General features: G+C 65.1%; 102 protein-coding genes, 1 tRNA gene and 3 pseudogenes (2 of these 106 cut by a window edge). 43 read left to right on the forward strand and 63 right to left on the reverse strand.

What is annotated here, in order from left to right:
* The 4 genes from HYN69_RS15165 to HYN69_RS15180 all read left to right on the forward strand — a co-directional run.
* Positions 1–1,853: the final stretch of a FlgK family flagellar hook-associated protein gene (locus HYN69_RS15165; RefSeq protein ID WP_108436477.1), read on the forward strand. 2,218 nt of this gene lie to the left of the window's left edge; the window shows 1,853 of its 4,071 coding nt (coding positions 2,219–4,071); the start codon falls outside the window, past its left edge; its stop codon occupies positions 1,851–1,853.
* A 17-nt stretch (positions 1,854–1,870) separates the two neighbouring features.
* On the forward strand, positions 1,871–3,139 hold the full coding sequence (locus HYN69_RS15170) for a flagellin N-terminal helical domain-containing protein (protein ID WP_108436478.1): 1,269 nt from the start codon (positions 1,871–1,873) through the stop codon (positions 3,137–3,139).
* 30 nt (positions 3,140–3,169) lie between these two features.
* Positions 3,170–3,988: a transglycosylase SLT domain-containing protein gene (locus tag HYN69_RS15175; RefSeq protein WP_108436479.1), complete on the forward strand. Its 819-nt coding sequence runs from the start codon at positions 3,170–3,172 to the stop codon at positions 3,986–3,988.
* A 146-nt stretch (positions 3,989–4,134) separates the two neighbouring features.
* Positions 4,135–5,235, forward strand: coding sequence for a sigma-54 interaction domain-containing protein (locus HYN69_RS15180; RefSeq protein ID WP_108436480.1), 1,101 nt, complete (start codon positions 4,135–4,137; stop codon positions 5,233–5,235).
* 3 nt (positions 5,236–5,238) lie between these two features.
* Here the strand turns inward: HYN69_RS15180 and fliD are convergent, their stop codons facing one another.
* Positions 5,239–6,879, reverse strand: a complete 1,641-nt coding sequence (gene fliD / locus HYN69_RS15185; RefSeq protein ID WP_108436481.1) for a flagellar filament capping protein FliD — start codon at positions 6,877–6,879, stop codon at positions 5,239–5,241.
* Between the two features lie 328 nt (positions 6,880–7,207).
* Between fliD and HYN69_RS15190 the strand changes: the two genes are divergently transcribed.
* Complete coding sequence (locus HYN69_RS15190; RefSeq protein ID WP_108436482.1) at positions 7,208–8,662, forward strand: flagellin N-terminal helical domain-containing protein; 1,455 nt, start codon at positions 7,208–7,210, stop codon at positions 8,660–8,662.
* 183 nt (positions 8,663–8,845) lie between these two features.
* Positions 8,846–10,183, forward strand: a complete 1,338-nt coding sequence (rpoN, locus tag HYN69_RS15195; RefSeq protein ID WP_108436483.1) for an RNA polymerase factor sigma-54 — start codon at positions 8,846–8,848, stop codon at positions 10,181–10,183.
* A gap of 84 nt (positions 10,184–10,267) precedes the next feature.
* On the opposite strand, the gene HYN69_RS15200 is transcribed toward rpoN, so the two are convergent.
* The 19 genes and pseudogenes from HYN69_RS15200 to HYN69_RS15285 all read right to left on the reverse strand — a co-directional run bounded on the left by HYN69_RS15200 (position 10,268) and on the right by HYN69_RS15285 (position 25,395).
* A complete protein-coding gene (locus HYN69_RS15200; RefSeq protein ID WP_159082495.1) occupies positions 10,268–10,957 on the reverse strand; it encodes a PDZ domain-containing protein in 690 nt (229 codons plus the stop codon).
* Between the two features lie 4 nt (positions 10,958–10,961).
* A complete protein-coding gene (locus HYN69_RS15205; RefSeq protein WP_108436485.1) occupies positions 10,962–11,675 on the reverse strand; it encodes a hypothetical protein in 714 nt (237 codons plus the stop codon).
* 54 nt (positions 11,676–11,729) lie between these two features.
* Positions 11,730–11,924: a hypothetical protein gene (locus HYN69_RS15210; protein ID WP_108436486.1), complete on the reverse strand. Its 195-nt coding sequence runs from the start codon at positions 11,922–11,924 to the stop codon at positions 11,730–11,732.
* Entirely contained in the window at positions 11,921–13,072 is a 1,152-nt protein-coding gene (locus tag HYN69_RS15215; RefSeq protein WP_108436487.1) for an EscU/YscU/HrcU family type III secretion system export apparatus switch protein, read from the reverse strand. The genes HYN69_RS15210 and HYN69_RS15215 overlap by 4 nt, the downstream gene beginning before the upstream one ends.
* A complete protein-coding gene (gene fliR / locus HYN69_RS15220; protein ID WP_108436488.1) occupies positions 13,065–13,877 on the reverse strand; it encodes a flagellar biosynthetic protein FliR in 813 nt (270 codons plus the stop codon). The genes HYN69_RS15215 and fliR overlap by 8 nt, the downstream gene beginning before the upstream one ends.
* Positions 13,877–14,143 (reverse strand): flagellar biosynthesis protein FliQ, encoded by a 267-nt coding sequence (gene fliQ / locus HYN69_RS21510; RefSeq protein ID WP_174213663.1) that lies wholly within the window; start codon positions 14,141–14,143, stop codon positions 13,877–13,879. Before fliQ ends, fliR begins: the two co-directional genes overlap by 1 nt.
* An 18-nt stretch (positions 14,144–14,161) precedes the next feature.
* Positions 14,162–14,881: pseudogene (fliP, locus tag HYN69_RS15225) on the reverse strand (flagellar type III secretion system pore protein FliP); the annotation flags it as partial.
* On the reverse strand, positions 14,878–15,147 hold the full coding sequence (locus HYN69_RS15230) for a flagellar assembly protein FliO (protein ID WP_108436490.1): 270 nt from the start codon (positions 15,145–15,147) through the stop codon (positions 14,878–14,880). The gene HYN69_RS15230 and the pseudogene fliP, both read right to left, overlap by 4 nt.
* A gap of 176 nt (positions 15,148–15,323) precedes the next feature.
* Positions 15,324–15,605, reverse strand: a complete 282-nt coding sequence (gene fliN / locus HYN69_RS15235; RefSeq protein ID WP_108436491.1) for a flagellar motor switch protein FliN — start codon at positions 15,603–15,605, stop codon at positions 15,324–15,326.
* Complete coding sequence (gene fliM, locus HYN69_RS15240) at positions 15,602–16,582, reverse strand: flagellar motor switch protein FliM (RefSeq protein WP_108436492.1); 981 nt, start codon at positions 16,580–16,582, stop codon at positions 15,602–15,604. Before fliM ends, fliN begins: the two co-directional genes overlap by 4 nt.
* Before the next feature lie 12 nt (positions 16,583–16,594).
* Entirely contained in the window at positions 16,595–17,170 is a 576-nt protein-coding gene (locus tag HYN69_RS15245; protein ID WP_216824614.1) for a flagellar basal body-associated FliL family protein, read from the reverse strand.
* Positions 17,171–17,184: 14 nt separating this feature from the next.
* Complete coding sequence (locus HYN69_RS15250; RefSeq protein WP_108436493.1) at positions 17,185–18,663, reverse strand: flagellar hook-length control protein FliK; 1,479 nt, start codon at positions 18,661–18,663, stop codon at positions 17,185–17,187.
* Positions 18,664–18,738: 75 nt separating this feature from the next.
* Positions 18,739–19,149, reverse strand: a complete 411-nt coding sequence (locus HYN69_RS15255; RefSeq protein ID WP_159082496.1) for a hypothetical protein — start codon at positions 19,147–19,149, stop codon at positions 18,739–18,741.
* Positions 19,146–20,470: pseudogene (locus HYN69_RS15260) on the reverse strand (FliI/YscN family ATPase). The gene HYN69_RS15255 and the pseudogene HYN69_RS15260 overlap by 4 nt, the downstream one beginning before the upstream one ends.
* Complete coding sequence (locus HYN69_RS15265; RefSeq protein ID WP_159082497.1) at positions 20,467–21,159, reverse strand: FliH/SctL family protein; 693 nt, start codon at positions 21,157–21,159, stop codon at positions 20,467–20,469. The pseudogene HYN69_RS15260 and the gene HYN69_RS15265 overlap by 4 nt, the downstream one beginning before the upstream one ends.
* Before the next feature lie 3 nt (positions 21,160–21,162).
* Entirely contained in the window at positions 21,163–22,212 is a 1,050-nt protein-coding gene (fliG, locus tag HYN69_RS15270; RefSeq protein WP_108436496.1) for a flagellar motor switch protein FliG, read from the reverse strand.
* A 12-nt stretch (positions 22,213–22,224) separates the two neighbouring features.
* On the reverse strand, positions 22,225–23,943 hold the full coding sequence (fliF, locus tag HYN69_RS15275) for a flagellar basal-body MS-ring/collar protein FliF (RefSeq protein ID WP_230426437.1): 1,719 nt from the start codon (positions 23,941–23,943) through the stop codon (positions 22,225–22,227).
* Positions 23,944–23,953: 10 nt separating this feature from the next.
* Positions 23,954–24,250, reverse strand: a complete 297-nt coding sequence (gene fliE, locus HYN69_RS15280; RefSeq protein ID WP_108436498.1) for a flagellar hook-basal body complex protein FliE — start codon at positions 24,248–24,250, stop codon at positions 23,954–23,956.
* Positions 24,251–24,258: 8 nt separating this feature from the next.
* On the reverse strand, positions 24,259–25,395 hold the full coding sequence (locus tag HYN69_RS15285; protein ID WP_108436499.1) for a sigma 54-interacting transcriptional regulator: 1,137 nt from the start codon (positions 25,393–25,395) through the stop codon (positions 24,259–24,261).
* Between the two features lie 397 nt (positions 25,396–25,792).
* On the opposite strand from HYN69_RS15285, the gene HYN69_RS15290 reads away from it, so the two are divergent.
* The 11 genes from HYN69_RS15290 to HYN69_RS15340 all read left to right on the forward strand — a co-directional run bounded on the left by HYN69_RS15290 (position 25,793) and on the right by HYN69_RS15340 (position 37,317).
* Positions 25,793–26,098 carry a hypothetical protein gene (locus HYN69_RS15290; protein WP_108436500.1) on the forward strand — a complete coding sequence of 102 codons (306 nt, stop codon included), beginning with the start codon at positions 25,793–25,795 and terminating at the stop codon, positions 26,096–26,098.
* 150 nt (positions 26,099–26,248) lie between these two features.
* Positions 26,249–27,463 carry a chemotaxis protein CheA gene (locus HYN69_RS15295; protein WP_108436501.1) on the forward strand — a complete coding sequence of 405 codons (1,215 nt, stop codon included), beginning with the start codon at positions 26,249–26,251 and terminating at the stop codon, positions 27,461–27,463.
* On the forward strand, positions 27,460–28,269 hold the full coding sequence (locus HYN69_RS15300) for a CheR family methyltransferase (protein WP_108436502.1): 810 nt from the start codon (positions 27,460–27,462) through the stop codon (positions 28,267–28,269). The genes HYN69_RS15295 and HYN69_RS15300 overlap by 4 nt, the downstream gene beginning before the upstream one ends.
* Complete coding sequence (locus tag HYN69_RS15305; RefSeq protein WP_108436503.1) at positions 28,269–29,357, forward strand: protein-glutamate methylesterase/protein-glutamine glutaminase; 1,089 nt, start codon at positions 28,269–28,271, stop codon at positions 29,355–29,357. Before HYN69_RS15300 ends, HYN69_RS15305 begins: the two co-directional genes overlap by 1 nt.
* 30 nt (positions 29,358–29,387) lie before the next feature.
* The gene (locus HYN69_RS15310; RefSeq protein WP_108436504.1) at positions 29,388–29,894 is read left to right on the forward strand and encodes a chemotaxis protein CheW; all 507 of its coding nucleotides are present in this window, start codon (positions 29,388–29,390) and stop codon (positions 29,892–29,894) included.
* Positions 29,895–29,902: 8 nt separating this feature from the next.
* Positions 29,903–32,128, forward strand: coding sequence for a methyl-accepting chemotaxis protein (locus tag HYN69_RS15315; protein ID WP_108436505.1), 2,226 nt, complete (start codon positions 29,903–29,905; stop codon positions 32,126–32,128).
* 59 nt (positions 32,129–32,187) lie between these two features.
* A complete protein-coding gene (locus tag HYN69_RS15320; RefSeq protein WP_108436506.1) occupies positions 32,188–32,592 on the forward strand; it encodes a response regulator in 405 nt (134 codons plus the stop codon).
* A 44-nt stretch (positions 32,593–32,636) separates the two neighbouring features.
* Positions 32,637–35,846: an Hpt domain-containing protein gene (locus HYN69_RS15325; protein ID WP_108436507.1), complete on the forward strand. Its 3,210-nt coding sequence runs from the start codon at positions 32,637–32,639 to the stop codon at positions 35,844–35,846.
* 164 nt (positions 35,847–36,010) lie between these two features.
* On the forward strand, positions 36,011–36,469 hold the full coding sequence (locus HYN69_RS15330; RefSeq protein ID WP_108436508.1) for a hypothetical protein: 459 nt from the start codon (positions 36,011–36,013) through the stop codon (positions 36,467–36,469).
* A 150-nt stretch (positions 36,470–36,619) separates the two neighbouring features.
* Positions 36,620–37,000: a flagellar export chaperone FliS gene (locus HYN69_RS15335; RefSeq protein ID WP_108436509.1), complete on the forward strand. Its 381-nt coding sequence runs from the start codon at positions 36,620–36,622 to the stop codon at positions 36,998–37,000.
* Positions 37,001–37,011: 11 nt separating this feature from the next.
* Positions 37,012–37,317 carry a hypothetical protein gene (locus HYN69_RS15340; RefSeq protein ID WP_159082498.1) on the forward strand — a complete coding sequence of 102 codons (306 nt, stop codon included), beginning with the start codon at positions 37,012–37,014 and terminating at the stop codon, positions 37,315–37,317.
* Between the two features lie 64 nt (positions 37,318–37,381).
* Here HYN69_RS15340 and HYN69_RS15345 read toward each other — a convergent pair whose 3' ends face one another.
* Together HYN69_RS15345 and HYN69_RS15350 are read right to left on the reverse strand one after the other, a co-directional pair.
* Positions 37,382–37,570: a hypothetical protein gene (locus tag HYN69_RS15345; protein ID WP_108436511.1), complete on the reverse strand. Its 189-nt coding sequence runs from the start codon at positions 37,568–37,570 to the stop codon at positions 37,382–37,384.
* Between the two features lie 47 nt (positions 37,571–37,617).
* Positions 37,618–38,100, reverse strand: a complete 483-nt coding sequence (locus HYN69_RS15350; protein WP_159082499.1) for a hypothetical protein — start codon at positions 38,098–38,100, stop codon at positions 37,618–37,620.
* A gap of 111 nt (positions 38,101–38,211) precedes the next feature.
* On the opposite strand from HYN69_RS15350, the gene HYN69_RS15355 reads away from it, so the two are divergent.
* Both HYN69_RS15355 and HYN69_RS15360 read left to right on the forward strand, forming a co-directional pair.
* Positions 38,212–38,622 (forward strand): hypothetical protein, encoded by a 411-nt coding sequence (locus tag HYN69_RS15355; protein ID WP_230426438.1) that lies wholly within the window; start codon positions 38,212–38,214, stop codon positions 38,620–38,622.
* A complete protein-coding gene (locus HYN69_RS15360) occupies positions 38,619–39,254 on the forward strand; it encodes a tetratricopeptide repeat protein (protein WP_159082500.1) in 636 nt (211 codons plus the stop codon). The genes HYN69_RS15355 and HYN69_RS15360 overlap by 4 nt, the downstream gene beginning before the upstream one ends.
* Positions 39,255–39,256: 2 nt before the next feature.
* Here HYN69_RS15360 and rnr read toward each other — a convergent pair whose 3' ends face one another.
* The 3 genes from rnr to HYN69_RS15375 form a co-directional block, all read right to left on the reverse strand.
* Positions 39,257–41,509, reverse strand: coding sequence for a ribonuclease R (rnr, locus tag HYN69_RS15365; protein ID WP_108436515.1), 2,253 nt, complete (start codon positions 41,507–41,509; stop codon positions 39,257–39,259).
* Positions 41,510–41,624: 115 nt separating this feature from the next.
* Complete coding sequence (locus HYN69_RS15370; protein WP_108436516.1) at positions 41,625–42,629, reverse strand: NAD(P)H-dependent flavin oxidoreductase; 1,005 nt, start codon at positions 42,627–42,629, stop codon at positions 41,625–41,627.
* Between the two features lie 296 nt (positions 42,630–42,925).
* A complete protein-coding gene (locus HYN69_RS15375; RefSeq protein ID WP_159082501.1) occupies positions 42,926–45,439 on the reverse strand; it encodes a Hint domain-containing protein in 2,514 nt (837 codons plus the stop codon).
* A gap of 229 nt (positions 45,440–45,668) precedes the next feature.
* Here HYN69_RS15375 and HYN69_RS15380 point away from each other — a divergent pair, with 229 nt between their 5' ends.
* On the forward strand, positions 45,669–47,648 hold the full coding sequence (locus HYN69_RS15380; protein ID WP_108436518.1) for a hypothetical protein: 1,980 nt from the start codon (positions 45,669–45,671) through the stop codon (positions 47,646–47,648).
* Here HYN69_RS15380 and HYN69_RS15385 read toward each other — a convergent pair.
* Together HYN69_RS15385 and HYN69_RS15390 are read right to left on the reverse strand one after the other, a co-directional pair.
* A complete protein-coding gene (locus HYN69_RS15385) occupies positions 47,645–48,490 on the reverse strand; it encodes an FkbM family methyltransferase (protein WP_108436519.1) in 846 nt (281 codons plus the stop codon). The genes HYN69_RS15380 and HYN69_RS15385 overlap by 4 nt on opposite strands.
* A 104-nt stretch (positions 48,491–48,594) precedes the next feature.
* Positions 48,595–49,836 carry a trans-sulfuration enzyme family protein gene (locus tag HYN69_RS15390; protein ID WP_108436520.1) on the reverse strand — a complete coding sequence of 414 codons (1,242 nt, stop codon included), beginning with the start codon at positions 49,834–49,836 and terminating at the stop codon, positions 48,595–48,597.
* Positions 49,837–49,993: 157 nt separating this feature from the next.
* Between HYN69_RS15390 and HYN69_RS15395 the strand changes: the two genes are divergently transcribed.
* From HYN69_RS15395 to HYN69_RS15420, 6 genes are all read left to right on the forward strand, one after another.
* Positions 49,994–50,458, forward strand: coding sequence for an RrF2 family transcriptional regulator (locus HYN69_RS15395; RefSeq protein ID WP_108436521.1), 465 nt, complete (start codon positions 49,994–49,996; stop codon positions 50,456–50,458).
* A gap of 203 nt (positions 50,459–50,661) precedes the next feature.
* Positions 50,662–51,642, forward strand: coding sequence for a sulfate ABC transporter substrate-binding protein (locus HYN69_RS15400; RefSeq protein ID WP_108437250.1), 981 nt, complete (start codon positions 50,662–50,664; stop codon positions 51,640–51,642).
* Between the two features lies 1 nt (position 51,643).
* Positions 51,644–52,495 carry a sulfate ABC transporter permease subunit CysT gene (gene cysT, locus HYN69_RS15405; protein WP_108436522.1) on the forward strand — a complete coding sequence of 284 codons (852 nt, stop codon included), beginning with the start codon at positions 51,644–51,646 and terminating at the stop codon, positions 52,493–52,495.
* A gap of 11 nt (positions 52,496–52,506) precedes the next feature.
* A complete protein-coding gene (gene cysW, locus HYN69_RS15410) occupies positions 52,507–53,385 on the forward strand; it encodes a sulfate ABC transporter permease subunit CysW (protein ID WP_108437251.1) in 879 nt (292 codons plus the stop codon).
* A gap of 11 nt (positions 53,386–53,396) precedes the next feature.
* A complete protein-coding gene (locus HYN69_RS15415; RefSeq protein WP_174213629.1) occupies positions 53,397–54,116 on the forward strand; it encodes a sulfate/molybdate ABC transporter ATP-binding protein in 720 nt (239 codons plus the stop codon).
* Entirely contained in the window at positions 54,113–54,595 is a 483-nt protein-coding gene (locus tag HYN69_RS15420) for an Lrp/AsnC family transcriptional regulator (protein WP_108436524.1), read from the forward strand. Before HYN69_RS15415 ends, HYN69_RS15420 begins: the two co-directional genes overlap by 4 nt.
* A gap of 417 nt (positions 54,596–55,012) precedes the next feature.
* Here the strand turns inward: HYN69_RS15420 and HYN69_RS15425 are convergent.
* The 3 genes from HYN69_RS15425 to ychF form a co-directional block, all read right to left on the reverse strand.
* A tRNA-Ser gene (locus tag HYN69_RS15425) sits at positions 55,013–55,102 on the reverse strand.
* A 41-nt stretch (positions 55,103–55,143) separates the two neighbouring features.
* Positions 55,144–55,269: a hypothetical protein gene (locus tag HYN69_RS21755; protein ID WP_268902873.1), complete on the reverse strand. Its 126-nt coding sequence runs from the start codon at positions 55,267–55,269 to the stop codon at positions 55,144–55,146.
* A gap of 109 nt (positions 55,270–55,378) precedes the next feature.
* Positions 55,379–56,476: a redox-regulated ATPase YchF gene (gene ychF / locus HYN69_RS15430; RefSeq protein ID WP_108436525.1), complete on the reverse strand. Its 1,098-nt coding sequence runs from the start codon at positions 56,474–56,476 to the stop codon at positions 55,379–55,381.
* A 124-nt stretch (positions 56,477–56,600) separates the two neighbouring features.
* Here ychF and HYN69_RS15435 point away from each other — a divergent pair, with 124 nt between their 5' ends.
* Positions 56,601–57,032, forward strand: a complete 432-nt coding sequence (locus HYN69_RS15435; protein WP_108436526.1) for a VOC family protein — start codon at positions 56,601–56,603, stop codon at positions 57,030–57,032.
* 74 nt (positions 57,033–57,106) lie between these two features.
* The gene (trpA, locus tag HYN69_RS15440; RefSeq protein ID WP_108436527.1) at positions 57,107–57,898 is read left to right on the forward strand and encodes a tryptophan synthase subunit alpha; all 792 of its coding nucleotides are present in this window, start codon (positions 57,107–57,109) and stop codon (positions 57,896–57,898) included.
* A 176-nt stretch (positions 57,899–58,074) separates the two neighbouring features.
* Here trpA and HYN69_RS15445 read toward each other — a convergent pair whose 3' ends face one another.
* The gene (locus HYN69_RS15445; RefSeq protein WP_108436528.1) at positions 58,075–58,518 is read right to left on the reverse strand and encodes a MarR family winged helix-turn-helix transcriptional regulator; all 444 of its coding nucleotides are present in this window, start codon (positions 58,516–58,518) and stop codon (positions 58,075–58,077) included.
* 199 nt (positions 58,519–58,717) lie between these two features.
* On the opposite strand from HYN69_RS15445, the gene HYN69_RS15450 reads away from it, so the two are divergent.
* Entirely contained in the window at positions 58,718–59,881 is a 1,164-nt protein-coding gene (locus HYN69_RS15450; protein ID WP_108436529.1) for an alpha-hydroxy acid oxidase, read from the forward strand.
* Between the two features lie 71 nt (positions 59,882–59,952).
* Here the strand turns inward: HYN69_RS15450 and HYN69_RS15455 are convergent, their stop codons facing one another.
* Positions 59,953–61,104, reverse strand: a complete 1,152-nt coding sequence (locus tag HYN69_RS15455) for an MFS transporter (protein WP_108436530.1) — start codon at positions 61,102–61,104, stop codon at positions 59,953–59,955.
* A gap of 191 nt (positions 61,105–61,295) precedes the next feature.
* On the opposite strand from HYN69_RS15455, the gene HYN69_RS15460 reads away from it, so the two are divergent.
* Complete coding sequence (locus tag HYN69_RS15460; protein ID WP_108436531.1) at positions 61,296–61,889, forward strand: 50S ribosomal protein L25/general stress protein Ctc; 594 nt, start codon at positions 61,296–61,298, stop codon at positions 61,887–61,889.
* A gap of 70 nt (positions 61,890–61,959) precedes the next feature.
* Here the strand turns inward: HYN69_RS15460 and HYN69_RS15465 are convergent, their stop codons facing one another.
* Positions 61,960–62,946 (reverse strand): glycosyltransferase family 2 protein, encoded by a 987-nt coding sequence (locus tag HYN69_RS15465; protein ID WP_108436532.1) that lies wholly within the window; start codon positions 62,944–62,946, stop codon positions 61,960–61,962.
* Positions 62,947–63,061: 115 nt separating this feature from the next.
* Here HYN69_RS15465 and pth point away from each other — a divergent pair, with 115 nt between their 5' ends.
* The gene (gene pth, locus HYN69_RS15470; RefSeq protein WP_108436533.1) at positions 63,062–63,760 is read left to right on the forward strand and encodes an aminoacyl-tRNA hydrolase; all 699 of its coding nucleotides are present in this window, start codon (positions 63,062–63,064) and stop codon (positions 63,758–63,760) included.
* Here the strand turns inward: pth and HYN69_RS15475 are convergent.
* Together HYN69_RS15475 and HYN69_RS15480 are read right to left on the reverse strand one after the other, a co-directional pair.
* Positions 63,757–64,728 carry a YcjF family protein gene (locus HYN69_RS15475; RefSeq protein WP_108436534.1) on the reverse strand — a complete coding sequence of 324 codons (972 nt, stop codon included), beginning with the start codon at positions 64,726–64,728 and terminating at the stop codon, positions 63,757–63,759. The genes pth and HYN69_RS15475 overlap by 4 nt on opposite strands.
* The gene (locus HYN69_RS15480) at positions 64,725–66,134 is read right to left on the reverse strand and encodes a YcjX family GTP-binding protein (RefSeq protein WP_108436535.1); all 1,410 of its coding nucleotides are present in this window, start codon (positions 66,132–66,134) and stop codon (positions 64,725–64,727) included. Before HYN69_RS15480 ends, HYN69_RS15475 begins: the two co-directional genes overlap by 4 nt.
* Before the next feature lie 96 nt (positions 66,135–66,230).
* On the opposite strand from HYN69_RS15480, the gene truA reads away from it, so the two are divergent.
* A complete protein-coding gene (truA, locus tag HYN69_RS15485) occupies positions 66,231–67,001 on the forward strand; it encodes a tRNA pseudouridine(38-40) synthase TruA (RefSeq protein WP_108436536.1) in 771 nt (256 codons plus the stop codon).
* Here truA and HYN69_RS15490 read toward each other — a convergent pair.
* A complete protein-coding gene (locus HYN69_RS15490; protein WP_407925232.1) occupies positions 66,998–68,527 on the reverse strand; it encodes an exonuclease domain-containing protein in 1,530 nt (509 codons plus the stop codon). The genes truA and HYN69_RS15490 overlap by 4 nt on opposite strands.
* Positions 68,528–68,568: 41 nt before the next feature.
* Positions 68,569–69,060 (reverse strand): annotated as a pseudogene (locus HYN69_RS15500) (putative nucleotidyltransferase substrate binding domain-containing protein); the annotation flags it as partial.
* Here HYN69_RS15500 and HYN69_RS21960 point away from each other — a divergent pair.
* Together HYN69_RS21960 and HYN69_RS15505 are read left to right on the forward strand one after the other, a co-directional pair.
* On the forward strand, positions 68,975–69,247 hold the full coding sequence (locus tag HYN69_RS21960; protein ID WP_407925233.1) for a hypothetical protein: 273 nt from the start codon (positions 68,975–68,977) through the stop codon (positions 69,245–69,247). The pseudogene HYN69_RS15500 and the gene HYN69_RS21960 overlap by 86 nt on opposite strands.
* A gap of 21 nt (positions 69,248–69,268) precedes the next feature.
* The gene (locus HYN69_RS15505; protein WP_108436537.1) at positions 69,269–69,550 is read left to right on the forward strand and encodes a hypothetical protein; all 282 of its coding nucleotides are present in this window, start codon (positions 69,269–69,271) and stop codon (positions 69,548–69,550) included.
* A 2-nt stretch (positions 69,551–69,552) separates the two neighbouring features.
* Here HYN69_RS15505 and HYN69_RS15510 read toward each other — a convergent pair whose 3' ends face one another.
* From HYN69_RS15510 to HYN69_RS15530, 5 genes are all read right to left on the reverse strand, one after another.
* Positions 69,553–69,957 (reverse strand): response regulator transcription factor, encoded by a 405-nt coding sequence (locus HYN69_RS15510; protein ID WP_108436538.1) that lies wholly within the window; start codon positions 69,955–69,957, stop codon positions 69,553–69,555.
* Between the two features lie 108 nt (positions 69,958–70,065).
* On the reverse strand, positions 70,066–71,934 hold the full coding sequence (locus tag HYN69_RS15515; protein WP_216824615.1) for an MFS transporter: 1,869 nt from the start codon (positions 71,932–71,934) through the stop codon (positions 70,066–70,068).
* Between the two features lie 145 nt (positions 71,935–72,079).
* Entirely contained in the window at positions 72,080–72,775 is a 696-nt protein-coding gene (locus HYN69_RS15520) for an adenylate kinase (RefSeq protein ID WP_230426439.1), read from the reverse strand.
* Positions 72,772–74,736: an acetate--CoA ligase gene (gene acs / locus HYN69_RS15525; RefSeq protein WP_108436540.1), complete on the reverse strand. Its 1,965-nt coding sequence runs from the start codon at positions 74,734–74,736 to the stop codon at positions 72,772–72,774. The genes HYN69_RS15520 and acs overlap by 4 nt, the downstream gene beginning before the upstream one ends.
* A gap of 341 nt (positions 74,737–75,077) precedes the next feature.
* The gene (locus HYN69_RS15530) at positions 75,078–76,697 is read right to left on the reverse strand and encodes a SulP family inorganic anion transporter (protein ID WP_174213630.1); all 1,620 of its coding nucleotides are present in this window, start codon (positions 76,695–76,697) and stop codon (positions 75,078–75,080) included.
* Positions 76,698–76,910: 213 nt separating this feature from the next.
* Between HYN69_RS15530 and HYN69_RS15535 the strand changes: the two genes are divergently transcribed.
* Positions 76,911–77,384, forward strand: a complete 474-nt coding sequence (locus HYN69_RS15535) for a pyridoxamine 5'-phosphate oxidase family protein (protein ID WP_108436541.1) — start codon at positions 76,911–76,913, stop codon at positions 77,382–77,384.
* A gap of 184 nt (positions 77,385–77,568) precedes the next feature.
* Here the strand turns inward: HYN69_RS15535 and HYN69_RS15540 are convergent, their stop codons facing one another.
* From HYN69_RS15540 to HYN69_RS15550, 3 genes are all read right to left on the reverse strand, one after another.
* Positions 77,569–79,860, reverse strand: a complete 2,292-nt coding sequence (locus HYN69_RS15540; RefSeq protein ID WP_108436542.1) for a glycosyl hydrolase family 28-related protein — start codon at positions 79,858–79,860, stop codon at positions 77,569–77,571.
* A gap of 295 nt (positions 79,861–80,155) precedes the next feature.
* Positions 80,156–80,569 (reverse strand): DUF4864 domain-containing protein, encoded by a 414-nt coding sequence (locus HYN69_RS15545; RefSeq protein ID WP_108436543.1) that lies wholly within the window; start codon positions 80,567–80,569, stop codon positions 80,156–80,158.
* A gap of 86 nt (positions 80,570–80,655) precedes the next feature.
* On the reverse strand, positions 80,656–82,236 hold the full coding sequence (locus tag HYN69_RS15550; protein WP_108437253.1) for a lysine--tRNA ligase: 1,581 nt from the start codon (positions 82,234–82,236) through the stop codon (positions 80,656–80,658).
* Positions 82,237–82,373: 137 nt separating this feature from the next.
* Here HYN69_RS15550 and HYN69_RS15555 point away from each other — a divergent pair, with 137 nt between their 5' ends.
* Positions 82,374–82,775 carry a tellurite resistance TerB family protein gene (locus HYN69_RS15555; RefSeq protein ID WP_174213665.1) on the forward strand — a complete coding sequence of 134 codons (402 nt, stop codon included), beginning with the start codon at positions 82,374–82,376 and terminating at the stop codon, positions 82,773–82,775.
* A 120-nt stretch (positions 82,776–82,895) separates the two neighbouring features.
* Here HYN69_RS15555 and dacB read toward each other — a convergent pair whose 3' ends face one another.
* Both dacB and HYN69_RS15565 read right to left on the reverse strand, forming a co-directional pair.
* Entirely contained in the window at positions 82,896–84,359 is a 1,464-nt protein-coding gene (gene dacB / locus HYN69_RS15560) for a D-alanyl-D-alanine carboxypeptidase/D-alanyl-D-alanine endopeptidase (protein ID WP_108436545.1), read from the reverse strand.
* Between the two features lie 198 nt (positions 84,360–84,557).
* Complete coding sequence (locus HYN69_RS15565; RefSeq protein WP_108436546.1) at positions 84,558–85,154, reverse strand: nicotinate-nucleotide adenylyltransferase; 597 nt, start codon at positions 85,152–85,154, stop codon at positions 84,558–84,560.
* A 108-nt stretch (positions 85,155–85,262) separates the two neighbouring features.
* Here HYN69_RS15565 and ettA point away from each other — a divergent pair, with 108 nt between their 5' ends.
* The 5 genes from ettA to HYN69_RS15590 all read left to right on the forward strand — a co-directional run bounded on the left by ettA (position 85,263) and on the right by HYN69_RS15590 (position 90,242).
* A complete protein-coding gene (ettA, locus tag HYN69_RS15570) occupies positions 85,263–86,918 on the forward strand; it encodes an energy-dependent translational throttle protein EttA (protein WP_108436547.1) in 1,656 nt (551 codons plus the stop codon).
* 120 nt (positions 86,919–87,038) lie between these two features.
* Positions 87,039–87,797 (forward strand): acyltransferase family protein, encoded by a 759-nt coding sequence (locus HYN69_RS15575; protein ID WP_108436548.1) that lies wholly within the window; start codon positions 87,039–87,041, stop codon positions 87,795–87,797.
* A 440-nt stretch (positions 87,798–88,237) separates the two neighbouring features.
* Positions 88,238–88,444, forward strand: a complete 207-nt coding sequence (locus tag HYN69_RS15580) for a cold-shock protein (protein WP_108436549.1) — start codon at positions 88,238–88,240, stop codon at positions 88,442–88,444.
* 119 nt (positions 88,445–88,563) lie between these two features.
* Positions 88,564–89,496, forward strand: a complete 933-nt coding sequence (locus tag HYN69_RS15585; RefSeq protein WP_108436550.1) for an alpha/beta hydrolase — start codon at positions 88,564–88,566, stop codon at positions 89,494–89,496.
* Between the two features lie 44 nt (positions 89,497–89,540).
* A complete protein-coding gene (locus HYN69_RS15590; RefSeq protein WP_230426440.1) occupies positions 89,541–90,242 on the forward strand; it encodes a class II aldolase and adducin N-terminal domain-containing protein in 702 nt (233 codons plus the stop codon).
* Positions 90,243–90,338: 96 nt separating this feature from the next.
* Here HYN69_RS15590 and HYN69_RS15595 read toward each other — a convergent pair whose 3' ends face one another.
* From HYN69_RS15595 to HYN69_RS15620, 6 genes are all read right to left on the reverse strand, one after another.
* Complete coding sequence (locus HYN69_RS15595; RefSeq protein ID WP_108436552.1) at positions 90,339–91,169, reverse strand: alkaline phosphatase family protein; 831 nt, start codon at positions 91,167–91,169, stop codon at positions 90,339–90,341.
* Positions 91,170–91,259: 90 nt separating this feature from the next.
* A complete protein-coding gene (locus HYN69_RS15600; RefSeq protein ID WP_108436553.1) occupies positions 91,260–92,891 on the reverse strand; it encodes an ABC transporter ATP-binding protein in 1,632 nt (543 codons plus the stop codon).
* Positions 92,884–93,702: an ABC transporter permease gene (locus tag HYN69_RS15605; RefSeq protein ID WP_108436554.1), complete on the reverse strand. Its 819-nt coding sequence runs from the start codon at positions 93,700–93,702 to the stop codon at positions 92,884–92,886. The genes HYN69_RS15600 and HYN69_RS15605 overlap by 8 nt, the downstream gene beginning before the upstream one ends.
* Complete coding sequence (locus HYN69_RS15610) at positions 93,699–94,655, reverse strand: ABC transporter permease (protein WP_108436555.1); 957 nt, start codon at positions 94,653–94,655, stop codon at positions 93,699–93,701. The genes HYN69_RS15605 and HYN69_RS15610 overlap by 4 nt, the downstream gene beginning before the upstream one ends.
* Positions 94,656–94,671: 16 nt before the next feature.
* The gene (locus HYN69_RS15615; protein WP_108436556.1) at positions 94,672–96,261 is read right to left on the reverse strand and encodes an ABC transporter substrate-binding protein; all 1,590 of its coding nucleotides are present in this window, start codon (positions 96,259–96,261) and stop codon (positions 94,672–94,674) included.
* 115 nt (positions 96,262–96,376) lie between these two features.
* Positions 96,377–98,371 carry a CocE/NonD family hydrolase gene (locus HYN69_RS15620; protein WP_108436557.1) on the reverse strand — a complete coding sequence of 665 codons (1,995 nt, stop codon included), beginning with the start codon at positions 98,369–98,371 and terminating at the stop codon, positions 96,377–96,379.
* Between the two features lie 236 nt (positions 98,372–98,607).
* On the opposite strand from HYN69_RS15620, the gene betC reads away from it, so the two are divergent.
* Complete coding sequence (betC, locus tag HYN69_RS15625; protein WP_108436558.1) at positions 98,608–100,113, forward strand: choline-sulfatase; 1,506 nt, start codon at positions 98,608–98,610, stop codon at positions 100,111–100,113.
* Positions 100,114–100,297: 184 nt separating this feature from the next.
* Here betC and HYN69_RS15630 read toward each other — a convergent pair whose 3' ends face one another.
* The 8 genes from HYN69_RS15630 to HYN69_RS15665 form a co-directional block, all read right to left on the reverse strand.
* The gene (locus HYN69_RS15630; protein ID WP_108436559.1) at positions 100,298–101,914 is read right to left on the reverse strand and encodes a GMC family oxidoreductase; all 1,617 of its coding nucleotides are present in this window, start codon (positions 101,912–101,914) and stop codon (positions 100,298–100,300) included.
* A gap of 87 nt (positions 101,915–102,001) precedes the next feature.
* Positions 102,002–102,799, reverse strand: a complete 798-nt coding sequence (locus HYN69_RS15635; RefSeq protein ID WP_108436560.1) for a carnitinyl-CoA dehydratase — start codon at positions 102,797–102,799, stop codon at positions 102,002–102,004.
* Complete coding sequence (locus HYN69_RS15640) at positions 102,796–104,784, reverse strand: acetate--CoA ligase family protein (RefSeq protein ID WP_108436561.1); 1,989 nt, start codon at positions 104,782–104,784, stop codon at positions 102,796–102,798. Before HYN69_RS15640 ends, HYN69_RS15635 begins: the two co-directional genes overlap by 4 nt.
* Positions 104,785–105,150: 366 nt before the next feature.
* A complete protein-coding gene (locus HYN69_RS15645) occupies positions 105,151–106,314 on the reverse strand; it encodes an acyl-CoA dehydrogenase family protein (protein ID WP_108436562.1) in 1,164 nt (387 codons plus the stop codon).
* Positions 106,315–106,324: 10 nt separating this feature from the next.
* On the reverse strand, positions 106,325–107,077 hold the full coding sequence (locus tag HYN69_RS15650; RefSeq protein WP_108436563.1) for an SDR family oxidoreductase: 753 nt from the start codon (positions 107,075–107,077) through the stop codon (positions 106,325–106,327).
* Complete coding sequence (locus HYN69_RS15655; RefSeq protein WP_108436564.1) at positions 107,074–108,528, reverse strand: carnitine 3-dehydrogenase; 1,455 nt, start codon at positions 108,526–108,528, stop codon at positions 107,074–107,076. Before HYN69_RS15655 ends, HYN69_RS15650 begins: the two co-directional genes overlap by 4 nt.
* Positions 108,529–108,539: 11 nt before the next feature.
* Positions 108,540–108,968: a hypothetical protein gene (locus HYN69_RS15660; RefSeq protein ID WP_108436565.1), complete on the reverse strand. Its 429-nt coding sequence runs from the start codon at positions 108,966–108,968 to the stop codon at positions 108,540–108,542.
* Positions 108,968–109,882 carry a BKACE family enzyme gene (locus HYN69_RS15665; RefSeq protein WP_108436566.1) on the reverse strand — a complete coding sequence of 305 codons (915 nt, stop codon included), beginning with the start codon at positions 109,880–109,882 and terminating at the stop codon, positions 108,968–108,970. Before HYN69_RS15665 ends, HYN69_RS15660 begins: the two co-directional genes overlap by 1 nt.
* A gap of 73 nt (positions 109,883–109,955) precedes the next feature.
* Here HYN69_RS15665 and HYN69_RS15670 point away from each other — a divergent pair, with 73 nt between their 5' ends.
* Positions 109,956–110,927, forward strand: coding sequence for a GlxA family transcriptional regulator (locus HYN69_RS15670; RefSeq protein WP_108436567.1), 972 nt, complete (start codon positions 109,956–109,958; stop codon positions 110,925–110,927).
* Positions 110,928–111,010: 83 nt separating this feature from the next.
* Here HYN69_RS15670 and HYN69_RS15675 read toward each other — a convergent pair whose 3' ends face one another.
* Both HYN69_RS15675 and HYN69_RS15680 read right to left on the reverse strand, forming a co-directional pair.
* Complete coding sequence (locus tag HYN69_RS15675; protein ID WP_108436568.1) at positions 111,011–113,029, reverse strand: M3 family metallopeptidase; 2,019 nt, start codon at positions 113,027–113,029, stop codon at positions 111,011–111,013.
* A 110-nt stretch (positions 113,030–113,139) separates the two neighbouring features.
* Positions 113,140–113,558: the 3' portion of an amino acid ABC transporter permease gene (locus HYN69_RS15680; protein WP_108436569.1), read on the reverse strand. Its footprint extends 379 nt past the window's final position; the window shows 419 of its 798 coding nt (coding positions 380–798); its start codon lies off the right edge, out of view; it ends in the stop codon at positions 113,140–113,142.

Consider the following 113,558-nt stretch of genomic DNA (forward strand, 5'->3'; position numbering starts at 1 on the left):
CCGATGGCCGCGTCTCGTTCAAATTGGCTGGACAGAACCTGACCCCGCTTGCCGTAAGCGGCGATGTGGCGGGCGGCAGGCTCGACAGCCTCGCCCTCGCCGTGAACGCCCTGACCGGATCGACAGGCATCACAGCACAACTGTCGCCCGATGGCACCCGCCTGATGCTGACCGAGGCGACGGGCGAGAACATCATCCTCACCGGTGTCACCCACAGCACCGGCGGCAGCCTCTCTCTGCACTCGGCCGATGCACAGGGCCAACCTCTCGGTGCGGCCACCACTCTTGGCGCGGGCCGCGAAAACGCCCGCATCACCGGCCAGACCACGCTGACCCGCGACACCGCCTTTGCCGTCACCTCCAGCGGCACGCGCCGCGACAGCGCGGTCGATGCCACCGCAGGCGGGCTGATCGCCCGCTCGACAAGCGCCGCCGGAGCGGTCAGCGCCCTGACCTTCACGCTCGACCCCGCCTTCGACGCCCCCGCCCCCGCCCTAGCCCCCGCCCTAGCCGGACCGACCAGCTTCAACCTGACCCTCGGCGGTCGCAGCGTCACCCTCGCCACCGCCACGGCCACCACCGCAGCCGATGTCGCAGGCGGCCTTGCCGCACTGCTGCGCAAGGATATGCCGCAAGCTGGCCTTGTCGGCGGTCAGGTCGGCACCCTTCCCGCCGAAGGCGCGACCACCCTCGTACAGGTCGACGGGCAGGATTACACGCTTCGCATGACGAACGGCACCGTCACCGTCACCGGACCCGAGGCGACCCGTCTTACGGCTTCGTTCGGCCCCGACAGGCGCCTGAACCTGACCGTGCAAGGCGGCATGACCGATGCCAGCATGATCACCGTGCCTGCAGGCGCGAACGGCGCAGCTTTCGGCCTGTCGCCCGCCCAAGGCCCCTATGGCACGCTGACCGGCCTTGCCGCCACCGGCCCCTTCCCCGCCACCATCGACCTCGACATAGGCGGCACCCGCCACAGCCTGACCGTCACGGCAGGACCGATCGTTTCCCTACCTACAGGTTTCCCCGGTTCGGTAACAACGTCCAACGGCGCGATCACCCTTGCCGTCTTTTCGCGCGAAGGCCCCGTTCGCGTGCTGCCGGGGGCCGAAGCCGCAGGCTTCGCCACGCTCGGCGCCGCCGTAACCGTCTCGGGCGCGACCCTTACCGCCACGGCTTCCGACGGCACGCCGCTTGCGATCGGCACCGCCACCACGGCGCTTGCCGGTCAGCGCGTCAGCCTTGGCAACCTGCCACCCGAAGACCTGATCGTCGTGATGACAGGCACCGGAACCCTTCGCATGGCTGGCAGCCTTACCGCAGGCACCCTGCCTGCCAGCCCTCCGGCGGTCGAGCTGCGCGTGACCGATGCCGCCACCCGCAGGGTCGAATTGTTCGACCTCGCCTCGGGCCATTCCATCGGCACCCGCACGCTGGACGCCAGCGGTGGCGCGGTGATCGGCGGGCTTTCCATCTCGCTCGGCGGCAACCCCGTCACCGGCGACGGCTTCCTCCTTACAGCCAATACCGATGGGCGCAACGATGGCCGCGCGCTCGACGCGATCCTCTCCTTGCGCTTTCCCGATGCGAAATCCGGCAAGGGCGGCTTTGCCCGCATCCTGTCGGACCTGCAATCCGAAGTAGGCACCCGCGCCGCCGCAGCCGACACCAAGCTGAAATCCGACACGGCGATCCACGATACCGTCCGCCGCGCCGATGCCGCCCAGGGCGCGGTCGATCTCGACCGCGAAGCCGCCCGCCTGCTGGAACTGCAACAAGCCTACCAAGCCTCGGCCCAGATCATGACCGTGGCAAAAGACCTGTTCGACACCCTGCTCCGCTCGATCTGACCTGAAAGGCCGCCGCCATGACCGCATCCATCGGAAACGCCCTGTTTGGCCGCATCGCACTGGAAAGCTTCAACCGCCTTTCCGGCGACATCAGCGATCTTCAGGCCCGCATTTCATCTGGCAAGAACGATCCGCGCCCCTCGGTCGATCCGATGCGCGCCGCGAAACTGTCTGCCGTGACCGAACAGCGCGGTGCGATCGACCGCTTCAAGCACAACGCCGAACTTGCCGCCGACCGCCTTAGCCACGCCGACCTCGCCATGACCGAAGTGCAGAAGATCACCACCTCCTACCAGCAGATCGCCCTCCGCGCCGCCTCGGACACCATGACCGAAGAAGGCATCGCGGGCCTTCGGGCCGAAGCCCTGTCGCTGCGGTCGGCCCTCGTTTCGGTCGGCAATACCCGCGATACGATGGGTCTGCCCATATTCGCCGGTTTCGGCAGCGAACAACCCTTCGTCGACGGCCCGAACGGTGTGTCCTACATCGGCGACGGCGGCCGCCCCACGCTGCGGCTGAACGAAACCTCGACCCTCGCCACCGGCCTGAACGGCGCCGAAGTGTTCGGGTCCGTCCGGTCGCAAGGCCAAAGCCGCAACATCTTCGACATGGTCGATGACCTGATCTCGACGCTCTCCCTGCCCCTGCGGCCCAGCCGCCCCTCGCATGTGGTCAAGGACACCGCCCTCTTCACCCCCTCCGCCGGCCGCACCCCCGAAACCTTGTCCTTCACCCTGACCGGCCCCGACGGCAGCGCCAAGGTTTCCGCCGAACTGGTCAAGGGCGCAGCCGGTCCCCTGCTGGACGCGGTCAACGCGCAATCCGTTGCCACCGGCATCACCGCCACCCTCGCCCCCGATGGCGAAAGCCTGATCCTGTCGTCGCGCGCCGACATCCGCATGTCCGACCTTTCCAGCACCCGCCCCGGCCGCACCCCGCTAGGAACGCTCGCCCCGTCCGACGCCAGCGGAGACGTCAAGGGCGGGATGCAAAGCCTGCGCGATACCCGCCTTTCCGCCGACCGCATGGTGGGCGCCTTCAACGATGCCGTCAGCCACATGGCCAGCGAACATGCCGAGGTCGGCTCGCTCGCCGCCCTCGCCGACAGCCACGCCGCCGTGCTTACCGACCGCAGGCTCCGCATCGATCAGGCGGTTGCCGGTCTCGAAGACCTCGACGTGGCCGCAGCCATAACAAAGCTGCAAAGCCTGCTGCTGACCGAACAGGCCGCGCAGCAAAGTTTCGTCAAGATCAGCGGCACCTCGCTTTTCGACTATCTGCGCTAGGGGTTGGCGCGGCGCTTGCAAAGCCGCCCCATGCTGCGCCTTATCGCCATTCTTCTGTGCCTCTTGCTGCCGCGCCTTGCCGTGGCGCAAGACTGCACCGCCCTCGCCGCGCAGGCCGGGGCCGCGGAAGGCCTGCCCGAAGGGCTGCTCCCCGCAATTTCGATGGTCGAATCCGGCCACACCGACAAGGACGGCAACCACGCCCCCTGGCCCTGGACCACGAACGAAGGCGGCAAATCGAACTTTTTCGATTCAAAGGCCGAAGCCCTTGCCTATCTGGAAAACGCCGTCGCAAACGGCGTCACCAACATCGATGTCGGCTGCATGCAGTTGAACTGGAAATGGCACGCCTCGGCCTTCCCCTCGCTCGACGCCATGTTCGATCCTGTCGAAAACACCCGCTACGCCGCGCGCTTCATGCGCGAACTGCACAGCCGCCTCGGCTCATGGGAAGTGGCGACTGCCGCCTACCACTCGACCGACCCCGAACGCGGGCAGGCCTATCTGCAAAAGGTCGTCGCGGCACAGGGCGCTCTGCCGCTTACCGCGCAGGGCGAAACCACGCTCCTCGCCTCGGCCCCGATCCAGCTTGACGGCATCCTGGCCTTTTCCGGCGCTCCTCTGGTCCAGCTTGCCGCAGCATCGGCCGCCGCCGCCTCGGCCGCCTCGGAAGCGCCCCCTTCAAGGCCGGGCACGCCCGCACGGCGCAGCACCCCGCCACCCGTTTTGCCACTGGTCCAAAACGCCACGCACTCGATTCTGGCCACGGCCGACACCCTGCCCCCGCGCCTGCGCCGCAACTGGGACGATATACAGGCGATGCGACTTCTCCTGTCAGAGATACCGTGAACCAGCCCCCCGATACCGCCAAAGGTCTGGGATCTTCCCCGCCCAAAGGTGCGTCGCCCTCCGTTTCGCGAACCACGTCCCTCCCAAGGCCATAAGCTAAATCATGCCGACCTGCTAAAAAGATTTCAGACGAGTGGGAGAGTGTGATGACGAGTGAGTGGATTAACAGACAGGTTGCAGCGCGTGCGCTCCCCGTTTCGGCCGATGCGATCGACCGTATCATCACGGGCGAGTCCGCCCCGATCCGCCAGTTGAAGCGCATGATCGCTGCCGTCGCCGTCAGTGACGCCTCTGTCGTCGTGACCGGCCCAACGGGGTCGGGCAAGGAACTGGTTGCCGAAGCCCTGCACCGCGCCTCGGGCCGTTCGGGCCCGCTGGTTGCGGTGAACTGCGCCGCCATCCCCGCCGAGCTTCTGGAAAGCGAGCTTTTCGGCCACGAGAAGGGCGCTTTCACCGGCGCCGACCGTGCCCGCACCGGCCGCATCGAACAGGCCGCCGGCGGCACGTTGTTCCTCGATGAAATCGGCGACATGCCCTTGGCATTGCAGGCAAAACTTCTGCGCGTCCTCGAAAGCCGCCGTATCCAGCGCCTCGGTTCGAACAGCGATATTCCGGTCAATTTCCGCCTCGTCACCGCAACCCACCGCGATCTGTCGCAGTCGATCGAACAGGGCCAGTTCCGCGCCGACCTGTTCTACCGCATCAACGTCTTCACGCTGACGGTCCCTAGCCTCGCGGAACGCACCTGCGACATCCCGCTCATCCTCGCACGGATGATCTCGGACCAGATGTGCCAGAACCCCGCTGCCGACTCGCCGCACTTCGACGTTTCGGCGATCCGGGCGCTCTGCGCCTATCCCTGGCCCGGCAACGTGCGCGAGCTGAAAAACGTGCTCCACCGCGCCTTCGTCATGCTGCCGGGGCGCATGGTCACCGCCCGCCATGTGCGTGACAACCTTCTGGGCATGGCCATGCCCGACCTGTCGGACCAGGGATGCGACCTGCCCGAACCCGCACCCCTGTCGGGCGACATGCCCGATCCGGCTGGCATACAGACCGCCTTTGGCAAACTCGGCGACATCGATATGCGCGGCTATATCCGCGACATCGAAGTGGCGATGATCGAAGCGGCGCTCGACAAGCGGGTCGGCAACGTGGCGCAAGCCGCCGACATGCTGCGTCTGCGCCGCACCACACTGATCGAGAAGATGAAGAAATATGGCATCCGCCGCGGGCTGGACGCGTAAGCGTCAGCCCGATTTGTTCCACTGCGCGACAAGGTTCGTCAGATAGTTTCCGGTGCTCTTCATGCTGGAAATCGCTGTCTCCATCGCGGTAAAGCGTGACAGGTAGCGCTTTTCCAGCTTGGCCGCGCGAACGTCCAGTTCGGCCAGCTTGGTGTTAGCCTCGGTGATCCGCGCGCCAAGCTGGTCTTCACGCTTGCCCAGACTGCCCCCGTTCAGCGCCGCAGCCATCAGCCCGTCCAGCGCCGACAGGAAACTGCGCCCGAAGGTGATCTTCGCCGCGTCCACACCATCGGGCGCGGTCACGATCAGGCCCGAGAACGGCCCTTCCAGCACGGCGAACTTCTTCATCCCGTCCGCCATCGGAATGCCCAGCGTGCTGTAGCCGTCCAGCGTCGCCCGCCCCGTAGCCGGATCGCGCCGGAACTCGTGCGAACCGGCAGCCGCCTCGGCCCCCACAACGCCACGCACCTCGACCCCTGTGGTATCAGACACCAGACGGTTGGCAAAAACGGCATCGAACCGCTGCGGATCGGCCTTGAACGCGTCTTCGAACGCCAGCGGCCGCAGTTTGAGGTTTCCGTCCCGCTGCGTGACCACACCCAGATCCACCAGATAGACCGGATCCTTGCCAAAGCCGTTGATCGGCGCGGCGATCAGACGCGACAGATCGGCCTTCAACCGCTCGATCACCTGGTCCCCCGCCAAAGCCCCCGGCGGCGTTCCGTTCAGGCCGCGCGCCGAAACTTCGTTCAGCTTCGCCCGGGTCGCGTTCACCTGATCGACCAGATAGCCCAGATTGGCCTTCGCGGTATCCATGTCGCGACTGAAACCGACCGTGGTTTTCGTCCCCGCCGCAGCGGTGATGTCCAGCGTGGCCCCGGGTATCAGATCGTCCACCGTATTCGTGGGCCGGAACACCGCAATCCCGTCAACCTCGACCACCAGATCCTGCGCGGCCTGTATCTGGACCGCCGCATTGGTCGCCGTGGTGTCAAAGGTAGAAAGCCCCGCCACCGTCTGCTGCGCGGTGAACCGCACCGCCGATCCGGCCCCCGCCTCGCTGACCACCCCCAGCGAGAATGTCCCGTTTCCCTTGTCGATCACCCGTGCCGACACGCCATCCAGCGCATCGAGCGTCTCGGCAAGCTGCGTCAGCGTCGCCCCCTCGGGAATGTCGAAACTGCTCACCTTGCTGCCCGGATTGACGGCAAATTGCGCGACACCACCCGCATCGTCGAACCACGCGCCGACCTCCATGGTCAGCTTCCCCGCCCCGATGGGGGTTTCGGCGCTGGCAAATCCCTTGAACTCCAACACCTGCCGCTGCGCGGTCTGCACCACACCGATATTCCGCGTGGTGTTCACGATCTTCGACGGGTCAGTCACCGTCACCTGCACACCGGAACTTCCGCTTGTTGCCTTCAGGATCGGGGTCGAATTCACCGCGGCAAGCGCGGTCTGCAACGACTGGAACTGTGACCGCACCTGCCCCAGCGTCGAGATCGAGGTCGTCGCCTCGTCCACTCTGGCCTTCTGCGCCTTTTGCAGCGGCGTGATCTCGGCGGCCACCAACGATGCCGTCAGGCCAGTCAGGCTTAACCCCGAGCCGTTCTTGTTCAGCGTGGTCAGGATATCGACGGCCATGCGCGCTCCTCGTTCAATTGCCTTTACGGCCCGCAGCCAGCGGCCTTTAGCGCCACGGCGGGAGTCCGGCCCCGTGACTGATGCCCCGTGACTGGCCCACCTTACTGGCAAAACCCGTGCCAGCCCGCCCGCGCGACCCGCGTCCGTACGGGGCTGGCGGCAAATCCGCCCCGTTCCGGACACGGAAAAAGCGCCGCCCAAAGCGGAAAGCACCCCGTAACACGCTGAATTCAGGCGATCTTCATCATTCTGCTAAACATCTTCCAATCGGGTCGTTCTGATTGCCAGGCGCTGACGGCGCGAACGGATCAATCAGGAGGCTGGAACCATGACGACGATCAATACCAACATCGGGGCCATCGCAGCACAAGCGAACATGTCCAAGGTGAACGACGACTTCAACCAGGCCATGACGCGCCTTTCGTCGGGCCTGCGTATCAACGCAGCCAAGGACGATGCCGCCGGTATGGCCATTGCCGAAAAGATGACCGCACAGGTCATGGGCATCAACCAGGCTGTCCGCAACGCGACCGACGGCAAGAACCTGCTCGACACGACGGAAAGCGCGCATGTCGAAGTTTCGAACATGCTGCAGCGCATGCGCGAACTCGCCGTGCAGTCGTCGAACGATACGAACACCGGATCGGACCGCGGCAACATCACCGCTGAATCGCGCCAGCTCGTCGCCGAAATCAACCGCATCGCCGAAAACACCACCTTCAACGGCATGAAGGTCATGGACGGCTCGTTCAACGGCAAGCAGTTCCAGATCGGTGCCGACAACGGCCAGACGCTGAACATCTCGATCGACTCGGCTGCTGCCACCGACATCGGTGCCTTCAAGGTCCAATCGAAGGTCCTCACCAAGGCAACCGCAGGCGAAGACCTCGTGATCTCGGGCCACGCCGGCAACAGCAACATCACCACCACCGCCGGCATGTCGGCCAAGGATCTGGCCGCCAAAGTCAACGCGGCATCCGCCCAGACCGGCGTGCAGGCAACCGCCGTCTCCAAGGCATCGCTCTCGGGCCTGACCGAAAAAGGCAAGGTTTCGTTCGAAATCAACGGCCAGTCGATCGGCACCGTCGCGATCTCGGACAAGACCGACCTGCGCAGCTTGCGCGATGCGATCAATACCAAGACCACCTCGACCGGCGTCACTGCCTCGATGGGTTCGACGAACGGCGAAATCACCCTGACGGACTCGACCGGCAAGAACATCGCCATCACCAACTTCACGTCGACCGACGCGGAAACCGCCGGCGGCGCCGAGCTTGACGTCACCGGCCTCGAAACCGACGGCACCGCTGCCTCGGGCCCGGTCACGCTCGACGGCACCACCTCGGATGCCACCGTGACCGGTCAGGTCACCTTCGCTTCGACCCAGACCTTCTCGGTGAACTCGTCGTCGACCACAGACACGACCGAGGCTTTCTTCTCGGACAAAGCCAACGCGTCGGAACTGAGCCAGGTCGCTGAAATCGACCTGTCGACCGCCGAAGGCGCTGCCGAAGCCATCACCGTGATCGACGTCGCCCTGCAAAAGATCAGTCAGGCACGCGGTAACCTCGGTGCCATGTCGAACCGCCTCGACTCGACGATCTCGAACCTGACCAACATCTCGGTTTCGGTTCAGGCCGCCAAATCGCAGGTCGTCGATGCCGACTTCGCCGCCGAATCGACCCAGCTCGCACGGGGCCAGATTCTGTCGCAGGCAGCCACCGCGATGCTCGCCCAGGCGAACTCCAGCAAGCAGAACGTGATGTCGCTGCTCCGTGGCTGACGGAAACGGGACATACTAAAGATAGCCTCGGCGTACAAACGCCGGGGTTTTCATATTTTTCAATTACTTAGCGACTATCTTTCGCGCGCTACGAGTCAAGTTTGCGCCATTTTAGGGGTGTCAAAGGGTTTTTTTGCATGCGCCGCACCGCCATGGCTAAGACGGTTCCAAGGAGAACCCGCCATGCAACTCTTCAACGCCCAGATCGTCGGACAGCGCCAATCGCTCGTCGTGACTGCCCAGCTTCAGCAGGCCATCCAGCTTTTGCAGATGGGCAATTCCGACCTGCAATCCTTCATCGAAGGGCAGGCCGAAGAGAACCCCTTCCTCGAACTGGGCCTGCCGAAATCAACAGCCCCGCGCGATCTGGCGCTGCCGTCCCAAGCCCGCACCAGCGGCGACGACGACTGGGACCGCATCGGCCAGCTTGCCGCCGATCCCGGCCCCTCGCTCTACGCCCATGCCAGCGCCGAGGTGGCACGCCTCGACCTGACCCCAGCCGACCGGTTGCTCGCCGGGCTGTTTCTCGACGCGCTCGAACCGTCGGGCTGGCTTGGCCAATCCGTCTGCGCCATCGCCGAGCGGGCCGGTGTCGACGAGGAACACGCCCTCCACGTGCTGACCCGTCTGCAACGCATCGAACCCGCCGGCCTCTTTGCCCGCAACCTGTCGGAATGCCTGCGCCTGCAAGCCGCCGATCAGGGCCTTCTCACCCCTGCGTTCGGCAGGCTGCTCGACAACCTGCCGATGCTCGCCGCAGCCGACCTGCGCGGCCTCATGCGGGTCTGCGCCGTGTCGATGGATGACCTCAAGGCCATGCTGCGCCAGATCCGCAGCCTGAACCCCAAACCGGGCGCCACCTTCGATGCCGCGCCCTCGCCGCAGCGTCCGCCAGACCTGATCGTGACCCGTGGCGAAACCGGCTGGCGCGTCGACCTGAACCGCTCGACCTTGCCATCCGTCGTGGTGCGCGACGATGCCGCACGCGACGTGAAGAATCCGCAAGCCAACGCCTATATCGCCGAACGCCTGTCGGTCGCCCGCTGGCTAAGCCGCGCCGTCGAACACCGCAACCAGACCACGCTCAAGGTCGGTGCCGAAGTGGTGCGCCGTCAGGCCGACTTCCTGCAAGGCGGCTTGTCCAGGATGCGCCCGATGATCCTGCGCGAAATCGCCGATGCCATCGGCGTGCACGAAAGCACGGTTTCCCGCGTCTGCGCGGGCATCCTGATCGCGACGCCGCAGGGCACCTTCCCGCTGAAAAGCTTTTTCAGCGCCTCGCTCGGCAGTAGCACCGGCGAAGCCCCCGGTTCGGCATCGGCCGTGCGCCACCGCATCGGCAAACTGATCGCCGCCGAATCCAGCGACGAGCCTCTGTCAGACGACACGATCGCCCGCATCATCAAGGATGAAGACGGCATCCATCTTGCCCGTCGCACGGTGGCGAAATACCGCGACCAGCTCCGTATCGCCTCGTCGGTCGAACGCCGCCGTCGCGCCGCGGTGAATGGCCAGATGTGACCCAAGTCACCTGCACCACGACAGTCCCACGCAGGCCAACGGCCCGCCCACGCACCCTTTCCGGACGCAAAAAGGCGGCAGCCGTCAAGCGTTGACCGCCTCGTGGCGTTTGGCGGCGGGGGCAAAGATGTATTGGTCTTCCGGTTGCAAGGCGCGATATGCGGCATGGGCCTGCGCTTCGGTCCGCACGGCAAGTACCGTCTGGAACGACAACCCACGCGCGCGCCGGTCAAGCCGCAGATACATCGCATGCATGCTTCGCAAATGGACCCCGGCCGCCGCATGGACAACCAGCGCCAGCGCGGGGTGAACGATCATGCCCGCCGTCACCGCGGCGACCAGCATGGCACAGGGCAGCCACAACCGCATCTGCATCAGCCAAAGCTGCGGCAACAGCATCGCCGTCGCAGGCAGGCGATGCGGGAACAGATCGTAACTGCCGTCAACAGCCCGCATCACCTCCCAGTTTCGCAAAAAGGCCGGATCGATCCGCCGCCGCGATGCGTCATCGGCAAGGGCAGGCACCGCCTCCCAACGCCCGAGGTGCAGCGTGTCCGTCAGGACCGTAACCTCGGACCCGCCACGCTGGACCGTCAGCGCCATCTCTCCGCCCGATCCGGACAGGACAGTTTGCAGCGCAGCCAGATCGCCGCGGAATCCGCGGCCGTTTACCGCGACGACCGTATCGCCCGACCGCATCCCAAGCGCACGCCCCGCAAAACCGGCGGGAACATCTTTCAGCTGCAATGTGGCGGGAGAGGTTTCGTCGGTCATGATCTCACGGATATACGAATGGATCGGGTTCGGCAGGCTTGGCCGCCCGCGTCGCAGGTTTCGGCTTCGGCTTCGGCGCGGGTGCTTTTGCAGGTTCGGATGTGGCGGCAGCGGCATTGGTCGCAGGGGCGGCCACAGCTTCCCTGACCATAGCATGCAGCTCTTCCAGCAGCACTTTCATCTCGGGGCTGTCGAGCATCGTTCCGCCCGCAGGTGCCGCCGCGATAGCAGCCAGAACCTCGTCCTTCGCCGCGCCAAGATCTTCCTTCACCCCGTCGCGGATCGCAGTCGCCACCTGTGCATCCATCGGCTTTTGCTCTCGGCCCAGCTTTGCAAGATCATGGCTGACTTTTTCGGTCATCGCCGTCAGCGCGGCCTCGACCACGGCTTCGCGCTCTTCGGCCTTGTCGAGCATCGCATCGAAGCGCGTCACCTGTTCGACCAGCAATTCCGCCGCCGTCGCCTGCACCGTGCCTGCTTCGCGCAAGTCGGCGACAGACCGGAACCAGATCAGCCCGCCAAGGCCAAGCCCCAGCAAAGCGCCCAGCGCCGCCCCTCCCGCCAATGCGGTCGACCGCTTCTGGCTCCGCGCCACCCCTTCGGCAAACGCCCGATGGGCCGCAGAAATGCGGGCGATGTCCTCGGCCGCGAAATTGGCGGCTTCCGCCGCATCGAGGGCGCGTTTTATCGCCTCGGTAATCTGGTCGGGCTCGCTCATGCCGCTCTCCTGATAGCTCGTGCTGTCATGGCAAAATCCGTGCCACCCGCCGGCCTAGCGCCAGCGCCGGACCAAAGCCGCAATCTGGAAGCGAAAGGCGGCAAGCCCTGTGCCGACCCCGCAGATGACCAGCACGACCCGTTCCGCCATGCCCCGCGCCGGATCGGTCGCGGCGAGCAGGAAAAACGCCCCCGCTCCGCCAAAGACCACGCTGGAAATCGTCTCGCCCGCTGACATGCGTTTTTTCATGCCGTTCCCTCCATCCGTCCGAATTCGTTGAAGCGCAGCTCTGCCGGAACCTCGACATCGGGCAGGTTCGATCCCTCGCCCCGCTCCAGCCGATAGACATGCGCCAGCACGGCGGCCACGGCGGTGAACAACTGTTCGTTGATCTCGCCCCCGATATCGCCGGTAAAGTACAAGGCCCGTGCCAAGAGCGGGATCTGCAAGGGTTGCAGCCCGACGGCCTTGCCCCGCGCCATGACCTCCTGCGCCATGGGGCCCTTGCCCATCGCCACGATCACCGGCGCCCGCGTTTCGCCGGGCACATAGCGGATCGCCACTGCGAAATGGGTGGGGTTCGTGATGATCGCGGTCGCGCGCGGCACATCGTCCAACGCCTTGCGCTGGCCTGCGCCCCGCCGGCTCGCCTCCATCTGCAACTGGCGCAAACGGCCCTTAACCTCGGGCGAGCCGTTCTGCTCCTTGCTCTCCTGCTTTACCTCTTCCATCGACATCATCAGCTTCTTTCGCATCGACATGATCTGCCATGCGAGATCAGCCGCCCCGATCGCGGCAAGACCGAGCGTCAGCCCCGATACCAGTTTCAAGACCGCAGAACCCAACACCACCAGCGCGCCGCCCGCCGTCTGTTCGCCCAGCCGCCCGATCAGCGGCAGCATGCCAGACACGATCAGCCATGCGATACCGCACAGCACCGCGACCTTGGCAACCGCCTTGCCCAGTTCGACAAGCGCATTCGCCGAAACCATCCGCGCCAATCCAGCCCCCGGATTGATGCGCGACAGCTGCAACCCCATCGCCTTTGGCGACCAGTGCAGCCCCCCGAGCGCAATCTGCAAACCGACCATCACCGCCAGAAGCGGCAGCGCCACCACGACCGAAATTCCCAGAATGTGCCAGAACGCCGCGCCGATCCGCAGCGTCACCAGATCGTCCAGCGCATCGGCCCGCCCCAGCCGCAGATAATCGGCCCAGACCGGCACCATGCCGGGCAATACGGCGGGGGCCATCGACAAAAGCCCCGTCCCCACCGCGAAACCGGCAAAGACCATCGCCTCTTTCGAGGTCAGGACCTGCCCGTCCTCGCGCGCGTCATCCTTGCGCTTCTGTGTCGGTTCCTGTGACTTTTCGGCGCCGTCATCCTCCTCAGCCATCGCGCCCTCCCAGAACGGCCGCGATCATGTCGACCCCTTCGAATACCACATCCTCGAGCGAGGCAGCCGTGGTCGGCACGGTGATGTACAAAAGCAGCAAGGTCGCAACCATCGTGACCGGAAAGCCAAAGGAAAACAGGTTCAGCGACGGCGCAGAGCGCGTGACGATCCCGACCGCGATGTTCAAAAGCAGCAGGCAGGCCACCACCGGCAGCATCGTGGCCATGCCCAGCGCGAACATCCTGCTTCCTGCTGTCAGCCCCGCTGCGATGATGCGGGCGAAATCGACAGGCGCACCGGGCGGCACCGCCTGATAGCTTTCCAGCACCACGCGGATCGCGGCCAGATGGCCATCACTGCCCAGAAAGACCATCAACATGAAAAGCCCGAAGATCTGCGCCACCACCGGCGTCTGCCCTCCGGCGGCAGGGTCGAACTGCGCGGCAAAGCCAAGCCCCGCCGTCGCTGCGATCCGGTCCCCCGCCAAGGCCGCCGCCCCGAACAGGATCGTCAGCACCAGCCCCGCGACCAGCCCCAGCATCAGCTCGGCAAAGACCAGCCGCAGCGCGGCCAGCCCCGCAAGGGCAGCCGGTTCGGGCAGCACCACGCCGCCCTCGATCCCGCCCGCCACCACCGGCAGCGCCAGAACCGCAATCGCCATCACCCGCACCTGCGCCGGCACGAACCGCCCGCCGAACCCCGGCGAGGCCATGACGAAAGCCCCGATCCGCAGCATGGCGAACAGGTATTGCGTCAGCCACCCCGTCACCGCGCCAAGATCGAGCCCCGGAAGCATCGCCTCCATCAGCGGATCGCCGCGATGGTTTCGAAGACGTAGTGGAAATAATCCGTCATCCGCGTCAGCATGAAGCCCGACGCCAGCGCAAGCACCCCCATGCTGATCGCCAGCTTGGGCACAAAGGACAGCGTCTGCTCGTTGATCGATGTCGCCGCCTGCAACACGCCGATCACCAGACCGACCACCAGCGCCACGCCCAGAACCGGCCCCGCGACGACCAGGATGTTCCAGTAAGCGATCTGCAAATTCTCGATATTGCTGTCGAAATCCATGATCCTATCCCCCAGACCATAGGTCGCCGCCAGCGACCCGACCGTCAAAGCCCAACCATCGACCAGCACGAACAACAGCAGTTTCAGCGGCAGGGACACCAGCATCGGCGACAGCATCATCATGCCAAGCGCCATCAGGATCGACGCGACCACCATGTCGATCACGAGAAACGGCAGATAGATCAGGAACCCGATCTGGAACGCGGTCTTCAACTCCGATGTCATATAGGCGGGCAGCAGCACCGAAAGCGGAACCGAGTCGTTGTCGGTATAGGGCGCATCCCCCGCCAGCCGCTGGAACATCAAAAGGTCGTTCTGGCGCGTGTTCTCGATCAGGAAGCCCTTGATGATATGGCTTGCCGTGTCCATCGCGGGCTGCGCCTCCATCTGCCCGTCGAGATAGGGCGAAAGCGACTGGTCATAGATCGCGGTAAAGGTCGGCTGCATGATGAAAAAGGTCAGGAACAGCGCCAGCGCCACCAGAACCTGGTTGGGCGGGGTTTGCTGCGTGCCCAGCGCCTGCCGCAGGATCGACAGCACGATGATGATCCGCGTGAAAGCCGTCATCCCCAGCAACAGGGACGGAAGGATCGTCAGCGCCGACATCAGCGCCACGATCTGCAACGACAGCGAATAGGTCGTCCCCTCGGGCCCTTGTGTCAGGTTCAGCGCAGGCAGACCCTGGGCATGGGCGGCAAGGGGCAGCAGGATGAACAGCGGAACCAGCAGGCGTTTCATGCCGCCACCTCGCGCTTGGGCAGCGCCTGCATCACCGGAGCAGCCCCCTTGCAGCGGATCAGCAGAAACTCTTGCCCGTCCACGGTCAGGATCATGGCGCGGTCGGTCGGCGACAGCGCCGTCACCTCGGCCAGCCTGATACGCCGCTCTCCGGCAACGCGGCGGGCAAGCCCGCCCTTGTTGATCGTGACCACCAGCCAGCCAAGGCCAAGCACGGCCATGAACAGAAAAAGCGTCACATATTGGTCAGGTCTGATCGCGTCCAAGGCAAAGCACTCCGGCAATTACACCGAATGCGTGCAATCCCCGTGCCGCGTGCCCGATTTCTGACGCAGAAATCGGCACGAAATCTGACACAGATTTCGCGCAAAGACCCGTCCGGTCGCGGGGGCAACGGAATTTGCGTCAAATTCCGCCGCGATTTCTGCGTCAGAAATCGCCCTTAGATCGACTCGGCACGCTTCTCCGGATCGATGATCTGCCCGAAACGGATGCCGAAGCGTTCACCGACCATCACCACCTCGCCCTTGGCGATCAGCGTGCCGTTCACCAGCACGTCCAGCGGATCACCCGCCAGCCGGTCCAGCTCGATCACCGACCCCTCCGACAGCCGCAGCAGATCGCGGATCGTCAACTCGGCGCGCCCCACCTCGACCGTCAGCTTGACGCCCACGTTTTCCAGCAGGCGCAGCCCGTCATGCCCGCCCTTCAATGCCTCGTTCATAGCGCATTTCCCTTCAGCTTCTTGGTGATGCTCAAGGCCGATTTTCCGGCAACATCGCCCGGCACGGCCTCGAAATAGGGCTTCCCGTCGATCAGGACCTGAACGGTTTCAGCCAGTTTCGCGGGGATCACGTCCCCTTCTTTCAGCGCGGTCAACTGCCGCAAGGCAATCTCCGGCTCGCACATGCGCGCCTGCACCTGCAACGGGATGTTCATCACCGCCCGTTCCAGCCGGTCGCGCCACGACTGGTCATCGTCGAGGAAGTCCGACTGCATCCGGCTCCGCAACTGGCTCGCGATGGGTTTAAGCGTCTGGAGCGGATAGAGGATGTCGAAACTCGCAGGCTCGGCATCGGGCAATTGCACCATGAAAGAACAGTTCACCACCATGTCATCGCCATCGACGAAGGCTGCGAACTGCATGTTCTCCTCGCGGCTGGCCACGGTAAATGTCAGCCCCATCAGGTCGCGCCACGCCAGTTGCAGCGCGTTGTTCAGCCGGTCGGTCACGATCTCGATCACGCGCTGCTCGGTCGCGGTAAACTCGTTGCGGTGGCTTTTGACGTAGCGCACCTGTCCGCCATAATAGGCGTCGGTCAGAAGGCTGATGAACGGCGGAGGGATCACGATCAGATGGTTGCCGCGCAGCTCATCGATCTTGGTATTGGTCAGGCTGACGAAATTGTCCTGACTGTTGCGGTAATCGTCGAATGTCCGCGTTTCCGCCGGAAAGGCCGAAATCCGCGGCTGGATCCGCAGCATGGGCAGAAACACCGACCGCGCGATGCGGCAGAAGCGTTCGTTGATCATCCGCAGCGCGTGGTAATCGCCCATCAACGACAGGTCGTTCGACCCGAAGACGTACGGGCGAACTTCGGCACCGCTCAGCGACGTCTCCATGTCGCCGGGCGAGTCCATCAACCCGCCAACAAGGGCTGCAACGTCCCCTGCCGATAGTTTCCGCGGTTTCGCGATCATCTCACGCGCCCCTTACTGCAGCACAAAGGACGGAAAGAACACATCCTCGATCCCGCCAAAGCCCTCGGCCTTTTCCAGCCGCGCGTTGATCGCTTCTTTCACCGCATCGGCCAGATGGGCGCGGCCCTCTGTCCCCTCGATGTCCGTCTCCGAAAAGGTGGAAAGCACCGTCAGCATGTCCGATTGCAAGGCCAGCTTATGCGTCTCGACATTCTTCATGACCGACTCGTCATATTGCGTCGACACACCGATCTGCACCTGAAGGAACCGCTTGCTGTCGCGCAGGTTCGCGGTGATCGGGTCGGGAAAGGTGAAATAGCTGGTCTGGAACTTCTCTTCCTCGGGCACGGGTTTGGGAACCTTGAGCGGCGCCTCGCCCTCGCCTTCGGCGGCGTGTTCCCCGGCGGGCGCGGCCGATTGCGGGTCGATCAGTTGCAGCATGTCCTGCGCGGGCGACAGCGGGTTGGCGAAATAGAACCAGCCGCCGCCGAACCCCGCACCCAGCAGGATCACCGCGAAAAGCAAAGTCTTTATCATCCCCATCAGACCGCCCTTGCGTTTCGGGGCATCGATTGCTTGCATCGTCATCTTCGTTTCCGTCCTCAGGCCATCAGGTTGACAAGACCCGCCGCAGCACGGCGCAAGCCGGGCGCGTCGCCCGCCTCGATCCGGCGCGAATGGGTCAGAAATTCGGTCATGCGGTTGCGCGGGGTGGCGCGGTCATCCGGCTGGCTGCCCTGCCTGCCGCTTTCGGCGCTCTGGCTGCCAAGGTCGATCCCGGCGCGTGACAGCCCTTCGGTCAACCGGTGCTGCGCTTCGGTAAAGACCCGCGCGGCTTCAGGTGTCGCGGTGATGAATTTCACCTGCGCCAGCCCGTCGACCATCTCGAGCTTGATCCGCAACGGCCCCAGCTTTTCGGGGCTGAGCGACAGTTCGATCTCTTGCCCGTCATCCGACAGTTCGGCACTGATGCGTTCCGACAAAACCTGTTCCCAGCCGGGCAGATCGGTCCGCAACGGCTGCGCGACTGTCCGGTCGGCCGCATGTGACACGGGCAGCGGCATTTGCTGCACCACGGGGTTACCCGGATCGGCGAGTTTCGGTTCGGCAAGTACAGGCTTCGGGGCGACAGGGGCTGCGCCGGCTGCCGCCGCGCCAGTCACCGCATCGACCGTCCGCGACACCGCCGGTTCGGCAGCCGTCACGATGGCCAGGGCTTTCGGCTTGGCAGGCTTTGCCTCACCCGACCCGTCGTCTGCTCCGGCCTTGTCTGACGGTATTTCCTTGCCCGTCACCGAACCCGTAACAGGCCCCGTTTCCTGCTCCGCCCCGGTCCGCGCAACGGCGGTCTCGACCGTCACCGACACCGCGACAGGCATCGCATCGACCAAGGCTCGCCTTGCCTGACGCAACGGCTTCGCCGCTGTCGATTCAGCGTCGGACCCAGCGCCCGCAACAGCCTCGGTCACCGTGCTCGCGACAGCCCCCGCTGCCACGGGCCCCGCAACCGGCCCCGCAACCGGCACAGGCACAGGCACGGGCACAGGCGCCGTCACAGACGCCGTCACAGACGCGGCCTCCAACAGCTCATCCGCCTCTGTGTCCGCGGCGGGCGCAACCTTTTCCCCGGCATCTTCGCCGACGGTCTCGGCCCGGTCGGAAACGACCGGCATCCCCGCTGCGACAATCGACACATCGCGCGGCCCAATATCTGCTGCAACAACCCCATCGGCACCAGCCGGCAAGGTAGCGTCGCCACCCGCTTCAGGCGCAACGGCAGACTGGACATCTGCCATGGCCACACCACCCGACAACGCTGCCTGAACCGCCAGAACGTCCGCTACCGGCACCACCTCACCGCCAACGGCAGCATCCGCGACCACGACACCCGCAACGGCAACCTGCGCGTCCACCGGCACCGTTCCCGGTTTCCCCGCCACAGGCGCAGGCGCTTCGCCCATCGCCTTGGCCAGCCTGTCGGCAAAGCCGGCAGCCCCTGCCGCAAGGGCAGGCGCAGCCGATCCGGCCACGGCCAAAGCCTCGGGCGTTGGCAAAATCGCACTGGTCTCGCCGATGTTCATCGGTGTCTCATCCTTTCGGGCAATCCGCCCGCTCGATCCATTGCCGTCCCGTTTGCAAGTTCGGTGCCAAGCGGCCTAACGTTTGCGCGGCGGCATCGCACCATCGCGCAGGGCCTGCTTTGCCTCGGCCTCGCCGCGCCGCGCCTCGCGGGCCTTGTCGGCCAAAAGCTGCAAGCGGTGCTCCTCTCGCGCCAGCTTCGCCTGCGCCTCGGCCACGGCCAGTGCCAGAGCCGACTCACGGTCGCGCTGCTTGTCGATCTCGGCCAATATCTGCCCGACCATGCCGCGCTCGGCCCGCAGGGTCGCCATGCTTTGCACCGCAGGCGCCGCCCCGCGCTTTTCGGCCAGCACCGCCGCCAGCCGTTCGGCCACCGCCCCCGCCTGCGCCTTTTGCATCAGCACTTCACGCAAGCCGCCCAGCGTTTCCGCGACCCGCGCCTTTTCCTTCAGCGCCATCAAAGCCAGCGTCTTGGACCGCTCGGTCACGCCACACCCGCCAGCGCCAGCAACTCGGCCCGACTGTCATCGAAAGCCGAAGCCTCGTGCGCGCCCTGCCGGATGAACGCCTCGATCGCGGGCCAAAGTCGTATCGCCTCGTCGAGGTCTGCATCCTGACCGGGCATATAGCCCCCATCAGCATCAGGTCGCGGTTGTCCATATAAAGCGAGATCATCCGCCGCAGCTTCTGCGCCGCCGCCCGATGCTCCTTGTCCGTGATATCACCCATCACACGGCTGGTGGATTGCGGCAGATCGACCGCCGGATAGATCCCCATCTGCGTCTGCCGCCGCGACAGAACCATATGCCCGTCGAGGATCGCCCGCGCCGTATCGACCACCGGATCGTTCGTCGTGTCGTCCCCGTCCGCAAGCACCGTGTAGATCGCGGTGATCGCTCCCTCGCCGGGCAATCCCGGCCCCGTCCGTTCGATCAGTGTAGGGATCAGCGACACCACGCTTGGCGGATAGCCCTTGGCCGTCGGCTGCTCGCCCAAGGCAAGGCCGATCTCGCGCTGGGCATGGGCCACCCGCGTCAGACTGTCCATGATCAGCAAGACCTGCTTGCCCTCGGCGCGGAAGGCTTCGGCAATCGCCGTCGCCCGCCGCGCCGCCCGCAGGCGCAGCAGAGGCGAACGGTCGGCAGGCACGGCCACCATGCAGATGCGCTTGGCGGCTTCGCCCGTCATCACCGACCGCACGAAAGCGCCGACTTCCCGCGCCCTCTCGCCGATCAGCCCGACCACGATCACATCGGCACTTGTGAACCGCGCCATCATCTCCATGAGCACCGATTTTCCGACGCCCGACCCCGCGATGATCCCGATCCGCTGCCCCTGCCCGATGGTCAGCGCAGCGTTCAAGATCCGCACGCCCACATCCAGCGGTTTGTCGACCGGAGTCCGCGCAAGCGGGTTCATCACCTTGCCCGCAAGCGGCCAGACCTTGTCACACCGCGGCGCGGGCAGCCCGTCGAGCGGATGCCCCTCGGCATCGATCACGCGGCCCAGTAGGGCCTCGCCCACCTCGGCCATCTGCCCGCCGCCGATCACCCGCACCCGCGCTCCCGCGATGACAGCAGCGCCGGGCTGGTTCAGAAAGAGCATCACGTTGCCGCGCGCAAAGCCGATCACCTCGCCCTGCACCGCATCGCCCGTCTCGGTCGCGATTTCGCACATCGTGCCGGGGCTGGCGGGAAAGCCGGTCGCCTCCATGATCAGCCCGTCATAGCGCAGCACCCGCCCCTCGATGCGCGGGGCGGCCACCGCCGCCCGCGTCACATCGGCAGCGATCCGGGCAAGCAAGGTCATGGCGCGACCCCGATCAGGTCCGTAAGCGAAATCCCCTCGGCCCGCACGGCAACATCGCCCCGCGACAGGCGCGGGTCGGCGGCAACGACAGCCCCCGCAAGGTCAGACCCGGCAAGATAGGGCGCGACCGCTGCCAGATCTTCGGGATGCAAAGCAACAGTCACCGCCCGAACCCCTTGGGCCACACGGTCGGCCAAAATCTCGATCCGCGCCAGAAACGGCGCAGGCAGATCGTCGATCACCTGCCCCGCCCGCACCGATGCCATGGACCGCACCGCGCCCGACAGCGCCGCCGACAGCGCATCGGCACCGTCCATCCCCGTCACTGCCAGCTTGGAAGCCAGCGCCACGAACGCATCCCGCGCCGCGATCACGCCAGCCTCGGTATCCAAAGCCCCCAGCTTGCGCCCCTCGGCCAATCCGTCCGCCCTGCCTGCGGCAAAGCCCGCCTCGCGCGCCTCGGCCAGCAGTTCCTCGACCGTGGGCGCGGGCGGGACAACCTCGGCCATGTCATCCACGACAACCTCGGCCTCGACCGCCTCGACCGCCGCCGCTTCGAGCCGTGCCATGCGGTCTATCGGAACGGCACGGAAACTGCCGTCGACCGGACGCGCGGTGCCCGAAAATCCCTTGCCCGCCTTTGCGCGGACAAGCGCCATAACCTCGGCCGTTCCCATCGCCTGTGCCACGCCTTACACCATCTGCTCGCCGCCGCGTCCGGCCAGCATGATCGTTCCCTCGTCCGACAAGCGCCGCGCCGTGGCGACGATCATCTTCTGCGCTTCCTGCACTTCGGTCAGGCGCACGGGTCCCATCGCCTCCATCTCGTCGCGCAGGTTCGCCGCCGCACGGGTCGACATGCAGCCCAGCAACTTTTCCTTCAGCACCTCGTCGGCACCCTTCAACGCCAGCACCAACTGCTCGTTGTCGACGTTTCGCAGCAGCGTCTGCAACGAACGGTCGTCCGACTTCACCAGATTGTCGAAGATGAACATGTTGTCCTGAATGGCCATCATCAGGTCTTTGTCATCCTTCCTGACATCGCGCAAAATCCGCTGCTCGGTCGCGGTCTTGGTAAAGTTCATGATCCGCGCCGCCGCCTTGACCCCGCCGATCTGGCTGGCCCGCGTGGTGGAACTCGCCTTGAACTTTTTCTGCATCACCTGCTCCAGATCGCGCAGCGCCTCGGGCTGGATCGTCGACAACTCGGCGATCCGGCGCACGATATCGGGCTGCGCCCCCTCGGGCAGCATGGTCAGAACCTCGGCGGCCAGCCCGTATTCCAGACAGGCGATGACCAGCGCGATGATCTGCGGATGCTCGTCAAGGATCAGCTCGGCAATCGATCGCGCATCCATCCAGTCGAGTATCTCGATAGGCCGCTCGGCACTCGAAGGGTTGATCCGGCTGATGATCGACTGCGCCTTGTCCTCGCCCAGCGCCTCGGTCATCACCGACCGGATATAGACCGGCGCACCCAGCCCAAGCCCGGTCTCGGCCGACAATCCGGTCAGGAATTCCTCGACCACATCCTCGAGCGATGCCTGATCCACATCGCCGATCGCATACATCGCCGCCCCCAGATTCTGCACCTCGACCGGCGTCAGGTTCTTCAAGACCGCCGCCGCCGCCCGTTCCCCGAACAGAAGCATCAGCACGGCCGCCTTTTGCAGCTTCGTCAGTTCGACCGAAGTCAACGGCCGACCTACGGGATCAACACTCACAGGACGCGGAGCAGGCATGTCAGACCCCTTTCAGGAAACGCTGGAATCGAGTTCGTCTTTCATCATCCGCTGCAGGACCGACGCGATCCGTGCAGGGTCTTCGGCGGCAATCTGGCGCAGCACGGCAAATTTCTCCTCACGCGTGGCCGATGACCCTAGCGCCGCCTGGGTCAGCTTGGACCGCCGCGCCTCAAGCCGCGCCTGCACATCGTCCAGCGTCTCGCCCTCGCCGACTTCCACACCGGGAACCCCGCCGATGCTTACGCTGCCCGGCGCGCTTGCCAGTGCCTCGGCCGTCATCGGGCTACGCGTCAGCATGGGGCGGATGATACCCAGCGCCACGATGGCGATCAGCGCGATAAGCCCCACCTGCTTTGCCGCCTCGGGCAGCCAGGAATAATCGGTAGGCGCCGCGTCGATCAGCGGCTCTTCCATAAAGGGCTGGGCCATCACCACCACGCTGTCGCCACGGGTCGCATCGAAACCGATGGCACTTTGCGCCAACCGCTCCAGATCGGCCTTCAGCGCATCGGGCAGCGCCGGGGGCGCAGTCTCGCCCTCGGCCAGCGGCACCGTCGACGGCACCGCCCGCATCAGGATCGCCGCGCTGACCTTCTTGATCGTCGCTGTCGCAGGTTGCGTCGTCTCGACGGTCCGGCTCACCTGATAGGTCTTCGTCGTGCCCGAGGTTCGGTTCGTCGGCACCGTCTTTTCCCCGTTCACCGGCGCATTGACCGGTGCCGCGTCCGGTGCAGCCAGTGTGCCCTGATTGGGCGGCGTGTTCGACACGGCGCCGGGAATTCCCTTGGCCACGCCTTCGGTGCTTTCCGACATTTCCGACTGTTCGCTGCTGATCGCCGTGCCGTTCGGGTCCACCCGTTCGGACGTGATCGAACTTTGGGTGAAATCCATATCCACCGTCACCTGCACCGAAAGATTGCCCACCCCGGCAATCGGCGTCAGCAGGGCCTCGATCCGCTGACGGTAGACCTTTTCCACCTCCATCCGCTGCTGCAACTGCCGATCCGTCACAAGCGTGCCCGCATCATCCGACCCGCGCGACAACAGCCGCCCCATCTGGTCGACCACCGTCACGTCGCCCCGCGCCATTCCGGGCACGCTCGACGACACAAGGTTCACGATCGCCTCGACCTGCGCCTGCTCCATCACGCGCCCGCTGGCGAGTTGCAGGAACACGCTCGCACGCGGCGGTTCCTGATCGCGCAAGAACGCCGACCGCTCGGGCAGCGCCAGATGTACCCGTGCGCCCTGCACCGATGCGATCTCGGTGATCGACCCCGCCAGTTCCAACTCTTGCGCCTGCCGCAGCCGCGCGGCCTCGACCGACCGGCTTGCGCCCATCGGCAGATCGGTCAGCATGGCGTCGCCGCCCGGCATCGCCTCGGGCAACCCCTGCGACGCGAGCAGCATCTTGGCCTTGTGGAAATCGGCACTCGGCACCAGAATTTCGCCCGTCACCTGATCCACCGTCGCATCGATCCGCGCCGACGTCAGCGCGTCGAACACGCGGCTTTTCTCGGCCTCGGCCAGCCCCGGATACAGCGACATCCGCGACGGCTCGCGCAACAGCGCCCAGGCAGCCAGCGCAAGCACCGTCACCACCATGATCATCACGGCAGGCATCGCCCGCCGCAGCGCGGGCTGATCGCCCATCCGCAACACATTGCTCACCGCGTTGCGCGCCTGCGCCACCAACGGGTTACCGGCCAGCGGGGAATTCGGGGTCATAGCCATCTGGTCACACCGGCATGTTCATGATGTCGCGATACGCGCTCAGCGCCTTGTTCCGCACGTTCAGGGCGAACTGGAACCCGAGCGAGGAAATCTGCTGGTCCACCATCACGCTGGCCAGATCGCTGGTCTTGCCAAGTTCAAAGGCCTTGGCCGATTCTGACGCCTTGGCCTGCGCCCCGGCCAGATCGTTGACAGCATCACCTATCCGGTCCGCGAAACCGGTGGTTTCCGGTGCGACCTGCGGCTTGGCAATGGGTGTGGGTTGAAAGGGCTGAAAGCCCGAAACTGGTCCGACGGTCATGTCCTACCTCAGACCGCACGCGCCAGCGCAAGCATCGCACTCGGCGCGCTCGCGTTGATCAGAAGATCGACCGGCTGGATCACCCCGTCTTCGTGCATCACCAGCGCCCGCTGGATGACGTTTTCCAACTCGCGCACATTGCCCGGCCAGTCGTGCGACATCAGCACCGTGATGGCCTCGGCCGACAGCATCGGCAGCGCCGAACCTGCGGGCGTATGCCGCCGCACCATCGCCGCGGCCAGCACCGGAATGTCATCGGGACGCTCGCACAGCGCACGGGTGGCCAGCGGAAACACGTTCAGACGATAGAAAAGGTCTTCGCGGAACCGCCGCGCCCGCACTTCTTCGGGCATGTCGCGGTTCGACGTGGCGATGATGCGGATATCGACCGCCACTTCCGTCTGCGACCCGATCGGCGTCAGGCGGCGCTCTTGCAACACGCGCAGCAGCTTCGACTGCAAGCCCATCGGCATTTCCGACACCTCGTCCAGCATCAGCGTACCGCCCTCGGCTGCACGGATAATCCCCTTGTTCGCGGTCGACGCACCCGTGAACGCGCCCTTCTCGTGCCCGAACAGGATCGCTTCCAGCATGTTTTCGGGAATGGCCGCGCAGTTGATCGCCACGAAAGGCGCATTGGCGCGGCGGCTTGCGGCATGCACCTGACGCGCCAGCACTTCCTTGCCCGAACCGGTAGGCCCGTTGATGAACACCGTCACATCCGTCCGCGCCACACGCGCGGCCAGATCGATCAACTGCCCCGTGGCCGGATCAGCGGCGACCATCGCCTGAACCTGCCCGCCCAGAATGTCGGCCAGCATCAAAAGCCCGCTGTCGCGCAGCGCGACCTGCCCCGTCACCGGCAGCGAAACCCGCAGCAAACGCCCGCCCATCTCCTCGGCCAGCGCAAAGGCCGCAGCCCCTTCGGTCACGACCACGATGCACTTCGCGCCGCAAGCCCGCGCCAGATCGGCCACCCCACGCGGACCTCCCGCCTTCAGCTCGTACGCCGCCGAGACGGCCAGCACCTGCACCCCCTGCACCGGCCTCGCCCCACGCTCCACCGCAACGCGCCGCCGCCCCAGAAGCAGGGCCAATGCCCCTGCAGCCTCGAAGCACTCGTCAATCAGGTGGATCGTTGCCATGGCAGGTCTTCCTTTGTGCAATCCGTCGTTGCACCGGAAGAAGCAGGTTGCGTGCCAGACGCAGGCCCAACCGCAAAAAAGTTTGCACAGCCCCTAAAATGGCCCCTCAAGCGGCCGATACCATGAACGGAGCCGCCAAAGTGGCGTCGAATTTCCGGCGCGAAAGCGTGGCGGTTCCGCCCTATCGATTTTCCGACGCGCCAGCGGGCGGTAAGGCGCCCCTGCCGATGGCATCCGACCCATACGGGTCTGCCCATCTCGGCGGGGTCAGCCAATACCTTCTGCCCGCCACGGCGCGACCTATTCCATTACCCCATACCAAGGTCTGTATCACATTCCGGTCAATCACGCCGTTCTTTCCATCGAACAAGCGACAACCTCTAGGGGCAAGCGGTCCATGCTGTCAAAAACCTACCATCTGAAATTTCCTTCACTCGACGCAGCACAGATCGCAGCGCCTTTCGTGATCGAGGCTTTGGGAAACGCCATTCCCTCCTGCAACCTGACGGGCCTGAACGTCCTGATCAGCAAGGAAGGCGACGTGTCGATCAACGTCTTCTTCCCGTCGGTCAACGACCTCAAGGTCTTTGAAAAGAAACACGGCGGTTTCCTCGACACGATGAAGAAGACGTTCCTGTTCAAGTCCACCGGTTTCGACGGCGTGTGCATCTTCAACTTCGACCGCAACGAAGACGCAGCCTGACTTTGTGCATGGGCCCTGTTGGCCCGCGATTTGCAGATACCGCCCCAGACGGAACAAAGGGAACGACGGGATGACCTTCCGCGACGACATCGTGCTGCTTGCATCTCGCACACCCGCGACGCCCCGCGCCGTGGAACGGGGTGTGCATCCATGAGCACCGGAGTCGAAAACGCAGCGCCCGCCACCGCCTCGGCCGATACCGGCCTGATGCGCGTGTCGTCCGAAAAGATCAGCCGCCTGATGGACCTCGTGGGCGAACTCTCGCTCTCGGTCTCGGAAACGGTGCAGTCGCCCGATCTGAACGGCCTCGTGCTGTCGAACTTCGACACCGCCGTGCACCGCCTGAACATGATCGTGCGCGAGGTACAGGACGCTGCGACCGATCTGCGCCTCGTGCCCATCGACGATGTGTTCCGCCGCCTGCGCCGGATGGTGCGCGAATTGGAACGCCAGACCGGAAAATCCATCGACATGGTGATCGAAGGCGGCGAAACCGCCATCGACAAACTGGTCGCCGACAAACTTTACGACCCGCTCCTCCACGTCGTCCGCAACTCTGCCGACCACGGCCTCGAACCGCCAGAAGAGCGCAGCGCCAACGGCAAGGAGCCGCAAGGCCGTATCACCCTTTCCGCCGCACAGGTCGGATCCGAAGTGCAGATCATCGTCGCCGACGATGGCCGCGGCCTCTCGCGCGACCGCATCCTGAAAAAAGCCCGCGAAAAGGGTTTCTTCGGCCCCGACGAGGAACCCGAACCCTCGGCGCTGTGGAAATGCATCTTCGAGCCGGGCTTTTCCACCGCCGAAACCGTGTCGAACCTGTCGGGCCGCGGCGTCGGCATGGACGTCTTGAACTCCACCATGACCGCCCTTCGCGGCCGCATCGCGGTCGACAGCACCGCCGGCGCGGGCACGCGCGTGGCGCTGCACATCCCCGTCTCGCTCGCCTTTCTCGACTGCATCATCCTGCGCCTTGGCGAACAGCTCTTCGCCGTTCCGATCGACGTGGTCTCGGAAATCGCCCGCCCCGCCCCCGGCGAACTCCTCGGCATCTCTGCCGAAGGCGGGTCCGAGATGTTCCGTCTACGCGGCAAGCACATCCCGATCTGCCGCCTCGACCACTTCTACGGCACCCCGCAAAGCGGCAACTCGTCCTCGACCGGCGTTCTCGTCGTCTTCAACACCACCTCGGGCGCAATCGCGGTCCCTGTCGATGAAATCCTCGACCGCCAGCAAGTCGTGATGAAGCCGCTCGTCGGTCGCCTCGCCGCCGTCCGTGCCAGCTGGGGCTGCGCGCTTCTCGGCACCGGCGAAGTCGCCCTCGTGCTCGATTGCGAACGCCTCGGTGCAGGGGTCGCATCATGAGCCAATCGGAACTGCACAGCTGCGAACAGATCCGCGGCTGGCTCAGCCAGCGCTGCGGCATCCATTACCCCGAACACAAGATGGAGCTGTTGCGCCAGCGCCTGTCCCGCGTGCAGCGCGCCTTTTCGGTCGAAACCCTGTCTGACCTGTCGCGCAAGCTCTCGACCGATGCCAGCCATGACCTGCAACTCGCAGTGATGCACGCGGCCTCGACCAACCACACCTACTTCTTCCGCGAGGTCGAGGTGCTGGACCAGTTCCGCCGCCAGATCATGCCCACCCTTGCCCAGCGCGACGAAATCCGTATCTGGTCCGCCGCCTGCTCGACCGGCGACGAAGCCTATACGCTGGCCATCATGATCGCCGAAGATTACGGCCTCTCGGCCTTGAAGCGCACCGCCATCCTCGGCACCGACATTTCGGCCCCCGTGGTCGAACAGGCCGAATCCGGCCTTTTCGCCGAACAGCGCCTCGACCGTGTCCCGCCCGACCTGCGTCGCAAGTATTTCGAACCCGTCGGCCTTGCCCAGTTCCGCGTCCGCGACGAATTGCGCGATTGCTGCACCTTCCGGCAAATGAACCTCAAGACCACGCCCTACCCGTTCCGCAAGGCGTTCCAGGCGGTGTTCTGCCGTAACATCCTTTACTATTTCGAACCGGCCGACCAGCTCGCCACGCTCGACGCGATCAACGATGTCACAGAACCGAATGGCTGGCTCGTCACCTCGGTGACCGAAAACATCCGCGATCTGCCGTCGCGCTGGCACTCGGTCGACAACGGCATCCACCGCAAGGGGGGCAACTGATGGCCCCGCCGCGGATCGTCAAGGTCCTGATCGTCGACGACTCGGCCATGGTCCGCAAGGTGCTGACCATGGGCCTGTCGTCCGACCGCTTCATCCAGGTGGTCGGCGCGGCGTCGAACCCCGACACCGCCTGGCAGATGATCCAGGCTCTGCGCCCCGATGTCATCACGCTCGACGTCGAGATGCCCGAAATGGACGGCATCACCTTCCTTCGCAGCTTCCTGCCGAAAGCCCGCATCCCCACCGTGATGATCTCGGCCCATACCCGCGACGGCGCCCAGACTTCGATGGATGCGATGGAAGCGGGAGCCGTCGACATCATCCCCAAGCCCGCCCTCGGCGCGGGCCTCGCCTCGGGCCTGCCCGCGATGATGGCCGACATCTGCGCCCGCGTGCGCGCCGCCGCCGATGCCCATGTCGTCCTTGGCCGCACCCGCCCCGCAGCCCCGCAGCGCCCTGCCGCCCCGGTCATATCGCGCGGCCCCGGCGGCGGCGAAATCCTCGCACTCGGCTCCTCCACCGGCGGGGTGCAGGCGCTTGGCACCATCCTGCCGATGTTCCCGCATGATTGCCCGCCCATCGTCATCGTCCAGCACATGCCCGAGGCGTTCACCGGCCCCTTCGCCGCGCGCCTCGACGGCACCTGCACGGTGCATGTCCGCGAAGCCCAGGACGGCGAGCTGGTCGAAGCGGGCACCGCACTTATCGCACCGGGCGGCAAACGCCATATGGAGCTTGACCGCGCAGGCCGCGGCTACCGCATCCGCCTTGTCGAAGGCCCCGCCGTCTGCTTCTCGCGCCCCTCCGTCGACGTGCTGTTCAACTCGGTCGCCCGCCTTGCCGGTGCGAATGCGGTCGGCGCGATCCTGACGGGTATGGGCCGCGACGGCGCCGCGGGCCTTCTGGCCATCCGCAACGCAGGCGGCCGCACCCTGTCACAGGATCAAGACAGCTCTGTCGTCTACGGCATGCCCATGGCGGCATGGGAAAACGGCGCGTCCGAAGCCGCACTTCCACTCGATGATATTCCCGCACGGATGCTGCACCTGCTCGGCACCCGCACGTCCCGCCCCGAAATCCGCGCCTGATGCGCCCCGAAAGAACGACAGGAGACCCGAATGTCTGAAAACGCCCCCGCCGGACTGTCGCTTGGCGACACCGACAACATCGACGAGATGTATCTGACCTTCGCCCTCGCAAACGAGGAATACGGCGTCGGCATCGCAGGCGTGACCGAAATCGTCGGCATGCAACGCATCATGTCGGTGCCCGACGTGCCGCATTACATCAAAGGCGTGATCAACCTGCGCGGCAAGGTGATCCCCCTGATGGACGTCCGCCTGCGCTTCGGCATGCCCGAACGCGCCTATGACGAACGCACCGTCGTCATCGTGATGGACGTGGGCGATGCGCCCATCGGCCTGATCGTCGACGGCGTGTCCGAGGTCCTCGAAATCCCGCCCGCGCAGGTCGATCGCCACACCCAGTTCGGCCGCTCGGCCTCGCGTCCGGTCATCTCGGGCATCGGCCGCATCGGTGACCGCGTCGCCGTGCTGCTCGATACCTCGGTGCTGGTGTCCGACACCGACATCTCGGTCCCGAACGACCTTGTGGCCGCGGAATAGAGACCGACATGAACCGCAGGACCCCTCCCCGCCCCACCCGTGGAACCGGACGCGTCGACCCGCTCGACGATCTGGCGAACGTGCCGCCCGAACTGTCCCCCCCCGCCACACCCTCCGCCAAAGCCCCTCGCAGCCAAGGCAGCCAAAGGACCGAAGTCATGGCAAACGAACAGACAATCGAATCCAGGATCTTGGACGGCATGTCGTCCTTCGAAACACTCGACATCCTGTCCAACCCGGTGATGCTGGCCGACGCGGATATGGTCATCCGCCACGTCAACGAGGCAGGCTACGAGATGTTCGAACGCATCGAGGCCGACATTCGCCGCGACCTGCCGAACTTCCGTGCCCGCGACGTGCTTGGCAAAAGCATCGACATGTTCCACACGCACCCGCAATACCAGCGCGGCATCATGCACGGAATGGTCGAACCGCATGACGGAAAATTCACCGTCGGCGGTCGCCACCTCGCCTTCCGCGCCACGCCGAAATTTACCAAAGGCAGCGAAATCGGCTGCATCTTCGTCGAATGGCAGGACCAAACCGAAGTCGTCGTCGCCAAAACCCAGACTGACCGCCTGGTCGCGGACCTCGCCGCCATGACCGCATCCCACCACATGGGCGACATTGACCATTTCGTGTCCGTCGCAGGCTATGAACCCGCCTTCGCAACCGTCGCGACCGAAGTGAACGACATGGTTCGCGAGCATATCGAAACCAAGAAGAAAGTGGTCGGCTGCCTGACCGAAATCGCCAATGGCAACTTCGACGCAAAGCTCGAAACCTTCCCCGGCAAAAAAGTCTTCCTCAACGTGGTGGTCGAGGAAATCCGCGATAACCTCAAGAACAACAAAGCCCAGATCGACAAGCTCCTGACCGAAATCCGCAGCATGGCAGCCGCGCATCACGCGGGCGACATCGACGAATTCGTGGATTCCGAAGGGTTCGATCCGGCATTCGCCTCGGTCGTGAACGACATGAACGCGATGGTGCTCGAGCATATCGAAACCAAGAAGAAAGTCGTGCTTTGCCTTGCGGAAATTGCCAAGGGCAACTTCGCGGCCCACCTCGAAAAATTCCCGCGCAAGAAAGCCTTCCTCAACGATGTGGTGGAAGACATGCGCAAGAACTTTACAGCCGTCATCAACGAGATCGAACGTCTGTCGAACGCGATCGTCGACGGCTCGCTTGACGTCCAGCCCGACCGCGGCCGCTTTGAAGGCGATTTCGTCCGTATCGTCGATGCTTTCGATTCAGCTTTCGTCGGTTTGAACGGGGCCTTCAACCTGATCGGCCAGCAGATCGGACAGGTCGCCACCACCGTCGAACAGATGAGCCAGTCTTCGCAGGCGCTCGCCACCAACTCGCAGGTCCAGTCGTCCTCGGTCGACGAAGTCTCGGCTTCGGCAGAACAAACCGACGCACAGGTTAAATCGAACGCCGCCGCCGCCACCAAGGCAAGCCAGCTTGTCGTGGGCGCCAGCGAAGTCGCCGAAGTCGGCAAGGGCAAGATCAACGAAATGGTCACGGCGATGCAGGGCATCCGCGCGTCAAGCCAGGACATCGGCAAGATCATCAAGGTGATCGACGAGATCGCCTTCCAGACCAATCTGCTCGCCCTCAACGCCGCGGTCGAGGCCGCACGCGCCGGACAACATGGCCGCGGTTTCGCCGTCGTGGCGCAGGAAGTCCGCAACCTTGCCGGACGCTCGGCCAAAGCGGCACGCGAAACCTCGGAACTGATCGAGGACGCGGCAACCCGCGTGCAATCGGGCGTCAAGATCGCCGATGAAACCAGCCGCGCCTTCGTCAGCATCGCCGATGACATCGAAAAGGTGAAAGGCCTCGTCACCGAAATCGCGACTGCCTCTGACGAACAGGCGCGCGGCGTGGCGCAGATCAACATCGCCATCGGTGAAATCGCGAAATCCGCACTTTCCACCAGCCAGCAGGCCGAAGAACTCGCGGCGTCGTCGAACGAGATGCAGGCCGCGACCGAAAGCATGCGCTCGGAAATCGCGCGCTACCGCCTGCGCAAGGTGGCAACCCGCAGCATAGGCGGCATGTCCCTCGAAGGCGTGCCCGCCGATCTCATGGCCCAGATACAGGCCATGATCGCAGGCCAGATGGGCGGCAACCGTGGCGCACAGTCGGCTCCGGCACCGGCCCGTGCCGCAGCCACGGGCGGCAGCCGCAACAGCGACCGCGACCAACGCGGTTTCGGCAACTTCTGACCCAACAGGCCGCGGCGCCCACACCGCTGCGGCCCCCTCCCAAACCCAAGGATACTCCCATGCCCTTCAATGTGATGATCGTCGATGACGCCGCGATGATGCGCCTCTACATCGCCAGCTTCATCAAAACCCTGCCCGATTTCAAAGTGGTGGCCCAGGCTGCCAACGGTCAGGAAGCGCTCGACAAGCTGACCACCGTGCCCGATGTCGACCTCATCCTTCTCGATATCGAGATGCCGGTGATGGACGGGCTGGAATTCCTGCGCCACGCCAAGCTCAAGACCCGCGCCAAGATATGCATGCTCTCGTCGGTCGCCGTCTCCGGTTCGGCCCATGCCGCAAAGGCCCGCGAACTGGGTGCCGATGGTGTCGTGGCAAAGCCCTCGGGAACTGTGTCGCACGACCTCGAGGAAAAGACCGGCGACGAACTCGCCCGCACAATGCGTACGCTGGTGGCGGCCTAAAGCCGCCCCGCCCCCTTCCGCCCTACGATAAATGCGAGGACGCGATGTCTGACGAAATGGACGAAATCTGGGCGCTTTACGCCGATGACGGAGCGCAGGCGCTCGACGCGATGGAAACCGCGTTGATGGCGCTTGGCGATGGATCGGGTGGCGGTCAGGATGCCCATGTCAGCGCCCTTTTCCGTGCCGTGCACACGTTCAAGGGCAACTCGCGTGTCCTTGGCCTTGCCGTCGTGGAAAGCCGCGCCCATCATTCCGAAGACCTGATCGGCCTCGTGCGCGATCAGGGCGTGCCATGGGACGGCGAGATCAAGGATATCCTTCTGCTCGCCGCCGACACGCTGCGTACGATGCTGGAAGAAACCGCCGCCACCCGCGCCGATGTCGACGGTTCGTCGTCCGAAATGCTGATGACACGCCTGCTCGACAAGATCGCCCGTTGCAGCGGTGCCGAACCCGCATCGGCGGAAGTGGTCGCCCCTCCCGCTCCGGTTCAGGCAAACCCGTTTGCCTCCACCGAACCAGAAGCCGACCCGCAACCCGAGCCTGCTGCCGAAGCCGAAGCCGAACCCCAACCTGAACCCGAAGCGGCCCCCGAACCCGCCGCACCGGCAAAAAAGCCCAAATCGCGCAAGACAGCCGACCCTGCGGCTGTCGCCGCCTTCCTGTCCGATCCCGAACCGCCAGCAGCCCCCGCCGAAGCGGCCGCCCCGCCTGCGAAGGAACCCGCGCCACCCGCTCCGCGCGCGCGCCGCTTGGCCGACGACCCGACGTACCGCGACATCTTCAAGGGCATGAGCACCGACACCCGCACCAAGCTGTCCGCGCTCTACGCCTCCTACGCCGCCGACCCCGAAGCCGCCCCAAAGGCCCGTCGCGAAGCCGACGGGCTGTGCCACGCCGCCAAACAGATGGGCCTCGACGACTGGGTCGAAGCCCTGCAAACCTACCTTTCCACCGCGACCGAAGCGGCCAGCGCCGAAGACCTCGCAACGCTTCTGCTGCGCCTCGACGACCTGACCGACGCGACCTTCGGCGCGCCCGCATCAGACCCCGCCGACACCGGCAATTTCTTCGACGGCATCCGCGGTTTCCTGTCGGAAATCGCCAGCATGGGCACCGACTTCTCCTTGGGCGACGCCCCCTCGCCCGACCGCATCGCCGCAGCCATTGCCACACTGCAAGCCGCCGCTGCGCCCTTCGGCTTCCTGCGCCTGTCGGAATCTGCCGCAGCCCTTGCCCGCGCCAGCACCGCCACAGAATACCGCAGCGCCGAACTGCGCCTTTACGAAGAGCTTTCGGCCGTCGAGGCCGTCATGCCCGAAGCGGCCCTCGCCGCAGGCATCAGCCCCCGCGAACTGGTGCAAAGCTGGAGTGCCGAACACGTCTTCGACACGCTCGCCAGCCTTGAAGCCACCCTGGACCGGCTCCGCGCCCCGTCCTCCAACCGCGACAAGGACCACGCGCTTCTCGACCACCTGCTGCGTCTGGTCCACCACGCCTGCGCCCATTACCGCATCGATACGGCAGGCCAGCTTGCCATGTCGCTGATCGACCTGTTCGCCCGCGTGCAATCCACCGGCATCGCCCCCGACGCGATCCTGACCCATATCGCCCGCGGTTTCATCGACACCATCGAACTGGTGTTCGACGCGCTCTACCAGGGTGAAACCCCCGACACCCAGAATCTCGAAAAACTGTTCGAGGAAGCCGCAAACGTCTGTTTCGTGCAAGACGGGCTGATGACCGCCTCGGCCATCGAACGCCGCCTTGGCCTGCCCAAGGAATTCCACCGCGTCCTCTCGCCCGAAAGCGTGCGCGCCGCCTCGGAAGCGATCGAAAGCGGCCAACGCTTCTACATCATCCGCGCCGACATCAACACCGACGAGTCGCTGGCCGAAGCGTTCATCGTCTGGCTGTCCTCGGGCCTTGCCAGACCCATCACCAACGTCACCGTCTTTCAGGGCGACGACACGCTCTTCGATTTCCTCGTGTCGACCACACTCGACGAGCCGAGCCTTGCCGAAGCCCTCGCCCGCCTCGATCCGGGTACCCGCAAGCTGCGGGCGCTCCGCGCGCTGACAATCCAGCAAGACACCCCCCAGACCGAGGCTGCGCCCGCCGATCCCGAAAACGCGGCAATGTCGCAGATGCAAAGCGGCGTCACCCCCGAAATGCTCGAATCGATCGGCGAGATCGCGGCCAGCCAGTCGATGATAAGCCATATGCTGGGCGAGCTTGCCGATCACGACCTGATGGACAGCATCGACAATATCCTGCGCGGCAACGGGCAAGACTGGCGCCGCGCCCGGACGCAGGTCCGCACGCTGATGGCCGACTTCGCCACCCGCCTGCAGGAAGTCACCCAGATGGAGGCGCAGCTGGTCGGCCAATTGACCCAGCTGCAGGAAGAAACCGTCGAAATCCGCAGCCGCGCCATTTCCTCGGTCATCCGGCCCTTGGAAACTTTCGTCCAGACCTATTCCCGCCGCAACCGGCGCGAGGCGCAGTTCTCCTGTTCGGGCGGCGATCTCACGCTTGACATCACCATCCTCGAAACCCTCCGCAAACTCTTGCGCTCGCTGTTCGTCATGCGCCTCGACCTTGGCCCCGATGCGCCGCAATCCATCCACATCGCCTTCCACCGCGACGAAGAGCGCGTTCTCGCCATCGTCGAGGATGACGGCGCCATGATCGACGCCTCGCCCGTGCTCGACGAAATCCAGTCCACCCTCTCCCGCTCGGGCGGCGAACTCCGCCGCGTGGCGATTCCGGGCAAGGGCATGCGCTTCCACATCTCGCTGCCCCTCGCCATGGTGGTGCTCGACGGCATGGTCGTCGGCGTCAAAGGCGTACGCTACGTGGTGCCGGTCGATGCGATCCGCATGATCCTGCAACCCGAAACCGATGTCGCCTTCACCGTCTCGGCCGCAGAAGGCCAACAGATGCTGCGGATCGCCGACGATGAAATCGTGGCCGTCCATTCCCTGGCTGCACGCGACCAGACCGACGGCGAAAGCCGGCGTGTCTACGTGGTCGTGGGCGCGCAGGGCCGGTCCGTTGCCGTCCCTGTAGATGAACTCATCGGCCAGCAACTGGTGCTTTTGCGCCCGTTACGCGGCGTGCTGAGTCGCGTCCAGAACATGACGGGAATCGCTTTGCTCGCCGGCGGCGACGTCGGAATGGTGGTTTCTGCCAATATGCTCTGCGCCGCGTCGCGCGAAGCGGTGCGAAACCCATCCCTGCGGATGTAGCCGCCCCATACCGGTCTGCCGCCGCCCGAAGCATCCGTATCGGTCGGCGTCAGACCTGTTGATCTGAAACGGAATCGCACGGATTTACGGGGCCGACAGCACACCGCGCGCCCTGCGACCACATAGGCAGGGACCGACCATCAGGCTCAGGAGGGCCGCCCGCCATGACCAGCGCACCCCGCGCCACAGCCACCGTGACGCTGCGTCCCCCGCAGGCCAGCCGGTCCAACGGCCTCGTCGCCGCCATCCTCTCCGACCGGCCCGCACCGATTGCCGAAGCCGCCCGCGCCGCCGGCATCGCCTGCGATTGCGCGACTGCCGAAACGCTCTGGCTTTTGCCCTACAACGCCCCGCGCATCCTGTTTCTCGACCTGCCCGTGGCCGGTGTGACGCCCCGCCGTCTTGCCCTTCTTCTGCGCCAGCTCTGCCGCGCCAACCCCGACATGGTCATCGCCGCCCTCGCCCCCCCACAGGGCCTGCCCTGCGACATCGAGGTCGAAGCCCTCACCGAAGACGCCCTGTCCGACGCCTTTGCCGAGGCCCGCCATTTCCTGCGCCCCGTGCCGAACCGCCGCTCGCTCTTCTTCCCGACGACCCCGAAACGCGCATCGCTCTTCCGCTGACCCTGTGGTCAGCGGTCGGCGGGGGTGGGCTGTGACTGGCGTTCGGCCCGCCCCCGTTTCTCTTGCTTCCCCTAAAACACTGCCCCTTCCGGTCGTTCTTCCTTTCAACCGGCCGCTGAAACAACGGCGGCACTACGAAAGGCAGCGACGATGACGTTTCTCAACGCAAGGGCACAATACCGGCGCACCGATCAGGGTGATGGCCTCTCGGTCGAAAGCCCGCACGGCATCATCACCGTCACCTTGCGCGAACTGGAACGCTCGCTCCGCGCCCTAGCCGCAGCCGAACCCGACCGCACCTATCCTGCCCTGCACCTTAACCGCGCCTTCACCGCGATCTACATCCTGCAATCGAGCCTCGATTTCGACAAGGGCGGCGAAATCGCCCTGAACCTGTTCCGCGTCTATGAATTCGCCCGCCTCCGCGTGGACGAGGCGTTCCGCAAACTTCCCAGCCCGCAACTGCACGAAGCCGCAGAGCACGTCGCCTCGCTTCTCGGCGCATGGTCCACCATCGGCACAAAGGCATAAGGATGCACGGCATGATGCAACATGTGGTCGAAGGTCCCGCGGCGCTCAGCCTCGCCATGGCCGAAGGCCACCTGCAACAGGCGATGAGCAGGTCCGACATGGTCGATGTGCTGGTCGCCGCCTCCGAGCTTGACCGCATGGTGCGCTCGCTCGGGCCCTCGGCCCGGTCCGATCAGGACCGCGCAGCCCTATTGCGCGCCGGCGACGTCGTCGGTTCGGTCCTGATGCGGCTGGAAACCGAAATGACGCGCGGACTGGCCGCACGCCGCAACGATGCGCGCCTGCGCAACGCCTATTTCGTGCCCGACCTGACCTGACTTCCTTCAGACATGCGAAAACGGGCGCAAGACTGCGCCCGCACGTCACCCTGTCTTCCGGTCCTCAGCCCTGCTGATCGGCAAAGACGCTGCGCGCCCGCCGCCGCGACCCCAAAAGCGACAACATCGCCACAGAGCGGCGCTTTGCCGGTTCACCCGCCTCGTCGCAAAACACGCATTCCACCCGCAGGTTCGCCAGATCGACACCCGGCGTCGGCGTAAAGGCTTCGGTGATGTTCAATTCAGGTTTCATCGCACCTCTCCGGTTGCTCCTGCCCCCGTGCTGCAAGCCGCGTGCCGCTACTGCGTCACCAGACCCATAATCAGCACTTCCTCGACGGGTTCTGGCAGCGCATCGGTTCCCAGCGCCTTGTTCACCACGTCGCGCAACGGTCCGGGCAGGGTTTTCAGCAAAACCGCAGGCTCCGCCGTCTTGGCCACCTCGACCTGCGCCACCTTCAGCAACGCCGCCAACAGGGCGGGCCGCCGCTCGTCCACATCGGCCTTCAGCGCGACAAGATCGCCCACCGATGCCCGCAGCGAAACCCCCAGCGTCAGCATCACCCGCACCGGCTGTTCGGCCACCGCGACAGCAAGCTGTTCTTCCAGCGGCACATAGACCAGCATCGTATCGGGTTCAGGCGCCACCTCGTCCTTTGGCACCTGTGCAAAGGGCGGCGGCGGCACCGGCTGCATCACCCGAAAGGCCGCAACCCCGAACCCCCCTCCAAGGCAAAGGAATCCGAGCACGGCAAAGACAAGGGGCGGTGTGGCTTGCGACATGCCCGCCCCCTGCAAGCCCCGTTCCACCCGCAGTACCTAAACATCCGGCGCATCCTGTCGTTGCATCACCTAAGGCCGCTACCAAAGGAAACCCGCGCCATGAAGGAAAGGATGTCCCGCGCCCTCGTGCCGGTCATCTCGCGGCTGCCCATGGTGGTGCGCCAGCGGCTCGACCCCAAAGAGCGCGCCGAAAAACTGCGCGCCTCCGAAGCGCAGGACTTCGACCTCGTCCGCCACGAAACCCACCTCAGGAACCGCAGCCAGGTCGAGCGTTTCCTGCCCGACATCCTTGGCCGCGCCCTTGCCCGCATCTGGATCGACCAGACCTTCCGCCTGCGCTTTTCCACCGACCCCAAAGGCACCCTTGCCGATTACGGCGTCCATCTGCCCGATGCGATCACCATCGATTTCGTCACCGAAGGCACGATCCGCCCGCAGGTCGTGGTCTACGAACGCATGGCCCCGAACGTCCCGCCGCGCCGCCTTTTGTATCTGCAACTCGTGATGATGGCGGGCAAATGATGCGACTTGCCCTTGCTCTTTCGGCGCTTCTCACCTTGCCCGCGCAGGCGCAGGCGCAAGTAACCGAAACGCCCGATTTCCGCCGCGCCATCGCCGCCGCCCGCGCAGGCGATACCGCCACCGCCGCTGCCCTGTTCCTGCCCCTTGCCCGTGGCGGAGACGCACAGGCGCAATTCAACCTCGCACTTTTGTTCTTCGATGGCCGCGGCCTGCCGCAAAACCATGCCGAGGCGCTCTACTGGGCATGGCGCGCCCGCCTGTCAGGCCGGCCCGAGGCGCAAGCCCTCATCGCCCGCATGGTCGATGCCGCCACGCCCGACCTGCGAAAGGCGCTCGCCGCCCGCATAACCGCCGACCTCGATCCACGCGTCAAGGCGGGCGAAGGCCGCGCCATGCTGGAACTGTCCTTCGTCCTTCTCGACATCCTGCCCGAGCCCGATCTCGTCTCGGCCTATGTCTGGCAGGCTCTGTCGGCAGCATTCGAAACGCCCAACGCCGTCGCCGCCCGCAACGCGACCTTCGCCCGCCTCGACCCCAAAGACCGCCCAAAGGCGCAAGAAATGGCGATGGGCCAGCTCAAAACCCTCTGCCAGTCCGGACTGGCCGATCCGGTCTGCGCCGCCCTGTTCTGACCCTAACGCCGCTTGCGTTCGACCTTGCGCTTGATCTTGGCATCGCGCGGGGCGAACTTGCCGGGCTTGCGCGGCGCATAGCCCCGCCGCTTCTGGCCGTGCCCCTGGGCAAGCGCCGACCCTTCCAGCGTCAGCAACTCCAGCACCAGCCCTCCCGTAACCGGTGTCGCCTCGGCCAGACGCACCGTCACGCGCTGGCCGATCCCGATGGTCTGGCCGGTATCGGCCCCCGTCAGGATCTGCGCGTCCTGATCGTAATGGAAGAACTCGCGCCCCAATTCGCGGATCGGAATCAACCCGTCCGCGCCGGTTTCGTCCAGCTTCACGAAGACGCCGAACCGCTGCACGCCGGAAATCCGCCCTGCGAATTCGGCCCCGACACGGTCGGACAAATAGGCCGCCAGATAGCGGTCGGTCGTATCGCGCTCTGCCGCCATCGACCGCCGTTCCGCATCCGAAATCTGCTTGGCGGTTTCTTCCAGCGCCTCGATATCGCCCGCCGACAACCCGTCATCGCCCCAAGCGTGCCCCGCGATCAGCGCGCGATGCACGATCAGGTCCGAATACCGCCGGATGGGTGATGTGAAATGCGCGTAGCTTCGCAGTGCCAGCCCGAAATGCCCGAAATTCTGCGGATGGTAATAGGCCTGCGTCATCGACCGCAGGGTCGAGATGTTCAACAGCTCGTCAAACTCGGTCCCCTGCGCCTGCGAAAGCAGCCGGTTCAGATGCGCGGTTTTCAGCACCTGCCCCTTGGCCAGCGTAAAGCCCGAAGCCTCGGCCACCTCGCGCAGCGCGTCCATCTTGTCGACGCTCGGTTCTTCATGCACGCGGAACAGCAAGGGCTTCTTCAGCCGCGTCAATTCCTCGGCCGCCGCCACATTGGCAAGGATCATGAACTCCTCGATCAACTTGTGCGCGTCCAGCCGGTCGCGGAAATCGACCGACAGCACCTTACCCTCGTCCGACAGCACGATCTTGCGCTCGGGCAGGTCCAGCTCCAGCGGCTGGCGCACCGCCCGCGCCGTCTTGGTCGCCTCATAGGCGGCATAAAGCGGGGCGATCACGCGCTCCATCAGGGGCGCCGTGCGCTCGGTGGGGCGGCCATCCACCGCCGCCTGAACCTCGCCGTAATGCAACGACGCTGCCGACCGCATCAACCCGCGCACGAAACGGTGCCCGATCTTGGCCCCGCCCGCATCCAGCTTCATACGCACCGCAATGCAGGGCCGATCCACCCCTTCGTGCAGGCTGCACAAATCGCCCGAAAGCGTATCGGGCAGCATCGGCACCACACGGTCGGGGAAATAGGTCGAATTCCCGCGCTTCCTCGCCTCGCGGTCCAGCTTCGATCCGGGGCGCACGTAATAGGCCACATCGGCAATCGCCACCCAGACGATATGCCCGCCGGGGTTGGCCGCGTCGGTATCGGCCTCGGCGAACACCGCGTCATCGTGGTCGCGCGCGTCAGAGGGGTCTATCGTCACCAGCGGCAGGTCGCGCAAATCCTCGCGCCCGTCCAGCGGTGCGGGCAAGGCGCGGTCGGCCTCGGCCACCACGGCATCGGGGAACTGGTCGGGAATGCCGTGCTGATGGATCGCGATCAGGCTGACAGCCCGCGGCCCCATCGGATCACCCAACCGCGCCGTAATCCTCGCCCGCGGCAGGCCCAGCCGCTTCGGCCCCGTATGTTCCGCCTCGACCAGCTCGCCGTCCTTGGCACCGCCCGTATCCTCGCGGCCCACGCGCCATTCCTTGTCGGCGCCCTTGTCGATGGGCACGATCCGCCCGCCCTCGGCCTCGGCACGGAACACACCCAGCACCCGCGCGGGGTTCGACCCCAGCTGCCGGATCAGCCGCGCCTCATAGGCGTAATCGTCCAGATCGACCTTGGCCAGACGCGCAAGGATACGGTCCCCCGCGCCCAGCGCCGGATCGCCCTTCTTCGCAATGAACAGGATGCGCGGCGGCTCGTCCTCGCCGGTCCATTCCAAAGGCTTAAGGAACAGATCCCCCGCCTCATCGGGCGGCAGCACGGCCAGCAGCGTCACCGGCGGCAGACTGCCCGCCTCGCGGAAGGTCCGGCGCGTCTTGACGACACCGCCTTCGTCCTCCAGCTCGCGCAAGATGCGCTTAAGCTCGATGCGCCCCGCACCCTTGATGTTGAAAGCCTTGGCAATATCACGCTTCGCCCCCTGTCCGGGGTTCTCGGCGATCCACTGGCGGATCTGGTCTTTTGTGGGCAACTGGTTCATGGCTCGGGGTTAACATGACAAGGCCGGAAAGGCCATATTGCTGCACGCCAAGGCCCGAACCGCACAAAACAGCCAACGCCCGAAACCCGTCCTTCCTGCCGTGCTTCGACCGCGCTCATCCCGCCATGCACCGAAAACAGGCCTCGGCCCCGGCCACCATTCGCCTGATCCGCTCGGCCGCGGGGACGATATCACCGATAGCCCCCGCCCCCTGCCCCGCGAAAAGCGCCATCTCCTCCATCGCCCCCACCGTCGTCCGCAGGGGCGAATCGGTGCTGTAGCGGTAAAGCGGGCGGCCCTCCTCCCATGCGATCACCTCGCGCGGCAGGCGGTCCGGGTCATGGCCCAACAGGTCGAACCCCAGCCGGTCCGTCACGCTGTTCGCGATCACCCGCACCGCCGCCTGCGCGGGCCAGTTCAGCACATAGACATCGGTCAGCACCGTATCCTCTGCCCCCGCCGCGACGACACGCTCCTTATGATACTGATGCGCAAAGGATTCCTCGGTCGCCAGAAAGGCCGTCCCGCAGTGCACGCCCCCGGCCCCCATCGCCAGCGCCGCAGCCAGCCCCGCCCCCGTCGCGATCCCGCCCGACGCCACGACCGGAACGCCGGCCCCCGCCACCACCTGCTCCAGCAACACAAGCCCGCCGACACGCCCATGCACATGCCCGCCCGCCTCGACCCCCTGCGCGATCAGCACATCGGCCCCCGCCCCCTCGGCCTGCCGCGCCGCCTCGACGGTGCCTACCTGATGCAGCACCTTGCACCCCGCAGCCTTGACCCGCGCCACCGCTTCGGGAACCACATCCCAGAAAAACGTGAAATCGCGCACCCCGAGATCGAGGCACCGCCCGATCTGCCTGTCCAGCAGCCCCGCCTCGGTGGCTGCAGGGATCACATTCACCGCAAAGTTGCGATCCGTCGCCGCCCGCAGCGCCGTCACCTCGCGGGCGATCAGATCGGGGTCCTCGCGCACCATGCCAAGCATGGCATAGCCCCCCGCATTGGCCACCGCCGCCGCCAGTTCCCACCGCGCCACGCCGCCCATTCCGGCCAGCAGGATCGGCACGTCGCAACCCAGAACATCGCACAGCGGGGTGTAAAGCGTTCGTGACATCGTCCGGCTCCTGCATGGCAACATGTCCGCAGGCTGCGCCCGATTCCCATCTTGGTAAATACCCCGCCAAGGGGGCGGCAGCGCCCCGCTTACGGATCGGGCCCGTCCGGCAGCGGATCAAGCTGCGCCACCCCGATCATCCCCGACGATCCGCGCGCAATCGCTGCGTGTCACCTGATCGCCCGCCACCCCCTCGCGCGGGGTCCACAGCATCAACCTTTGGCTTGGCGCACCACGGCACGGTAGCAGCCTGCAAGCCCGTTCATCATCCGCACGGCGGATTCAGGGAACACGCGCTAGGCCGCAAGTGCCTGCAGCAACAACCGGCTTTCATAGGCACGCAAACTCGGCCGCGCCGCCTGCCGCGCGGCATGGCCCGCATCGGCAAGGTCGGGAAATATCCTGAACAACTCCTCGCGCTGCGCCGCATCCAGCCCCGCCATGGTCTGGTCACCCGGCTGGAAACTCTCGGTCCACAGACCGTTCGATTTCACCACCTCGTGCCTGTCAAAGACAAAGTGGATATACTCGACAAAGCCAACCTCGACCTGACGCACGCCGGGATGACCCAAAAGATGCAGCGCAGGCACCAGCACTTCGGCCTCGCCGAACAGCAGCTCGCACAGACTGCCTGCGAACAGCACCCGATGCTGCGGCGAAACCACCAGCGCCCTCCGGGGCAATCCACCGCCCAAAGCCCACGCCGCAATCTCGACCGGCATCAGTTCGGGATGCGCTGCCAACTCGGCCGCCTCCAGCCGCCGCCGCCCAACCCAACGCACGGGCGCAAAGCCTCCATCGCGCACCCGCACCCTGTCGCCCACCCGCAATGCCTCGACCTTGACCGCCCCCTTGTCGGTCGCGATCCTGCATCCGGGCGTGAAGCACGGCACCACCGTCTCGATGTTCTGATAGGAAAGTGACCCGATCACCTGCGCTTGGGCATTCAGGAACTGCACCGTCCCGCTGCCGGCCACCTGCGTGTTGCGCAAGATCCGCACCGGACCCATACCCGCCAGATCCAGCCGGTCCAAATCCGCGCCACCATCCACGGTATCGCCGATCCCCGCACGGATCACATCATTGCCACTCCCGCCCCAGATGCCGTCGCCGCCACTGCCGCCGGTGACGATGTCATCCCCCGCCCCGCCGTAAAGCAGGTTCACCCCGGCCGCATCGGTCATGACGTCACTGCCGTCGCCGCCATAAACCGTATCGGCCCCCGCTCCGGTCTGGACCGTATCGTTGCCCGCGCCGGCCTCGATCGCGTTCGCCCCGCCCGTATCGGTGATCAGGTCCGCATCGTCGCCGCCAAAAAGCGCGTCGTTCCCCCCGCCCGAGATCAGCGTATCCGCCCCGGCGCCGCCTTCCAGCCGGTTCGCGCCGAGCGAATCCTCCAGCCGGTCGCTCCCCGTCCCGCCGTAAAGCGAATCCGCCCCGGAACCGCCCGTAATCCGGTCATTGCCCGCATCGCCATAAAGCTGGTTTTCGCCGGCACTGTCGGCAATCGTGTCGGAGCCGTCCCCGCCATAGACCGTATCCGATCCCGCATCGCCGGTCAGGCTGTCGTCGCCCGTCCCGCCATCGACCAGATCGTTGCCCGCACCGCCGATGATCGTGTCGTTGTCGGCCCCGCCATAAAGGCTGTCGTTGCCCCCCGCCCCGTCCAGAAGGTCATTCCCCGCACCACCGAAGAACACGTTGGTGAAACTGTCGCCCGCAACCGTCGATTGCTGGTCGAAACCGGTCAAAGTATCGCCAAAGGCCGACCCGATGATGCCCTCGACCGAAACGAGGGTATCGCCCTGTGCATGCCCGCCAGAAACGACGCCGGTGTTCAGGTTGACCGACACCGCCGCGTTCGATGCCGAATAATCGACCACATCGCTGCCAGGCCCGCCGTTGATGACATCGCCGCCCAGCCCGCCCGCCAGCGTATCGGCTCCGGCCCCGCCCAGCAGCGAATCCGTACCCACCCCGCCGAACAGCCTGTCGTTGCCGTCATCACCCAAAAGCGTGTCGTTGCCATAGCCGCCCGACAGCGTATCGTCATCCGCCCCGCCCTCGATCCGGTCGTTGTCGACCCGCACCGCCTCGAACTGGATATTGGACACATAGACGACCTGCGTCGCCCCGCCGAGGTTGCTGTAGATGATCTGTACCCGCGCGACCGGACCGGCGATCTGCACCAGCGCCGACCCTTGTGCCACCGACATCGTGTCGGTGGTCCCCGCCGCAGTGATCGTCGACCCCGACACCACATCGTTGCCGCTCGCCGTGATCGTCACCGGTACCGCAATGCCGTTCGCGGCAAAGGCGAGGATCTGCACCCTGTCTTGCCACCCGCCCGAGTCGATGTCGTTCAGCCGGAATGCGACGTTCTGGACATTCGCCTCCATCCCGCCACCGCTGACCGGCGCGAAATTGACCGTCGTCGTCGATTGCCCGTTGCCCGGCCCGTCGATCTGCAGGTTCGATGTCGCGCTGAACGTCTCGCCCGGCGCGACATAGGCCGTGTCGACGCTCTCGATCGAAAAATCCGTCTTGCCGACATCGTCCGAGAATCCAACCGACACGGTCATACCCGAAACGGTTTCGGTCTGCGTCCGGGTCAGCTTGGCCTCGTCCCGCCCGAGAGAGGCCCAACTGAACACGCCCGAAACCACCGTCGGCGTCTCGGCGCTGCCGACGATGCTGTCCGCACCGGCCCCGCCGATCAGCGTGTCATTGCCGGCCAGGCCGGTCATCAGGTCGTTCTGCCCGGACCCCGACAGACTGTCGTTGCCGGTCCCACCGGTTAACGTCGCCAAACTGCTCTCCTCGGCAGATGCATTCTGAACGCGCATCCTTTACCGACGTTAGTATATGTTAATGATCCATCGGGATAGGGTGGCCCCAAGCGCAGCACACAAACCGTGGCAGAAAAGCCAATATCGCAACACTTCCCCGCACCCGCCGCAGCCGTGTAATTAACTAAAGTAAAGATTTAAGCTTCGTCGAAACCGGACCATATCGCCGCAAACCATGGAGGGGCGCCGAATGTCTGCCACCCCCGACCTTGCCCCGCGCCCCGCCGACGGCGTGGCCGCTGCTCCGCCCAAGCGCGCGGTCGTACGGCCAGCAATGGTCCTCGACAGCCTCGCCGCGCTGGTGCTGATCGCGGCGCTCTGGTTTGCCACACGCCCCTATGGAGGCATCGTCCACGATGCCCAGCTCTACCTTGCTCAGGCGCTGCACCGCGCCGATCCGGCAACCTACGGGTCTGACATCTTCTTCCGCTACGGATCGCAAGACCGCTATTCGCTGGTGTCGCTGGCCTATGCGCCCGCCGTCCGCGCCCTCGGTCCGGGGGGCGCGCATCTGGCGTTCTTCCTTGCCGCCTCGTCGCTGTGGCTGTCGGCGGTCTATGCCTTCGCCCGCAGCCTGTCCGGCAGTCACCGCCTCGCGCTGCTTGGCTGCGTCACCGCCTGCACGCTGCTGCCGACCTACACCTTTGGCGTCCTGCAATACGGCGAGCCGTTCTTCACCCCCCGCCTGCTGGTCGAGGCGGCAGGCATGGCGGCACTCGCCTGCATCTGTCGCGGCAACCGGCTGGCCGCCTTTGCCCTCGGCGCGGTTGCACTGTTGCTGCACCCCTTGCTGGCGCTGCCACTGCTGGCGCTCCTTCTTGTCCTGTCCGGCCCGATCACCCGCATCTTCCTCCCGGTATCCGCCACCGGCGTCCTCGCGGCACTCACCCTCGGCCTTTCGGGCATAGACCCTTTCGACCGCCTGTTCCAAAGCATCGATGCCGAATGGCTCGGGCTTCTGGAGAAATGGTCGCAACACAGCTTCGTCAGCTATTGGGGCTGGCAAACGCTGGCCATCTGCATCCTGCCCGCCGTCTGCCTGTGGCTGGTCGCCCGCTTCGGAACCCACGTGCAGCGCAGGCTTGCAGCGGGAGCATCCGTCATCGCCGCAGCCTTTGTCCTGACCAGTTGGGTGATGGGCGACCTTTTCGCGAACCTCTTGATAACGAACCTGCAACTCTGGCGCGCTACATGGCTTTTCGTGCTTCCCGCCGCCTGCCTCGCCCCCGTAGCACTCGCCCTGCTTCCCGCCACCGGTGCAGCCCGCCCGATCTTCCTCGCCGCCCTGACCCTCAACGCCATCGAAGCCCGCTTCGGCAGCGGAGCGATTCCCTTCGCCTCGGCCAGCCTTGCCCTCGCAGCCCTCGCAGCCCTCGCCTCGGCACGCGCGCAAACCCCACGGCTGCGCCGCCTCGCAGGCCTCGGCTCGTCGGGCCTTGCCGCAGCAGCGACCCTGCTTGCCTTGGCCGAAGTCGCAGGCTTCGTCGCAGACCGGCCCACTGCGGTGCTGAAAGACAGCCTGACCCGCAGCGCCCTTGTCCTGTGTCTCGCACTTGCCCTCGTCGCGCTCGTCCATGGCTGGCAAAACACCCGTCGCGCGGCCCTCAGGCGCACCGCGCTGGCCCTCGTCACCGCAGCCCTTGCCGTGGCAAGCGTCAGCATGGCCGACCGCCGCGACGGGCGGATGCGCCTCGTGACCACCGCAGCCCCCCTCGACGCCCGCTTCTTAGCAGCCCTTTCAGACCGCAGCGTCTATTGGGAAAACGGGCTGCAAATCCAGTGGTTCCGCTTGCGTCAGCCCGCCTATTACTCGTGCATCCAAAGCGCCGGCTCCATGTTCTTCCGCCAGACCGCGATCGAACTCGCCCGCCGCAGCGCAGCACTTTCCGCCCTGAACACCGCCGATTTCCCGACCGATCCCGAAGCAAACTGCCGCCCCCGCGCCAATCCGGCCGAAAACGGCCCGACCACGGTCGCACAGATCGAAACCGCCTGCCGCGCCCTGCCAGACCTCGACGCGATGGTCCTTAACGCCGACCTGCCCGACGCTCCGCACCTGTCGTGGCAACCGGGCTACGACCTGCCGGTCACGACCGGCGCCCCGAAAGCGGCGCAAGACGGCCCGACAGGGTCATACAACCTCTACCTCTGCGCCGACTTCCGCCCCTAGCCGTCGCGCAGATAGAACGAGTTGTTGTTGCTGCGCCCCACAAGCCGGTAACCATTTCGTGCAAAGGCAGCCGCACATCCCGGATAATCGGTATCCGCTTCGGGATGCTCGATCACGATCCGGCGCGGCATCAGATGCGTCGGCCCCTCGTCCAGAAACGGCACAAGCGCGCGGTCCTCATGCCCCTCGATGTCGATCTTCAGCCCGTAAATCGCATCCAGGCCCGCCTCGGCCAGCACTGCCTCCAGCTTTCGCATGGGCACCGGTCCGGCCGCACTTTCCTCGACCGAAACGATCGCCAGATCATCCTTGCGAATCAACAGATCGGCGCGGCCCTCGGTGTCGCTGACAGCGGCATGAACCACCGTCAGGTTCGCAAGCCCGGTCGCCTCGGCATTCCACAGCAACTCTTCGACCATCTTGGCATTGGCATCCACCGCCACCACCCGCCCCGTCCGGCAGGCCACCGCCAGCGGCAAGGCATAAAGCCCGATGTTGCTGCCCAGATCGACGAAATTCGCCCCCTCACCGGCCCCGTCCAGCAGGAAATCGATATCCTCGGCGTTATAGTCCGGCACCAGAAGCAGCCCGTATTCGATCAGGTTGTTCTGAAGCCTGATACGATACCGCGCCCCGCGAAACGCGATATCCAGCGCCCCGCTCCCCAACCCGAAGATCAGCTTGGTCAAGGTGCCCCGAAACACCCCGCGTTTCATGAAACTGTGCCGCCCCAGCGTGATCAGCATGCGCTGCACCCGATTGGGACGATACCTGCCATAGGGTTGAAAATCCGAAACGAGCGCCTTTTCCGTCTCGGTCAAAGACCGCCAAACCTTGGCCATCACACACTTTCTACAAACTCACACACTCGCACGCCGCGACCCTAGCCGCCGACGCCCGCCGCTTCAAGTCTGGCGCGACAGGTGTGCTGCGCGGTAACGTCGCGTCAACCTCCGCCCGTCAACGCCTGATCGAGGTCGGCGATCACATCTTCGGCCGCCTCCAGCCCGACCGAAAGCCGGAACCCGCCGCCGCCGGCGTAACGGCGATAATCCAGCACCTGCGCCGGCGTCAGCCGATAGGTCTCGCGCGCCATCGCATCGGTATCGAGCATCGTCACGATGCTGCGCTGATGCCCCAGCGAAAAGGCGTAATGCACCACCTGCAACCGTTCCGCCAAACGCCGCGCCATAGCCTCGGGCGCGTCGGTGCGAAAAAAGATCATGCCCCCCGCAAGCTTCATCTGCCGCGCGGCAAGCCCCGCCTGCGGATGCGACGCAAGGCCGGGATAGACCACGCCCGTGACCGCGCCATGCCCTTCCAGAAACGCCGCCACCCGCCCCGCCGTCTCGTTTATCTGGCGCATGCGGGGGAACAGCGTGTCGATCCCGCGCAGGATAAGCCATGCGTTCGCCGCAGGCATCGCAGCCCCCAGATACACGCCCGCCCGCCCCCGCATCCGCGCAATCACCTCGCGCCGCCCCGCGACGACCCCGCCCAGTGCATCGCCATGGCCATTGATGAACTTGGTCAGCGAATGCACCACCAGATCCACCCCCAGCGCCAAAGGCTGCGTGGCCACAGGCGTCGCCAACGTGCTGTCGACCGACACCGGCACCCCCCGCGCATGGGCGATCCGCGCCACCTCGGCCAGATCGGTCAGCCGCAAGATCGGGTTGCACGGGCTTTCGCAATGCACCAGCCGCGTGTTCGGTCGCAGCGCCGCCGCCAGCGCCCCCGGTTCCGACAGGTTCACCGCCGTCACCTCGATCCCAAGGTCAGGCAGGATGCCCCGCGCCAGCTCGGCCGCACCGGCATAGGTCACATCGCCGATCACCAGATGGTCGCCCTGCTTCAACAGCGTCAGGAACATCCCCGCAATCGCCGCAACCCCCGTGGCAAAGGCCAGCGCATCCTCGGCCCCCTCCAGCGCCGCCATCCGGACCTCGAGCGCCCGCACCGTGGGGTTCAGCCACCGTGCATAGGTGAACGGCTCTTGCGCGATGTCCCCCAGGCCCGCCGCCGAAAACGCACCCTCGCCGGGCACCACCAGATTGTTGACCGACATCGACAGATTGGGCTGGATCGACCGCGTCACCGGATCGATCTGCAACCCGGCATCCAGCGCCAGCGTTTCCGGCCGCGCGGTCGCGGGCACCACCGGCAGTCTCGGCTTTCTCTCGTCCATCTTCGGTCTTCCTGTCTGCCGCGCCATCCGCACCCGGCCAAAGATGCCCCGCTTTCGCCGGAATGGCGACACCCCCCTTTTCCTCCCCGCCGATACACGACAGCATCAGGCGTGTTTTTACATTGAGCAAATGCTCGACCGGGCGTATTCAAAGGCTATGCTCACGCAAAAGATGAAATATGCCCTCAAAGCCCTGATGGAACTCGCCGCCGAACGGGCAGGCGAAGGCCAGCCCCTGCGGATCGAGGAAATCGCCAAGCGGTCGGGCACGCCGAAACGGTTTCTCGAACACATCCTGCTCGAGGTCCGCAACGCAGGCTTCGTCGCCTCGGTCCGCGGGCGGCACGGCGGCTATGCGCTGATCAAAGACCCGCGCGAGGTTCCGCTGAGCGAGCTGATGCGCCTGATCGACGGGCCGATCGCACCCCTGCCCTGCCTGTCCCGCCGCGCCTACCAGCGCTGCGACGATTGCCCCGACGAAGAAGCCTGCCGCCTTCGCAAGGTGTTCGGGCAGGTGTTCTGGTCCTATCTCCTGCTGATCGACTCGCTCACCTTGGCCGATCTCGTCGGCACCGGCGAATCGTCCGACCCCGCCGCCGCGGCCCTGCAACTGGGCGTATAAGTCCGCTTTCCCCTGCCAAAGCCGGACGAGAGAGAATGATCATCTCTTTTCACGACAAACATTGACGTGATTATTCCGTTGATTTTCTCGACCACATCTGTCGTGATTGTCGTCATAGAGGCACTGCGCCTCGGTCACACAGCAAAGGCCTCGCCATGATCCACACCGTAGCCCAGCAAACCCGCGCACGTTCCCTCAAATCCATGATCGCCGCCGCCCTCGTCGGCTTCGGCGCGCTGACGCTGGCCGCCCCAACGGCGCAGGCCGAAACCCTGTTGAACGTCAGCTACGACCCAACGCGCGAATTCTACCGCGACTACAACGAATGGTTCGCCAACTGGTGGGTGGCCCAAGGCAACCCCGCCCCCGAAATCCAGACCTCGCACGGTGGATCGGGCGCACAGGCCCGCGCCGTGATCGACGGGCTGGAAGCACAGGTCGTCACGCTCGCCCTCGCCTCGGACATCGACCAGATCGCAGCGCGAACGACCCTTATCCCCAAGGACTGGCAATCGCGTCTGCCGCACAATTCCTCGCCCTACACCTCGACCATCGTCTTCCTCGTGCGCGAGGGGAACCCCAAAGGGATCAAGGACTGGAACGACCTGATCGCCGACGGCGTGCAGGTCATCACCCCCAACCCCAAAACCTCGGGCGGGGCGCGGTGGAACTACCTTGCTGCATGGGGCTATGCGACCAGGAACGGGCTGGACCCGCGCGAATTCGTCGCCTCCCTTTACCGCAACGTCCCCGTGCTCGACACCGGCGCGCGCGGCTCCACCACCACCTTCGCCCAGCGCGGCATCGGCGACGTGCTGCTGGCATGGGAGAACGAGGCCTATCTGGCGCTGGCCGAACTGGGCGAAGATCAGTTCGACATCGTGGTCCCCTCGATTTCGGTTCTGGCCGAGCCGCCGGTTGCGCTGGTCGATGGCCACCTGACCGATGAAAACCGCGCCTTGGCGACGGCCTATCTGGAACAGCTCTACAGCCCCGAAGCGCAGGCAATGGCGCTGCGCCACTACTACCGCGCATGGGATACCTCAGCCGCCGATCCGGCCGACGTGGCCCGCTTCCCTGAAATCGAACGCCTGTCGATCGCCGATTTCGGCGGCTGGGCAAAGGTGCAGCCGGAACATTTCGGCGACGGCGGCATCTTCGACCAGATCTACCAGGCGCAGTAACATGACCGCACGCGCCTTCACCTTACGCAATCCCACCCCCATGCCGGGGTGGGGCCTTTCCTTCGGCATCATGCTGACAATGCTGTCCCTCGTCGTGCTCATCCCCATGGCCGTACTCTTGTGGCGCGGCTTCGCGGGCTTCGGCGCCGGCGGGATATGGGAGGTGGTCAACCGCCCCCGCGTCTGGTCGGCGCTGGCCCTGTCGTTCCGCGCGGCCTTGGTCGCCTCGCTGTTCAACCTCGTCTTCGGCGTGCTGCTCGCGTGGGTGCTGGTGCGCTACCGCTTCCCCGCCAAGGGGATCATCGACGCCGCCGTCGACCTGCCCTTCGCCTTGCCCACGGCCGTTGCGGGCATCGCCCTGACCGCGATCTATGCGCCGAACGGCGTGTTCGGATCGGTCATCGCCGACACCTTCGGCCTGCGCGTGGCCTATACCGAACTCGGCATCTGGATCGCCCTCATCTTCGTGGGCCTGCCCTTCGTCGTCCGCACCGTGCAACCCGTGATCGAAGAGATCGACCGCGAGACGGAAGAAGCCTCCGCCACCCTCGGCGCCAGCCGCCTGCGCACGCTCACCCATGTCGTCCTGCCGATGCTCGCCCCCGCCGCGCTGACCGGCTTTGCCCTCGCCCTCGCCCGGGCGGTGGGTGAATACGGGTCGGTCATCTTCATCGCAGGCAACCTGCCCAACGTGACCGAAATCGCCCCCCTCCTCATCGTCATCCGGCTGGAAGAGTTCGACTATGACGGTGCCGTCGCCATCGCCATCGCGATGCTGGCGATCTCGTTCACCCTGCTTCTGGCCATCAACCTGATCCAGATCTGGAGCCGCCGTCGCATGGGCGCGGTATGACAAGGCACATCATGACCGACACGCTGACCGCCCCCCCGCGCCGACGCGCCTTTCGCCCCGCCACGACCGAACCGGCCGTGGTGAAATGGACCCTTATCGCGCTTTGCCTCGCCGTGCTGACCGTCCTTTTGTTCGCGCCGCTGATTGCGGTATTCGACGAGGCGTTGCAGCGCGGCTGGGCCTTTGCACTCGCCTCGCTCTCGGAACCCGACGCGCATCGTGCGATCTGGCTGACCCTGACGGTAGCCGCCATCGTCGTGCCGCTGAACGCCGTCTTCGGCATTGCCGCCGCATGGGCCGTCACCAAATTCGATTGGCGCGGCAAGGCCTGGGTCATCACCCTGATCGACCTGCCGTTCTCGGTCTCGCCCGTCGTCGCGGGCCTTCTCTTCGTGCTGATCTTCGGCGCGAACTCGGCCCTTGGCGCATGGCTTGTCGCCAGCAGCTTTCCCGTGGTCTTCGCCGTGCCGGGGATCGTGCTGGCCACGCTCTTCATCACCTTCCCCTTCGTCGCCCGCGAACTGATCCCCGTCATGCTCGAACAGGGACGGGCCGAGGAAGAAGCCGCCCTTACCCTTGGCGCCTCGGGCTGGCGCACATTCCTCACCGTGACGCTGCCCAACATCCGCTGGGCGCTGCTGTACGGCGTCCTCCTTTGCAACGCCCGCGCGATGGGCGAATTCGGCGCGGTCGCCGTCGTCTCGGGCAAGATCCGTGGCCAGACCACGACCATGCCCCTGATGATCGAGATGTTTTACAACGAATACCTCTCGGTCGCAGCCTTCACCATGGCCGCGCTTCTTGCGCTTCTGGCCTTCGTTACCCTGACGCTGAAATCCGCCTTGGAATGGCGCTACGCCGACCAGTTGGCCGCAACCCACCGCCATTAGGGACTCTCGCCATGAACATCGAAATCGAAGACATCGCCAAGGAATTCGGCGCCACGGCGGCGCTGCAGCCCGTCTCTCTGACCATCCCCTCGGGCACGCTCGTGGCCCTGCTCGGCCCCTCCGGCTCGGGCAAGACCACGCTCCTGCGTATCCTCGGCGGGCTGGAATTCCCGACTGCCGGCCGCGTCCTCTTCGACGGGCAAGACGCCACGGGCCTTACGGTGCAGGAACGCCGCGCGGGCTTCGTGTTCCAGTCCTATGCGCTTTTCCGGCACATGACGGTGTTCGACAACATCGCCTACGGCCTACGCGCCCGCCCGCGCAAGACGCGCCCCCCCGCAGCCGAGATCGCCCGCCGTGTCGGCAAACTTCTCGACCTCATCAAACTGCCCGACATCGGCAAGCGCTATCCCAGCCAGCTTTCCGGCGGCCAGCGGCAGCGCGTGGCACTGGCCCGTGCGCTGGCGATCGAGCCGCGCATGCTGCTCCTCGACGAACCCTTCGGCGCTCTGGATGCAAAGGTGCGTAAAGAACTGCGCCAAGGCCTGCGCGACATCCACGACACCACGGGCCTGACCACCATCTTCGTCACCCACGATCAGGACGAGGCAATGGAACTCGCCGATCTGGTGGTGGTCATGTCGATGGGCCGCATCGAACAGGTCGGCAAGCCCGAAGACATCCGCGCCCGCCCCAAGACCCAATTCGTGCGTGAGTTCATAACGGCATGACAGACGCAGTCCCCCTCGACCGGATCGACCGCCGCATCCTCTCGGAATTGATGCGCGACGCCACCGTGCCCGTCTCGCAACTGGCCGAACGTGTGGGCCTGTCGCAGACGCCCTGCTGGAAACGCGTCCAGAAACTCGAAGCGGCTGGCGTCATCACCGGCCGCGTCGCCATCGTAGACCCCGCCGCCATCGGCCTCGGCCTGACCGTCCTCGTCGAGATCGAAGCCGCAGACCATACGCCCGAATGGCGCGCGGCCTTCGCGACAACCGTCGAGCGCTACCCCGAAATCGTCGAAGTCTATCGCATGGCCGGAGAGGTCGATTACCTCCTCAAGGTCGTTGTCAGCGGCATGGCCGCCTATGACGCCTTCTACCTCGACCTCACCCAACGCCTCGCCTGCCGCAACGTGACCTCCAAATTCGCGATGGAGCGCATGAAGGCAGTCACCGCCCTGCCCATAGACACATCCCTCGCCTGACCCCCGCCCTTCACGCCGGCTAAAGCGGCGCGGCGCGCAGACTTCGCTTGCACTCTTCCGGCGGCTTGCGCCCAACCGCAAAGGCGTCGGATCCGCAAGCCGCGCATTGCCATTTCACCAGCCGCGTCCCCGACCTGTAGCCCATCCGCTTCCACCTGCACGGCCGAGGCTTTCGCTTTGGCATAAGGTGGCGCAGCGCCCCGATCAGCCCCGCAAGGATTAAAAGGTAGGGAATCCAAGCTTCTGGCCGCTCTATCAGCGGGCGGATGAGTGAAATCAGGGACCCTGCGTGGTCAAACATAGCGGTTCCAACTGGCCCTGTGTTCCCGCGGAGCCGAAGTCATCCAAGCCTAGGTGGTGGATTTTGGGCAATAAAATCGACGTCGTCGATAAAATTCATAAAGTAAATAAAGGTATTGGCGGAGCCGAAGGGATTCGAACCCTCGAGACGGTTTCCCGCCTGCGCCCTTAGCAGGGGCGTGCCTTCGACCACTCGGCCACAGCTCCGCTGACCGCAATAACGGGGGCGTGTGGGGCGTGCAAGGCCATTATGGCTTTGCGGTGCGGGCCTTGGGCGGAATTTGCACGGGCTTGGCCGTTTCCGTCTTATCCGGCTTCGGCGCGGGCACTGCAAAGGCCGTGCGGAAGTATTCGATCTGGTCATCGTCCAACATGGACAGGCACTCGCGTTGCTACAGGGCAGACTCGTGCCTGCCCGCAAACCCTATCATGCCGCGCCGCAGCGTGTCCTGCGGTAAGTTTAGGCAAACGCGCCCCGAACGCTCAGCCGCTGAAAAGGAAGTGCAGCACGTCGCCGTCCTTGACCTCGTAGGTCTTGCCCTCGACGCGGAACTTGCCCGCTTCCTTGGCCCCTGCCTCGCCATTGCCTGCGATGTAATCGTCATAGGCGATGGTTTCCGACCGGATGAAGCCCTTTTCGAAATCGCCGTGAATCACCCCGGCCGCACGCGGCGCAAGCCAGCCCGCCTCGATCGTCCAGGCGCGGGCCTCTTTCGGCCCCACGGTGAAATAGGTCCGCAGGCCCAGCAACGCGTAACCGGCCTTGATCAGACGGTCCAGCCCCGCCTCGTGCAGCCCCATCTCCTCAAGGAACATCGTCGCTTCCTCGTCGGACAGCTGGCTGATCTCTTCCTCGATGCGGGCCGAGATCACCACGCTTGCCGCCCCCTGCGCGCGGGCCATTGCGGCCACACGGTCCGACTGGCTGTTGCCGTTCGCAGCGCAGGACTCTTCGACGTTGCACACGTAAAGCACCGGTTTTGCCGTCAAAAGCTGCAACATGCGCCATAACCGCTCGTCATCGGCATCGACCTTGACGGTGCGCGCAGGCTTGCCCTCGTTGAGTGCTGCCAGCGCGGCCTTCAGCAGACGGTCCTGATCCAGCGTCTCCTGATCGCCGCCGCGCAGCTTTTTCGCCAGGTTCGTCAAGCGCCGCTCGATCGATTCCATATCTGCCAGCATCAGCTCGGTCTCGATGGTCTCGGCATCGGCCACGGGATCGATGCGGCCTTCCACATGGGTGATGTCGCCATCTTCAAAGCACCGCAGCACATGGGCAATGGCGTCACATTCGCGGATGTTGGCCAGAAACTGGTTCCCCAGCCCCTCGCCCTTCGACGCGCCCCGCACGAGGCCAGCAATATCGACGAATGTCATCCGCGTGGGAATGATCTGCTTCGATCCCGCAATCGCGGCCAGCTTGTCCAGCCGCGCATCGGGCACCGCCACCTCGCCCACATTCGGCTCGATGGTGCAGAACGGAAAGTTCGCAGCCTGCGCGGCGGCGGTGCGCGTGAGCGCGTTGAACAGCGTCGATTTGCCCACATTCGGCAAACCCACGATCCCCATCTTGAACCCCATATCGCGCACTCCTTGGCCCTGATCGCGCCGCTTCTAGTCGGCGGGGCCGGGCTTATCAAGTTCCGCAACCATTTCGCGCGACTCGGGGTTGCCTGTGATACCGTGCCGTCAGGAGACCACGCCCATGCCGATGCCCTATATCCACTTCCAAGGCCACTGCGCCGAGGCGCTGACCTTCTACGCCGACATCTTCGGTGCAACCGATCTGTCGATGATGCGCTATTCCGACGCGCCCGAGATGGATGACACCCTGCGCGACCCCAACCGCGTGATCCACGCCCAACTCACCCTGCCAGATGGCGTGCTGATGGCGTCGGATTATCCGCCGGGAATGGCGGGCGAACCCCAAGCCGCCGTCTCGCTGATGACCGTGACCGAAAGCGTCCCCGAAGCGCAACGCATCTTCAACGCGCTGGCGACCGGCGGCGCGGTGATACAGGGCTTCGGATCGACCTTCTTCTCGCGCGGCTTCGGCATGGTCAAAGACCGCTATGGCACGCATTGGATGGTGTCGGTCAGCCCCGAAGACCCGCTCGACCGCACCGCGGATGCCTGAGCGCCGCCAAGGGGGCATTGATCTTCCCCGCCCGACCGTGGCACACCCGTTGCGGTGTTAACGGGGCGGGCAAGATGACCAGAATCGACGCGACTTTCGCACGGCTGAAAGCTGACGGCAAAAAGGCTTTCGTCGCCTATATCATGGGCGGCGATCCCGATCCCGAAACCTCGCTTGCCGTGATGCAGGGAATGCCTGCCGCAGGCGTCGACATCATCGAACTCGGCATGCCTTTCACCGATCCGATGGCAGACGGCCCCACCATCCAGCTTGCCGGACAGCGGGCGCTTGAAATCGGCATGACGATGGACCGGGTCTTCGACATGGTCCGCGCCTTCCGCGCGGGCAACGATACGACGCCCATCGTCCTCATGGGCTATTACAACCCGATCTACTCGCGCGGGGTCGACCGCTTCCTGACCGACGCGAAAGCAGCAGGCATCGACGGGCTGATCGTCGTCGACTTGCCCCCCGAGGAAGACAGCGAACTCTGCCTTCCGGCACAGGCAGCGGGCCTCAACTTCATCCGCCTCGCCACCCCTACGACCGATGCAAAACGCCTGCCCAAGGTGCTGCAGAACACTTCGGGCTTCGTCTATTACGTCTCGATCACCGGCATTACGGGGGCTGCCACCGCCGTCGCCACCAACGTCGGCCCCGAGGTCGCCCGCATCAAGGCCGCAACCGACCTGCCGGTCATCGTGGGCTTCGGCATCAACACCCCCGACAGCGCGCGCACCATCGCATCGGTGGCAGACGGCTGCGTGGTCGGCTCGGCAATCGTCAAGGAAATCGGCGCCAAACGTCCGGTGGCCGAGGTGCTCTCCTTCATCGCCTCGCTCGCAGCAGGCGCACACAGCGCCTGACTGCCTGCCAGCCGCAGACCATAGCGCCGATGTCACGCTTGCCATGCCGCCGAAATTCGCGGCGATCTTCGGCTCGATATCGGGCCTCAGCCGGGTTTTGACCCAGCTCGACCGGATCGCCGCGGTCTTGCGCGGCATCCGTCCAACCGCGTAAAGACAGCCCCGCAACACCCGTCTCAGGCGGCGCGCAGCCCCTCCATCACCTGCCGCAAATGCGCGATCGCCGCCCGCAGCGGCGCCAGCGCATCGCCGTCAACCCGTGCCGCCAACGCCGCAAGTTCGGGCGCCAGCGCCGTGACGGCCACGCTCCGCAGCGTGCGCCCCTTTGGCGTCAGCCAGACCAGTTTCGACCGCCCGTCGCGCGGGTTCGGTTCGATCCGCACCAGACCGTGCTTTTCCAGCACGATCAACGTATGCGTCATCGATGTCTTGGGCACTTCGAAGGTGCGGGCCAGCGCAACCGGTGTCTGCCCCTCGCCCGCCAGATACAGATGGTTCAGCACCGCAAACTGCGACCACTGGAACCCGTCCGGAAGCCGCTGCTCGACCAGCGCCCGCGCCATCTGGTCAAGGGCGCTCACCTCGGCAAAAAAGCCCAGAAACGTCTCGCAGCTGTCCATCGTCACACCTTTTCATACCGTTACGCACAACCTCGTCCGAAGCAGGACGATCTGGTGCTGTCCCGAACTGCGTAGATGGCGCGGGACCGGACGGAAATCTGGCCAGAGGCACGGGACCGAACCTTTCGTATGGGCGGGATTGCGGGTTTGGCCATGCATTGGTAAAGAGAACTAACCAATCACCAAAGGTTAGCCGGATATGCCCGTGATCACCTGCATCGATGACCTCAAGCGTCTTCACAAACGCCGCACGCCCAAGATGTTCTACGACTATTGCGAAAGCGGCAGCTACACCGAGCAGACCTTCCGCGAGAACACGACCGATTTCCAGAAGCTGCGCCTTCGCCAGAAGGTCGCGGTCGACATGTCGGGCCGCAGCACCGCCAGCCACATGATCGGCGAGCCTGTCGCCATGCCGGTCGCCCTTGCGCCGGTCGGCATGACCGGCATGCAGCGCGCCGATGGCGAGATCAAAGCCGCCCGCGCCGCCGAAGCCTTCGGTGTGCCCTTCACCCTGTCCACAATGTCGATCTGCTCCATCGAAGACATCGCCGCCCACACGAAGAAACCGTTCTGGTTCCAACTCTACGTGATGAAGGATGAAGAATTCGTCGACAGCGCCATCGAACGCGCCCGCGCCGCAGGCTGTTCGGCACTGGTGCTGACGCTCGATCTGCAAATCCTCGGGCAGCGGCACAAGGACCTGAAGAACGGCCTGTCCGCCCCGCCGAAGCTGACGCTCCCGAACCTGCTCGACATCGCGATCCGCCCGCAATGGGCGCTGGAAATGCTGTCCACCCCGCGCCGCACGTTCCGCAACATCGTGGGCCATGCCAAAGGCGTCGGCGATATGTCCAGCCTGATGAGCTGGACAAACGAACAGTTCGACCCGCATCTCGATTGGAACAAGATCGCCCGCATCCGCGACAAATGGGGCGGCAAGCTGATCCTCAAAGGCATCCTCGACGCAGATGACGCCAAGCGCGCCGCCGGTTTCGGCGCCGATGCGATCATCGTGTCGAACCACGGCGGCCGCCAGCTCGACGGGGCGGTGTCAGCAATCCGCATGCTCCCCCCCATCGTCCGAGCCGTCGGCGACAAGACCGAGGTGTTCATGGATTCCGGCATCCGCTCGGGGCAAGACGTGCTCAAGGCCCTCGCCCTCGGCGCCAAGGGCACCTTCATCGGGCGGGCCTATATCCACGGCCTCGGCGCGATGGGACAGCCGGGCGTCACCGCAGCGCTCGAGGTGATCCGCAAGGAACTCGACACCACGATGGCGCTTTGCGGTGAAAAGAACGTGCAGAACCTGAGCCGCGACAACCTTCTGGTTCCCGCCGATTTCGAAGGCTTCTGGGCGTAGTTTCTTCGCCAAAGACCGGGGGTTTCACACCCCCGGACCCCCGTGGGATATTTAGGGGCAGAAAATGCAGGTCAGTCCGCTTTCTGCCGCGCCATGAGCGGGGCGAGAACCAGTACGGCCAGCAGCATCACCGCCGCAAAGACAAAGGCAAACCGCAGACCGAACGCGCCCGCGATGAAGCCCAGCGCCGGCGGCCCGACGAAATAGCCGAAATATCCGTATAGCGTCGCCCGCGCCACGGCCCGCGCCCGCGCTTGCCGCGTGGCCAGCCTTCCCACCAGCGAAAACGCCGTGGGCGCGATCACCGAAGCACCGATCCCCATGACAATGAACCCGGCATAGGCCATGGCGGGCGTCACCGCCAAAGCCGCGCCCAGCGCGCCGATCCCCGCGATCACCGCACCCCCTACCAGCACGCGGAACGGGTTGAGCCGTGTCACCAGCCCCTGCCCCGCCAGACGCGACAACCCCATCGTCAGCGCCAATGCCGCTGGCCCCATCGCCCCCTGCTCGGGCGATCCGCCGAGCGTCTTTTCGATATGCAGCGCAGACCAGCTTTCCGCCGCGTTTTCGGTCAGAAAGGCGATTAGCACGATCCCCCCCCCGATCACCGGCACCAGCCCCAATCGGCCCGCTCCCCCGCCCTCCTTGGGCCGACGCAACCCGTGGATCGTGCCATCCCGCTCGAACGCCATGAACGCAAAGCCCCCCGCCAAGACCGCGCAAGTCCCCATCACCCACCCCGGAGGCCATTCCGCCCCGCGCATCACCCCCGTCAGCACCGCGCCCCCCGCATAGCCGAAGCTATAGGCCGCGTGGCACAGGTTCATCAGATGCAGGCCCCGCTCGTTCTCCAAAGCGGCGACGCGGGCGTTCATCAGCACATCGGTCAACCCCGTCGCCGCCCCGCAGCACATCATCGCCAGCGGGAACACCCAAGCCACCGTCACATGCCCCGGCAAGATGAACGCCGCCGCCATCAGCAGCGATGCCACCGGCACCGCCACCCGCCCCAGCCACGCCCCGATCATCGGCGCTGCCAGCATGGCCACGACCGCGGCAAGCGGCGTGGGCAGCAGGATCAACCCTAGCCGGGTTTCATCCACCCCCACCTGATCCTTCAGGTCCGGCAGTACGGCGGCAAACGTCCCCCACAGCACGCCCATCGCAGCGAATGCGGCAAGCGGCGCGCGCGCCGTGGCAAGGGTGCGAAAGAACGACATGCGGGGAACTCCTGTGCCCTTTGCAGCTAGGCCCGGCCCCGTCCGGGGGCAAGCCTGCCCGCGACACCCCGGCCCCATCCGCGACCCCGCCCCGCTTTTCCTGCTTTCCAAACTGCCGAATCGCCGCTATAGCCCCACGGTCGCGTCGCACACCCTTGGAGGGCGGCGGACTTATTTATTGGAGAATACCCATGGCTCGCGAGATCCCCGATCTTCAGGCTGCGGTACGGACGGGGACAGGCAAGGGGGCCGCTCGTCAAGCTCGTCGTGAGGGCTACGTACCCGGCATCGTATATGGCGACGGCAAAGAGCCGACGCCGCTCAACCTGAACTACAACTACCTGCTCAAGCGCCTGCGTCAGGGCCGCTTCCTTCAGACGCTGTTCAACCTCAAGGTTGAAGGCGGCGAGGAAGTCCATGTGATCTGCCGCGGTGTACAGCGCGACGTGGTCAAGGACCTGCCGACCCACGTCGATTTCATGCGGATCAACGACGAATCGCGGATCAACCTGTTCATCCACGTCAACTTCGACAACGCCGAGGCGTCGCCCGGCATCAAGCGCGGCGGTACGCTGACCACCGTTCGCGCCGAAGTCGAACTCGAAGTGCTGGCCGGTGACATTCCCGACCACATCACCGTCGACCTGACGGGTCGCCAGATCGGTGACGTCATCCACATCGAAGACGTGACCCTGCCCGCAGGTGCCAAACCGACCATCAACCGGAACTTCGTCATCGCCAAGATCGACGCGCCGACCGGCCTGGCCGCCAGCACCGACGAGTGATCTTCTGATCCATCCGGCAAAAGGGCGCGTGGGAAACCTCGCGCCCTTTTTTGCATTCCGCATGCTCGTCTCAACTCCGTTCGCTATGCGCCAGCCAGCGCGGATCGTCCCGCGGGTCGCCGCCAGCCTTGGCCACCAGCCGCGCCACATAATCGGCGCAGGCGCGGTGATGCAGCCGCGCCACCGCTGCATCCGCCATCATCTGCCCGTAAACCGCATCGAACGCCGCCGCATGGCGCAGGATCGTCACATCCTCCACCTCGTTCCGATCCGCCCCTTCGTAATATTCATCCGTATAGCGGTCCCGCCCCGCCACCGGCGAAAGGGTCCCGCGCTTAAGGGCGAAACTCTCGGCGTTTCGCAGCATGAAATGGTTGATCTGCGCCACGCCATATCCGCGCATCCCTTGCGGCAGCACGCGCAGGCTTTCACCTTCTGGCGTCCATCCGGTCAACTCCATCCCCGCCGGATTGATCCAGCGCATGCCCGCCAGCCCCCAGTCGCGCATCCGGAACGGCCGCAGCTTTTTGGGCGAATGTTCGCCCAACCGCGCAAACCACCCCGGATGCCGATGGATCGACTTTACCCAACCCGACAGCTTGCCCCCTTCGGCTGCGGCCATCCTGTGCAGCCGGTGCTGCAACCCGTCCTCCCAATGCTGCCGCCCCATCGTGCCGAACACCCGCCACGGTATCGACATGCCGAGGAAAGGCTCGTCGAACCCGCCAAGCAAGTCCTCCAGCCGCCCCGCCCCGCGATGGATGTTCAGGAATTCGTCCACATCGCAGACCATCACCCAATCCGCGCCGGCCACCTGCGGCAGGGCCTTGGCCGCCGCCAGCTTCGTTCCGGTGATCCGCGCCCCTGATGGCACATCGCAGACCAGATGCGTCACCCAGCCCCGCGCGGCCATTGCATCGAGCAGCGCGGGCGAGGCATCGGTGCAATCGTTCGTCACCACCACCACGTCGGTGAACCCCAGCATCCGCTGCCAGGCGACCCATTCGACAAGGAAAGGCCCCTCGTCCTTCACCGAACAGACCACCGTATACCGCAAACCCGCCCCCCGCTTTGGCCAAGCCTTGCCCCTTGCGCCCCCGCCGTCAAGACTTGCACCAGACCCGACAGTCGGGCATTGCAACGATCACGCGGCAAGGAAAGGGCACGGGCACATGAAACTCATCGTCGGCCTCGGCAATCCCGGCGCGAAATATGCGGGCAACCGCCACAACATCGGCTTCATGGCGCTTGACCGCATCGCCGCCGATCACGGCTTTTCCCCTTGGAAAGCACAGTTCAAGGGCTTGGTCGCCCAAGGCCAGCTTGGCGCCGAAAAGGTGCTGCTGCTCAAGCCACAAACTTTCATGAACGTCTCGGGCGAAAGTGTCCGCCCCGCGATGGAATTCTGGAAACTCACCCCCGCCGACATCACCGTCTTCCATGACGAACTTGACCTCGCCCCCGGCAAGGCCCGCGTCAAGGCAGGCGGCGGCCATGCCGGACACAACGGCTTGCGCTCGATGCACCAGCATCTCGGCACCGACGCCTATAACCGCGTGCGGCTCGGCATCGGCCATCCCGGCCACAAAGATGCCGTCGCCGCCTATGTGCTCAACGATTTCGCCAAATCCGAACAGGATTGGCTTGATGATCTTCTTCGCGGCATTTCCGACGGGGCCGAAGCCCTCGCAAACGGCGATCCGACGCGATTTCTCAACGCCATCGCCCTGCGGACCGCCCCGCCGCGGTCATCCACCTCGGACCGCCCCGCAGGCCCGAAGGACAAGCCGGTCAAGGCGGCACCGCCAGCACCCGCAGCGCCGGAAGATACCCGAACGCCCGTTCAGAAACTGCTCGACCGGTTTCGCTAAACCTGATCCCCACGTGAAAACAGCCCGCCCAGCGCACGGCTGACCGTCTGTGTCACGCCCGGTTTTGCCAATGTGACAAAGGGCATGGGCCGGCACACCTCGATCGCGGCCAGCCCGACCCGCGCCGTCAGCGCCCCGTTGACCACGCCTTCGCCGAACCGCCGCGACACCTTGGAAAGCAGGCCGCCGCCCGCCACCGAATGGATCATATCATCGGTCAAGGCCAGGGCCCCCGTCGCCACCAGATGCCCGAACACCCGCCTCAGCAGCCGCATCGACCCGAAAATCCCCGACCTTCCGCCATAGACTTCGGCAATCCGTCTGATCATTCGTAAATTCGCGTAAAGCGCCGTCGCCACATCGGCCAGCGCCAGCGGAACCAGCGCCGTCACGGTCGCCACCTGCCTTGCCGCGCCCTCTACCTCGGCCCGCGCCGCGGCATCCAGCGGGGCCATAAGCTCGACCTCGGCCAACCCAAGCAGCGCGTCGCCATCCATCACCTCGCTCCGCCGCTCGGCCAACCGCGCAAGTCCCCAGGCCTGATCGACCCGCCCGCCATAAAGCCCCGCCACAAGGTCGACCGCCGCCCGCGCCTCGGCCAAAGTCACCGCCGCCGCCACACGCGCCCGCAACCCGTCAAGCCGCGCCAGCCGCGCAAAGCCCGCAGCCTCGCGCAGCGCCAGCAGCGTTGCTGCCAGCACCGCCAAAGCCACAAGCGAAAGCCCGACCGCCCCCAGCACCGTATTGGCCGCCAGCAGCGACGCGACAAAGTCATAGGCCGCGACCGACAGCACAAAGGAAAACAGCGCCCCGAAAGCCCAACCCGCAAAGGCCCCCAACCGCGACCGCCGCCGCGACCGCAGCGCAAGCGCGACCTGCACCGCCCGCCCCTCGGCTTCCGGCACCGGAGGGGCCAGCGAAGGGTCCACCCCCTCATCCACATCGATCACAAAGGGTTTTTCGCTCACAGCCGGTCTCCGAACAGAAATTCCGCCGCACGGTCCAGCCTTATATGCGGCACCCCGTCCCCCGGTTTCAGCGCCATGCGCGCAGGCTGGAACGCCATCAGCCCGAACTCGGCCTCAAGCCATTTCTCCGCCCCCGCCCGCGCCGGAACCAGCAGGCGTGACGGGTCTTCCGGCAACCGCCCCGGATACAGCGCGACCGTCCGCCCGTCGGCCACACGCCCCCGCACCACCGGCACGGCGACGCCGTCGCGCATCGCCTCGTCCTCGACCGTGGCGCGAAACCCGGCCAGCGACATCGCAGCCGTCGCCGCCCCCGCAAATTCGGCGCGGTCCTTGGCCTCGCGCAGCATAGCCTCGGCAATCGCCGTCAGCGCCCCGTGCTGGCTGTGGTGCAAATGGTCGGCCTTGGTCGCGGCAAACAATATCTTATCGACCCGCTTTCCCCCCAAAAGCCGCGTCAGCCACCCGTTGCGCCCGTGGCGAAAGGCGCCCAGCACCTCGGCCATCACCCGCCGCAAATCCTCGACCGCCTGCGGCCCCTGATGGATCGCCCCCAGCACATCGGCCAGCACCACCTGCCGGTCTATCCGCGCAAAATGGGTGCGGAAAAACGGCTGCACCACCTTTGACCGATAGGCATCGTAACGCCGCTCCATCTCGCGCCACAAAGACCCGCGCGACACCGTGGCAGGCTTCGGCAAGGGCGCGAATGTCAGCACGGGCGACCCCGCCAGATCACCGGGCAACAAGAACCGCCCCGGCGTGCAATCCGACCGGCCCAAGGCCTGCGCCGCATGCAGACAGCGCGTGTAACATTCGGCCAGCGCCTGCGCCCGCCCCTCGTCCAGCGCCAGCGCCCCGTCCTCGGCCCGCGCCACGGCCATGAATTCCGCCGCCTCGGCCCGCTTGGCCAGACGGGCCAGCACACCTTCGGCCCAATCCTCATAGCTGCGCTCGAGCAGCGACAGGTCCAAAAGCCACTCGCCCGGATAATCGACGATATCCAGATGCACCACGCGCGGCCCCGCGAACCCCGCCAGAAACCCCGCAGGCCGCACCCGGAACGACAGCCGCAATTCCGAAACCGCCCGCGTCGAGTCAGGCCATTGTGGGCTATCCCCCGTCAGCGCCGCCAGATGCCCCTCGTAGTCGAAACGCGGCAGCGTCATGTCGGGCTGCGGCTGCAGATAGACCGCCTCGATCCGCCCCTGCGCCACGGCCCCCATCTGCCCCATGCGGCCACGGTTCAACAGGTTCGCCACCAGCCCCGTGATGAACACGGTCTTTCCGGCCCGCGAAAGCCCCGTCACACCCAGCCGCACCACAGGTTCGAACTGCCCGCCCGCAAGCGCGACCGCCCCTTCGACAGAGCGGGCGATCCCGTCGGTTATTCCGTATAAGGCCACATCAGACCCCTTTCATTAGCCCCAACATAGGCATGCGGACCGCCACTGTGTAGGGCAAGTCTAGACGCGCCCCCCCCGATCCGCTAACCCCGCCCCATGCCCCGCTACGCCCTTCTCATCGAATATGACGGCATGCCCTTCAACGGCTGGCAACGCCAATACGGCGGCCAACCCACCGTGCAGGCGTCGATCGAGGCGGCGCTGGCAAAACTCGAACCCGGCCCCCACACCATCGCCGCCGCTGGCCGCACAGATACCGGCGTACACGCCACCGGTCAGGTCGCCACAGTCGATCTTGCGAAAGACTGGGACCCCTTCCGCCTGCAAGGGGCGCTGAACTACCACCTGCGCCTGACCCCCATCGCCATCCTGCGCGTCGTGATCGTGGCACCCGACTTCCACGCCCGCTTCTCGGCGCTGGAACGGCGCTATCTCTTTCGCCTAGTCGCCCGCCGCGCGCCCATGGCGCTGGACAAGAACCGCGTCTGGCAAGTGCTCGACCCGCTCGACCTTGCGGCGATGCAACAAGGTGCCGCCCATTTGATCGGCAAGCACGATTTCACCACCTTCCGCTCGTCGCTCTGCCAAGCCAAAAGCCCGGTGAAAACGCTCGACGAACTGACCATCACCGCACAGGAAATCCCCACCGGCACCGAATACCGCTTCACGCTGCGGGCGCGGTCCTTCCTGCACAATCAGGTCCGCTCGATCGTCGGCACGCTGCACCGCGTCGGCACCGGCGGCTGGCCGCCCGCCCGCGTCGCCGAAGCCCTCGCCGCCCGCGACCGCGCCGCCTGCGGGCCGGTCTGCCCGCCGCAGGGCCTGTATCTCACCGGCGTCGGCTACAGCGAAGACCTCTTCGCCTAGCCCAAAGGCTCGTTCAGGTCAGCAAGCAGCCGCCCGTGCCGCCGCACCTCGGCCAGCACCGCGCCAAACGTGCCATGTCCCCGCCCGCGCAGCATCGGCAGCATCTCGAGCAGCGCATCCGCCGTGGCCAGCGTATCGCCCAACGCCGTGGGCCGCGCCTCGTCCGGGATCACGATGCCAAGCCGATGGCACAGCGCATCCAGCGAATGCACGTCATGCTGGCCATAAAGCACCGCCGACAACAGCACCGTGTCAAAGATCGGCATATCGAAGCGCAGCCCCAGCCCCGCCTCGCGCCGCCGCAGGAATTGCATGTCGATGGGCGCGTTATGCGCCACCAGCACCGCCCCTTGGGCAAAGGCGTGAAACCGCCGCAACGCCTCGTTTACGCCGACCGCATCGGCCACCATTGCGTCGGTGATGTCATGCACCGCCGTGGCCCCGGCCGGAATGGCGCGGCCGGGATTGACCAGCATGTCGACCGCCTCGCCTGCCACGCGCCGCCCGTTCACGATCCGCACGGCGGCGATCTGCACGATCTCGTCGCCCTGCGCGGGCAAAAGCCCGGTCGTTTCGGTGTCGAACACCACATAGGTCAGGTCTTCCAGCCGCGCCTCGGCCAAAGCCTCGTTCCGCACCTTGCCCAGCAGGTCAAAGTCATAGACCACCGCCCGCACCGCAGGGGCAGGCCGCCCCACATCGCGCCGCGCCTGCGGGATCGGCAGGCACAGCGCATAGCCGCCCTGCGCCGCTTCGGGCCACAGCTCGATGCGATGCGCGGCAAGCACGGCTTGGCCCGTCACATCAGGCCCCCCCGCCTCGACCGCTTCGCCCAGCCAATCACCAAGCTGCTTGACAGCAAGCGGCGCACCCGACCAGTAAAGCCGGATCGCAGCGCCCCCGTCCTCTTCGGCCACGGCAATACGGAACCCCGTGGCCCCCACCGAAACCGCCAGCCGCCTCGCAAGGCCCGACAGCAGCGCAATCACCTCGAACCCGTTGCAGCGCAGCAAAAGCGGGTCGGTCGCAACCCCCGCCACCGCCAGCCCCTCGGCCTCGATCCGTGCGCGCAGCCCATCGGCCAGATCGGCGGCCCGCACCGTAGCCAGCGGCCAATCCTCTGCCCCCGCTGCTCGCGCTGCCGCGCCATATCGGTCACCGCCGCGACCGGCCGCATCCGTCCCGCCAGCACCCGTGCCCCCTTGACCGAAGCGCACAACAGGTCTGACGCCGCCATGTCGCCCGCCGCCAGCAAGCGCCCGTAAGCCATGCGGATCGGTCCCCCGCGCCGTCATCATCAGGATCTTCACATCCTCAAGCGCAGGGTCCAGCCGCACCCCTTGGCAAATCTCGTAGCCCGACACGTCCGGCAACATCACATCGAGCAGCACCAGATCGGGATGAGTCTGCCGGATATGGTCAAGCGCCACCCCGCCCGACGCGATGCGGTCATAGGCATAGCCATCCCGCGTGATCAGATAATCCAGCGCGATGGCGATGTTGTCCTCGTCCTCGATCACCAGCACACGCGGCTTGGGCGTGCCTGTGACGTTTGGCGACAGTGCTTTTCGCCCGCCCTTATCTGGTCGGCCTGATTGGCCAGCCGCCTGCGGGCGATCAGGTCGTAAGCCTCGATCAGGTCGCGCGCCCCGGAAGCCGAGATGATCCCCGCCGCCTCCGCCGCTTCAAGCCGCTTGCGCGTATTTGCCGCCGTCAGCCGCCCGACCAGCGCATAGACCCGCCCCAGACCGGTGACCGGCACAACCCCGTTGTGCTTCATGTCGATATGGTTCTTGTGCTCGCCCGACCGGATCGTGGCAAAGCCGCGCAACAGGCCCAAGGGCGGCGCGTGTTTCAGCGAATTGCCAACCATATGCGCGACAAAGATCGAATTGCGCGCCGCCATCTCCAGCGTTTCCGCCTGCAAATCGGCAAACAACCCCGCCTCGCCCCCGATGGGCCGCAGATCGAACATGACCGAAGCCAGCATCTGCGCCATCGGATCGGGCTTTGCCACCCAACCCGCGAAGTATTCCTTCCACACCCGCAGCGGCTGGCACGAGCAGTTTCGGTATCCGCGCCGTCAAGACAGCCAGATCGGCCACCCCTTCGGCCACCGCCGCATCGCGCACGAACTGCGCCGACGATATCGCCTGAAACCGCGTCAGGTCGGTCTGCGTCACCATCGCCACCAACGACAAAGCGACGAAGGGCATGGCGCACGGCGCGGCGCTCCGTTAGGTTGAAGCCAATCGCAGGAGACGCATATGACCCTTGGACAGTTGCTCTTTTCCCAGTTGACCGACCCGTTCCGCATCGTCCTGCTGATCGGTCTCGTCTACACGATGATGCGCACGCGCCCCGTCACGGGAACTTTGGTCCCGCTCGCCTCGGGCGTGGCGTTCGTGGCTGTCATCATACCCGTCACCCTGACCACGGGTATGGGTGAACCGATGTGGCGGCAGATCGCTGCGGGCCTCGTCGCCAACAGCATCATCCTCGGCATCGTGCTCGGCCTCTGGTCGCTCTATAACCGTCTGCGCGGCTAGGCTCAGCCCGTCGGGGGCGACAGCAGTCGCCAAACCTCACCGCGCAGCTTGCCCAGATCGAAGGGCTTGGCGATGAAACCGTCTGCCCCCTGTTCCAGCGCGCGGCGTTGCTCCTGCGCCGAACCGCGCGCGGTCATCATGAGCACACGCGTACCCGAAATCGCCGGATCGGTCCTGATCGCGACGCAGATATCGTAGCCCGAAACCTCGGGCAGCATGACGTCGAGAAGCACCAGATCGGGCCGCGTTGCCCGTATATGCGCCAAAGCGAAACCGCCATTCGAGACGCGGTCGCAGGCCATTCCCTCGCGGCTCACCACATAGTGCAGGGCGGTCGCGATATTGTCGTCATCCTCGACGACCAGAACCCGGTATCCGGGCGAAACTGACGCGTTACCGGGGTCCATGACGCACCTGCAAGGCAAAGGATGGGTTCATATCCATGTAGGGACTCGCCCGGCCAAAGACGACAGGGGCGCCACCGAAGCGCGCCCCTGTCATAAGTCACCCAAGGATCAATCCTTGAAGATGTCCTTCTTGTGCGTATTGCCCGGCACGAACAGCGTCCCGATCACCACGGTCGCAAGCGCGATCACGATCGGATACCACAGGCCACCGTACACCGACCCCGACTGCGCCGAGATCGCAAAGGCGGTCGCAGGCATCAGTCCACCGAACCAGCCGTTGCCGATGTGGTAGGGCAGCGACAGACCCGAATAGCGGATACGGGTCGGGAACAGTTCGACCAGCATGGCTGCAATCGGGCCGTACACCATCGTCACCAGCAGGATCAGATAGGTCAGGATGGCAACGATCGTCAGTTTCTGCGCGGTGAAGATGTCGAAGAAGTTCTGCGCCACCGCAACCGAGGTGTTGTCCTTGGCCACCAACGGATAGCCCGCAGCGGTCAAAGCGTCGTTCACAGCCTTGGTAAAGGCGGCAGGCTTGCCCTTCTCGGCATCCAGCGCAGCCTGTGCGGCGTCGATGGCAGCCTGATCGGTTCCGGCCTTGGCCGTTTCCAGCGCGGCGGTCAGTTCCGCCACGGCAGCAGCGTTTTCCGCACCGACATAGGACGGGATCTCGGTCTCGCCGACCTTGATCACAGCCAGAGCGCCCGCGTCAGCCGGAACGGTCTCGTAGTTCACCGACGACCGCGACAACAGCGCCTTGGCGATGTCGCAGGAATTGGTGAACTTGGCCGTCCCGACAGGGTTGAACTGGAACGAGCAGTTTTCCGGATCGGCGGTCACCGTCACCGGCGTCTGGTGCGCTGCGTAGAGGACCGGGTTGGCGGTCTTGGTCAGCAGCGGGAAGACGATCTGATAGGTCAGCGCGGCGATCAGGCAGCCCGCAAGGATGATCGGCTTACGGCCGATCCGGTCCGACAGCGCGCCGAAGAACAGGAAACCACCCGTGCCGAGGATCAGCGACCACGCCACCAGAACGTTGGCGGTGAAGCTGTCGACCTTGATCACGTTCTGCATGAAGAACAGCGCGTAGAACTGGCCCGAATACCAGACCACGGCTTGCCCTGCGACCAGACCGAACAGCGCGATCAACGCGATCTTGCCGTTCTTCCAGGTGCCGAAGGCTTCGCGCAGCGGCGCCTTCGAGGCCGAACCCTCTTCCTTCATCTTCTTGAAGGCGGGCGATTCGTTCATCTGCACGCGGATATAAAGCGAGATAAGCAGCAGGAAGATCGACCCGAGGAAAGGAATACGCCAGCCCCATGCGTTAAAGGCTTTCATCATCTGCGGCGTGCCATCTGCGTTCATCAGCGCGGCACCGGCAGCATCCAGAACCGGCTGGTCCGGATAGGCGCCGTTCACATAGCCCTGAACCGACAGGATGACGATCAGCGAAAGCAGCAGACCCAGCGTCGCCGTGGTCTGGATAAAGGCCGTGAAGTAGCCGCGCTGGTTGGCAGGCGCGTGTTCGGCCACATAGACTGCGGCACCGCCGTATTCACCACCCAGTGCCAGACCCTGCAGCATTCGCAGCGCAATCAGGATGATCGGAGCAGCCACGCCCCACGAATAATAGTTGGGCAGCAGGCCGACGATGAACGTCGAGACACCCATGATCAGGATCGTCATCAGGAAGGTGTACTTCCGGCCGATCAGGTCACCCAGCGACCCGAAGACCAGCGCGCCGAACGGACGCACGATAAAGCCGGCAGCAAAGGCCAGCAGCGCAAAGACGTTGCGCGTGGCTTCCGGGAACGGCGTGAAGAACTGCGCGCCGATGATCGCCGCGAGCGAGCCGTAAAGATAGAAATCATACCATTCGAAGATGGTGCCAGCCGAGGAAGCAAGGATAACCTTCTTTTCCTCTCCGGTCATGGGACGCGACCGGTCCCTGACGTTCATTTCCGTAGTTGCCATAAAGGCTTCCCTCCTTGTTGTCGGCCTCGACTGGGCCGCTTACCCTTCAATTGCGCCCCGCACCGCCTGTCCCTTGCGGAACTTTCCACCGGCGCGGACCGTCTCCTTCCCTGCCATGCCCGAACGTCGGACATGCCCTCCGTTGTCAGGCCGCCACGCCCTTCACGATGGCAGCCAGCCCCGCCCTGATACCGGCGATGGACCCCATCGCGTCGATCCGGTGCAGCAGACCCATGCCTTCGTAATAGGCGATCAGCGGAGCCGTCTGGGCGTGATAGGCCTTCAGCCTCTCGCGCACCGTTTCGGCATTGTCGTCGGCCCGGCGCTTCATCGCCGTCCCGCCGCATTTGTCGCAAACACCCGCCGTCGCGGGTTGCTTGAATTCGTCGTGATACCCCTCGCCGCACCCGGCGCAGGTATAGCGGCCCGACACGCGACCGATCATCGCCTCGTCGTCCACCTCAAGGCTGATCGCGGCAGTCACGCTTTGCCCCGCCTCGGCCAGCAGCGCGTCCAGCGCCGCAGCCTGCCCGTCAGTACGCGGAAACCCGTCGAGGATCACGCCCTTGCCCACATCGGGCGCCGCCATCCGGTCGCGCAGGATCGCCAGCACGATCGCATCCGACACCAGCTGCCCCGCGTCCATCACCGCGCGGGCCTGCTTTCCGGCCTCGGTCCCCGCAGCCACGGCGGCGCGCAAAAGGTCGCCGGTCGAAAGCTGGACCAGACCGAAATCCTCCTCCAGCATCCGCGCCTGCGTCCCCTTGCCCGCGCCGGGTGGCCCGAGCAGGATCAGCACGGCAGGCTTGGCCATGACCTCGCTGATACCCCCGTCGCTCATGCCTTATTCATCCGGTTGGCGATCAGGTCATCCACCACACTCGGATCGGCAAGGGTCGAGGTATCGCCCAAAGCGCCGAAATCATTCTCGGCGATCTTGCGCAAAATCCGCCGCATGATCTTGCCCGACCGCGTTTTCGGCAGGCCCGGCGCCCATTGGATCAGGTCCGGCTTGGCAATCGGCCCGATCTCGGTCCGCACCCATGCCTCCAGCTCCTTACGCAACGCCTCGGTCGGCTCGACCCCGCGCATCAGCGTGACATAGGCATAGATGCCCTGCCCCTTGATGTCATGCGGATAGCCCACCACCGCAGCCTCGGCCACCTGTGCATGGGCGACCAGCGCCGATTCCACCTCGGCCGTGCCCATCCGGTGACCGGAAACGTTGATCACGTCATCCACGCGGCCGGTGATCCAGTAATACCCGTCGCCGTCGCGGCGGCAGCCGTCGCCGGTGAAATAATAGCCGCGATACTGGCTGAAATAGGCCTCTTCGAAGCGCGCATGGTCGCCCCACAGCGTCCGCATCATCCCCGGCCAGCTGTCGGTGATGCACAGAACGCCATCCGCCTCGACCGCCGTCTGCAACGCGGCGTTCGCGGGGTCCAGCACCACCGGCTTGATCCCGAAGAACGGCTTGGTGGCCGACCCCGGCTTTTGCGGAATGGCCCCCGGCAGCGGCGTGATCAGATGCCCGCCGGTTTCGGTCTGCCAGAAGGTATCGACAATCGGGCAGCGCCCCTTGCCGACATTCACGTTATACCAGTTCCACGCCTCGGGGTTGATCGGCTCGCCCACCGTCCCCAGCAAGCGCAGGCTGGACAGGTCGTGCTTTTCAACCCACTCCGTTCCCATGCCCATCAGGCTGCGAATGGCGGTCGGCGCGGTGTAGAACTGCGTCACCTTGTGCTTGGCGCAAACCTCCCAGAACCGCCCGGCATCGGGATAGGTCGGCACGCCCTCGAACATGATCGTGGTCGCGCCATTGGCCAGCGGCCCGTAGACGATATAGCTGTGCCCCGTCACCCAACCCACATCGGCGGTGCACCAGAACACGTCGCCGTCGTGGTAATCAAAGGTGTATTTATGCGTCATCGACGCATAGACCAGATACCCGCCCGAGGTATGGACAACCCCCTTGGGCTTTCCCGTCGATCCGCTGGTATACAGAATGAAGAGCGGGTCTTCCGCCCCCACTTCGGTATAGGCGCAATAGGGCTTTGCCGCCGCCATTTCCGCCTTGACGTCGAAATCGCGCCCTTCGGTCCAATGCGTCTGGTCGCCGGTGTGCTTGACCACAAGGCACTTCACCGAATCCTTGCAATGCAGCAGCGCCTGATCCGTGTTGCTTTTCAGCGCCGTCTTCTTCCCCCCGCGCGGGGCGAAATCGGCGGTAATCACCACCTTGGCCTCGGAATCGTTGATCCGGTTCGCCAGCGCATCCGGCGAGAACCCACCGAACACCACCGAATGGATCGCCCCGATCCGCGCGCAGGCCAGCATCGCATAGGCCGCCTCGGGGATCATCGGCAGATACAGCACCACGCGGTCGCCCTTTTGCACGCCATGCGCCTTCAGCACATTGGCCATGCGGCAGGTCTGCTCCAGCAGTTGCGCGTAGCTGATATGCAGCGCCGGCACCTTCGGATCATCCGGCTCCCAGATGATCGCCGTCTGGTTCGCACGGGTCGCCATATGCCGGTCGATGCAATTGGCCGACACGTTCAGCGTGCCATCCTCGAACCACTTGATCGACACCTTGCCGTACTCAAAGGTCGAATTCTTGACCGTGGCGTAATCCTTGATCCAGTCGATCCGCTGGCCTTCCTCGCGCCAGAACGCATCCGGATCGGCAACCGAAGCGGCATACATCCGCTCGTATCCCGCCGCATCGATATGCGCCTTTGCGATGAAATCGGCCGAGGCCGTGTAAGCCCCCGTTGCTTGCGCGGTATCCGCCATAGTCAGTCCTCCAAGGATCACGGGCCGTCACCCGTTTGCAATCGGGCGGTCAAAAGACCATCCCCCGAACCCGATTGCACCATAACCTGATCGTCAATTTACATCTAACTCTAATTGCCGCAACGATTTTTCTGTAAATAAATTCACAGAAAGTCGGTGAAATCTGTCAACGTTCGGTAAAGTCCGCCAAAATCACAATGCATTCAACAGCATGTGATCTGCTCGTTTTGCCTACCACGCAGGCAGAAAAAGAACGGCTGTCCGCCTCGCACCCCAATGGCGCGATTTGCCGCAACCTCTGTGCGCCAAGGTTCATCAAGCCTTCACGAATCGCGGGCGAATCACCCGCCTGCGCTGTTTGCGCTCACATCCAGCGCGGCCAGATCGGGCAGGAACCGCGCCTCGACCCCGTGGTGCCGGAACGCGTCAGCCACCGCTGGCCGCGCCCCCACGATCACCAGCCGCCCGCCCCGCCGCGCCAGCTTGCGGCCCAAAAGCAGGAACGACCGCACGCCTGACGAATCCACCATCGGCACATCGGTCAGGTCCACCACGAACTCGCGCGGCCGATCCGCGATGCGCTCCAAGACCGATCCCAGCCGCGCCGCGGCGCCAAAGAACCATGGCCCCCGCATCCGGCAAATCACGCGGTCACCATCATCGGTTGCAAAGGGCATCTCGCCCTCGACCTCGGCCGCCTCCGACATGCGCGCGATGAACACAAGGCCCCCCAGCGCGAAGCCCGCCACTATGCCCTCGGTCAGGTCACGGAACACCACAAGGCCAAAGGTCACCAGCAGCACCGCCGCCTCGGCCCGCCCCGACCGCAACAGCTGCCAGAATTCTTCCTTCTCGGCCATGTTCCACGCGACCACCGCCAGCACCCCCGCCAAAGCGGCCAGCGGAATGAACCCCGCCAAGGGTGCCGCCACCAGCATGAAGGCCAGCACGAACAGCGCATGCAGCATCCCCGACACCGGCCCCCGCGATCCGGCACGCACATTCGTCGCCGTCCGGGCAATCGTTCCGGTCACGCAAAAACCGCCGAACAGCGCCGACCCGATGTTCGCCACCCCCTGCGCCACCAACTCGGCATTGCTGCGATGCTGCCGCCCGCTCATCCCGTCCGCCACCACCGCCGACAAAAGCGATTCAATCGCCCCCAGCAGCGTGAACGACAGCGCCCAAGGCAGCGCCGCCCACAGCTTGCCCGCGTCCAACACGGGCAAGGCAGGCGCAGGCGGCACCCGTGGCAATTCGCCGAACTTCGACCCGATGGTCGCCACATCCACCCCCAGCACGGCGACAAGAACAGACGCCGCGCCCACCGCCACCAGCATCCCCGGCCAACCCGGCCGCCACCGCTTGACGCCCTGAATGACCGCCACCACGCCCGCCGCCACCGCCAAAGCCGCAGGCGTCACCGTCCCCCGCGCCGCCCAAAGCGCCTGAACCTTGGCCACAAAGGCCGCAGGCTCGCCCCCCGGCAGCGTCAACCCCAACAGGTCGCGCAACTGGCTGGCAAAGATGATCACCGCGATCCCCGCCGTGAACCCCACCGTCACCGGATAGGGAATGAACCGCACATATGTCCCCAGCCGCAACGCCCCCGCCGCGACCAGCAGGAACCCGGACAGAAAGGTGGCCAATATCAACCCCTCCACCCCCGTCGCCATCACGCAGGCCGCGACCAGCACGATAAAGGCCCCCGCAGGCCCGCCGATCTGATACCGCGACCCGCCAAGCGCCGACACGAGGAACCCGCCCACGATGGTGGTGTAAAGCCCCCGCTCCGGCCCGACCCCGCTTGCAATCGCGATCGCCATCGAAAGCGGCAGGGCGACGATCGCCACCGTCAGCCCCGCCACCGCATCGGCGCGAAGATCGGCCCATCGGTACCCCTCGCGCCAGACGGTCACGATCTTGGGCAGAAACTGCGGCAGGGGGACGGAAGCGGTCATAATGTCTGGACCATGTTGGAATGCCGGCAGCAAATGCCTGCAAGCGGGCAAAGTCAACGTGTTCGAGGCAATGGCGCCAATCCATCGCAAAACAGCGGCGCAAGGCTTCCGGCAGGGCGGGCTGTGCGCGATCCATACCGTTCCGCAACTTCGAAAAGTTGCGCCCGACCCAAGACCCGCGCTACCCTTGCCTGCCCGAATAAAAGGCCCCCGATGCCCCGCGATCCCATCCAAGACGCCACGCCCGACGCCATAGCCCTCGCACGGGCGCTCCTCGCGCAACCCCACGCCGCCCTCGCCGTGACCGATGCCGATGGCACCCCCGCCATTAGCCGCATCGCCTTTGGCACCTCGCCCGCAGGACCGCTTACCCTGATCTCGAACCTCGCCCCGCATTTCGCGGCGCTTGCCGCCAACCCCGCCTGCGCCCTTCTGCTCGGTGAACCGGGGCCAAAGGGCGACCCGCTCACCCACCCGCGCCTGATGCTGAAAGCGGCCGCAACCTTCATCGCCGCAGCCGACCCCGCCCGCCCCGCCCTGCGCGACCACTGGCTCGCCACCCACCCAAAGGCCAAACTCTACATCGACTTCGCCGATTTCGCCTTTGTCCGCTTCACCCTCGTCTCGGCCTTCCTGAACGCAGGCTTCGGCAAGGCCCACCGCCTCGACCCCGAAACCCTGCTCTGACCCCCGCCCTGCTTCTCCTTGGCTCAAATATCCTGCAGGGGGGGGCGCGGGAACCGCGACGGGGGCGGCAAACGCCCCCCTCTGCGAGCCGAAGGCGAGTAAATGCAGCGCGCGGCCCCTTGGCCGCGCTCCGTTTGGCAAAAAGGGCGGCCCCGCAGGACCGCCCCGAAACCCGGCAAAACCCTCAGGTGGGGTTGTCGCAGCGGATGGTCACATTCACCTTGCCCCGCACCGCGACAGGCCAGCGCAAATGCACCTGCGTATTCGCGGCCCCCTGCTCGGTCAGCGTAAAGGGCATCGCATATTGCGCCACGTTCGACGCATTGGTCACAGCCCCTTCGGCCACGATTCCCGTGACATTCCGCGCCCGCCCGCCAAAGGGAAAGAACCCCCCGCCCTCGACAACCCAGGTATCCGCCGCCGTGGTCTGGGTATGTTCGATTTCCAGCGGCGACATGGTAATCTGCGCCACACCGTTATAGGCATTGGCCTCGAACACGATGTTGCGATACCGCCCGGTATCGAGCGACGCAAAGGTTGTATCCATCCGGTCCACACGGTCGATCCCGCCATTCACCGTGCGGAACGCATTGTCGGTTATGGTCAGCCCGTTGATGAAATGCCCCGCCCCGCGCGGCGTGACCACCAGCCAGCGGAACGACGCCGCCACATCGTTCACCGTAAAGATGTTGCCGCTGATCGTCAGCCCGCCGAAAGAAAAGCCCGAAGACACCAGCGCAGGCACCGCTTCATGCTCGTTCGACCATTCGATGAAGCAATTGTCGACGTAATTGCCGCTGAACAGCGTCTTGACGTTGGGCGAGGTCAGCACCACCCCCGCCCGCCGCGTGCCGTCGGTCTGGTCGTCGCCCTGGAAGAAGTGGTTGCCGATGAACATGTGCCCCGCCCCCGCCATTACGGCAAAGGTGGCAAAGCGCACCACGCGGTTGTCGCGTATCTTGGTGTCGTTGGCATTCACGTTCATCGCAATCGTGGTGCGGTTCTGCGCGGGCAAGGGCTGCTCGTTCGACAGGAACTGGCAGGTGTCGACCATCATCCCCTGACATCCCGACCCGATCGAGGTGATCCCGCGGTCCTTGGGCCGGTTGAACACCGCATTCTCGATCCGGTTCGCCAGCCCCACCATCGGCAGCATCAGGCACGAGGCCTCGCCATTGCCGTTGAACTCGATCTCGCGGATTTCAAAGCGCGTCAGGTTCTGGAACCCGCTGAAGTCGAGCAGGTAGCGATAGCGTTCAAAGGTGAACGTCCGCGTGCCAGCGGCGGCAAAAAGCGGCTGGCTCAACTCCAGCGTCCCCGCCCCCACGTTCCTGCCCGAAACGTAAACCTCGCGCCCCACGCCCGTGCCGCTGACCCGCGCACCGACCGGAATATTGGCCACATTCTGCACCCCCGTCAGCCGCGTGGGCGCCGTGACGGCATAGGTCGCGACCGATGTCGACACCGCCGTATCCCAGGCCGCCCCCGCCACGGCGTTCAACTGCCCGTTCATCAGCACGCGCCGCTGCGTCAGGCTGGTCAGCCCCGCGATGGCCGCCACATCCAGCGGCTCGACCAGATCGACGCGCCGCCCCGACAGATCCAGCGTCACATGGTCCGAGAAATAGAACAGCGCCTGCAACGCCTTCCTGAACCCCGCAAGCTCCGACCCGAAGGCCGCCGCATAGGTGTCGAGATCGTAATTCCGCGTGCAGATCAGCCGCGAAGCGGCAGGCATCACCAACCGGCCCTGAAAGCGCACCGCGTTGTTGAAGGTCAGGTTGCCCGCAATCGCGTAATTGCCCTCCGACACCATCACCGACCGCCCGTTCGCCGCCGCATCCGCCGCCGCGAAAGCCGCCGTGTCGTCGGTCACCCCGTCGCCCCGCGCGCCGTAATCGCGCACATCGACCCAGTCGAGCAGATTACGCAGGAAAACCTCGGTCACATCCTCGACCACGATATCATCGATCCGCACCACTCCGCCCGAAGGCCCGGTCAGATCAATCCCGAAATGGCCGAATGCCGGGGCCGTGCCCCAGACCATGTCCACCCCGCCCCGGTTACCCGACCCGATGATCGCCTGCACCGTCACCACCGAGCCATAGGCGGTCAGCGCCACCGAAGGCCCGACCTGCACAGCACTTGTCACGTTGGTCCCGTTCGCGGCTTCGGCAAAACCGGCGATGCGGACCTGCGGAAAGTTTCCTGCCACGCATTTCACCCGCGCAGTCACCCGCAGATACATGCCGGGCAGAAAGGGAATGCGCTGGAACGAGCGCAGCTTCTGCGTCGTCGTGGTCTTTTGCAGTTCCAGACAGCCGCCGAAATCCTGATCGGCGGGCACGAAAGCCGCGTTGGGCTGTGCAGCCCAACTGCCCTGCCCCGGCATCCCCTCCTCACGCGACCAAAGGTTCAAGCCCGCTGCAAACGCAGGCGGCATCAAGACCAGCCCGTCGGTAATCGCCTTGTTCATCCCGTCACCCTCGCCCGTTGCGTCAGGGCAAAGGAAGTATCAAGCAGGGGTTAACCCGCCCCGAACCCACCGCACGCTGCGCCCGCGCCCACGATTTTTCTGCGAAAAATCAGGCGCAGCGCCCAAGTCTGCGCGCCAGAAGATAGGGGGGCCAGAAGATAGGGGGGCCAGCCCCCTTCGGCCTATGGCCTCATCCCCCCGGGATATTTGGACCAGCGTGAAAGACGTAAGCAAACCGACGAAACCGGCAACAACGCGAGCAGGTTCGCGGGAATTTTCGCAGAAAATTCGTGGCTCAGGCCCCGACCCCCGGTTCGGGCAGCAGTTGGACGGCGTTGATCTGCCAGCCATCGGGCGTGTCAATCATCTGGTATTCCAGCATATGCGTCCGCCCGCCCTGATCGGTGATCATCACCTTCTGCCACAGCCGCCCCGCCACATCGCGCGACCCGAGCATCTTCACCTCGCCCGGCCGGTGCACCATCGGATAACCTTGGGTCACCATCGCGCCAAAAGCCTGCGGCGTCATGAAAATGCCCTTGATCGTGGGCGAGGCATAGGTGAAGGCCCGCTCGAAATCATCCGCCTTGAAGGCGTCGAGCTGGTTCAGGATCGTCTGCTGCATCGGGCTTTCCTGCGCCGCCGCAGGCAGCATCAGGCCGAAGACAGCGCAGACCAGAAAGGCAAGTCGCAAGGCAAGGGTTCGCATCGGCTGGCTCCTTTCGCGAAACGCATCACGAAAAGCCTAGACCGGGGTTGCCCCCGGTCAATGCATCCTGCCGATATATGGCCGGATCAGGCCACCAATTCGCCGCGCAAGGCCCGATCCATCAGCGCAACCGTCTCGTCCACGCCGTAAAGCGCCACGAACCCGCCGAAACGAGGCCCGTCCGATGCACCCAGCAGAACTTCGTAAAGCGCCTTGAACCAGTCGCGCAGCGGCTCGAACCCGTGCTCCTTGCCCACCGCAAAGACCATCGACTGCAAGGCCTCGTCGTCCAAGCCCCCGTCCCACGCCGCCAGCCGCGCGCGCAGGTCATCCATCGCCGCCCGCTCCATATCGGTCGGCAGGCGGAACGTCCGCGTAGGCGCGATCTTGTCGGCGAAATAACGCACCGCAAAGCCCGCCGCCGCGTCGAGGTCGGGGTTGCCCTCGGGCGAGGCATCGGGCGCATAGCGCCGGATAAAGCCCCACAGCCCCTTGGCATCCTTGGCCCCCGCCACAGACGCCAGATTGAGCAGCATCGAGAACGGCACCACCATCTTCGACGCGGGCGGGTTGCCACCGTGGATATGCCAGACCGGGTTGTTGACCTGCGCGTCGACATCCTGCGCCCCGTAAGCCCGCAATTGCTGGTGATATTCGTCCACCGCCCGCGGGATCACGTCGAAATGCATCCGCTTCGCCGTCTTGGGCTTTTGATACATGAAATACGACAGGCTTTCGGTCGCGGCATAGGTCAGCCATTCGTCGATGGTCAGCCCGTTGCCCTTGGACTTGCTGATCTTCTGCCCCTGATCGTCCAGGAACAGCTCATAAGTCATGTGGTTCGGCTTGCGCCCGCCCAGCACTTCGCAAATCCCGTCATAGATCGGGGTGTTGGTGGAATGGTCCTTGCCATACATCTCGAAGTCGACACCCAGCGCCGCCCAGCGCGCGCCGAAATCGGGCTTCCATTGCAGCTTCACATTGCCGCCCGTGACCGGCAACGTCCATTCGCGGCCATCCTCGTCGTCAAAGGTGATCGTGCCATCCTTGGCGTTCACCTCTTTCATCGGCACGTAAAGCACACGCCCAGTCACCGGATGAATCGGCAGAAAGGCAGAATAGGTCTTCTGCCGCTCGTCCCGCAACGACGCCAACATGATCGCCATGATCGCGTCATAGCGTTCGGCGGCCAGCCGCAACGTATCGTCGAACTGTCCCGATTTGTAAAACTCGGTCGCGGAAATGAATTCATATGCGAACCCGAAAGTGTCGAGGAAACGCCGCAGCATGGCGTTGTTATGCGCGCCGAAACTGTCATACTCGCCATAAGGGTCCGGCACGCTGGTCAGCGGCTTTTGCATATGCTGGCGCAACATGTCCTGCTGCGGCACGTTTTCGGGCACCTTGCGCATTCCGTCCACATCGTCGGAAAAGCAGATCAGCCGCGTCGGGATGTCGCTGACAATCTCGAAGGCGCGGCGGATCATTGTCGTGCGCGCCACCTCGCCAAAGGTTCCGATATGCGGCAGGCCTGACGGGCCATAGCCGGTTTCGAACAGCACATATCCCTTTTCCGGCGCCTTCTTCTCGTAGCGTTTCAGGATGGCGCGGGCCTCTTCAAAGGGCCAGGCTTTCGATTTCATCGCAGCATCGCGCAAAGCAGACATCGCGGGCATCCCATTCCGGTCCAAAGGCCCCGTGCCCTTGGCAAAACATCGCGTCCGTCTATTGCCGCCCCCGCTCCGCGTCAATAATCTAAGGGCTTACCCATAAGGAATCCGTACCCGTGTCCGAATCGTCGCCCATGTCGCCCCAAGACGCCCTGATCGCCGTGATGGTCGCCTGCTCGGCCTCGGACGAGAACATGCGCACCGCCGAACTCGTCGCCATCCAGCGCATGGTCAACCACATGCCGGTTTTCGCAGGCTACGACCTCGACCGCATCCGCCGCATCAGCCAGATCGTCTTCGACCTGTTCGAGGAAGAAGACGGCCTCGACGCCCTCTTCGGCCTGATCCGCGATGCCCTGCCCGAACGCCTGAACGAGACCGCCTATGCGCTCGCCTGCGACGTGGTCACCGCCGATGGCAAGCACAACGAGGTCGAACTTCGCATGCTCGAAGAGGTGCGCGAGGAACTGAGCATCGACCGCCTGCACGCCGCAGCCATCGAATGGGGCGCCCGCGTGCGGCACATGACCCCCTGACCCCCACCCCGGCCCTCTCCCACGGGGGGAGGGAGGCACCCTTTCCGCCAAGGTCAGCAGCGCCGGACGCGTCGAAAGATGAGTATTTAGGCAAAGGTGAAGGGGCAAGGGCAGCGCCCTTCAGACATAAAGCCCCGCCCAGCGGTTCACCAACTGCCCCTGCAACCGCCGCGCCTTCTTGAGCCAGGTCTTGCCGCCTGCAGGCTGCTCGCGCTCGTCCCGCGACAGAGCATCGCGGCGCGTGGTATCGGCGCAATAGATCGCGAAGGCCATCTCGCGCCCCTTCGGCGGCTGGATATACCCCACCAGCCCCGACACGAAATTCAGCGTCCCCGTCTTGCCGATCACCCTGACGGAACTGTCGATCTTCGCCCCGTCCTCGCCCTTCATCCCCAGATCGCGCAGCACCGTCTTCAATGGCCCGCCCATCGGCGTGCCCTGCGCCGCCACCAGCGCCCGCACCATCTCGACCGGGGCAACCCGCGACGCCGCCCCCAGACCCGAATGGTCCACGAACCGCGCCTGCATCCCGAATCGCATCCGAGCCCAATCCGACATCGCCCCGCCCGAGTCCGCAAGGCCCCCCGCACCGCTCGCAGACAACCCCATCACCTCGGCCGTCAGGTTGGTCGACCAGCGCAACATCCGCCTCAGCACGTCGGGCAAGGGGTCACCCACCACTTGCGCCAGCACCATGCCGCCCGTTACCGTCCCTGCTTCCACAGGCTCGGGCAAGCGCAGCCCCTGCGCGGCGCAAAGCGTCTGGAACACCTCGCCTGCGTAAAGTGCCGGGTTCCGCACCGGCAGCCAGCGGCTTCCACCCTTGCCCAGCGCCCCGCGCGACACGGTCCAATCCTCGGCCCCGCCCCGCGCCTTATAGGTAAAGAGCGGCCCCTCGCGGTCCACCACCTTCATCCGCGCCATGCGAACCAAGGGCACGAAGCGTTCGCCCCGCGCATCCATCTGCACCGCATAACCGCCGCCATCCCGCTTCCATTCGAAATTCACGCGGTTGTAGTTCAGGTTCAACCCCGAGATCGCCGGATTATACCCGACATGCTCGGGCTGGTCGGCGGCGATTTCCTCGATCCATGGCAAGGCCCCGCCCGCCACCAGAAACCGCCCCGTCACGCCGCGCACACCCGCCTGCGCCAGCGCCGCGGCCAGATCACCCAGATCGTCGGTATCGAGCTCCGGATCACCCGATCCCGCCAGCACCAGATCGCCCTGCACCACCCCGCCCGAAACGGGACCCAAAGCCACAACCCGCGTGACGAAACGATGCGCCGTCCCCAACCGCTCCAAAGCGTAAAGCGAGGTGATCACCTTGGCCGTGCTCGCAGGCGGCAAGGGGTCGGTCGCGTGGACCGCCTCGAGCATCTCGCCCGTCCGCGCGTCGGCCAGACAGAAGCCGACATCCCCGCCCAAGCCCGCCGCCGCGATCAGCGCATCGGCAGATCCAGCCGCAGTGGCAACCACTCCATCGCGCACAGGCGGGCGCGGCGACACCAGCAAACCCTCGGCCAGCGCAGGCGATGCCACCCCCGCCAGCAATCCCGCCAGAACCGACCGCCGCGAAACCATACCCGCATCTCCCGAAAACCATACCCGAGGCTAACGGCACACCTCCGCTCCGCGCAACCCCGCACCCTTTCACGCTGGCTCAAATATCCTCAGGGGGTGAGGCGCTTTGCGCCGAGGGGGCGGAACGCCCCCTGAACCCGCCGCGCCAAAGCGCGGCTCATGGCTTGCCCGCTCTTGCGGGCTCGATTTGACAAGCGGCTAACGCCGCCAGTCGCCCCGCGCCCGGATCTCGCTCGACGATGACCCGTCCATCGGCAGGTTCACGAAACACCAGACCGGCGCGCCGCGCATCCGCAACACCTCGCCCCGCCCGACCCGCTCGCCGCTGAACACCCGCGCCGCCACGCTGTTGCGCGCGCGCACGCCCCAACCGGGCCGCGCCAGCACCCCCACCGGCACGCGCCGCAAAATCTCTTGCCACCGCTCCCAGCGATGGAATTGCCCGAGGTTATCCGCACCCATCAGCCAGACAAACCGCACCCCCGGATACAACGCCTGCAACCGCGCCACCGTATCCGCCGTCCGCACCGTGCCAAGCCGCGCTTCCAGATCCGTCACCACCACCCGCGGGTCGCGCATCACCGCCCGCGCCCGCGCCATGCGGTCCGCCAACGGCGCAGGCCCGTGTTCCTTAAGCGGATTGCCGGGCGACACCAGCCACCACACGCGGTCCAGCCCCATCCGTTTCAACGCCTCGCGCGTGATGTGCACATGCCCGCGATGCGCCGGATCGAACGACCCGCCGAGCAATCCGATCACCATCCCCTTCGCGGCTACCGGAAACCCTGCCCGCACGCGCCCACTCCCCGCCTAGAACGGCAAAACCCGAACCACCCCACGTTGCCCTTGTCCAGCATTATCGCTACATAGCGACCAACCCGAAAAGCGATCAGGAGCGGCACGATGGCCTCGTATCAATACGTCTATCACATGGAAGGCGTCTCCAAGACCTATCCCGGCGGCAAGAAGTGCTTTGAAAACATCCACCTGAACTTCCTGCCCGGCGTCAAGATCGGCGTCGTCGGCATCAACGGTTCGGGCAAATCCACCCTGCTGCGCATCATGGCCGGACAAGACACCGATTTCAAAGGCGAGGCTTGGGCGGCAAAAGGCGCCAAGGTCGGCTACCTGTCACAGGAACCCTACCTCGACCCCGCGCTCGACGTGAAGGGCAACGTCATGCTGGGCGTGGCCAAGCAACAGGCCGTGCTTGACCGCTACAATGAACTCGCAATGAACTACTCGGACGAAACCGCCGACGAGATGGCCCAACTGCAAGACCAGATCGACGCCGAGAACCTGTGGGAACTCGAAGCCACCGTCGGCGTGGCGATGGACGCCCTGCGCTGCCCGCCCGACGATGCCGATGTCGAAAGCCTGTCGGGCGGTGAACGCCGCCGCGTCGCGCTGTGCAAGCTGCTGCTCGAAAAGCCCGACATGCTGCTGCTCGACGAACCGACCAACCACCTCGACGCCGAATCCATCGCCTGGCTGCAAAAGCACCTGATCAACTACAAGGGCACGATCCTGATCGTCACCCACGACCGCTATTTCCTTGACGACATCACCTCGTGGATCCTCGAACTCGACCGCGGCCGCGGCATCCCGTACGAGGGCAACTATTCCGCATGGCTCGACCAAAAGGCCAAGCGCATGCAGCAGGAAGCGCGCGAGGATAAGTCCAAGCAAAAGGCGCTCGAAAAGGAACTGGAATGGATCCGCGCCGGGGCCAAGGCCCGTCAGGCGAAATCCAAGGCCCGTATCCAGCGCTACAACGACATGGCAGGCCAGACCGTTCTGGAACGCTCGTCGACCGCGCAGATCATCATCCCCAACGGCGAACGCCTCGGCAGCAAGGTGATCGAGGTGACGGGCCTCAAGAAAGCCATGGGCGACCGTCTGCTGATCGAAGACCTGTCCTTCACCGTCCCGCCGGGCGCCATCGTCGGCGTCATCGGCCCCAATGGTGCGGGCAAATCCACCCTGTTCCGCATGATCACCGGTCAGGAAAAGCCCGACGAGGGCACGATCACGCTGGGCGATACCGTCCACCTCGCCTATGTCGACCAGTCGCGTGACGCGCTCGACCCGAACAAGACCGTTTGGGAAGAAGTCTCGGGCGGCTCCGAGGTCATCCACCTCGGCGACATGGAGATGAACTCCCGCGTCTACACCGGCGCCTTCAACTTCAAAGGCACCGACCAGCAGAAAAAGGTCGGCCTCCTCTCGGGCGGGGAACGCAACCGCGTCCACATGGCCAAACTCCTGCGCGCGGGCGGCAACGTCCTCCTGCTCGACGAACCGACCAACGACCTTGATGTCGAAACCCTTCAGGCGCTCGAATCCGCGATCGAAGATTTCGCAGGCTGCGCCGTGATCATCAGCCACGACCGCTTCTTCCTCGACCGCCTCTGCACCCACATCCTCGCCTACGAAGGCGACGCCCATTGGGAATGGTTCGAAGGCAACTTCCAATCGTATGAGGAAGACAAGGTCCGCCGCTTGGGGCCCGATTCCATCGAACCCAAGCGCGTCAAATACAAACGCTTCAGCCGCTAAGGCCGATCGCCCGCGCAACCGGCAAAAGCCCCGACCCCGTCGGGGCTTTTGTTTGCCGCAAGGGCGAATTCGTGATCTGGTGCATCTGTCGCGAACCGCCGACAATAACGAGTAAAATTTATGACCGACGCGCCAATTCACGGCACGGCACGCCTCGAAGCGGTCGACAGCCTGCGCGGCATCGCCGCAACCGGCGTGGTCATCGTCCATTCCCTCGCCATGTTCGACCTCGGCCCGACCGGCGTTACAGGTATCGGATACCTCGTGCTCGGCGTGCCGCTCTTCTTCGTCATCAGCGCCTTTTCCATGTCCCTCGCCTATGACGGTGGCATCGCGACCGCCGCCGCATGGAAACGATACGCCCTTCGGCGCTTCTTCCGCATCGCTCCCCTGTTCTACGTGATGCTCGCCGTCTGGCTGGTCTATTACCACCACCTCGGCAGCCCCTTCGGCGGGATCGGCATGCTGGCCACCAACCTCACCTTCATCTTCGGCTTCACCCAAGACGGCATCGTCCCCGCCGGTTGGTCCATCGGGGTCGAGCAGACCTATTCCCTGCCCGTCCCTCTTTCGCTTGTCACAGGCTGGAGCCTCGCGTTCTTCCTGATCGTCCTGTCGCAATCCCTCGGCGCGACCGTCCTCCTCGACAATCGCGTGACCCGCTTTCTCGGCAAGATCAGCTACAGCCTCTACCTGTCACACCCCTTTGTCATCTATGCGACAGGCATCCCGCTGCTCGTCAAAGGCTGGTTGGGCGCGCCCACCCTTGCCCTCGCCGTTCCCTTGGTCACGCTGGCTTTGGCCGTTCCGGTGGCCTTGGCGCTCTATCACCTGATCGAACGCCCCTTCATGTCGCTCGGCCGCCGCCTGACCCCCTGACAGCCGGAACCTCGCCCAACCGGCCCGCGTTGCGCCTCGACCCTGACGAAAGGCACCCCCATGCGCGGCATCCTCGCCTGGCTGATCGGCATTCCGATCCCGATCATCATCATCCTCTATTTCCTTGACGTGTTTTAACCCTTTTGCCCGTTTCGTCTGCGCCGACTGTGCATAGGCTGCGCATCGCCGATCTGCCGCTTTTTCGGGCAACCGCGCCCCCGCCGCCAAAGGCATGTTCCCCGCCTCGCCCGCACCCCGCAGCGCATAACTTTCGATGCAAAAAATCTTGATTTTTGGTTTTTCCGTGCTCATATCGCCTCTGCGACGTTAACTACACTCGACTTCTGTCTACCGGTTCTACCGGCGCCAGCATCGAAAAGCTGACGGGGCCAGGTCGCCGCACAGTGCGGGCGGCAAGACATGCGACAGAGGAGTTCACGATGGCCAAGGGCACCGTGAAATGGTTCAATGAAACCAAAGGCTACGGCTTCATCGCCCCCGAAGGTGGCAAGAAGGACGTGTTCGTTCACATCACCGCTCTGGAACGTGCGGGCCTGCGTGGCCTGAAAGACGGCCAGGCCGTAACCTTCGATATCGAAGCAGGCCGTGACGGCCGCGAATCGGCGACGAACCTCTCGCTCGCCTGATCTCGTAAAGCCACAGTTCGCATGGGGCGCGGCCTGGCGGTCGCGCCCTATGTCATTCCCGACACCGCTTCGTCGCCAACCCGCTTGCCCCGCAGGGTCGGTCGGCCCAGACTGACCCCATGAAACCCGATTACGACACCCTGATCGACCCCGCAACATGGGCCTTCATCCGCGCGACGGATGCAGCCTATCCCCCTGATACGGCTACACTTTCCATCGCAGACCAGCGCGCCATCTACGACCGGATGTGCCGTGCTTTCCACCGTGGCTACCCCCCCGGCGTCACCGCCAACGACCGCCCCTTTGGCGGCGTGCCCTGCCGCCACTATCCCGGCAGCGACGCCACGGTCATTTACTTCCACGGCGGCGGATTTGTTGTAGGCGGGTTACACAGCCACGACGACATCTGCGCCGAAATCCGTGCAACATGCGGATTTCACGTGGTTTCCGTCGATTACCGGCTCTGCCCCGAACACCCGCATCCCGCCGCCTTTCATGACGCTTTGGCAGCAACCCGCGCCATTTCCGCCACACTCAGCCACCCTATCCTCCTCGTGGGCGACAGCGCAGGCGGAAACCTCGCCGCCGCCACCGCACATGCAACCCGTGGCGAAGCCCTTGGAGTCGCGGGACAAATCCTCATCTACCCCGGCCTCGGCGGCAACAAAGACACCGGCAGCTACCTTACCCACGCGACAGCCCCCATGCTGACCCGCGACGATGTGCTGTTCTACGCCAGCATCCGCCACGCAGGCACCGAACCCGCCCCCGACCCCAGCTTCGTCCCGCTTTGCGACCATGATTTCAACGGCTTGCCCCCCACCCTCGCCATCGCTGCCGAATGCGACCCGCTCGCCGACGACGCCAGCACCTACGCCGCCCGCATCATCGCCGCAGGCGGCAAAGCCCATGCCGTTACCGAACCCGGCCTCGTCCACGGCTACCTCCGCGCCCGCCACAGCGTCCCCCGCGCCAAGGCCAGCTTCGCCCGCATCACAGCCGCCATCACCGCCTTCGCAGCAGGGGAATGGCCTTACGGAGACCGCTCATGAACGCCCCCATTCCGAACCTAACCCATTGGAAAGAAAGATGCGAAATGGCCGCCGCCTTCCGGTGGACCGCGCATCTCGGCATGAACGAGGCGGTCGCCAACCACTTCTCGCTCGCCACCAACCCGCAAGGCACCCGCTTCCTGATCAACCCCAACGGCCGCCATTTCGCCCGCATCACGGCGTCCTCGCTTATCGAGATCGACGCCAACGACCCCGAAACGATGAACCGCCCCGACGCCCCCGATCCCACCGCATGGGGACTGCACGGACAGGTCCACCGCGCCCTGCCGCACGCCCGTTGCCTGATGCACGTCCATTCGATCCACGCCACGGTTCTTGCCAGCCTCGCCGACAGTCGCCTTCCGGCCATCGACCAGAACTCTGCCATGTTCCACAACCGCCAGATTGTCGATGACCACTACGGCGGCATGGCCTTCGAGGCCGAAGCCGCCCGCTGCGCCCAGTTGCTGGCGGACCCCAAGATCACCACCATGATCATGGGCAGTCACGGCGTGCTCATCGTCGGCCAGACTCCGGCGGAAACCTTCAACCGCCTCTATTATTTCGAACGCGCCGCCGAGACCTATATCCGCGCCCTGCAAACCGGCAGGCCGCTGCGCTATCTGTCTGAAGAAATTGCCGAAAAGACCGCACAGGAATGGGATTCCTATGCCGGTGCCGCCGATTTCCACATGGCCGAAATCCGCGCCCTGCTCGATGAACAAGGCGCAAACTACGCGACCTGACCCCCCGTTCATCCTTGCGGCAAATACTCTGGGTCGTTCATCGGTTTCGCCATCGGTTCAAGAAACCGATGGACGGGGGGCAAAGCCCCGGCGCTTTCAGCCCATGAACGGCTTGGCCTTCATCGTCGCCGGCACCGCCACCCCCATCCGCGTCAGGATCGAAGGGGCCAGCGCCAACTGGTCCAGAACCACGTCAGCACCGGGCATTTCGGCGTCACCAAAGTAATAGAACGCAAAATCCTGCTGCAATTCGCCGGTCCCGCCGTGGTGCCCGCGCTCGTCCTGCCCGTGGTCGGCGGTCACGATCACCTCGTAACCCTTGTCGCGCCAGCGCTGGACAAAGGGCGCCAGCATCGCATCCATCACGTAGCAGGCGTTATCCATCTCCTCGCAATCATGGTAAAAGCGGTGCCCCATGCTGTCGAGCGTGCAGGTGTGCAGCATCCCGTAATCGATGCCCTTCACCTCGCACAAGCGGGTCAGCGTGGCGAACAGGTCCACGTCGCTGGGCGTCATCTGGTTGATGTTGCCGTAGCCGGTCATGGTGTGGAACCGCCCGTGGTGGATCGGCCCCGCATCTTCATCATATTCGATATCGCGCACCAGATCGAAGGGCGCGCGCTGGAAGAATTCCGACCAGAAGGAATGGGCCACAGCCCCCGTCCGCTTGCCCGCCCCCGCCAGCGCCGAAAACACATCGGGCAGGTCCAGCTTCCGCACCGCCTCGTTGCCCCAGACATGGTGCACCTGCGGCGGCACACCGGTATGGATCGACGCGTAGCAGGACGCCGAGGTCGAGGGCAGCACCGCCCGCATCCGCCAGACCCGCGCATCGCCCGCCTTTACCCAGCCTTCCAGATTGCCGAACAACCGCCGCCAGTTGCGATAGGGCACGCCGTCGATGATGATCAGAAGCAGTTTTTGCACAGGGTCGTTCCTTTCCGTCACCAGCCCGACTTGCCCCGCCTTCGGGATGCCTGCGGCGCAAGTATTTATTGCAAGGATGAACGGGGGGCGTCAGTTCCCCGAGCTTGCCATCTTGCGATGCGCCAGCACGTCTTCCAGCCAACCCAGCTCCATTTCCGGCACCGACGACAGCAAAAGATCGGTGTAATCGTCAAAGGGCGGCGTCAGCACATCAGTCTTTGACCCGTAGCGCACCACTTCGCCGCGATACATCACGGCGATCCGGTCGGCGATGGCTTTGACGGTGGCAAGGTCATGGGTGATGAACAGATAGGCCACATGTTCCTGCGCTTGCAGCGCAAGCAACAGCTTCAGGATACCGTCCGCCACCAGCGGGTCCAGCGCGGATGTCACCTCGTCGCAGATAATCAGCTTGGGCTTCGCCGCCAAGGCGCGGGCGATGCAGACCCGCTGCTTTTGTCCGCCGGAAAGCTCGGCCGGATAGCGGTCGATATATCCCTTGCCCATCTCGATCTGGTCGAGCAATTCCTGCACGCGCTTGCGCTTGGCCTCGCCCCGCAGCCCGAAATAGAACTCCAGCGGTCGCCCGATGATCGTGCCCACGGTTTGGCGCGGGTTCATCGCCACGTCGGCCATCTGGTAGATCATCTGCAACTCGCGCAGGTCATCCTTGCTGCGTCTGGCAAGCTCTGCCGACAACTCGCGCCCGCCAAAGACGATCCGCCCCCGTCCCGCAGGCAACAGCCCTGTAATCGCCCGCGCCAGCGTCGATTTGCCCGACCCGCTTTCGCCCACCACGGCCAAAGTCTGGCCCGCAGGCAGATCGATCGTCACGTTCTTCAGAACGTCGAAATTCGTGCCCCGATACCGCGCCGTCACCCCCTGCACCGACAGCACCGAGGGCGCGGGCGATTTCTCGACATGGTCGATGCTGCGGACCGAAACCAGCGCCTGCGTGTAGGCTTCCTGCGGCTTGGTGATGATTTGCGCCACCGGGCCGTATTCCACCTTTTTGCCGTGCCGCAGCACAAGGATATCGTCAGCCACCTGCGCCACCACGGCAAGATCATGCGTGATGTAAAGCGCCGCCACCCCCGTATCGCGGATCGCATCCTTGATCGCGGCCAGCACGTCGATCTGTGTGGTCACATCCAGCGCGGTCGTCGGTTCGTCGAATATCACCAGATCGGGCTTGGGGCACAGCGCCATCGCCGTCATCGCCCGCTGCAACTGCCCGCCAGACACCTGATGCGGATACCGGCTGCCGAATGTCTCGGGGTCGGGCAGGCCCAACGTGCGGAACAGGCCCACCGCGCGCTTTTCAGCCTCGGCCCGTCCCATCAACCCGTGGATCAGGCTGGTCTCGATCACCTGATCCATCAGGCGTTGCGCGGGGTTGAAGGCGGCGGCGGCAGATTGCGCCACATAAGTCACCTGCCGCCCGCGCAAGGCCCGCAGATCACCCGCTCCCATCGCCCGCAGGTCGACCCCGCCCAGCCAGATTTCCCCGCCCGTCAACCGCACCCCGCCACGGCCGTAAGCCATGGCCGACAGGCCGATCGTCGATTTCCCCGCGCCCGATTCACCGATCAGCCCCAGCACCTTGCCCTTGGCCACCGAAACAGACACGTCATCGACCAGCACCACATCGCGCGGCGGCTCGTTGGGGGGATAGGATGTCGCCTCGATCCGCAGGTTGTTGATCGTCAGCAAGTCACGCACCGCGACCCCCTTTCAGCGAAGTGGTCCGCGACAAGATCCAGTCGGCCACAAGGTTCACCGAAATCGCCAACAGCGCGATGGCCAGCGCCGGCATCATCGCCGCCGCCTTGCCGTAAACCAGCCCGTCCTTGTTTTCCTTGACCATCCCGCCCCAGTCGGCCAGCGGCGGCTGGATGCCAAGGCCAAGGAAGGACAGGGTGGATATGAACAGCACCGCAAAGATGAAGCGCAGCCCGAATTCGGCGACCAGGGGCGACAGCGCGTTGGGCAATATCTCGCGGAAGATCACCCACAACTGCCCCTCGCCCCGCAAGCGCGCGGCTTCCACGTAATCCATCACGGCGATGTCCATCGCAACCGCGCGGCTTAAGCGGAACACCCGCGTCGCATCAAGCAATCCCATTACCAGAATAAGCACCGTCAGGCTGATCGGCAGCACCGACAGCACCACCAGCGCCACGATCAAGGACGGGATCGCCATCATCAGATCGACGACACGGCTTAGCCCTTGGTCGACCCAGCCCCCACGCACCGCCGCCAGAAAGCCCAGAAACGACCCAAGGCCGAACGACAGCAGCGATGACGCGAGCGCCACGAAAATCGTGATCTGCCCGCCATAGATCATCCGGCTCAGGATATCGCGGCCTATGGTGTCGGTGCCCAGCCAGAACTGGTCCGAAGGCGGCTCCCACACGCCGCCCAGCACTGCATCCAGCGGATAGGGAGCGATGAAATCGGCAAAGATCGCGGTGAACAGAAACAGGCCAGTCAGGAACAACCCGATCATGGCCGAAACCGGAATACGCCTCATTTCGGATGCCTCAGTCTCGGGTTGGCGACGATCGAGATCACATCGGCCAGAATGTTCAGCGAAATATAGACCGCCGCAAAGATCAGCCCCACCGCCTGCACCACCGGCAGATCGCGCTTGGCGACATGGTCGACCAGATACTGCCCCAGCGCGTTATAGCTGAACACCACCTCGACCACGACGACCCCGACCACCAGATAGGCAAGGTTCAAAACCACGACCGAAATGATCGGCGCAATCGCATTGGGCAGGGCGTGCTTCCAGATCACCCGCATCGGCGACAGACCTTTAAGCTCGGCCGTCTCGATATAGGCCGACTGCATCACGTTCAAAATCGCGGCCCGCGTCATCCGCATCATATGCGCCAGCACGACCAGAACCAGCACGATCACGGGCAGCGCCACTGCTTGCAGCTTCGCCCAGAAACTCATGCCGGGAAACACCATCGCGACCGGCTGAAAGATCGGAATAACCTGCGTCAGCAGATAGATGACGAAATAGGCCGCCACGAATTCGGGCAGGCTGATGGTGGACAGCGTGATCCCCGAAATCACCTTGTCCGGCCAGCGCCCGTTGTAGCGCGCCGCGACAAGCCCGAGGATGACTGCCAAGGGAACCGAGATCGCCGCCGCGCAAGCCGCAAGGAACAGCGTATTGCCCAACCGCTGCGCGATGGCCTGCCCGATATCCTGCCCGTTGGTCAGCGCCTTGCCGAAATCGCCGGTCAGCACGCCGCCGAGCCAGTTGAAATAGCGCACATAGCCGGGCTGGTTCAGCCCTAGCGATTCACGCAGGTTGGCCAAAGCCTCGGGCGTGGCCGACTGGCCAAGGATCGCTTGCGCCACGTCACCGGGCAAGGCTTCGGTTCCGGCATAGATCAGCACCGAAACCGCCAGCAGCAAAAGCAGGCCCAGCGCAATGCGCTGGACCACTAGTCTCAAAATCGGATGCACTTTGCGATGCGCCCGATCAAGCCGTCAGCCAGCACTTGACCAGTGCGCGCCCGTTCATCAATTCGCCGTTCGGATCCGCTTCCCAGCCGCCCACTTCGGCCCGCTTGGCTTCGACGAAATCGTTGAACATCGGCAGGATAAGACCACCCTCGTCACGCAGGATATTCGCCATCTTCGAATATTCCTCCTTGCGGGCGGTCGCATCCAGTTCGGCGCGGGCCTTCAGCAGCAGCGCGTCGAATTCCTCGTTCTTGAACTTCGTGTCGTTCCAGTCTGCGGTCGACAGATAGGCCGTCGAATACATCTGGTCCTGCACCGGACGCCCGCCCCAGTAGCTGGCGCAGAAGGGCTGCACGTTCCACACGTCCGACCAGTAGCCATCATCCGGCTCGACCTTGACCTCAAGCGGAATGCCAGCCGCAGCGGCCGATTGCTGGAACAGTTGCGCCGCTTCCACCGCGCCGGGGAAGGCACCGGGGGCCGTGCGAAGCACGATGGGCGATCCGTCATGGCCCGACGCCTTGTAATGCTCGGCCGCCTTGGCGGGGTCATAGGTACGCTGCGGGATGGCGTCGTCAAACAGCGGATAGGCCGCGTTGATCGGGAAGTCGTTGCCGACCGTGCCCAGACCACCGAGGATTTTCTCGACCATCTCTTCGCGATTGATCGCCAGCTTCAACGCCATCCGCATGTTCTTGTTGTCAAACGGCGCCTTGTCGCAATGCATGATGAACACGTAATGCCCGCGACCGGCGACGGCCTCGACGCTGACGCCCGGCACACCCTTGAGCAATTCGACGATCTTGGGGTCCACGCGGTTGATCATATGCACCTGACCGGCCTGCAAGGCGGCCGTCCGTGCGGTATTGTCGTTGATGACAAGGATTTCCACCTGATCGGCATGGGCAATCGACGAATCCCAATAATTCGCGTGCCGCTCGAAGGTGTGGCGCACGCCCGGCTCGTTCGCGACGACCTTGTAAGGTCCGGCACCGATGGCTTCCGCCGGATTGGCCACACCGCCGTCAGGCTGGATGATCAGGTGATAGTCCCCCATCAGGAACGGCAGGTCGGCGTTGCCCGAAGCCAGCTTCAGCGTGACCATGTCACCTTCGGCCGACATTTCCGAAATGCCCTGCACGATGCCCAGCGCACCCGACTGCGACTTCTCGTCGGTGTGGCGCTTCAGGGTCGCAATCACATCCTCGGCGGTCACGGTCTTGCCGTTGTGATATTCCACGCCTTTGCGGATCTTGAACTTCCACTCGGTCGCATCGGCGTTCGAAGACACCTCTTCGGCCAGACGCATGTCCAATTCGCCCTTGGCGGTGACATCGACCAGCATTTCGCCCCAGGTCATGTTGACCATGAACGGCACTTCCGAAGCCGCCAGCGCCGGATCAAGCGAGTTGGTCGATTCGCCGCCCGCCATGCCAGCCCGCAGAACACCGCCCTTGACGGGGCCTTCCGCCCGCGCGGCCGATGCCAGCAGCGCGTTGGCCATCACGGCCGAAACGCCCAGCGCCGTAGCGCGGCCCATGAATTCGCGGCGGCTCATCAAGCCCTTGGCCGCACGCTTCACGATGTAGTGGAGTTCTTCGTTCATCCTTGGTCTCCCTGTTGTGGCTTTTCCCCGACTTTGCGGGGTTTTTATTGATTAGCTAATCAGTAACGCGGGAATCGGCGGGCGGGCAAAACCTTTTTCACCCGCCGCGCCAGTTTCACACAAAGCGTCGCAAAACCTCGTCGTCCCAGACGCGGTCGAACACCTGCGCCTCGCCCTCCCATGCGGTCAGACGCGCCGTCATGCGTAAATGGGTGGCGGTTGCCGTCATCTCGGCTTCGGCCCGCGTTCGAACCGACCAGCCCCCCCGCGACCGCCGCTGCTCCCAGACATGGGTCGCACGGGCCGACAAGGGGTCATCGGGCCGCACTTCCCACCGCTCGGTCAGCGTCTCGTCCGCAACCAGCCCGTGCGACAGGTTCTCGAATGCCCCTTCGTCCGTCTCGACAACCAGCGCCCGCGTGCCTGCCAGCATGTCCTCCTCAATCATCCGCTTCGCCCGCGGCGCACGGATTTCGCGCAAGCTCACGGGGGGCGCATGTTCCACCGGCGGCGCGTCCCATTCGTTCGCGCTTCCCCCCCGATGCACCGGCAGCACCAAGCGCCCGCCCGTCACCGTCAGCGTCGCCGCCACGGGCGAAGGCCAGACAAAGGGCCAATAGGTCGTCGACAAGGCCACCCGCAGCCGATGCCCCGCCGCCAAACGGTAAGCCGTCTGGTCGATCACCACCTCGGCTTCCACCGCCTTCCCCGGCACCATCGGCGCAGGGTGCTCCATGCTGTCACGGTGGCACAGGTTCAGCATCCCGTGCGCGATCCTGACCGACGACCCGTCAGGCGCCACATCGTTCAACCGCACCACGACAAAGGCCAAAGGCTGGTCCGACGCCACCCGCAGCCCCAACCGCGCAGCCCCCAGCAGATCGAGCGGCGCATCCAGCGGCGCGCTGTCAAAACAGACCGACAGCGCATCATCGCCGCGCTGGTCCCCCGGCATCTCGGCATTCAGCCCCATCGGAAAGAACTCGCCCGTATGCATCCCAAGATGCTGCGGTGTGTTCACCAGCGCGGTAAAGGTCCCCGCCTCTCCCAGCGTTCCGTTCCCAAGATGCAGCACCCGGCTTTCCACCCGTGGCGAAGGCCAAGCGGCCTCGACCACCCAGTGGCCCGCGCGGTAAGCGGCACTCGCATCGGGCGGCGCGGAATGGATCATATAGGCCCGCATCGCAGGGTCATGCTCGGCCCCGTTCGGGATGCCCTTCAACCAGCGGTCCCACCAGCGAAGCGACACCTGCAAGAACCCTACCTGCGGCCCCGGCACCGCCGTGTGAGGATACTGATGCACCCAAGGCCCGACGATTCCCTTGCATGGCGCCGGCACGTTACGGACCAGATGATCGACCGTATTCATGTAATTGTCAGCCCAGCCGCCCCAGATCAGCACAGGCGTCGTCATGCGGGAATAATCCTGCCCCACCGACCCGTGCTTCCAGTAATCGTCCTTGGCCTGATGCCCCGCCCAGACGGGTGCCAACCAAGGCTCCGCCTCCAGCCGCCTCAACCACTCGCCCCGCCAATCGGGCCGCAACGCAGGATCAGCCGGACGGCTGGAATAGGACAGCATCACCGCCCCCCAGCCGAAATTCTCGCCCAAAAGGCAGCCGCCCTTGAAATGGATATCGTCTGCAAAGCGGTCGGTCGTGGCACAGACCGAGATCACCGCCTTCAGCGCGGGCGGCTGGTTGAAGGCAGCCTGCAGGCAATTGAACCCGCCCCAGCTTTTGCCCATCATCCCGACCGACCCGTTGCACCAAGGCTGGCGCGACAGCCAGTCGATCACCGCTACCGCGTCATCCATCTCGGCTTGGGTGTATTCATCCTCCATCACCCCGTCGCTCTCGCCATTGCCGCGCATGTCGACGCGGATGCAGGCATAGCCATGACCGGCAAGATAGGGGTGCATCATCTCGTCGCGCGGCGTGGTCCCGTCGCGCTTGCGATAGGGGATGTATTCAAGGATCGCAGGCACCGGATCGTCCCCCGCATCGCGCGGCATCCAGACCCGCGCCGAAAGTCGGCAGCCATCGGGCAGCACGATCCCCATGTCAGGGTTTTCGATCACTTGCCGTGGAAATTGCCCTACGATCGTCATCGCCTATCCCCCGTCGCTTCCCTTGTCACCGTTCTGATCAGGCAACGCCGACCGCGCCCGCCGCAACCCTTTTTCGCCGCTTCCCCACCCGTTTGCGACCCGCCCCGCAATTCCCGCTCACCGCTCCGGAACAGGCCGACATTTTGCGCCACGCCCCGTCGCTTCCATCGCTTTACCCTTGCCTGCAAAAGCCTAATGTCGCCGCCAGATCACAGCCGCAATGACCCGAGGACACCATGACCCACCCCAACATCCTGATCGTCATGGTCGACCAACTGACCGGCACGCTCTTTCCCGATGGTCCCGCCCCCTTCCTGCACGCACCGAACCTGAAGCGCCTCGCCGACCGCTCGGCCCGCTTTGCCAATGCCTACACCGCCTCGCCGCTCTGCGCCCCCGCCCGCGCCGCCTTCATGTCGGGCGCGCTGCCCAAACGCACCCGCGTCTACGACAACGCCGCCGAATTTGCCTCGGATATCCCGACCTATGCCCACCACCTGCGCCGCGCCGGATACCAGACCGCGCTTTCCGGCAAGATGCATTTCGTCGGCCCCGACCAGTTGCACGGCTTCGAGGAACGGCTGACGACCGACATCTACCCCGCCGATTTTGGCTGGACCCCGGATTACCGCAAACCGGGCGAACGCATCGACTGGTGGTATCACAACCTCGGCTCGGTCACAGGCGCAGGCGTGGCCGAAATCACCAACCAGCTGGAATATGACGACGAGGTCGCCTTCAACGCGGTGCAGAAACTCTACGACCTGTCGCGCGGCGGCGATAAACGCCCGTGGATGCTGACCGTCAGCTTCACCCACCCGCACGACCCCTTCGTCGCCCGCCGCAAGTTCTGGGATCTTTACGAAGGCGCGCCGGAATGTGAACCGCCCGAAGCCATCGCCTATGCCGACCAAGACCCCCACTCCAAACGCCTGATCGACGCCTGCGACAGCCACGCCTTCGACATCACGCCTGATCACATCCGCCGCGCCCGCCAAGGCTATTTTGCCAACATCTCTTATGTCGACAGCAAGATCGGCGAGGTGCTCGACACGCTCGAAGCCACCCGCCAAGAGGCCGTGGTGATCTTCCTGTCGGACCATGGCGAGATGCTGGGCGAACGCGGCCTCTGGTTCAAGATGAACTTCTTCGAAGGCTCCGCCCGCGTCCCCCTGATGATCGCGGCACCCGACATTCCCGCGGGCCGCATCGACACGCCCGTCTCGACCATCGACGTGACGCCTACGCTCGCGGCGCTGGCTGGCATCGACATGGCGGCGGTCATGCCATGGACCGATGGCGAAAACCTCGTCCCCCTCGCCTGCGGCTTTGACCGCACCACCCCTGTGCTGATGGAATACGCCGCCGAAGGCACCATCACCCCCATGGTCGCCCTGCGCGAAGGCCCGTGGAAATACATCCGTTGCATGGCCGACCCCGACCAGCTCTACAACCTCGACACCGACCCGTCCGAACGGGTCAACCTCGCCACAGACCCGGCCCATGCCGCAATCCTTGCGAAATTCGCAGCCGAGGCCGACACCCGCTGGAACCTTCCCGCCTTCGACGCCGCCGTGCGCGAATCACAGGCCCGCCGCTGGGTCGTGTACGAAGCGCTCCGCAACGGCGCCTATTACCCGTGGGACCACCAGCCGCTTCGTGCCGCATCAGAGCGCTACATGCGAAACCACATGGACCTGAACGTGCTGGAAGAAAACAAACGCTTCCCGCGCGGCGAATAAGGCCCGCCGTCCCCTCTGCGGAAAGCTGCAAGCTGAGTATTTGAGACAAGGATGAAAGGGATCGCCGGCCCTTCACCCTTGTCCAAATACTCAGATAACAACGCCCGTTGCGAACGCACCAGTCAAGAATCGATCCCGGCAGCCCGCCCGAGCGGGGGCTCGATGCCCCCCGAGGGCGGGGCCCTTAGCGGGCGTCGGCGAGGATGATTTCCGCACCCTTCCATCCCATCAGCATTGACGGCGCATTGGTATTGCCCGCGATCAGGTTCGGGAAGGCGCTTGCGTCCACCACCCGAAGCCCCGCGATCCCGTGCACGCGCAACCGCGCATCGACCACGCTCGTCGCAGGGTCCGGCCCCATCCGGCAGGTGCAGGACGGGTGATACACAGTGCCCGACCGCGCACGGAAATCGGCGATCATCGCCTCGTCGCTTTTCACCTCCGGCCCCGGACGTAACTCTTCCGCAATCAGCCGCGCCAAGGGCGGTTGCGCCGCCAGATGCCGCAGGTATTTCACCGCCGCCAGCATTTCCTGTACGTCATGGAGCGTCGAAAACGCGTTCGCCGTGATCACCGGATGCGCGAACGGATCCGCCGAGCGCAGCCGGATATGCCCCTTGGACGACGGGCGGCAATTCGACAGCCCGATCGACATTCCCGGAAACGGGTCTGGCGTCAGCAAAGGCCGCTCGCCTTCGCGCGGGATCAGTGTCGAGAACGCCTGCATGTAAAGCTGCATGTTCGGGCGCGGCAGATCGGGTGACGTGCGGATGAACCCGCCCGCATGGTTGATCGATTTCGCCAGCGGGCCCGCCCCCGCCAGCACGTATTTCATCCCCGCGACCAGCTTGCCCCACCACGGGCGCAGCTCGTCGTTATAGGTCGGCACCTTCATGCGCCACGTATAGTTGATGCCCTGATGGTCGCTGAGGTGATCGCCCACGTTGGGGTTATCGAGCACCACCGGAATCCCCAAGCCCTGCAGCAGCGCAGCAGGCCCCACCCCCGAGAGTTGCAGCAACTGCGGCGAGTTGATCGCCCCGCCCGACAATATCACCTCGGCCTTCGCCCGCAGCACATGGGCTACACCGCCGCGCGTATATTCCACCCCCACCGCTCGCCCGTTCTCGATGACGACCCGCGTCACCATCGCCCCAGTCACCACGCGGCAATTGGGACGCTTCATCGCAGGCCGCAAGAACGCCCGCGCCGCCGAATTGCGCCGCGCGTGTTTGATCGTCATCTGGTAGATGCCGGTGCCTTCCTGCTCGGCCCCGTTGAAATCGGCCACCTCGCGCAGACCGGCACTTTCGCAAGCCGCGATGTAATGCGGCACCAAAGGATGCAGCCCCTTGCGGTTGGCCGACACGAACAAAGGCCCGCCCGCGCCGCGCCATTCATCGGCACCGGCTTCGGTATCTTCCATCGCCTTATAGGCAGCCAGCACATCCGGCCAGCCCCAGCCCGGATTGCCCGCCGCTTCCCATTCCTCGTAATCCGCCTTGTGCCCGCGGATATAGACCATCGCGTTGATGCTCGACGACCCCCCCAGAACCTTGCCCCTCGGCCAATGGTCGCGCGCGCCGGCAAGGCCCGGATCGGGTTCGGTCTTGTAAAGCCAGTTCACGGCAGGGTCATAGAACAGCTTTCCATAACCAAGCGGCAGCATGACAAAAAACCGACGGTCGCTGCCGCCCGCTTCCAGCACCGTCACCCGATGCTTGCCGCTGGCACTCAGCCGTTCGGCCAGAACCGATCCGGCCGACCCCGACCCCACGATGATGTAATCCGTCTCGTCCATGTCGCCCTCGTGAAACCGTGCCCGACCCTAGGCGCGGGCGCGCGGCGCTTCACGGCGAAACGCGACACGAACCGGTCGCTTCCGCGCCTAGCGCCCCTTCCAGACCGGATCGCGCTTTTCGGCAAAGGCCCGCGCGCCCTCTAACTGGTCCTCGCTGGAATAAAGCCGGTCCACCGTCGGCATCTGCCGCTTGGTCACACGGTTCAGCGCATCCTGAAACCGCATCGCTTCCGCCTCGCGCACCACTTCCTTGATCGCGGCGTAAACCAGCGGCGGCCCGCTTTCCAACAGCCGCGCCAAGTCCCACGCCTTCGGCAACAGATCGGCGGGCGAAGTCACTTCCTTCAGCAGCCCCCAGCGCAGCGCCTCGTCGGCATCGAACCAGCGCCCCGTCAGCAAAAGGTCCATCGCCACATGATAGGGTATCCGCTTGGGCAGCTTGATCGACGCCGCATCCGCCACCGTGCCAGACCGGATTTCCGGCAAGGCAAAGGTCGCGTTGTCGCTGGCAAGGATCAGGTCACACGACAGCGCGAGTTCCAGCCCGCCACCGCAGCAGATGCCGTTCACGGCAGCGATCACCGGCTTGTTCAGGTTCGGCAGTTCCTGCAAGCCACCAAAGCCGCCCACGCCGTAATCGCCATCCACCGCATCGCCACCCGCCGCCGCCTTCAGGTCCCATCCGGGGCAGAAAAACTTTTCCCCCTCGGCCCGCAGGATGGCAACGCGCAAGCTGTCATCATCGCGGAAATCGCGGAACACATGGCCCATGATCCGGCTGGTCACCAGATCGATGGCATTGGCCTTGGGACGGTCAAGCGTCACTTCCAGCACCGCGCCCTCGGCCCTTGTCCGGATCGGGCCTTCGGTCCGCATTTCCATCATGCCTCTCCCTCCCAGATCACCGCATCCACCGCCACGGCACCGCTTGCGCGCACCATCAACGGGTTGATCTCAATCTCTTCCAGCGCCGGATCGTCCATCATCCGCTGCAAGGCCATGACAGCATCGACCGCCGCCGCCACATCGGCCCGTGCCCGCCCGCGATAGCCATCAAGCAGCGGCCACAGCCGCAAGCGCCGCAGCGCGTCGGTCACTTCATCTGCCGTAACGGGCAACACCAAGGTCACCGTATCGGCCAGCACCTCGGCCGTCACCCCGCCAAACCCCAGCGTCAGCGTCGCCCCGTAAACCGGATCGCGCCGCAGCCCGACCAGCAGTTCGGCCACCACGCCCGATACCATTTCCTCGGCCAAATACCCCTGCGCGCCCGCCATTTCGGCCTGCCCCGCGAGCGAGGCCAGCCCCAACCGCACCGCCCCCGCCTCGGTCTTGTGCGCGAAGCCCAGACCCTTCAACGCAAAGGGCGCGGCAAGGCCCGACACATCCAACCCGTCAAGCGAGGCCGCCGTCACGCCCCTTGGCACCGCAACCCCCGCCGCAGCCAGCAAGACCTTGGCTGAAGCCTCGTTTCGCAAATGCAGCGCCCGCGGCCCGACCACGCGCAAAGGCCGCCAGTCCGCCAGCCCCGCCCGCGTCTGCGCCGCCCGCACCGCACCCAGCGCCGTTTCGAGCCCCATCATCGGCACGACATTGCGCTCCATCATCGCAACGGCCCGCTCCTCGTCGAAATTCTCGGGCAGCGAGGCTACCGCAAAGGCAGGCCTTCCGGTCGTGCGCGCCGCAGACACGATCGCATCCAGCGCAGGCTGGAAACTCGACGGATCGCAGCGGTCGGGGCGCGGCGGGTCGATGATGAAAAGCCCCGCATCATAGCCCGCCAACATCGTGGTAAACACATCCGTTGTGCGCGGCCCGTCACCCCAGATGAAGGTATGGTAATCCAACGGGTTGGCAATCGTCACGATCGGCCCGAGGATCTCCCCTAGCCGTGCGCGCTGCGCATCGCTCGGCGGGGGGAAATCGACACCGAAGGGTGCAGCCAGATCGGCCACCAACCCCGCCTCGCCGCCCGAGCAGGACAGCGAACACAGCCGCGGCCCGATCTCCGGCCCGCAAAGGTGAAAAATCTTCAGCGTTTCGATCAGCTCGGCCGGAGTGGAAACCTCGGCCACGCCGCAAGCCCGCAGGAAAGCCGAAGACGCCGCCCCGCCACCGGCGAGCGATGCCGTATGCGACGCCGCAGCCGTACGCGACAGTTCCGTCTTGCCCGATTTGATGCAGACGATCCCCTTGCCCGCCGCCCGCGCCTGTTCGGCCAAAGCAGCAAAGGCTGTAGCATCGTCGATCCCTTCGACATACATGCCCAGCGCGGTCACGCGGTCATCGGCCAGAAGCGCCCCCGCCAGTTCCGCCAGCCCCACCTGCGCCGCATTGCCCAGACAGGCGACGTAAGCCACGGGCAAGCCCCGCGCCTGCATGGTAAGGTTGATCACGATGTTCGAGGATTGCGACAGAAGCGCCACCCCCCGCTCGACCCGCCGCCCGCCGTGCTGGTCAGGCCACAAAAGCGCCCCGTCCAGATAGTTGATCACCCCGTAGCAATTCGGCCCGAGGATCGGCATGTTTCCCGCCGCAGCGACCAGCCGCTCCTGCAACCCGGCCTCGCCCGCCTCTTCCCAGCCGCTGGCAAAACAGGTGGCCCCGCCCGCGCCCATCGCGGCAAGCTCGGCCACCACATCCAGCGTGGCATGCCGGTTCACCCCGATGAACGTAGCATCCGGCGCTGCGGGCAGATCGGCCAGCGACCGGAAACAGCGCACCCCTGAAATGGCATCGCGCGTCGGATGCACCGGCCAGACCGGCCCGTCGAACCCCATCTTGGCGCATTGCTCGATCACATTCGCCGCCCAGCCCGAACCTAGCACGGCAATAGAGCGGGGCCGCAGCAGCCGCGACAGATCACGCATGCCGCGCCCCCTGCCCCATCGGAGTGCGCGTTCCGCGCACAAGTCCTTCCTGTCGGCTGCGCGGCGCAAGCGCCGCTTGCCTCCGCAGGGGGGCTTTCCGCCCCCCACGGGCCGCGTGCCGCGGCCCTCCCCCCGAGGATATTTCAGGGCAGAAAATGCGGAACACCCCGTGCCCTTGCAGACACGAGGTGCCATTTCCTGCCACGGTCATCGGGATCCCTCCCTGTACCGTGCCGTCATACTGGCTTGCAAAAATTGACGAAGGATGAACGGAAAACGTCATTTTCTGTCCCCAAGTATCCTCAGGGGGTGAGCCCCGCAGGGGCGAGGGGGCAGAATGCCCCCTGATTTTTCGCAGAAAAATCGTCATGCGCCGTAAGCCCGCAAAAGCTGGCGGCTGATGATATGGCGCTGGATCTCGCTGGTGCCTTCCCAGATACGTTCCACCCGCGCGTCGCGCCAGATGCGTTCGAGCGGCAGATCGTCCATCAGCCCCATTCCGCCGTGGATCTGTATCGCCTCGTCCGCCACCATTGCCAGCACCTCGGTCGCCTTTAGCTTCGCCATGGACATATCGGCTTCCGTTACCGACCCTTCATCAAAGCGCCACGCAGCCTCCCATGTCAGCAGTTCTGCCGCCTTCAGCTCCATCGCCATATCGGCCAGTTTGAAGCTTACACCCTGGAACTTGCCGATGCTCTGGCCGAACTGACGCCGCTCTGCCGCATATTGCACCGCATGGCCCAAGGCGCGGTCGGCACGGCCGAGGCAGGTCGCCGCCACCTGCAACCGCGTGGCCCCGAGCCAAGTGTTGGCCACCTCGAACCCCTTATGCACGTCGCCCAGAACCTGTTCCTGCGGGATGCGGCAATTGTCGAATTCCAGCACCGCGTTGGTATAACCGCGATGGCTGACGTTGCGGTATCCGTCCCGCACCGTAAAACCGGGCGTGCCCTTGTCGACGAAGAACGCGGTGATCCGCTTCTTCTTGCCCTTCGGCGTGTCTTCCTCTCCGCTCGCCATGAAGCAGATCGCGAAATCGGCCAGATCGGCATGGCTGATGAAATGCTTGGTGCCGTTCAGCAGCCAATCCCCGCCGTCCTGCCGCGCGCTCGCCGTCATGCCGCGCAGGTCGGAACCCGCCCCCGGCTCCGTCATCGCAAGGCAATCCCACTTCTCGCCGCGGATGCAGGGGTAAAGATACTTCTCCCGCTGCGCTTCTGTCCCCGCCAGCAGAATGTTCGACGGCCGCGCCACACAGGTCCAGTGCAGCGCATAATTCGCGCGCCCCAGCTCGCGTTCATACAAAAGCCATGACAGCGTATCGAGCCCCGCGCCCCCCACCTCGGCGGGCATGTTGGCGGCATATAGCCCCGCCGCCATAGCCTTGGCCTGCAGCTCGCGGATCAGGTCCATCCGCAGATGGCCCGTCCGCTCCACCTCGGCCTCATGCGGATAAAGCTCGGCCTCGACAAAGGCGCGGGTGGTCTCGACGATCATCTTCTGCTCGTCCGTCAGTCCGAAATGCATCGCTGCCCCCTCATGGGTCTACATTATAGGTCATGCCGTCCACCGCGATGGCCTGCCCCGTCACCATCCGCGCCGCATCCGAGGCGAGAAACAGCGCCATGTCGGCCACGTCTTCCGGATCGGTCAACCGTTTCATCGCCGTGCCGCTGGCGTATCCCTGCCGAACTGCACCTTCCGTCATGCCCTTGGCTTCGGCTTCCGCCGCAATCACGCGGTCGATGCGCGGGCCGTTCACTGAACCGGGGCAAATCGCATTGGCGCGGATACCATGCGGCCCCAACTCCATCGCCACAGTCTTCATCAGCCCGATCACACCCCACTTCGCCGCCACATAGGGCGCACGGAACGGCGTGCCATAAAGGCCACTGGTGGACGAGGTGAAGATCATCACCCCCGACCGCGCCGGTTTCATCAGCCGCGCGCCATATTTCGCCGCCAGCATCGCCCCGTCGAGGTTCACCCCAAGGCACTGGTGCCAGTCGTCCAAGCCCATATCCTCGATCGCCGCCGTCGGCCCTTTGATCCCGGCATTGGCGCAAAGCACGTCCAGCCCGCCCCAATCGGCGGCGAACCCCGCAAACAGCGCCGCCATCGCGCCCTCGTCGCCTGCATCGCAGAGCGTCGCGGTAATGCCGTCCGGCACCGCCGCCACCGCTTCGGCGTCAACATCGGTCACATGCACGCGGCATCCCGCAGCGGCAAAGGCCCGGGCCATCACCAGCCCGATCCCGTTCGCCCCGGCGGTGACCAGCACGCGTTTCACTTGCGCTGGCCCACCGCCCGACCCGCCGCTTCGGGGCGGGGCAAGGCCGCATGGGCCGAGGCTACCGGCAGCAGCCGGTCAAGAATGGCCTGCGGGGCAGCACAGGTCTTGCCCGCCGCCATGTCCACATGCAGCAGCATCTGCTCCAACGTGGCGACCGGCTGACCATCCTTGAGGATGCGGATAAAGATATGCAGCCGCTTTTCGTCGGCATGCAGCACCTGCACGGTTCCGGTCAGCGCATCGCCCAGCTTCGCCTCGCCCAGATGCATGATATGCGTTTCGGCGGTGTAATAGCTGAACCCGGTCCCGACATAGGCGACATCCGCCCCGATATGGCGCAAGAATGCGTCTGACGTCTCGGACGCCGCGAACAGGTAGCGGCTTTCCGTCATATGGCCGTTATAGTCGATCCATCCGGGCAGCACGGTCAGGCGCGCCATCTCCATCGGCCCTTCGCCCGCCACGGGGGCAGGCATTGCCGCCCTGCGCCGCGCGTCATGATCAAGCAGCACCTTGCCCGCGCCCCAGTTGCGCTCTTTCAGCACCCGCAGAAAGCCGATCAGGTTCTGGTCGCGGATCCGCTCCAACTCGCGGATCGTGTGATGCCCCGATTGCGCGTCGGATTGCCCCGCGATCAGATCGACCAATTCGTCGTTGAATTCCGGCACGTCCATCAGTTTGGTCCATGGCCATGTCAAGCAGGGCCCGAACTGCGCCATGAAGTGCTTCATCCCCGCCTCGCCGCCCGCCACGCGATAGGTCTCGAACAGCCCCATCTGGCCCCAGCGCAGGCCAAAGCCCATGCGGATCGCCTCGTCGATTTCCTCGGTTGTGGCGATGCCGTCCTTGACCAGCCAAAGCGCCTCGCGCCACACGGCTTCGAGGAATCGGTCGGCGATATGCGCGTCTATTTCCTTACGCACATGCAGCGGAAACATCCCGATTTCGCGCAGCGTCTCTTTCGCCGCCTCGATCAGCGCGGGGTCGGATTTCGGCGAAGGCACAACCTCGGCAAGCGGCAGCAGGTAGACCGGGTTGAACGGATGGGCGACAAAGATCGTCGCAGGGTTCGCGGCGTTCTGTTGCAGTTCGGATGGCTTGAACCCGCTGGTCGAAGACCCGATCGGCGTATCGGGCGCCACCTGCTGGATCTGCGCGAAAACACGGTGCTTGAGGTCAAGCCGCTCCGACACGCTTTCCTGAATGTAATCCGCCCCTTCCACCGCCTCGGTGATCGTGCCCGCAAACGTCAGCCCCCCCTCGGCAGGCATCGGCCCGTCCGACAGGGCAGGCAGCGCCTTGCGGGCGTTGCCGATCACCTCGCCCACCTTGCGCGGCGCTTCGGGATCGGGGTCGAACACCGCCACATCCCAACCGTTCAGCAAGAACCGCGCAGCCCAGCCACCGCCGATAACCCCGCCGCCAATGATCGCCGCCTTGCGCGCCATATCCCGTCTCCTCATGCGGTCAAGACCATGACCAAAACCAACAGGGCCAGACATCCGGCCCCGATCCATCCCAAAGGCAAGGACGGCAGTGGCACCTGCGCTTTCGCCTTGCCCGGCGGAACGCCCGCCTTGCTGCCCGCCTTGCCCGCCCCGATCTGCCCCGAAAGCCGCATCGCTTCGGCAGAAAAGGCCACCGTCACCGCCCCCTGCGGCGGCTGGTGGGCATGGCCCGCCCGTGCCGCCAAAGCCTCGGGCGTCACCTCGCCCCGCCGCAGCGCCTCGGCATCCTCGCGCGTGAGCGCCAGATCCAACCCGGCCGAAGCATTACGCAGCGCAAACCCCGCCTCGACCGCCAGCAGCATCCAGCCCCGCCCCACAGGCGTGACCTTCGACACCGCTTGCGGCGCCGCAGGTCCGGTCGGAGGGCGGACAGGCTCCATCAGCGCGGCAGCAAAGGCCGCTTCTCCAGCTTCAACCGCGCCCGTACTTCGGCAGGGGTGATCACCCGCGCGCCCATGTTCTCGATGATCGTGCAGGCCCGCTCGACCAGTTGCGCGTTCGTTGCCAGCACGCCCTTTTCCAGCCAAAGGTTGTCTTCCAGCCCGACCCGCACATTGCCCCCCGCCAGCACGGCGGCGGCAACGTAAGCCATCTGGTTCCGCCCGATGGAAAATGCCGAATAGTGCCAGCCCGCAGGCACGTTGTTCACCATCGCCATGAATGTGTTCAGGTCATCGGGCGCGCCCCACGGCACGCCCATGCACAGCTGCACCAGCACGGGTTCGGGGATCACGCCTTCCTTGACCAGTTCCTTGGCCAGCCACAGATGGCCCGTATCGAAAGCCTCGATCTCGATCCGCACCCCCGCCGCCGTCATCCGCCGCGCCATGTCGCGCAGCAGGCCGGGCGTGTTGACCATTACGTAATCGGCCTCGTTGAAATTCATCGTGCCGCAATCGAGCGTGCAGATCTCGGGACGGCACTCGACCACATGGGCCACCCGCTCGGTCGCCCCCGCCATATCGGATCGCGGTCCCATGCGGCCCATATCCTCGGACCCTTCGAAATAGATGTCGCCCCCCATCCCCGCCGTCAGGTTCAACACCACATCCGTTGCCGAATCGCGGATCCGCTCGGTCACTTCCCGATACAAGGCCAGATCGCGCGAAGGCTTGCCGGTTTCGGGGTCGCGCACATGGCAATGCACCACCGCAGCCCCCGCCTTGGCCGCCGCAATCGCACTTTCGGCAATCTGCGCGGGGCTGCGCGGCACATGCGGGCTGCGGTCCTGCGTCCCGCCCGATCCCGTCACGGCACAGGTGATGAAAACCTCGCGGTTCATGGCAAGCGGCATCGGTGGTCCTCCCTTATTGCCAGCAAAGACTAACGCCCTTGCCGCGTCATGCGTCACCGTTTACGAAATATGCATGACCGAAAGCGCAACAATTTTCGCCCCCTCGCGCCAGCCCCTGACCATCGGCGTGCTGGTCCTGCCGCATTGCTCGATCCTCGAAGTCGCTTCCGTCCTCGATCCCCTCCGCGCCGCCAACCGCCACCTCGGCCATGATGCCTATCGTTGGCGCGTCGTCTCGCCCGACGGTCACCCCGTGCCCCTGACCTGCGGCATCGAGATCGCCTCTTCCGGCCCGCTCACCGCCGCCGAAGGGGCCGATGCACTGATCGTCATCGTCGGGTACCGCCAATCCGAAGTGGCAACGAAACCGCTGCTGCGCGACCTGCGCCGCATGGCCCCCCGCTTCGCCCTCATCGCAGGCATCGACGCGGGCGCATGGGTCATGGCCCGCGCCGGATTGCTCGATGGCCACCGCGCCACCGTCCATTGGGAGGATTTCGAGGATTTCGCGAGCGCCCACCCCCAGGTCGACACGGTCCCCGACCGCTGGGTCATCGACCGCTCCCGTGCCAGCGCAGGCGGAGCGGCCCCCGCCCATGACCTGATGCTGCACCTGATCACCACGCGCCACGGCGCAGCCCTCGCGCGTCAGGTCGCCGCCTCGTTCCTGACCACCACCCGCGACGGGCACGAACCGCAGCTCGCCCCCGCCCCACACCCCGACCCGCGCCTCGACCTCCGCGTCGCCGCCGCCGTCGCGCGGATGGAGGCGAGGATCGACAGCCCCGAACCGGCACAGGAAACCGCCCGCGCCGTAGGCCTGTCACCCCGCCGTCTCGAAACCTTGTTCCTTGAAAACCTCGGCCTCACCCCCGCCGCCTATGCGCAAACCCTGCGCCTGCAAGCCGCCCGCCGACTGATCACCGACACCCGCCACAGCTTGACCGAAATTGCCCTTCGCACCGGCTTTTCCGGCCAAAGCGCCCTATCCCGCGCCTTCCGCCACCACTTCGGCACCCCGCCCAGCGCCTTGCGCCGGACATGAAAAAGGGGCGGACCCGCCCCCTTCATTTTCTGTCCTCAAATATCCTGAGGGTCCGGGGGCAAAGTCCCCGGCGCTGTCACCCCTCACGCCGCATCCAGCAAGCCGCGCCCCTTCAGCAGCGCCTCGACCCCCGGCATCTTGCCGCGAAAACGGGTGTAAAGCACCTCCGCCTCCTCCGATCCGCCCGCCGACAGGATGTGCTTTTCCAGAAGCGCCGCGACCCCGGGATCGAACGGCCCACCCGCCTCTTCGAAGGCGGCAAAGGCATCGGCATCCATCACTTCCGACCACATGTAGCTGTAGTATCCCGACGAATAGCCGTCGCCCGAAAAGACATGCGCGAAATGCGGTGTGGCGTGCCGCATGCGGATCGCGCGCGGCATGCCCAACCCCTCCAGCACCTCGGCCTGCTTCGCCATCGGGTCGGCAGGCGCCGCCCCCTCGTGGAATGCCAGATCAACCAGCGCCGAGGATACGAATTCCACCGTGGCGAACCCTTGGTCGTAAGTCCCCGCCGCCAGCAGCCGCTTCATCATGTCGGCAGGCATCGCCGCGCCCGTCTGCCAGTGCCGCGCGTGCTTTTCCAGCACCTCGGGCACTTCCAGCCAATGCTCGTAAAGCTGGCTCGGCAATTCCACAAAGTCCCGCGCGACGCTGGTGCCCGAGATGAACCCGAACGTCACATCCGACAGCATCTGGTGCAACGCATGGCCGAATTCGTGAAACAGCGTGCGCGCATCGTCATATGACAAAAGCGCCGGATCTCCCTTGGCGAAATTGCACACATTCACCACGATGGGCCGCACATCGCCGCCCAGCTTCTTCTGCGACCGCATCGCCGAACACCACGCCCCCGACCGTTTCGACGACCGCGCGAAGTAATCGCCCAGAAACACCGCCACATGCTTACCCGCACGGGTAACCTCCCATCCGCGCACATCGGGGTGGTAGAACGGCCCGTCGATCTCGCGGAATTCCAGCCCGAACAGCCGGTTCGCACAGTCGAACTGCGCCCCCAGCATCGCATCCAGCGACAGATACGGCTTCAACGCCGCCTCGTCCAAGTCATGCTCGGCCTTGCGGCGCCTTTCGCTGTAATAGCGCCAGTCCCAAGCCTCCAGCGGCCCCGCCTCGCCATCCGCGACCAGCATCGCCTCGAGCACGGCGGCATCGGCCAGCGCCTTGCGCTTTGCAGGCTCCCACACCCGCATCAGCAAGCCCCGCACCGCCTCGGGCGTCTTGGCCATTTCCGGTTCCAGCTTGAAATCGGCAAAGCTGGCATAACCCAGCAGCTTCGCCCGCTCTTCACGCAGCGCCAATATCTCGGCCGCAATCCCCCGATTGTCCGCCGCATTGCCATTCGCCCCCCGCGCAACCCAAGCCTCATAGGCCTGCCGCCGCAACGCACGGCGGGGCGAGAATTGCAAAAACGGCACGATCAGGCTGCGGTTCAACGTCACCACCGGCCCGTTCTGCCCGCGCTCGACCCCTGCCGCCCGCGCGGCGGCTACCACGAAATCCGGCAACCCCGCCAAGTCCTCTTCGGCCAGCACCATGAACCACTCGCGCTCGTCCGCCAGCAGGTTCTGACCAAAGGCCGTGCCAAGCACAGCCAGCCGCGATTTCACCGCCGTCAACCGCTCTGCCGCCTCGCCGGTCAGTTCTGCCCCCGACCGCACGAACATGCGCCGATAGAGGGTCAGCACCCGCATCTCCTCCGCCCCCAACCCCAACGCATCACGCCGCGCCCAAAGATCGTCGATCCGCGCAAACAGCGCCTTGTTGTTCGTCACCTCGGATGCAAAGGCCGACATCTTGGGCGCCAATTCCCGCATCAAACCCTCGCGCGCCTCGGTGCTGTCAGCCCCCGCAAGGTTGTAAAACACCCCCGACACGCGGTCCAATCCCGCCTCGGCCAGTTCCAGCGCCGCAATCGTATTGGCAAAGGTGGGCACATCCGCGCTGCCTGCAATCGCCGCGATATTCCCCCGCGCTTCGGCCAGAACCGCATCGAAGGCAGGGCCAAAATCCTCGTCACGGATATCGGCAAAGGGCGGCAGGCCAAACGGCGCAGTCCACGGGGCAAGCAACGGATTGGTCATGACGGGAACTCCTTTTGACGCAAAACTAGGCAGCAGGATCGCCCGCGTCCACCCCTTCATCCTTGCACAAATACTCCGGGGGTGCGGGGGCTGGCCCCCGCTGCCACGCCCTAGCGCTCCTGCCGCGCCTTCAACCGCTCTTCCAGCTGCCGCATCAGCAGGCTTAGCCCGATGGTCATCGTGAGGTAAATCAGCGCCGCCACGTTATAGGTCTCGAAATACTTGAAATTCCCCGCTGCCGTCACCTTGGCGAGTTGCGTCACGTCGCCCACGCCCAGCACAGACACCAGCGAGCTGTCCTTCACCATCGCCACGAAATCATTGCCAAGCGGCGGCAGCACCGTCCGGAAGGCCTGCGGAAAGACGATATGGCGGAACCGCTGCCACCCCGACAGGCCCAGCGCCTGCGCGGCCTCGATCTGGCCCTTGTCCACGGCCTGCAATCCGGCGCGGAAAATCTCGGCCAGAAAGGCCGAATAGGCCAGACACAGCGCCAGCACCGCACGGTAAAGCAGCGGCACATCCCGCG

The organism is Gemmobacter aquarius (assembly GCF_003060865.1).
Taxonomy (GTDB): Bacteria; Pseudomonadota; Alphaproteobacteria; order Rhodobacterales; family Rhodobacteraceae; genus Paragemmobacter; species Paragemmobacter aquarius.

What these genes read in the sequence shown, in the direction of transcription:
- HYN69_RS15445 (WP_108436528.1), bottom strand. Translation starts at nt 58,518, where the DNA reads ATGGACAGCTGCGAGACGTTTCTGGGCTTTTTTGCCGAGGTGAGCGCC.
- HYN69_RS15530 (WP_174213630.1), bottom strand. Translation starts at nt 76,697, where the DNA reads ATGACCGCTTCCGTCCCCCTGCCGCAGTTTCTGCCCAAGATCGTGACC.
- HYN69_RS15580 (WP_108436549.1), top strand. Translation starts at nt 88,238, where the DNA reads ATGGCCAAGGGCACCGTGAAATGGTTCAATGAAACCAAAGGCTACGGC.
- HYN69_RS15665 (WP_108436566.1), bottom strand. Translation starts at nt 109,882, where the DNA reads ATGCCGCTTGCCATGAACCGCGAGGTTTTCATCACCTGTGCCGTGACG.
- truA (WP_108436536.1), top strand. Translation starts at nt 66,231, where the DNA reads ATGCCCCGCTACGCCCTTCTCATCGAATATGACGGCATGCCCTTCAAC.
- HYN69_RS15250 (WP_108436493.1), bottom strand. Translation starts at nt 18,663, where the DNA reads ATGAACATCGGCGAGACCAGTGCGATTTTGCCAACGCCCGAGGCTTTG.
- betC (WP_108436558.1), top strand. Translation starts at nt 98,608, where the DNA reads ATGACCCACCCCAACATCCTGATCGTCATGGTCGACCAACTGACCGGC.
- HYN69_RS15515 (WP_216824615.1), bottom strand. Translation starts at nt 71,934, where the DNA reads ATGGCAACTACGGAAATGAACGTCAGGGACCGGTCGCGTCCCATGACC.
- HYN69_RS15200 (WP_159082495.1), bottom strand. Translation starts at nt 10,957, where the DNA reads ATGACCGACGAAACCTCTCCCGCCACATTGCAGCTGAAAGATGTTCCC.
- HYN69_RS15660 (WP_108436565.1), bottom strand. Translation starts at nt 108,968, where the DNA reads ATGGAGCCTGTCCGCCCTCCGACCGGACCTGCGGCGCCGCAAGCGGTG.
- HYN69_RS15320 (WP_108436506.1), top strand. Translation starts at nt 32,188, where the DNA reads ATGCCCTTCAATGTGATGATCGTCGATGACGCCGCGATGATGCGCCTC.
- HYN69_RS21960 (WP_407925233.1), top strand. Translation starts at nt 68,975, where the DNA reads ATGACCGAAGCCAGCATCTGCGCCATCGGATCGGGCTTTGCCACCCAA.
- HYN69_RS15345 (WP_108436511.1), bottom strand. Translation starts at nt 37,570, where the DNA reads ATGAAACCTGAATTGAACATCACCGAAGCCTTTACGCCGACGCCGGGT.
- HYN69_RS15605 (WP_108436554.1), bottom strand. Translation starts at nt 93,702, where the DNA reads ATGAGGCGTATTCCGGTTTCGGCCATGATCGGGTTGTTCCTGACTGGC.
- HYN69_RS15415 (WP_174213629.1), top strand. Translation starts at nt 53,397, where the DNA reads ATGAACATCGAAATCGAAGACATCGCCAAGGAATTCGGCGCCACGGCG.
- HYN69_RS15215 (WP_108436487.1), bottom strand. Translation starts at nt 13,072, where the DNA reads ATGGCTGAGGAGGATGACGGCGCCGAAAAGTCACAGGAACCGACACAG.
- HYN69_RS15285 (WP_108436499.1), bottom strand. Translation starts at nt 25,395, where the DNA reads ATGGCAACGATCCACCTGATTGACGAGTGCTTCGAGGCTGCAGGGGCA.
- HYN69_RS15385 (WP_108436519.1), bottom strand. Translation starts at nt 48,490, where the DNA reads ATGGCCAAGGTTTGGCGGTCTTTGACCGAGACGGAAAAGGCGCTCGTT.
- HYN69_RS15505 (WP_108436537.1), top strand. Translation starts at nt 69,269, where the DNA reads ATGACCCTTGGACAGTTGCTCTTTTCCCAGTTGACCGACCCGTTCCGC.
- HYN69_RS15400 (WP_108437250.1), top strand. Translation starts at nt 50,662, where the DNA reads ATGATCGCCGCCGCCCTCGTCGGCTTCGGCGCGCTGACGCTGGCCGCC.
- HYN69_RS15370 (WP_108436516.1), bottom strand. Translation starts at nt 42,629, where the DNA reads ATGTCACGAACGCTTTACACCCCGCTGTGCGATGTTCTGGGTTGCGAC.
- HYN69_RS15620 (WP_108436557.1), bottom strand. Translation starts at nt 98,371, where the DNA reads ATGACGATCGTAGGGCAATTTCCACGGCAAGTGATCGAAAACCCTGAC.
- HYN69_RS15670 (WP_108436567.1), top strand. Translation starts at nt 109,956, where the DNA reads ATGACCGAAAGCGCAACAATTTTCGCCCCCTCGCGCCAGCCCCTGACC.
- cysW (WP_108437251.1), top strand. Translation starts at nt 52,507, where the DNA reads ATGACCGACACGCTGACCGCCCCCCCGCGCCGACGCGCCTTTCGCCCC.
- fliD (WP_108436481.1), bottom strand. Translation starts at nt 6,879, where the DNA reads ATGGCCGTCGATATCCTGACCACGCTGAACAAGAACGGCTCGGGGTTA.
- HYN69_RS15175 (WP_108436479.1), top strand. Translation starts at nt 3,170, where the DNA reads ATGCTGCGCCTTATCGCCATTCTTCTGTGCCTCTTGCTGCCGCGCCTT.
- HYN69_RS15450 (WP_108436529.1), top strand. Translation starts at nt 58,718, where the DNA reads ATGCCCGTGATCACCTGCATCGATGACCTCAAGCGTCTTCACAAACGC.
- HYN69_RS15290 (WP_108436500.1), top strand. Translation starts at nt 25,793, where the DNA reads ATGCTGTCAAAAACCTACCATCTGAAATTTCCTTCACTCGACGCAGCA.
- HYN69_RS15655 (WP_108436564.1), bottom strand. Translation starts at nt 108,528, where the DNA reads ATGGCGCGCAAGGCGGCGATCATTGGCGGCGGGGTTATCGGCGGTGGC.
- HYN69_RS15335 (WP_108436509.1), top strand. Translation starts at nt 36,620, where the DNA reads ATGACGTTTCTCAACGCAAGGGCACAATACCGGCGCACCGATCAGGGT.
- HYN69_RS15350 (WP_159082499.1), bottom strand. Translation starts at nt 38,100, where the DNA reads ATGTCGCAAGCCACACCGCCCCTTGTCTTTGCCGTGCTCGGATTCCTT.
- rnr (WP_108436515.1), bottom strand. Translation starts at nt 41,509, where the DNA reads ATGAACCAGTTGCCCACAAAAGACCAGATCCGCCAGTGGATCGCCGAG.
- fliM (WP_108436492.1), bottom strand. Translation starts at nt 16,582, where the DNA reads ATGATCGCGAAACCGCGGAAACTATCGGCAGGGGACGTTGCAGCCCTT.
- HYN69_RS15460 (WP_108436531.1), top strand. Translation starts at nt 61,296, where the DNA reads ATGGCTCGCGAGATCCCCGATCTTCAGGCTGCGGTACGGACGGGGACA.
- HYN69_RS15630 (WP_108436559.1), bottom strand. Translation starts at nt 101,914, where the DNA reads ATGGACGAGACGGATTACATCATCGTGGGGTCGGGGTCGGCCGGATCG.
- HYN69_RS15435 (WP_108436526.1), top strand. Translation starts at nt 56,601, where the DNA reads ATGCCGATGCCCTATATCCACTTCCAAGGCCACTGCGCCGAGGCGCTG.
- HYN69_RS15180 (WP_108436480.1), top strand. Translation starts at nt 4,135, where the DNA reads ATGACGAGTGAGTGGATTAACAGACAGGTTGCAGCGCGTGCGCTCCCC.
- HYN69_RS15545 (WP_108436543.1), bottom strand. Translation starts at nt 80,569, where the DNA reads ATGCGAACCCTTGCCTTGCGACTTGCCTTTCTGGTCTGCGCTGTCTTC.
- HYN69_RS15355 (WP_230426438.1), top strand. Translation starts at nt 38,212, where the DNA reads ATGTCCCGCGCCCTCGTGCCGGTCATCTCGCGGCTGCCCATGGTGGTG.
- HYN69_RS15325 (WP_108436507.1), top strand. Translation starts at nt 32,637, where the DNA reads ATGTCTGACGAAATGGACGAAATCTGGGCGCTTTACGCCGATGACGGA.
- fliN (WP_108436491.1), bottom strand. Translation starts at nt 15,605, where the DNA reads ATGAACGAGGCATTGAAGGGCGGGCATGACGGGCTGCGCCTGCTGGAA.
- HYN69_RS15575 (WP_108436548.1), top strand. Translation starts at nt 87,039, where the DNA reads ATGACCGACGCGCCAATTCACGGCACGGCACGCCTCGAAGCGGTCGAC.
- fliE (WP_108436498.1), bottom strand. Translation starts at nt 24,250, where the DNA reads ATGACCGTCGGACCAGTTTCGGGCTTTCAGCCCTTTCAACCCACACCC.
- cysT (WP_108436522.1), top strand. Translation starts at nt 51,644, where the DNA reads ATGACCGCACGCGCCTTCACCTTACGCAATCCCACCCCCATGCCGGGG.
- fliR (WP_108436488.1), bottom strand. Translation starts at nt 13,877, where the DNA reads ATGGAGGCGATGCTTCCGGGGCTCGATCTTGGCGCGGTGACGGGGTGG.
- HYN69_RS15395 (WP_108436521.1), top strand. Translation starts at nt 49,994, where the DNA reads ATGCTCACGCAAAAGATGAAATATGCCCTCAAAGCCCTGATGGAACTC.
- ettA (WP_108436547.1), top strand. Translation starts at nt 85,263, where the DNA reads ATGGCCTCGTATCAATACGTCTATCACATGGAAGGCGTCTCCAAGACC.
- HYN69_RS15550 (WP_108437253.1), bottom strand. Translation starts at nt 82,236, where the DNA reads ATGTCTGCTTTGCGCGATGCTGCGATGAAATCGAAAGCCTGGCCCTTT.
- HYN69_RS15210 (WP_108436486.1), bottom strand. Translation starts at nt 11,924, where the DNA reads ATGAAAAAACGCATGTCAGCGGGCGAGACGATTTCCAGCGTGGTCTTT.
- fliQ (WP_174213663.1), bottom strand. Translation starts at nt 14,143, where the DNA reads ATGGATTTCGACAGCAATATCGAGAATTTGCAGATCGCTTACTGGAAC.
- pth (WP_108436533.1), top strand. Translation starts at nt 63,062, where the DNA reads ATGAAACTCATCGTCGGCCTCGGCAATCCCGGCGCGAAATATGCGGGC.
- rpoN (WP_108436483.1), top strand. Translation starts at nt 8,846, where the DNA reads ATGCAACTCTTCAACGCCCAGATCGTCGGACAGCGCCAATCGCTCGTC.
- HYN69_RS15590 (WP_230426440.1), top strand. Translation starts at nt 89,541, where the DNA reads ATGGCCGCCGCCTTCCGGTGGACCGCGCATCTCGGCATGAACGAGGCG.
- HYN69_RS15540 (WP_108436542.1), bottom strand. Translation starts at nt 79,860, where the DNA reads ATGAACAAGGCGATTACCGACGGGCTGGTCTTGATGCCGCCTGCGTTT.
- HYN69_RS15675 (WP_108436568.1), bottom strand. Translation starts at nt 113,029, where the DNA reads ATGACCAATCCGTTGCTTGCCCCGTGGACTGCGCCGTTTGGCCTGCCG.
- HYN69_RS15520 (WP_230426439.1), bottom strand. Translation starts at nt 72,775, where the DNA reads ATGAGCGACGGGGGTATCAGCGAGGTCATGGCCAAGCCTGCCGTGCTG.
- HYN69_RS15340 (WP_159082498.1), top strand. Translation starts at nt 37,012, where the DNA reads ATGATGCAACATGTGGTCGAAGGTCCCGCGGCGCTCAGCCTCGCCATG.
- HYN69_RS15300 (WP_108436502.1), top strand. Translation starts at nt 27,460, where the DNA reads ATGAGCCAATCGGAACTGCACAGCTGCGAACAGATCCGCGGCTGGCTC.
- HYN69_RS15640 (WP_108436561.1), bottom strand. Translation starts at nt 104,784, where the DNA reads ATGCGTGATCTGTCGCGGCTGCTGCGGCCCCGCTCTATTGCCGTGCTA.
- HYN69_RS15645 (WP_108436562.1), bottom strand. Translation starts at nt 106,314, where the DNA reads ATGCATTTCGGACTGACGGACGAGCAGAAGATGATCGTCGAGACCACC.
- fliF (WP_230426437.1), bottom strand. Translation starts at nt 23,943, where the DNA reads ATGACCCCGAATTCCCCGCTGGCCGGTAACCCGTTGGTGGCGCAGGCG.
- HYN69_RS15635 (WP_108436560.1), bottom strand. Translation starts at nt 102,799, where the DNA reads ATGATGGAAATGCGGACCGAAGGCCCGATCCGGACAAGGGCCGAGGGC.
- HYN69_RS21755 (WP_268902873.1), bottom strand. Translation starts at nt 55,269, where the DNA reads ATGTTGGACGATGACCAGATCGAATACTTCCGCACGGCCTTTGCAGTG.
- HYN69_RS15330 (WP_108436508.1), top strand. Translation starts at nt 36,011, where the DNA reads ATGACCAGCGCACCCCGCGCCACAGCCACCGTGACGCTGCGTCCCCCG.
- HYN69_RS15510 (WP_108436538.1), bottom strand. Translation starts at nt 69,957, where the DNA reads ATGGACCCCGGTAACGCGTCAGTTTCGCCCGGATACCGGGTTCTGGTC.
- HYN69_RS15360 (WP_159082500.1), top strand. Translation starts at nt 38,619, where the DNA reads ATGATGCGACTTGCCCTTGCTCTTTCGGCGCTTCTCACCTTGCCCGCG.
- HYN69_RS15535 (WP_108436541.1), top strand. Translation starts at nt 76,911, where the DNA reads ATGCCCCGCGATCCCATCCAAGACGCCACGCCCGACGCCATAGCCCTC.
- HYN69_RS15245 (WP_216824614.1), bottom strand. Translation starts at nt 17,170, where the DNA reads ATGACGATGCAAGCAATCGATGCCCCGAAACGCAAGGGCGGTCTGATG.
- ychF (WP_108436525.1), bottom strand. Translation starts at nt 56,476, where the DNA reads ATGGGGTTCAAGATGGGGATCGTGGGTTTGCCGAATGTGGGCAAATCG.
- HYN69_RS15555 (WP_174213665.1), top strand. Translation starts at nt 82,374, where the DNA reads ATGTCGCCCCAAGACGCCCTGATCGCCGTGATGGTCGCCTGCTCGGCC.
- HYN69_RS15310 (WP_108436504.1), top strand. Translation starts at nt 29,388, where the DNA reads ATGTCTGAAAACGCCCCCGCCGGACTGTCGCTTGGCGACACCGACAAC.
- HYN69_RS15205 (WP_108436485.1), bottom strand. Translation starts at nt 11,675, where the DNA reads ATGAGCGAGCCCGACCAGATTACCGAGGCGATAAAACGCGCCCTCGAT.
- HYN69_RS15190 (WP_108436482.1), top strand. Translation starts at nt 7,208, where the DNA reads ATGACGACGATCAATACCAACATCGGGGCCATCGCAGCACAAGCGAAC.
- HYN69_RS15585 (WP_108436550.1), top strand. Translation starts at nt 88,564, where the DNA reads ATGAAACCCGATTACGACACCCTGATCGACCCCGCAACATGGGCCTTC.
- HYN69_RS15315 (WP_108436505.1), top strand. Translation starts at nt 29,903, where the DNA reads ATGAACCGCAGGACCCCTCCCCGCCCCACCCGTGGAACCGGACGCGTC.
- HYN69_RS15305 (WP_108436503.1), top strand. Translation starts at nt 28,269, where the DNA reads ATGGCCCCGCCGCGGATCGTCAAGGTCCTGATCGTCGACGACTCGGCC.
- HYN69_RS15615 (WP_108436556.1), bottom strand. Translation starts at nt 96,261, where the DNA reads ATGAACGAAGAACTCCACTACATCGTGAAGCGTGCGGCCAAGGGCTTG.
- trpA (WP_108436527.1), top strand. Translation starts at nt 57,107, where the DNA reads ATGACCAGAATCGACGCGACTTTCGCACGGCTGAAAGCTGACGGCAAA.
- HYN69_RS15420 (WP_108436524.1), top strand. Translation starts at nt 54,113, where the DNA reads ATGACAGACGCAGTCCCCCTCGACCGGATCGACCGCCGCATCCTCTCG.
- HYN69_RS15455 (WP_108436530.1), bottom strand. Translation starts at nt 61,104, where the DNA reads ATGTCGTTCTTTCGCACCCTTGCCACGGCGCGCGCGCCGCTTGCCGCA.
- HYN69_RS15170 (WP_108436478.1), top strand. Translation starts at nt 1,871, where the DNA reads ATGACCGCATCCATCGGAAACGCCCTGTTTGGCCGCATCGCACTGGAA.
- HYN69_RS15390 (WP_108436520.1), bottom strand. Translation starts at nt 49,836, where the DNA reads ATGGACGAGAGAAAGCCGAGACTGCCGGTGGTGCCCGCGACCGCGCGG.
- HYN69_RS15295 (WP_108436501.1), top strand. Translation starts at nt 26,249, where the DNA reads ATGAGCACCGGAGTCGAAAACGCAGCGCCCGCCACCGCCTCGGCCGAT.
- fliG (WP_108436496.1), bottom strand. Translation starts at nt 22,212, where the DNA reads ATGCCTGCTCCGCGTCCTGTGAGTGTTGATCCCGTAGGTCGGCCGTTG.
- HYN69_RS15380 (WP_108436518.1), top strand. Translation starts at nt 45,669, where the DNA reads ATGTCTGCCACCCCCGACCTTGCCCCGCGCCCCGCCGACGGCGTGGCC.
- acs (WP_108436540.1), bottom strand. Translation starts at nt 74,736, where the DNA reads ATGGCGGATACCGCGCAAGCAACGGGGGCTTACACGGCCTCGGCCGAT.
- dacB (WP_108436545.1), bottom strand. Translation starts at nt 84,359, where the DNA reads ATGGTTTCGCGGCGGTCGGTTCTGGCGGGATTGCTGGCGGGGGTGGCA.